The 115,343-nt window shown below is 42.0% G+C and carries 115 protein-coding genes, 1 pseudogene and 2 riboswitches (2 of these 118 only partly in view); of the genes and pseudogenes, 26 read left to right on the forward strand and 90 right to left on the reverse strand.

Annotated features, from left to right (window positions below; translation table 11 throughout):
• Positions 1–655 carry the 5' portion of a spore coat putative kinase YutH gene (gene yutH / locus NSU13_RS14930; RefSeq protein ID WP_257994908.1) on the reverse strand. It extends 368 nt beyond the left edge of the window, so only the first 655 of its 1,023 coding nucleotides appear in the window; the start codon lies at positions 653–655; the stop codon falls past the left edge of the window.
• Positions 656–786: 131 nt separating this feature from the next.
• Between yutH and NSU13_RS14935 the strand changes: the two genes are divergently transcribed.
• Positions 787–1,287 carry a phosphatidylglycerophosphatase A gene (locus NSU13_RS14935; protein ID WP_041107672.1) on the forward strand — a complete coding sequence of 167 codons (501 nt, stop codon included), beginning with the start codon at positions 787–789 and terminating at the stop codon, positions 1,285–1,287.
• Between the two features lie 39 nt (positions 1,288–1,326).
• Here the strand turns inward: NSU13_RS14935 and NSU13_RS14940 are convergent, their stop codons facing one another.
• From NSU13_RS14940 to NSU13_RS14950, 3 genes are read right to left on the reverse strand one after another with little or no spacing between them, the layout of a single operon-like run.
• The gene (locus NSU13_RS14940) at positions 1,327–2,100 is read right to left on the reverse strand and encodes a TIGR01457 family HAD-type hydrolase (RefSeq protein WP_087978090.1); all 774 of its coding nucleotides are present in this window, start codon (positions 2,098–2,100) and stop codon (positions 1,327–1,329) included.
• Between the two features lie 18 nt (positions 2,101–2,118).
• Positions 2,119–2,553 carry a DUF86 domain-containing protein gene (locus NSU13_RS14945; RefSeq protein WP_025094159.1) on the reverse strand — a complete coding sequence of 145 codons (435 nt, stop codon included), beginning with the start codon at positions 2,551–2,553 and terminating at the stop codon, positions 2,119–2,121.
• A 19-nt stretch (positions 2,554–2,572) separates the two neighbouring features.
• Positions 2,573–2,848 carry a YutD family protein gene (locus NSU13_RS14950; protein WP_024423368.1) on the reverse strand — a complete coding sequence of 92 codons (276 nt, stop codon included), beginning with the start codon at positions 2,846–2,848 and terminating at the stop codon, positions 2,573–2,575.
• A gap of 120 nt (positions 2,849–2,968) precedes the next feature.
• Here NSU13_RS14950 and NSU13_RS14955 point away from each other — a divergent pair, with 120 nt between their 5' ends.
• Positions 2,969–3,604, forward strand: a complete 636-nt coding sequence (locus tag NSU13_RS14955; RefSeq protein ID WP_024425978.1) for a YhcN/YlaJ family sporulation lipoprotein — start codon at positions 2,969–2,971, stop codon at positions 3,602–3,604.
• A 39-nt stretch (positions 3,605–3,643) separates the two neighbouring features.
• Here NSU13_RS14955 and lipA read toward each other — a convergent pair whose 3' ends face one another.
• A complete protein-coding gene (gene lipA, locus NSU13_RS14960; protein WP_008360456.1) occupies positions 3,644–4,540 on the reverse strand; it encodes a lipoyl synthase in 897 nt (298 codons plus the stop codon).
• Positions 4,541–4,866: 326 nt separating this feature from the next.
• Here lipA and NSU13_RS14965 point away from each other — a divergent pair, with 326 nt between their 5' ends.
• A complete protein-coding gene (locus tag NSU13_RS14965) occupies positions 4,867–5,811 on the forward strand; it encodes a M23 family metallopeptidase (RefSeq protein WP_227001745.1) in 945 nt (314 codons plus the stop codon).
• A gap of 26 nt (positions 5,812–5,837) precedes the next feature.
• Here the strand turns inward: NSU13_RS14965 and yunB are convergent, their stop codons facing one another.
• The 4 genes from yunB to NSU13_RS14985 all read right to left on the reverse strand — a co-directional run bounded on the left by yunB (position 5,838) and on the right by NSU13_RS14985 (position 9,342).
• Positions 5,838–6,608, reverse strand: coding sequence for a sporulation protein YunB (gene yunB / locus NSU13_RS14970; protein ID WP_080701219.1), 771 nt, complete (start codon positions 6,606–6,608; stop codon positions 5,838–5,840).
• Between the two features lie 69 nt (positions 6,609–6,677).
• The gene (locus NSU13_RS14975) at positions 6,678–6,983 is read right to left on the reverse strand and encodes a DUF1805 domain-containing protein (protein WP_034282637.1); all 306 of its coding nucleotides are present in this window, start codon (positions 6,981–6,983) and stop codon (positions 6,678–6,680) included.
• A gap of 67 nt (positions 6,984–7,050) precedes the next feature.
• Positions 7,051–8,424 (reverse strand): bifunctional UDP-sugar hydrolase/5'-nucleotidase, encoded by a 1,374-nt coding sequence (locus NSU13_RS14980; protein ID WP_034282638.1) that lies wholly within the window; start codon positions 8,422–8,424, stop codon positions 7,051–7,053.
• A gap of 66 nt (positions 8,425–8,490) precedes the next feature.
• Entirely contained in the window at positions 8,491–9,342 is an 852-nt protein-coding gene (locus NSU13_RS14985; RefSeq protein WP_034282640.1) for a DUF72 domain-containing protein, read from the reverse strand.
• Positions 9,343–9,647: 305 nt separating this feature from the next.
• Here NSU13_RS14985 and NSU13_RS14990 point away from each other — a divergent pair, with 305 nt between their 5' ends.
• Together NSU13_RS14990 and NSU13_RS14995 are read left to right on the forward strand one after the other, a co-directional pair.
• Entirely contained in the window at positions 9,648–10,817 is a 1,170-nt protein-coding gene (locus NSU13_RS14990) for a helix-turn-helix domain-containing protein (protein ID WP_342489597.1), read from the forward strand.
• 64 nt (positions 10,818–10,881) lie between these two features.
• Entirely contained in the window at positions 10,882–12,039 is a 1,158-nt protein-coding gene (locus NSU13_RS14995; protein WP_101676450.1) for an oxalate decarboxylase family bicupin, read from the forward strand.
• A gap of 64 nt (positions 12,040–12,103) precedes the next feature.
• Here NSU13_RS14995 and NSU13_RS15000 read toward each other — a convergent pair whose 3' ends face one another.
• The 3 genes from NSU13_RS15000 to NSU13_RS15010 form a co-directional block, all read right to left on the reverse strand.
• Positions 12,104–12,832 (reverse strand): NPP1 family protein, encoded by a 729-nt coding sequence (locus NSU13_RS15000; protein ID WP_041115772.1) that lies wholly within the window; start codon positions 12,830–12,832, stop codon positions 12,104–12,106.
• A 240-nt stretch (positions 12,833–13,072) separates the two neighbouring features.
• The gene (locus tag NSU13_RS15005) at positions 13,073–14,272 is read right to left on the reverse strand and encodes an MFS transporter (protein WP_056765862.1); all 1,200 of its coding nucleotides are present in this window, start codon (positions 14,270–14,272) and stop codon (positions 13,073–13,075) included.
• Between the two features lie 158 nt (positions 14,273–14,430).
• Positions 14,431–15,666, reverse strand: a complete 1,236-nt coding sequence (locus NSU13_RS15010; protein ID WP_101676451.1) for an alanine--glyoxylate aminotransferase family protein — start codon at positions 15,664–15,666, stop codon at positions 14,431–14,433.
• Positions 15,667–15,837: 171 nt separating this feature from the next.
• Here NSU13_RS15010 and NSU13_RS15015 point away from each other — a divergent pair, with 171 nt between their 5' ends.
• Positions 15,838–16,716, forward strand: coding sequence for an endonuclease (locus tag NSU13_RS15015; protein WP_268455999.1), 879 nt, complete (start codon positions 15,838–15,840; stop codon positions 16,714–16,716).
• A 13-nt stretch (positions 16,717–16,729) separates the two neighbouring features.
• On the opposite strand, the gene NSU13_RS15020 is transcribed toward NSU13_RS15015, so the two are convergent.
• The 10 genes from NSU13_RS15020 to NSU13_RS15065 all read right to left on the reverse strand — a co-directional run bounded on the left by NSU13_RS15020 (position 16,730) and on the right by NSU13_RS15065 (position 26,364).
• Positions 16,730–17,473 (reverse strand): IucA/IucC family C-terminal-domain containing protein, encoded by a 744-nt coding sequence (locus NSU13_RS15020; RefSeq protein WP_065215203.1) that lies wholly within the window; start codon positions 17,471–17,473, stop codon positions 16,730–16,732.
• Between the two features lie 21 nt (positions 17,474–17,494).
• A complete protein-coding gene (locus NSU13_RS15025) occupies positions 17,495–18,532 on the reverse strand; it encodes an iron ABC transporter permease (RefSeq protein WP_034282658.1) in 1,038 nt (345 codons plus the stop codon).
• Positions 18,525–19,541 (reverse strand): iron ABC transporter permease, encoded by a 1,017-nt coding sequence (locus NSU13_RS15030; protein ID WP_342489598.1) that lies wholly within the window; start codon positions 19,539–19,541, stop codon positions 18,525–18,527. The genes NSU13_RS15025 and NSU13_RS15030 overlap by 8 nt, the downstream gene beginning before the upstream one ends.
• A 73-nt stretch (positions 19,542–19,614) precedes the next feature.
• Positions 19,615–20,568 carry an iron-siderophore ABC transporter substrate-binding protein gene (locus tag NSU13_RS15035; protein WP_041115763.1) on the reverse strand — a complete coding sequence of 318 codons (954 nt, stop codon included), beginning with the start codon at positions 20,566–20,568 and terminating at the stop codon, positions 19,615–19,617.
• A gap of 139 nt (positions 20,569–20,707) precedes the next feature.
• Positions 20,708–21,616, reverse strand: coding sequence for an alpha/beta hydrolase (locus tag NSU13_RS15040; RefSeq protein ID WP_257994909.1), 909 nt, complete (start codon positions 21,614–21,616; stop codon positions 20,708–20,710).
• 66 nt (positions 21,617–21,682) lie between these two features.
• Positions 21,683–22,594 (reverse strand): alpha/beta hydrolase, encoded by a 912-nt coding sequence (locus NSU13_RS15045; RefSeq protein ID WP_327825497.1) that lies wholly within the window; start codon positions 22,592–22,594, stop codon positions 21,683–21,685.
• Positions 22,595–22,912: 318 nt separating this feature from the next.
• A complete protein-coding gene (locus tag NSU13_RS15050; RefSeq protein WP_342489599.1) occupies positions 22,913–23,713 on the reverse strand; it encodes an HAD family hydrolase in 801 nt (266 codons plus the stop codon).
• Between the two features lie 195 nt (positions 23,714–23,908).
• Positions 23,909–24,337, reverse strand: a complete 429-nt coding sequence (gene psiE / locus NSU13_RS15055) for a phosphate-starvation-inducible protein PsiE (RefSeq protein ID WP_342489600.1) — start codon at positions 24,335–24,337, stop codon at positions 23,909–23,911.
• A gap of 37 nt (positions 24,338–24,374) precedes the next feature.
• Positions 24,375–25,682: a HAMP domain-containing sensor histidine kinase gene (locus tag NSU13_RS15060; protein WP_342489601.1), complete on the reverse strand. Its 1,308-nt coding sequence runs from the start codon at positions 25,680–25,682 to the stop codon at positions 24,375–24,377.
• On the reverse strand, positions 25,669–26,364 hold the full coding sequence (locus NSU13_RS15065; protein ID WP_046313279.1) for a response regulator transcription factor: 696 nt from the start codon (positions 26,362–26,364) through the stop codon (positions 25,669–25,671). Before NSU13_RS15065 ends, NSU13_RS15060 begins: the two co-directional genes overlap by 14 nt.
• A 250-nt stretch (positions 26,365–26,614) precedes the next feature.
• Here NSU13_RS15065 and NSU13_RS15070 point away from each other — a divergent pair, with 250 nt between their 5' ends.
• Complete coding sequence (locus NSU13_RS15070) at positions 26,615–27,820, forward strand: DUF418 domain-containing protein (protein WP_342489602.1); 1,206 nt, start codon at positions 26,615–26,617, stop codon at positions 27,818–27,820.
• A gap of 78 nt (positions 27,821–27,898) precedes the next feature.
• Here the strand turns inward: NSU13_RS15070 and NSU13_RS15075 are convergent, their stop codons facing one another.
• Positions 27,899–28,831 (reverse strand): WYL domain-containing protein, encoded by a 933-nt coding sequence (locus tag NSU13_RS15075; protein ID WP_034280828.1) that lies wholly within the window; start codon positions 28,829–28,831, stop codon positions 27,899–27,901.
• 82 nt (positions 28,832–28,913) lie between these two features.
• Between NSU13_RS15075 and NSU13_RS15080 the strand changes: the two genes are divergently transcribed.
• Positions 28,914–29,558, forward strand: a complete 645-nt coding sequence (locus NSU13_RS15080) for an NAD(P)H-dependent oxidoreductase (RefSeq protein ID WP_342489603.1) — start codon at positions 28,914–28,916, stop codon at positions 29,556–29,558.
• Positions 29,559–30,609: 1,051 nt separating this feature from the next.
• Here the strand turns inward: NSU13_RS15080 and NSU13_RS15085 are convergent.
• The 22 genes and pseudogenes from NSU13_RS15085 to NSU13_RS15190 all read right to left on the reverse strand — a co-directional run bounded on the left by NSU13_RS15085 (position 30,610) and on the right by NSU13_RS15190 (position 51,409).
• Positions 30,610–31,133: pseudogene (locus tag NSU13_RS15085) on the reverse strand (ATP-binding protein).
• Between the two features lie 442 nt (positions 31,134–31,575).
• Positions 31,576–33,432, reverse strand: a complete 1,857-nt coding sequence (locus NSU13_RS15090) for an alpha/beta fold hydrolase (protein ID WP_176967229.1) — start codon at positions 33,430–33,432, stop codon at positions 31,576–31,578.
• A 57-nt stretch (positions 33,433–33,489) separates the two neighbouring features.
• The gene (locus NSU13_RS15095) at positions 33,490–34,056 is read right to left on the reverse strand and encodes a TetR/AcrR family transcriptional regulator (protein WP_176967228.1); all 567 of its coding nucleotides are present in this window, start codon (positions 34,054–34,056) and stop codon (positions 33,490–33,492) included.
• 418 nt (positions 34,057–34,474) lie between these two features.
• Positions 34,475–35,872, reverse strand: coding sequence for a Fe-S cluster assembly protein SufB (gene sufB / locus NSU13_RS15100; protein WP_007500362.1), 1,398 nt, complete (start codon positions 35,870–35,872; stop codon positions 34,475–34,477).
• A 17-nt stretch (positions 35,873–35,889) separates the two neighbouring features.
• A complete protein-coding gene (sufU, locus tag NSU13_RS15105; protein ID WP_041115744.1) occupies positions 35,890–36,336 on the reverse strand; it encodes a Fe-S cluster assembly sulfur transfer protein SufU in 447 nt (148 codons plus the stop codon).
• Positions 36,326–37,546: a cysteine desulfurase gene (locus NSU13_RS15110; RefSeq protein WP_046313268.1), complete on the reverse strand. Its 1,221-nt coding sequence runs from the start codon at positions 37,544–37,546 to the stop codon at positions 36,326–36,328. The genes sufU and NSU13_RS15110 overlap by 11 nt, the downstream gene beginning before the upstream one ends.
• Complete coding sequence (sufD, locus tag NSU13_RS15115) at positions 37,546–38,859, reverse strand: Fe-S cluster assembly protein SufD (protein WP_061110052.1); 1,314 nt, start codon at positions 38,857–38,859, stop codon at positions 37,546–37,548. Before sufD ends, NSU13_RS15110 begins: the two co-directional genes overlap by 1 nt.
• 18 nt (positions 38,860–38,877) lie before the next feature.
• Positions 38,878–39,663 carry a Fe-S cluster assembly ATPase SufC gene (gene sufC, locus NSU13_RS15120; RefSeq protein WP_007500355.1) on the reverse strand — a complete coding sequence of 262 codons (786 nt, stop codon included), beginning with the start codon at positions 39,661–39,663 and terminating at the stop codon, positions 38,878–38,880.
• Between the two features lie 213 nt (positions 39,664–39,876).
• Entirely contained in the window at positions 39,877–40,011 is a 135-nt protein-coding gene (locus NSU13_RS15125; protein ID WP_254965641.1) for a hypothetical protein, read from the reverse strand.
• Positions 40,012–40,226: 215 nt separating this feature from the next.
• Positions 40,227–40,595 carry a carboxymuconolactone decarboxylase family protein gene (locus NSU13_RS15130; RefSeq protein ID WP_003212803.1) on the reverse strand — a complete coding sequence of 123 codons (369 nt, stop codon included), beginning with the start codon at positions 40,593–40,595 and terminating at the stop codon, positions 40,227–40,229.
• Positions 40,596–40,698: 103 nt separating this feature from the next.
• The gene (gene metQ, locus NSU13_RS15135; RefSeq protein ID WP_024426003.1) at positions 40,699–41,520 is read right to left on the reverse strand and encodes a methionine ABC transporter substrate-binding lipoprotein MetQ; all 822 of its coding nucleotides are present in this window, start codon (positions 41,518–41,520) and stop codon (positions 40,699–40,701) included.
• A gap of 14 nt (positions 41,521–41,534) precedes the next feature.
• Positions 41,535–42,203: a methionine ABC transporter permease gene (locus NSU13_RS15140; protein WP_024423401.1), complete on the reverse strand. Its 669-nt coding sequence runs from the start codon at positions 42,201–42,203 to the stop codon at positions 41,535–41,537.
• Positions 42,196–43,221 carry a methionine ABC transporter ATP-binding protein gene (locus NSU13_RS15145; protein ID WP_061110360.1) on the reverse strand — a complete coding sequence of 342 codons (1,026 nt, stop codon included), beginning with the start codon at positions 43,219–43,221 and terminating at the stop codon, positions 42,196–42,198. Before NSU13_RS15145 ends, NSU13_RS15140 begins: the two co-directional genes overlap by 8 nt.
• A gap of 154 nt (positions 43,222–43,375) precedes the next feature.
• A riboswitch (SAM riboswitch) is annotated at positions 43,376–43,484 on the reverse strand.
• 102 nt (positions 43,485–43,586) lie between these two features.
• A complete protein-coding gene (locus NSU13_RS15150; protein ID WP_024423403.1) occupies positions 43,587–43,928 on the reverse strand; it encodes an SCP2 sterol-binding domain-containing protein in 342 nt (113 codons plus the stop codon).
• A gap of 120 nt (positions 43,929–44,048) precedes the next feature.
• Complete coding sequence (locus NSU13_RS15155; protein ID WP_142945144.1) at positions 44,049–44,351, reverse strand: thioredoxin family protein; 303 nt, start codon at positions 44,349–44,351, stop codon at positions 44,049–44,051.
• A 12-nt stretch (positions 44,352–44,363) separates the two neighbouring features.
• The gene (locus NSU13_RS15160) at positions 44,364–44,708 is read right to left on the reverse strand and encodes a toprim domain-containing protein (RefSeq protein ID WP_034281437.1); all 345 of its coding nucleotides are present in this window, start codon (positions 44,706–44,708) and stop codon (positions 44,364–44,366) included.
• A gap of 131 nt (positions 44,709–44,839) precedes the next feature.
• Entirely contained in the window at positions 44,840–45,076 is a 237-nt protein-coding gene (locus tag NSU13_RS15165; protein WP_039181284.1) for a YusG family protein, read from the reverse strand.
• 44 nt (positions 45,077–45,120) lie between these two features.
• On the reverse strand, positions 45,121–45,504 hold the full coding sequence (gene gcvH / locus NSU13_RS15170; protein WP_008347039.1) for a glycine cleavage system protein GcvH: 384 nt from the start codon (positions 45,502–45,504) through the stop codon (positions 45,121–45,123).
• A gap of 66 nt (positions 45,505–45,570) precedes the next feature.
• Positions 45,571–45,927, reverse strand: coding sequence for an arsenate reductase family protein (locus NSU13_RS15175; protein ID WP_024423406.1), 357 nt, complete (start codon positions 45,925–45,927; stop codon positions 45,571–45,573).
• Positions 45,928–46,037: 110 nt separating this feature from the next.
• Entirely contained in the window at positions 46,038–47,819 is a 1,782-nt protein-coding gene (locus tag NSU13_RS15180) for an acyl-CoA dehydrogenase family protein (RefSeq protein ID WP_176967225.1), read from the reverse strand.
• A 14-nt stretch (positions 47,820–47,833) separates the two neighbouring features.
• Positions 47,834–49,009, reverse strand: coding sequence for an acetyl-CoA C-acetyltransferase (locus NSU13_RS15185; RefSeq protein ID WP_041088345.1), 1,176 nt, complete (start codon positions 49,007–49,009; stop codon positions 47,834–47,836).
• A 12-nt stretch (positions 49,010–49,021) separates the two neighbouring features.
• Complete coding sequence (locus tag NSU13_RS15190; RefSeq protein WP_342489604.1) at positions 49,022–51,409, reverse strand: 3-hydroxyacyl-CoA dehydrogenase NAD-binding domain-containing protein; 2,388 nt, start codon at positions 51,407–51,409, stop codon at positions 49,022–49,024.
• A gap of 199 nt (positions 51,410–51,608) precedes the next feature.
• Here NSU13_RS15190 and NSU13_RS15195 point away from each other — a divergent pair, with 199 nt between their 5' ends.
• The 3 genes from NSU13_RS15195 to NSU13_RS15205 are packed head-to-tail and all read left to right on the forward strand — an operon-like array spanning position 51,609 to position 52,383.
• A complete protein-coding gene (locus NSU13_RS15195; RefSeq protein ID WP_003212904.1) occupies positions 51,609–51,746 on the forward strand; it encodes a YuzL family protein in 138 nt (45 codons plus the stop codon).
• Positions 51,747–51,772: 26 nt separating this feature from the next.
• Positions 51,773–52,024, forward strand: a complete 252-nt coding sequence (locus tag NSU13_RS15200) for a hypothetical protein (protein WP_048237393.1) — start codon at positions 51,773–51,775, stop codon at positions 52,022–52,024.
• 11 nt (positions 52,025–52,035) lie between these two features.
• Entirely contained in the window at positions 52,036–52,383 is a 348-nt protein-coding gene (locus NSU13_RS15205) for a spore coat protein (RefSeq protein WP_024423410.1), read from the forward strand.
• A gap of 33 nt (positions 52,384–52,416) precedes the next feature.
• On the opposite strand, the gene NSU13_RS15210 is transcribed toward NSU13_RS15205, so the two are convergent.
• The 3 genes from NSU13_RS15210 to NSU13_RS15220 all read right to left on the reverse strand — a co-directional run bounded on the left by NSU13_RS15210 (position 52,417) and on the right by NSU13_RS15220 (position 54,163).
• On the reverse strand, positions 52,417–52,668 hold the full coding sequence (locus tag NSU13_RS15210; RefSeq protein WP_024423411.1) for a YusU family protein: 252 nt from the start codon (positions 52,666–52,668) through the stop codon (positions 52,417–52,419).
• Between the two features lie 71 nt (positions 52,669–52,739).
• Complete coding sequence (locus NSU13_RS15215; protein ID WP_008347057.1) at positions 52,740–53,570, reverse strand: ABC transporter ATP-binding protein; 831 nt, start codon at positions 53,568–53,570, stop codon at positions 52,740–52,742.
• Positions 53,571–53,716: 146 nt separating this feature from the next.
• Positions 53,717–54,163: a YusW family protein gene (locus NSU13_RS15220; protein WP_176544474.1), complete on the reverse strand. Its 447-nt coding sequence runs from the start codon at positions 54,161–54,163 to the stop codon at positions 53,717–53,719.
• 113 nt (positions 54,164–54,276) lie between these two features.
• On the opposite strand from NSU13_RS15220, the gene NSU13_RS15225 reads away from it, so the two are divergent.
• Positions 54,277–55,119 carry an oxidoreductase gene (locus NSU13_RS15225; protein ID WP_326135766.1) on the forward strand — a complete coding sequence of 281 codons (843 nt, stop codon included), beginning with the start codon at positions 54,277–54,279 and terminating at the stop codon, positions 55,117–55,119.
• Between the two features lie 49 nt (positions 55,120–55,168).
• Here NSU13_RS15225 and NSU13_RS15230 read toward each other — a convergent pair whose 3' ends face one another.
• Positions 55,169–56,569: a trypsin-like peptidase domain-containing protein gene (locus NSU13_RS15230; protein WP_326135767.1), complete on the reverse strand. Its 1,401-nt coding sequence runs from the start codon at positions 56,567–56,569 to the stop codon at positions 55,169–55,171.
• 327 nt (positions 56,570–56,896) lie between these two features.
• Between NSU13_RS15230 and NSU13_RS15235 the strand changes: the two genes are divergently transcribed.
• Positions 56,897–57,571: a response regulator transcription factor gene (locus NSU13_RS15235; protein WP_034280861.1), complete on the forward strand. Its 675-nt coding sequence runs from the start codon at positions 56,897–56,899 to the stop codon at positions 57,569–57,571.
• The gene (locus NSU13_RS15240) at positions 57,568–58,899 is read left to right on the forward strand and encodes a HAMP domain-containing sensor histidine kinase (RefSeq protein WP_034280863.1); all 1,332 of its coding nucleotides are present in this window, start codon (positions 57,568–57,570) and stop codon (positions 58,897–58,899) included. The genes NSU13_RS15235 and NSU13_RS15240 overlap by 4 nt, the downstream gene beginning before the upstream one ends.
• A gap of 20 nt (positions 58,900–58,919) precedes the next feature.
• Here NSU13_RS15240 and spxO read toward each other — a convergent pair whose 3' ends face one another.
• Positions 58,920–59,084 carry an anti-adapter protein SpxO gene (gene spxO / locus NSU13_RS15245; protein ID WP_003212782.1) on the reverse strand — a complete coding sequence of 55 codons (165 nt, stop codon included), beginning with the start codon at positions 59,082–59,084 and terminating at the stop codon, positions 58,920–58,922.
• 192 nt (positions 59,085–59,276) lie between these two features.
• Between spxO and NSU13_RS15250 the strand changes: the two genes are divergently transcribed.
• Positions 59,277–60,155: a TetR/AcrR family transcriptional regulator gene (locus tag NSU13_RS15250; RefSeq protein WP_144496373.1), complete on the forward strand. Its 879-nt coding sequence runs from the start codon at positions 59,277–59,279 to the stop codon at positions 60,153–60,155.
• A gap of 21 nt (positions 60,156–60,176) precedes the next feature.
• Here the strand turns inward: NSU13_RS15250 and NSU13_RS15255 are convergent, their stop codons facing one another.
• From NSU13_RS15255 to NSU13_RS15265, 3 genes are all read right to left on the reverse strand, one after another.
• Positions 60,177–60,482 (reverse strand): hypothetical protein, encoded by a 306-nt coding sequence (locus tag NSU13_RS15255; RefSeq protein ID WP_342489605.1) that lies wholly within the window; start codon positions 60,480–60,482, stop codon positions 60,177–60,179.
• A gap of 154 nt (positions 60,483–60,636) precedes the next feature.
• Entirely contained in the window at positions 60,637–62,031 is a 1,395-nt protein-coding gene (gene fumC, locus NSU13_RS15260; protein ID WP_061110061.1) for a class II fumarate hydratase, read from the reverse strand.
• An 89-nt stretch (positions 62,032–62,120) separates the two neighbouring features.
• Positions 62,121–62,288 carry a YvzF family protein gene (locus NSU13_RS15265; protein WP_003213147.1) on the reverse strand — a complete coding sequence of 56 codons (168 nt, stop codon included), beginning with the start codon at positions 62,286–62,288 and terminating at the stop codon, positions 62,121–62,123.
• 112 nt (positions 62,289–62,400) lie between these two features.
• Here NSU13_RS15265 and NSU13_RS15270 point away from each other — a divergent pair, with 112 nt between their 5' ends.
• Genes NSU13_RS15270 through NSU13_RS15285 form a run of 4 tightly spaced genes read left to right on the forward strand, consistent with a single transcriptional unit; the run spans position 62,401 to position 66,430 of the window.
• Positions 62,401–63,825: a spore germination protein gene (locus tag NSU13_RS15270; protein WP_034280868.1), complete on the forward strand. Its 1,425-nt coding sequence runs from the start codon at positions 62,401–62,403 to the stop codon at positions 63,823–63,825.
• Entirely contained in the window at positions 63,812–64,906 is a 1,095-nt protein-coding gene (locus NSU13_RS15275) for an endospore germination permease (RefSeq protein ID WP_034280869.1), read from the forward strand. Before NSU13_RS15270 ends, NSU13_RS15275 begins: the two co-directional genes overlap by 14 nt.
• Entirely contained in the window at positions 64,903–66,024 is a 1,122-nt protein-coding gene (locus NSU13_RS15280; protein WP_070326007.1) for a Ger(x)C family spore germination protein, read from the forward strand. The genes NSU13_RS15275 and NSU13_RS15280 overlap by 4 nt, the downstream gene beginning before the upstream one ends.
• Positions 66,025–66,061: 37 nt before the next feature.
• Positions 66,062–66,430 carry a hypothetical protein gene (locus tag NSU13_RS15285; RefSeq protein WP_034280872.1) on the forward strand — a complete coding sequence of 123 codons (369 nt, stop codon included), beginning with the start codon at positions 66,062–66,064 and terminating at the stop codon, positions 66,428–66,430.
• Between the two features lie 42 nt (positions 66,431–66,472).
• Here the strand turns inward: NSU13_RS15285 and NSU13_RS15290 are convergent, their stop codons facing one another.
• From NSU13_RS15290 to NSU13_RS15320, 7 genes are all read right to left on the reverse strand, one after another.
• Positions 66,473–67,108 carry a response regulator transcription factor gene (locus tag NSU13_RS15290; protein ID WP_024423423.1) on the reverse strand — a complete coding sequence of 212 codons (636 nt, stop codon included), beginning with the start codon at positions 67,106–67,108 and terminating at the stop codon, positions 66,473–66,475.
• On the reverse strand, positions 67,105–68,169 hold the full coding sequence (gene liaS / locus NSU13_RS15295) for a two-component system sensor histidine kinase LiaS (protein ID WP_034280874.1): 1,065 nt from the start codon (positions 68,167–68,169) through the stop codon (positions 67,105–67,107). The genes NSU13_RS15290 and liaS overlap by 4 nt, the downstream gene beginning before the upstream one ends.
• A complete protein-coding gene (liaF, locus tag NSU13_RS15300) occupies positions 68,166–68,930 on the reverse strand; it encodes a cell wall-active antibiotics response protein LiaF (RefSeq protein WP_034281438.1) in 765 nt (254 codons plus the stop codon). Before liaF ends, liaS begins: the two co-directional genes overlap by 4 nt.
• 30 nt (positions 68,931–68,960) lie before the next feature.
• Positions 68,961–69,830 (reverse strand): DUF4097 domain-containing protein, encoded by an 870-nt coding sequence (locus tag NSU13_RS15305; protein ID WP_041115720.1) that lies wholly within the window; start codon positions 69,828–69,830, stop codon positions 68,961–68,963.
• A 104-nt stretch (positions 69,831–69,934) separates the two neighbouring features.
• On the reverse strand, positions 69,935–70,603 hold the full coding sequence (locus tag NSU13_RS15310; protein ID WP_024423427.1) for a PspA/IM30 family protein: 669 nt from the start codon (positions 70,601–70,603) through the stop codon (positions 69,935–69,937).
• Between the two features lie 15 nt (positions 70,604–70,618).
• Complete coding sequence (locus NSU13_RS15315; protein WP_327825504.1) at positions 70,619–71,011, reverse strand: hypothetical protein; 393 nt, start codon at positions 71,009–71,011, stop codon at positions 70,619–70,621.
• A 354-nt stretch (positions 71,012–71,365) separates the two neighbouring features.
• Positions 71,366–71,935 carry a cob(I)yrinic acid a,c-diamide adenosyltransferase gene (locus NSU13_RS15320; RefSeq protein WP_342489606.1) on the reverse strand — a complete coding sequence of 190 codons (570 nt, stop codon included), beginning with the start codon at positions 71,933–71,935 and terminating at the stop codon, positions 71,366–71,368.
• Positions 71,936–72,121: 186 nt separating this feature from the next.
• Here NSU13_RS15320 and NSU13_RS15325 point away from each other — a divergent pair, with 186 nt between their 5' ends.
• The gene (locus tag NSU13_RS15325; protein ID WP_065215183.1) at positions 72,122–72,868 is read left to right on the forward strand and encodes a 3-oxoacyl-ACP reductase family protein; all 747 of its coding nucleotides are present in this window, start codon (positions 72,122–72,124) and stop codon (positions 72,866–72,868) included.
• A gap of 16 nt (positions 72,869–72,884) precedes the next feature.
• Here NSU13_RS15325 and pdxA read toward each other — a convergent pair whose 3' ends face one another.
• From pdxA to NSU13_RS15425, 20 genes are all read right to left on the reverse strand, one after another.
• A complete protein-coding gene (gene pdxA / locus NSU13_RS15330) occupies positions 72,885–73,910 on the reverse strand; it encodes a 4-hydroxythreonine-4-phosphate dehydrogenase PdxA (protein ID WP_342489607.1) in 1,026 nt (341 codons plus the stop codon).
• On the reverse strand, positions 73,886–75,229 hold the full coding sequence (locus tag NSU13_RS15335) for a four-carbon acid sugar kinase family protein (protein WP_342489608.1): 1,344 nt from the start codon (positions 75,227–75,229) through the stop codon (positions 73,886–73,888). Before NSU13_RS15335 ends, pdxA begins: the two co-directional genes overlap by 25 nt.
• Positions 75,230–75,254: 25 nt before the next feature.
• Positions 75,255–77,036 carry a PrpR N-terminal domain-containing protein gene (locus NSU13_RS15340; RefSeq protein WP_342489609.1) on the reverse strand — a complete coding sequence of 594 codons (1,782 nt, stop codon included), beginning with the start codon at positions 77,034–77,036 and terminating at the stop codon, positions 75,255–75,257.
• A 147-nt stretch (positions 77,037–77,183) separates the two neighbouring features.
• A complete protein-coding gene (locus tag NSU13_RS15345) occupies positions 77,184–78,359 on the reverse strand; it encodes a sialidase family protein (protein WP_046313225.1) in 1,176 nt (391 codons plus the stop codon).
• The gene (locus tag NSU13_RS15350) at positions 78,356–79,762 is read right to left on the reverse strand and encodes a sodium:solute symporter family protein (RefSeq protein WP_034280883.1); all 1,407 of its coding nucleotides are present in this window, start codon (positions 79,760–79,762) and stop codon (positions 78,356–78,358) included. The genes NSU13_RS15345 and NSU13_RS15350 overlap by 4 nt, the downstream gene beginning before the upstream one ends.
• A 63-nt stretch (positions 79,763–79,825) precedes the next feature.
• On the reverse strand, positions 79,826–80,998 hold the full coding sequence (locus NSU13_RS15355; protein ID WP_034280884.1) for an iron-containing alcohol dehydrogenase: 1,173 nt from the start codon (positions 80,996–80,998) through the stop codon (positions 79,826–79,828).
• A gap of 7 nt (positions 80,999–81,005) precedes the next feature.
• Entirely contained in the window at positions 81,006–81,905 is a 900-nt protein-coding gene (gene dapA, locus NSU13_RS15360; RefSeq protein ID WP_342489610.1) for a 4-hydroxy-tetrahydrodipicolinate synthase, read from the reverse strand.
• A 180-nt stretch (positions 81,906–82,085) separates the two neighbouring features.
• Positions 82,086–83,372, reverse strand: coding sequence for a heme ABC transporter ATP-binding protein (locus NSU13_RS15365; RefSeq protein ID WP_254001442.1), 1,287 nt, complete (start codon positions 83,370–83,372; stop codon positions 82,086–82,088).
• Positions 83,369–84,427: an iron ABC transporter permease gene (locus tag NSU13_RS15370; protein WP_041115703.1), complete on the reverse strand. Its 1,059-nt coding sequence runs from the start codon at positions 84,425–84,427 to the stop codon at positions 83,369–83,371. The genes NSU13_RS15365 and NSU13_RS15370 overlap by 4 nt, the downstream gene beginning before the upstream one ends.
• The gene (locus NSU13_RS15375) at positions 84,393–85,343 is read right to left on the reverse strand and encodes an ABC transporter substrate-binding protein (protein ID WP_061110076.1); all 951 of its coding nucleotides are present in this window, start codon (positions 85,341–85,343) and stop codon (positions 84,393–84,395) included. The genes NSU13_RS15370 and NSU13_RS15375 overlap by 35 nt, the downstream gene beginning before the upstream one ends.
• A gap of 147 nt (positions 85,344–85,490) precedes the next feature.
• On the reverse strand, positions 85,491–86,906 hold the full coding sequence (locus NSU13_RS15380) for a glycoside hydrolase family 28 protein (protein WP_061110077.1): 1,416 nt from the start codon (positions 86,904–86,906) through the stop codon (positions 85,491–85,493).
• A gap of 20 nt (positions 86,907–86,926) precedes the next feature.
• On the reverse strand, positions 86,927–88,420 hold the full coding sequence (locus NSU13_RS15385; RefSeq protein WP_342489611.1) for an altronate dehydratase family protein: 1,494 nt from the start codon (positions 88,418–88,420) through the stop codon (positions 86,927–86,929).
• Positions 88,417–89,874, reverse strand: a complete 1,458-nt coding sequence (locus tag NSU13_RS15390; protein ID WP_342489612.1) for a tagaturonate reductase — start codon at positions 89,872–89,874, stop codon at positions 88,417–88,419. The genes NSU13_RS15385 and NSU13_RS15390 overlap by 4 nt, the downstream gene beginning before the upstream one ends.
• Before the next feature lie 58 nt (positions 89,875–89,932).
• Complete coding sequence (locus tag NSU13_RS15395) at positions 89,933–90,943, reverse strand: LacI family DNA-binding transcriptional regulator (protein WP_342474547.1); 1,011 nt, start codon at positions 90,941–90,943, stop codon at positions 89,933–89,935.
• Between the two features lie 57 nt (positions 90,944–91,000).
• A complete protein-coding gene (uxaC, locus tag NSU13_RS15400) occupies positions 91,001–92,440 on the reverse strand; it encodes a glucuronate isomerase (RefSeq protein WP_034280893.1) in 1,440 nt (479 codons plus the stop codon).
• A gap of 135 nt (positions 92,441–92,575) precedes the next feature.
• Entirely contained in the window at positions 92,576–94,330 is a 1,755-nt protein-coding gene (locus NSU13_RS15405) for a HAMP domain-containing sensor histidine kinase (protein WP_034280895.1), read from the reverse strand.
• Positions 94,331–94,333: 3 nt separating this feature from the next.
• The gene (locus NSU13_RS15410; protein ID WP_024423448.1) at positions 94,334–95,056 is read right to left on the reverse strand and encodes a response regulator transcription factor; all 723 of its coding nucleotides are present in this window, start codon (positions 95,054–95,056) and stop codon (positions 94,334–94,336) included.
• Positions 95,057–95,231: 175 nt separating this feature from the next.
• Entirely contained in the window at positions 95,232–96,047 is an 816-nt protein-coding gene (locus tag NSU13_RS15415) for an ABC transporter ATP-binding protein (RefSeq protein WP_046313207.1), read from the reverse strand.
• A 20-nt stretch (positions 96,048–96,067) separates the two neighbouring features.
• Entirely contained in the window at positions 96,068–97,090 is a 1,023-nt protein-coding gene (locus NSU13_RS15420; protein WP_034280896.1) for an iron ABC transporter permease, read from the reverse strand.
• A complete protein-coding gene (locus NSU13_RS15425; RefSeq protein ID WP_211043479.1) occupies positions 97,091–98,143 on the reverse strand; it encodes an iron ABC transporter permease in 1,053 nt (350 codons plus the stop codon). It abuts the gene before it with no gap.
• Between the two features lie 259 nt (positions 98,144–98,402).
• On the opposite strand from NSU13_RS15425, the gene NSU13_RS15430 reads away from it, so the two are divergent.
• Complete coding sequence (locus NSU13_RS15430; RefSeq protein ID WP_211043480.1) at positions 98,403–99,341, forward strand: iron-hydroxamate ABC transporter substrate-binding protein; 939 nt, start codon at positions 98,403–98,405, stop codon at positions 99,339–99,341.
• Between the two features lie 243 nt (positions 99,342–99,584).
• Here the strand turns inward: NSU13_RS15430 and NSU13_RS15435 are convergent, their stop codons facing one another.
• The 3 genes from NSU13_RS15435 to NSU13_RS15445 all read right to left on the reverse strand — a co-directional run bounded on the left by NSU13_RS15435 (position 99,585) and on the right by NSU13_RS15445 (position 102,137).
• A complete protein-coding gene (locus NSU13_RS15435; RefSeq protein WP_041107769.1) occupies positions 99,585–100,991 on the reverse strand; it encodes an amino acid permease in 1,407 nt (468 codons plus the stop codon).
• Between the two features lie 192 nt (positions 100,992–101,183).
• A riboswitch (Lysine riboswitch) is annotated at positions 101,184–101,362 on the reverse strand.
• Between the two features lie 121 nt (positions 101,363–101,483).
• The gene (gene sspJ / locus NSU13_RS15440; RefSeq protein ID WP_034280900.1) at positions 101,484–101,627 is read right to left on the reverse strand and encodes a small acid-soluble spore protein SspJ; all 144 of its coding nucleotides are present in this window, start codon (positions 101,625–101,627) and stop codon (positions 101,484–101,486) included.
• Between the two features lie 81 nt (positions 101,628–101,708).
• On the reverse strand, positions 101,709–102,137 hold the full coding sequence (locus tag NSU13_RS15445; protein WP_034280901.1) for a MarR family transcriptional regulator: 429 nt from the start codon (positions 102,135–102,137) through the stop codon (positions 101,709–101,711).
• 171 nt (positions 102,138–102,308) lie between these two features.
• On the opposite strand from NSU13_RS15445, the gene NSU13_RS15450 reads away from it, so the two are divergent.
• From NSU13_RS15450 to modB, 4 genes are all read left to right on the forward strand, one after another.
• A complete protein-coding gene (locus NSU13_RS15450) occupies positions 102,309–102,794 on the forward strand; it encodes a metal-dependent hydrolase (RefSeq protein ID WP_034280902.1) in 486 nt (161 codons plus the stop codon).
• Positions 102,795–102,917: 123 nt separating this feature from the next.
• Positions 102,918–104,768: an LTA synthase family protein gene (locus tag NSU13_RS15455; RefSeq protein WP_342489613.1), complete on the forward strand. Its 1,851-nt coding sequence runs from the start codon at positions 102,918–102,920 to the stop codon at positions 104,766–104,768.
• Positions 104,769–104,883: 115 nt separating this feature from the next.
• A complete protein-coding gene (gene modA / locus NSU13_RS15460; RefSeq protein WP_046313201.1) occupies positions 104,884–105,663 on the forward strand; it encodes a molybdate ABC transporter substrate-binding protein in 780 nt (259 codons plus the stop codon).
• Positions 105,663–106,328, forward strand: a complete 666-nt coding sequence (gene modB / locus NSU13_RS15465) for a molybdate ABC transporter permease subunit (RefSeq protein ID WP_065215167.1) — start codon at positions 105,663–105,665, stop codon at positions 106,326–106,328. Before modA ends, modB begins: the two co-directional genes overlap by 1 nt.
• Before the next feature lie 39 nt (positions 106,329–106,367).
• Here the strand turns inward: modB and NSU13_RS15470 are convergent, their stop codons facing one another.
• From NSU13_RS15470 to NSU13_RS15500, 7 genes are all read right to left on the reverse strand, one after another.
• The gene (locus NSU13_RS15470) at positions 106,368–107,213 is read right to left on the reverse strand and encodes an aldo/keto reductase (RefSeq protein ID WP_039181397.1); all 846 of its coding nucleotides are present in this window, start codon (positions 107,211–107,213) and stop codon (positions 106,368–106,370) included.
• 69 nt (positions 107,214–107,282) lie between these two features.
• Positions 107,283–108,152, reverse strand: a complete 870-nt coding sequence (locus NSU13_RS15475; protein WP_034280908.1) for an ROK family protein — start codon at positions 108,150–108,152, stop codon at positions 107,283–107,285.
• A gap of 62 nt (positions 108,153–108,214) precedes the next feature.
• Positions 108,215–110,230, reverse strand: a complete 2,016-nt coding sequence (locus NSU13_RS15480; RefSeq protein WP_041115673.1) for a Na+/H+ antiporter — start codon at positions 110,228–110,230, stop codon at positions 108,215–108,217.
• Positions 110,231–110,539: 309 nt separating this feature from the next.
• Positions 110,540–111,151: a trimeric intracellular cation channel family protein gene (locus tag NSU13_RS15485; RefSeq protein ID WP_024423463.1), complete on the reverse strand. Its 612-nt coding sequence runs from the start codon at positions 111,149–111,151 to the stop codon at positions 110,540–110,542.
• Positions 111,152–111,300: 149 nt separating this feature from the next.
• Complete coding sequence (locus NSU13_RS15490) at positions 111,301–111,714, reverse strand: disulfide oxidoreductase (RefSeq protein WP_024423464.1); 414 nt, start codon at positions 111,712–111,714, stop codon at positions 111,301–111,303.
• Complete coding sequence (locus NSU13_RS15495) at positions 111,711–112,397, reverse strand: DsbA family protein (RefSeq protein ID WP_034280910.1); 687 nt, start codon at positions 112,395–112,397, stop codon at positions 111,711–111,713. Before NSU13_RS15495 ends, NSU13_RS15490 begins: the two co-directional genes overlap by 4 nt.
• 141 nt (positions 112,398–112,538) lie before the next feature.
• Entirely contained in the window at positions 112,539–114,638 is a 2,100-nt protein-coding gene (locus NSU13_RS15500; protein WP_342489614.1) for a heavy metal translocating P-type ATPase, read from the reverse strand.
• Positions 114,639–115,050: 412 nt separating this feature from the next.
• On the opposite strand from NSU13_RS15500, the gene NSU13_RS15505 reads away from it, so the two are divergent.
• Positions 115,051–115,343 carry the 5' end (the start) of a metal ABC transporter ATP-binding protein gene (locus tag NSU13_RS15505; RefSeq protein ID WP_342489615.1) on the forward strand. It continues 451 nt past the right edge of the window, so 293 of the gene's 744 nt are visible here — the first part of the coding sequence; the start codon lies at positions 115,051–115,053; its stop codon lies beyond the right edge, outside the window.

The following is a 115,343-nucleotide window of genomic DNA, read 5'->3' on the forward strand; positions in this document are numbered from 1 at the left end:
GATGATCAAAGACCCAATCCACAGGTAAACGAAGCGGCTGCTCATGCGGCCATGTCATACGTGAAAAGCGCTGATGACAGACAGTGCCTGAGTCACCTTCTTTCGGTTCATCATCAAGCTCAGTATCGACTAAATATTGAATGGCATTCTCCGTTAATCCAAGATAATACGGAAACGATTCAATGAATTTTTGTTCAAACCGTTCCAGCGGTTTTTGATGCATTTGCTGCATCCAAAAGCCTTCGAGCTGATCTAATCGTTTTGCCCATAATTCCTTCCAGGCACCGACACGTTTTGTTTCGGATACTTCATATGGAAATCCTCTTCCCCTGACATGGAAGGCTGCCAGCTCTGACGCTTGCTGAAACGAGCGGCTTGAGAGCGGAGGCGCTGCTTTTAATAAAGCATACTGCTCCTTCCCATGAGTAAAGGTGGGTTTCTCTTCATTTGTTAATTCAAACACAGCGACGTATGGGTCTCCAGCATTCAGTAAATACTGACTGATATGATACAACTCTGAGAGTTCTTCTTCTCGCAAATGAGACACAGGAACAATGAGGAAGAAAGCCTCCGCCGTTTGAAAGCTCTGATAACTGCCATATGGCGTAAATTGACGAACATCAATACCAAATGTGTGATAGATGGTTTCTTTCATGTTTTCACCTGCGTTCCTATGATCAACTCTTATCATATCGTAGTCGCAGGTTGAGGGATTTATGAATACTATTTACTATCCGAAGCTTTTTACACGTTGTGGACAAATTACGAGGATTGGGTGAGGAATACATGCCGCATCATCATGAGATGAACGAAGTAGAAAAAACAGCAAGACGCCGTTTACAAGAACGTGGCGTAACCATTCAAGATATAGCAGACCTTGTCTACTTTTTACAGGAAAAATATCATCCTGGCTTAGACATGACAGAGTGCATCCACAATGTGGAGCGTGTCATCGCAAAACGTGAAGTTCAAAATGCGATATTAACGGGCGTCGAACTCGACGTACTCGCCGAGCAAAAAAAACTGACTGAGCCGCTTCAATCAATACTTGAAACGGACGAGAGCCTGTATGGCGTTGATGAAATTTTATCCTTTGCTATCGTCAATATTTATGGTTCAATCGGCTTTACGAATTACGGATATATCGATAAAGAAAAACCAGGAATTCTCGGGAAACTCAACGATAAATCCACAGGCGAATGCCACACCTTTTTAGATGACATTGTCGGCGCTATTGCTGCCGCCGCATCAAGCAGGCTGGCACATAGTGCAAGAAATGCGAAATAAAGAAAAAGAGGACGTGCGCGTAACGCTTGTCCTCTTTTTCTATGATAATCGCTCAATCCACTCGGATAATGAATCAATGACATAGGTTGGTTGCTTTTCATACTTCTGAAGCAGCTCTTTTGTTGTCACACCTGTATGGACGAGTAATGTGTCCATTCCTGCATTCATTCCTGCCATAATATCCGTATCATAGTTATCACCCACCATGAGCGTCTCAGACACATCTGTCCCAAGTACACGCATCGCTTGTTCCATAATAATGGATTCCGGCTTTCCGATAAATGTCGGCTGAACCGTTGTTGTCACGGTCAGTACAGATGTTAATGAGCCGTTCCCTGGCAAAAGCCCTCTTTCTGTTGGAATGGCAATATCTCCATTTGTTGAGACAAACTGTGCGCCTTGACGGATGGCAATCGCACCTACTGCTAATTTTTCATATGTAATGCCACGATCAATTCCAACAACAACGAAATCAGCGTCTTCCTGACCAAACGTCAGCCCTTTTTCTTCAATGGCCTGCTTGATTCCTTCTTCACCGATCACATAAACGGACGCATCTTTCTTTTGCTCAGCAATATAATTAGCCGTCGCCATACTTGTTGTAAAAACTTGTTCTTCTGTTGCTGGGATATCGAATGAAACGAGTTTTTCCGCTACCTGCTTTGGCGTACGTGATGAGTTATTCGTGACAAACAAGTAAGGGATGTTCAACTCATTTAACTTTTGAACAAATTGACCTGCTTCCTCGATCTTTTCTGTTCCTTTATACATGGTCCCGTCTAAATCAATTAAATAGCCTTTGTATTTCATGATACTCACAACTCCAATGGTTTATTTAAACGCTGATACTGGGCCAAGCTCCTGCTCTAAGTAGGTACGGATGCGGCTTGGAAAGACCTCTAGCGCCTGCTCTACTTCGCTGATCACCTGCAATAAATCATGATGAACCACTTCCTGATATTGCTGCACAAGTGTTTTGCGGGATGAGACAAGCTTTTTCAGCTGACTTCCTTCTCCTTCTGGTACAACCTTTTCATCAACAAGTATATCCATGATGTCATCATAGCTTCCTGGGTCACGCATAATAAAGCCATCAATCATGTCATTTCCTGTATCAAGAATACATTCGACGAGCAAATGAACAATTCGTTCCAGCGCTTTTTTCTCTAGAGGACTTGTCCATGTTTGATGACTCTGCATCAACTCATATTGCTCCTCGAAAAAACGTAAAGTCTCTTCAATCTTTTTTCTGTCTACGAAATACATTATGACGCTCCCCTTTGCGTTATTTTCTAATTCGCTTTAAGACAAAATAGGCACAGCCAAAATTACAGTATTCATAAATGTATTCATCGAGTGTGCTGATTTTAGTATCAAATGTGGCCTTTTGGTTTTGGTCATCAAAGAACCCTTTCAGCCTGAGCTGATTATAGCCCCAGTCCCCCACAATATAATCATACTTATTTAAAATATCTGAGTACCTTGCTTTAAACGCTTCTTCATTAAAGCCGTCTTTGATATCTCTTACAAGATCAAAGGTAGCATTCTGAACGACGATCATCTTCTCACCTCTTTTTAAACGATCCATCTTTAATGATAATTCATTGGAAGAACTCCATCAATTGCTAAAGCATGTTTTTTCTGATTTAGCCGAAGCTAAAAGAAAAAGGAGGTCACATTTATGAAGAAACAACTGACAGCCGCGATTCTCCTCAGTATGCTTTTAGGCGGGTGCGGCTTTCAATCAGGTATGAACCGGCAAGTGGATGAAGATTCTTCAAGTAAAACCATCCGTCTGTCGGATCGTCATGAAGGAAATAATTCCAACATGCCAGAAGCAGATACAAACAGAGCAGGATATGTTCGTTATCAGCGCCAGCAAGTAACGGATCAGAAAGAAAGAACCCCTGCTTTAAATCGTGAGCATCTTGCCCACGTGATTACAAGTCTAACGGTGCAGCTGCCAAACATCAAAGATGCAGCCACACTTGTGACAGATGAGGATGCACTCATCGTGTATCGAACAGGAAACAAAAACCGTGATGAATCTGCCGATCAAGTAAAGAAAACGGCGGTTTCTGTTCTCCCTCGTTATTATCATGTATACGTCTCTGATAATCCAGAGCACTTTCAATCCATTGCCAATTTTTCACGTCTTCAAACCAATTCACGTGATTTTGACCAAATTTTAACCAAAACGATTCAGCAAATGAAGTATTCCCCTCAAGGCGGGAACATATCGAATCAAGAAGATGCAAATGGGATGACGAATTCCGACCGTACGATGAGAAGAAACGCCCCTTACGGCCAAAATTAATACGAGAAAAAACGCCAGAGAGCTCTGGCGTTTTCTTTGTTACGCTTGCGCCTGACGCTTTTTAGACGCTTCGTTTACTTGTTCATCTGCATGGTAGGAAGAGCGCACAAGCGGCCCAGCTTCACAGTGGCTAAAGCCTTTTGACATCGCAATTTCCTTCAGCTCTGCAAACTCATCCGGATGGTAGTATTTTTGAACTTTCAAATGCTTTTTCGAAGGCTGTAAGTACTGGCCAATCGCCATAATATCCACGTTATTGGCAAGAAGATCATCCATGACTTCAATGATTTCTTCCTTCGTTTCACCAAGTCCAATCATAATGCTTGATTTTGTTGGAATATCGGGCTGCATTTCTTTTGCACGACGCAAGAATTCTAATGAACGATCATATGTAGCACGCGCACGAACTCTTGGCGTTAATCTGCGAACTGTTTCAATGTTGTGATTTAAAATGTCAGGACGAGTGTCCATTAACGTCTTCAAGTTATCATAATTACCGCCCATGTCTGAAGGGAGAACTTCAATGGTCGTGAATGGGCTTTTTCTTCTTATCGCACGAACGGTTTCAGCGAACACACCTGCTCCGCCATCCTTTTGATCATCCCTTGCAACCGCTGTTATGACAGCGTGCTTTAAATTCATTAAGGCTACTGAATCTGCCACGCGTTCTGGCTCTTGCAGGTCAAGCTCAGTCGGAAGTCCAGTTTTCACCGCACAGAAACGGCATGCGCGCGTACAAACAGATCCAAGGATCATAAATGTAGCGGTTCTTCTCACTGCCCAGCATTCATGAATATTCGGACATTTTGCTTCCTCACAAACGGTATGCAGGTTGTTTTCCCGCATCATTTTCTTTAAACCGGTATAGTTTTCATTCGTATTCAGCTTAATTTTAAGCCAGTCCGGTTTTCTTACGTGCTCTTCCTTCTTTGCCAATTCCATCATCTCCATATGAATTCGTTAAAGGTGCATCTACAAAAATCTTCCTGCTATATACGATGGATGCAGCCAAGAAGCTGCAAAAAATTGAATCTTCGGCCTAAAGCCTTTTCTTTAGACACTTTAACATAGTACAGATTGAACAACAAGGGAATGAGCTGCAAAAATACCCAAAAGCCTCCTAAAAAAACAGAAGAAAATTACTAACATTTTCTTCTTATGAAATAGAGTGATCTAACCACACTAAACGGTAGAAGACAATGCTCGATGAAAGGAGATGGACGTTTGTGAAAGTGGTTTTAGCCATCATGATTGCTCTTTCAATGCTCCCTTTACCTGTTCATGCAAAAGGGACGGGCAAGCAGCCAGATGAATTGAAGCAAAGAATGGCCCTATATGAAAAAGTCTCCATCACAACACAGGTTCCATGGTATGTACTTGCTGCAGTTGATCAGTATGAACACAATATTCGAAAAAGCAGAAGAGATTTACCGAAACAAAAAGGCGTCATTGGCATCTACATTCCCCGGGAAATGTGGATTGGACCAGAAAACCCGAATAAACAGGATACCTCTCCTTTAAGCATTAAAGTGTTTGACGGAATTGGTCTTGATGGAAATGGGGATGGCAAAGCAAGCAGCGATGACGATGAGGATGTATTGTTCACGTTTGCTCAATACTTGCTTCACTACGGCAGCAGCATTGATCAATTAAAAATTGGCTTATGGGACTATTATGGACGTGATCAAACCGTTGGAATCATTTCATCTTTTATGAAGCTATTTAAGCACTACGGCCATCTTGATCTTGGAAAGCATGCTTTTCCTCTTCCAGTTGGAGCTGACTACAGCTACCGAAGTACATGGGGAGATGCGAGAGGGTTTGGAGGCAGAAGAATTCATGAGGGAACCGATTTATTTGCCCATTATGGACTTCCCGTTCGTGCGACATCGTATGGCGTGATTGAAATGAAAGGCTGGAACCGTTTTGGCGGCTGGCGGATAGGTATTCGAGATATTCATAATCATTATCATTACTTCGCTCACTTAAATGGCTTTGCGAAAGGACTCAAGACAGGTCAAATTGTTGAACCTGGCCAGGTGATTGGGTCTGTCGGAAGCTCCGGTTACGGTCCTCCAGGCACTGCAGGAAAGTTTCCGCCGCATCTTCACTATGGCATGTACAAAGACAACGGCAGAACCGAATGGTCATTTGATCCATATCCTCATTTGAGGGCGTGGGAAAGAGCTGAACGGAAACGAAAGTAAATAACAGCCCAATCATTGTTGGGCTGTTATTCCTTTTTCTCCTTTTTCTCTGGGAGAACAATTGATGGAGCACCTGAGTTTGTTCCGCTGCCATTATAATAATCTGGTACGTCTCCTTGAACGGCTTGTATGGAGACAGGAACAGAGTTTTTAACTACAATTGTTTCAGAAGCAAATGGGATAATGACTCTTACCTTGACCTCGATCAGAACACTAATATCAATCAAGGCATTGTTGATGCCATAAGGCTTAATGTTTTTTTCAACGTCCGTATGCGGATCACCAATCACACTAAAGCGCACAGGCACTTTTGGTCCGAGGTTGGCGATGAGTGCATTTCCGGATGCTTGCCCAAGCGGAATGTTATATATAATGCCGTCATGTCCATCTGTTTGATCCTTTAATGCTTCTTTTGCCTCTTTTTGAAAGTTCCCCTTTTCAATGTCCTCTAAATTTTTTTGAAGATGACGCGAGAGGTCAGCCATTGCTTTCGATGTTGCTTGCGCATTAAAATCGATGGTCGTCACTTTTCCGTTCTCACTTGTATTCATAACCACCATATCCTTCATATTCTCCTGATCATCTGCAAAGTCTTGCACTGAATATTGTATGAGGTGATTGGCGATGCGCTCTGTTTCGAGTTCAGCAATGTGAATAAGGGTAGGTTTAATGGATCGGTTGATAAAAAATAAACTAATCACGGTTGAGAGCACAAAGAATAAGATCGCAAGCAGCATGACGTAACGAAATGGCAAAGGGCCCTTCTTGTAGGGGCGATAACGGCGGTTCATTCTCAATAAAAAATCCCCCCTTCTCCATTACATGTGTATGCAGACAGGCGGGGGGATAGGAATCATCTCTCTATTTTATTTCACCATTTTTAATAATGCATCTCTTCCAATTGTTCCAGCTGAGATGCCCAGCGCTTCTGCGGCGTATGTCACAGATTCTAAAGGAGCATCGAGCAATTGCTCAATGGTTCTTACACCAACTGCTCTTCCTGCAATAATTCCTCTATCTGCAAGCTTTTCATTCAAGAGCCCGACATCCAGTGCACCGCACATAATATACCCATGTTCATTTGATACTGCCATAAAATTTGTCTTCGGCAGCTTGACGGTGACCGCTGTAAAGGAATGGCCATCAATTGTAATAGGTGTTAAATTCACCAAATCCCTTCACTCCTCTCATCACAATCTATGTGAAAAGAGGGCGCGTGTTGTTAGGCTGAAGCGGATTTCAAGTGGCTTCCTTCAAGCGCCATGTCAGAACATCACGTAAAAATTCAGGCATGAAATATTCAATGTGTTCGTGATCACGGATATGAGGAAAAAGAGAGCCTAATGTATACATATCGACTGTGCCAACTGTATAGGAGGCGTCTTTTTTGATCAATTGACCATGTACAAAGACATCCTTCACCCGTTTAGCATCGCCTTCTTCTAACGTATAGCTGAGTCCGCTATATAGCATTTTCCCCATTAGCTCACCTCTAAATCCGAAGCCTTTGATGCGCAGCTGTTCCATTTTTTCTTCACAGCCCCGTCGAACTGTTTCGATCAGCTGTTGACCGGTAAGCGTCACCCGAATGGGATTAATGGGATGCGGACATATCCGGTGGATTTCTTCTCTTGTGACGATCCCTGCCTCTAATGAATCAAGCACCATACCTGCATTCATCATGCCAATATCTGCTCCGCACCAATCTTTAATGGCATCTGTTAAGAGCTGCGGAAGCGGAGATTCCTCGAACCACTTCGTTTCTAGCTTCGACTCAATCGTTGTCACTTTTTCCTGCATGAGTGCTTTCGCTCTTCTTTCTGCTTGCTGTAAGGTGGTGATGGCTTCATCTGATTCACTGATGAGCTGATCTACTGACTGTACTGTCGCTTTTTTCTCTATCAGCTCTTTGCGCGCTGTATCGATCGTCAGCTCAACACAGCCAATATAATGCCCATACTTTTCAGCGCATGCAAGCAGCACACCATTGTCCATTTCACCTTGTTCTAACAGATGATGCGTGTGTGAGCCTAGGATGATGTCGATGTCAGGGAAATCACGGGCGACCTCTCGATCATGGATGATACCGAGATGGGATAAAAGCACAATGACATCTGCCTGTCCCTTCACTTCCTGCAGCATGTCCCGTATGCTGTCAAACGGATCAGTAATGTTCCAGCCCAGCTTTTCATATACAGGTGTATACGCAATGGTCACGCCTAAGAGACATATCTTCAGTCCGTTTTCCATTGTGATCATATGATAGGGCTTTGCCCATGATGGCCTTTTGCCTTTCTCAAATAAATTAGACAGGACCACTGGAAATTGTGCATTCTCATACAAGTGATCCAGCTGATCATGGGGCAGCGTAATGCCTTCATTATTCCCGATCGTGACTCCATCATAGCCAAGCTGATTGAGGAGCTTGACGTTTACCTTTCCATAATCCGCTTCGGATACGAGGTTCACTCGATCCATATGGTCGCCAATATCAAACAAGAGCATCTGATCGTGAACTTGACGCTTTTCTTCAATATAAGCTGCAATTTTTGGCCAGTTCTCAAAGTGGCTGTGCAAGTCGTTTGTATGATATAACCATAGCTTCTGCAGCATGTTGATCTCTCCCTCAAGTTGTCACTGACCGTCTCATTCAGGTTGAAAGCTTCAGTCAGCTCTCGGTTAACTAAATAAATCTAACTGCTTCGGAGACAGGTTTGAATAGGTGATATCCAGCAAATCAATCATCTGCTGGCCATTCGCCGCTGCATCTCCGCCAGAGTTATTATTAAACACGACATAGACATCTTTCGATTGCTGATGCAGGATGTCGAGATTCTTTTTCCACTCTTTTAATTCAGCTTCATTATATAAATATAAGTATCTTACTTCACGCCAATTCTCATGGTCTGCCGGGTGAAGCCAGCCCTGTTTATTCCTCCCGTGAAATCGGACCAAGGTTTTATCACGGTGTGTAGCTTGTATGACTGGCGGAATGGAGCCTTCTCCGACTTGCGGTTCATCACAGACGGAATGAATCCATCCTTCCTTTTCCATAAAAGACAAAGTCTGCTCATAAAATTCCTCTGAAAACCATGTACGGTTTCGGAATTCGAGTGCACATGGAATATCGCCCATCTTCTCCTTACACCATCTTAAATAGTGAACGTGCTCTTTTTTGCAATCAAACCAAGGTGGAAATTGAAAGAGCACCATGGCCAGTTTCCCTTCACGAATGAGCGGAGTCAGCGAAAGAATAAATGCATCAAACATGTCCTCCTTCGAAGCAAACGGAATCTCGCCCCTTTGATGTCCAGTCATTCCTTGGTATGCTTTCACAACAAATTGAAAGTCATCTGGCGTATCCTTTATCCACTTTTCATGATTACGCTCAGGCTGAACCGCATAAAAGCTGGCATCCAGTTCCACAATCGGAAACGTTGATGCGTAGTGAAACAGCTTTTGCGCGCTGCCGATTCTCGGCGGATAAAGACTGTCATGATCTCCCCAGCCAGTTAATCCGATATAAATCATGTTTCTCACCTCTTGCCACTCTCATGTATAGACGACTTCCTCACATCAAAGCCTTTATTCCTTGTGATACCCATATTTCTGAAAGAAATTCTTCTGTCTACAACATATCATATTTGCTCGTAATTCTGAATGAAGATGACTGGCGGCACGTGATTTTGTCCTGACGCTCTGTTTGTTTGTTATATGAATTGACAACTTTCTATCTAAAATGATTTTAGCTGATAACATAAAATGCATATCAGAGATGTTGACAGTGATTGTCCATTTTTTTATTCATCTTCACCAATAAAGGAGACCCAGTGGATATGAACATAGACGATAATCAGTTTGAAATTTTACAAAAATTGGACAAAAAGATTCACAAGCCCATCTATTTGTTTAACCAGCATGGACGTATTCTCTATACCTCGCACCCCATGATCACGAGCCTAGAATGGATGCACATTCTCCCCTTTTTCCAAAGCAGGACAACTCATTCTTTTTCAATGATACATGCAAAACAAACCTTTTCCATCTTTCCAATTGATCTAAACGAACAAACATGTGATTATCTGGTCATCCTCGCTTTCATTCACCCGCAGAATAAAACTTTGCATGGGATCATTGCAAAAGCAGTAAACGAAATGTCAATTGCACGTATGAGACAATATGCCGCCCTGCAAACGGCCAAGCGTGCCAGAAATGAGGGCTTTCGCAAATGGATAGAGAGGGCATCGTCTTCTCAGCAAGATCCCTTACATTTCGCTCAGGCATTTGGATTAAACGCCGAATGCCGCTATCTATGTATGATCTGTCAGCTTGACGAGCGCAGTGATACCACATGTTTTATGAAGCAGCAAATGGTTTTGGATCAAGTGGTTGATCTGCTCGAAAGTGCACTTCCAAGCTGCCCATTTCCTGCTTTTCTGTTTTTAAAAGGTGATATGGGTGTTGTATTGATGGAGGAGACTGGCAGTTGGCCGGAGGTTAGCGGCAGGCTCAGCTCTTTTTTTAAACAGTTGCAGATGCTTGTTAAACTGCAAGTGAATCATACTATTTCTTTTGGGGTGAGCTTGACAGGCTGCCTCATCTCCCATCTGTCTGAAGGCTACAATGAAGCATTAGAGGCTCTTCAAACAGGACATCTCTCATCGCGGACTGAATATATTCAATTTTATCAAGCGAAGGATGTGCCAGATTTACTAAGGCTCATTCCAAGAAAAGATATGATCACGTTTCACCAGCTGCACCTTCACCCGTTATCTGAACCATCACAAGTCGATCAAGCCCTTCTTCACACCTTATCTGTCTATTTAGAAACCCATTGCCACATTTCAGAAACAGCCAAACGATTGTCCATTCATCGCAACACGGTCATTTATCGCCTCGAGAAGTGTGAAGAATTGCTTCGAATCAGCTTAAAAGATTCTGACGCAACATTGCGGCTGCGCTTAGCATTCCGTATTCAAATGTTCCTCTCATCCCATCCTGATTGAATTTTTTCTTCTGAAACTTCATATAGTTTGGAGGAGAAAAATGAGACTCAAGGAGGGATGATAAATGGATGATGAGCTCCGTCACATCCCGCAGCCCATTCGAAAGGATGGCGCGGGTGCCACCGACTTAGGCCCGCGCGATGTCCTTCGAGATATAGAGAACCCAGATATGCTCGTTCCCCCTAAAACCGATGCCGGAACAATCCCCAATTTAAAATTTTCATTTTCTGATACACACATGCATTTGAATCACGGCGGCTGGTCGAGGGAAATTACAAAGCGGGAGCTGCCAGTTTCAACAACGATTGCAGGTGTCAACATGCGGCTCACACGCGGAGGTGTTCGTGAGCTTCATTGGCATAAGCAGGCGGAATGGGCGTATATGATTTTAGGCAAAGCCCGCATCACATCTGTAGATGCAGAAGGGCGAAATATGATCGCTGATATAGAAGAAGGTGATTTGTGGTATTTTCCACCTGGTATCCCGCACTCTATTCAAGGACTTGAGGATGGTTGTGAGTTCCTTCTTGTATTTGATGATGGCGATTTTTCTGAATTTGATACATTCACGATCACAGACTGGTTTGCCCATACACCGAAAGAGATTCTCTCCGCCAATTTTGGTGTTCCTAAGAAATTGTTTGACCATATTCCGAAAAAGCAGCGCTATATGTTTCAAGGCTCGCCGCCGTCATCCTTAGAAAGCCAAATGGTATCTGACCCATACGGCAGCATTAAGCCGCCATTTACGCACCAGCTTCTTCGTCAAAAACCGATAACGACCTCTGGCGGAACCGTCCGAATTGTCGATTCACGGAATTTCCCGATTTCAAAAACGATTGCAGCTGCACTTGTTGAAGTAAAACCTGGCGGCATGAGAGAAATGCACTGGCACCCTAATAATGATGAGTGGCAATACTATTTAACAGGTACAGCTAAAATGACGGCCTTTGGAGCAGGAGGTACTGCCCGCACCTTTAATTACAGAGCCGGTGATGTTGGATATGTTCCTTTTGGCATGGGGCATTACATCCAAAATATCGGCCAAACGAGCCTTTGGTTTTTAGAGATTTTTAAAAGTGACCGGTTTGCAGATATTTCGTTGAATCAGTGGATGGCCTTAACCCCGCCTCAATTAGTGAAGGAGCATTTACACGTAGATGAAGCGATGATTCGTGCGCTTCATAAAGAAAAATCACCTGTCGTGAAATATGAGAGATGATGCGATTTTGTTTATAAAAAAACCGATCATTTTTAGATGATCGGTTTTTAATCATGGTTAACCCTTATCGATACCACGCTTTTGCTAAATTGTTTTTAAAGTTACTATCTTTGAAAGGTACGTTTGCACTACCAAAGTCTGTTGTATTCAGTGCATGTCTTGCAGCCGGCGTTAGATCATCCCAGCCAATTAAAGGCTGCATTCCTTTTCCGCTCACATTGCCGCTTACATTCAACTCATGATTTAATGGCCAGTTGCTATCATAACCTACTAAAGGATTTGTCCCTAAAATACTTGCTGCACTCGGTGCTACTTTCTTATATTGTCCATGACCTGAGTAAGCAATCGATTGAACACGCGGATTGGCTACAGCTGGATTGTCAATCCAAACGACAATGGATTCCCAATCATGACGATGACCAAAGCCTGGTGAAGGATTATCTTTTGGGAAATACCAAGCATACATAATCGCCCAGCTGCCATTGTACCAATCTGAACGTGAATATACTTGACCGATATTACTGCTGCATCCACCATTATGTGAACCGCTCGTTTTTAACCCTCTGCTTGTGTTTCCAGCAGCATCTACAGCTGGGAATGGTACACATCCATGCCATACTTTCAAATAAGGCTGAAATTTTTTCGCCGCTTTTTGTGTAACAGTTGTTGGGTTGACTTCTCTAAAACCAACTACCTTGTCATGATCAATTTCTGCCGCATGAACTGCTGAAGGCACTGCTGTACTAAACATGGTGACGATAAAAAATATAATGGCAAAAATAAACTTCTTCATTTTCTACCCCCTTTTCTCTTGATTATCTCAGTTACCTCATGCTGTCGAGATTGATGTTACCATTGCGGAAAAAACCAATCAATCACTTTTTACACAAAATGTATAATTTAGTATTTTATTAATGGATTCCCTCTTAGAAATATTGATAAACTCTACTATTCATTTAGATAAAATATATACTATTTCTAATTGAAATTTTTCTAAATACATTTCATTCAATAAAAAAAGACTGTAGATCTACTACAATCTTCCTTGCGCTGCATGAGCATGCTGCACTTTTTTCCCCCACACGATGGATGCAGCGAAGCTTACGCAAAGCACCAGTGTTCCAAACATAAAAGGAAACTCAATATTCACATCAAATAATATACCCGCAAGACTCGGTCCGACGATATTGGCAAGGCTCATAAAGGATGTATTGAGACCGCCTGCTACTCCTTGCTGATTGCCTGCCATCTTGGACAGCAATGTATTGAGGGCTGGACGGACGAATGACGTAGCCGATAAAAATAAAATCGAACCTGTAAAAATCAACCAAAAGGACGGCGCAAAACGGCAGGCGATCAGCATGAAAGCCGCACCTAACAGCGCATAACGGACGACTCTCATCTCTCCAAATCGTTTCACACAGGCATTCACTAACGCCCCTTGAACAAGCACCCCGGCAAGACCTGCAACCGTAATCACAAACGCAATATCTTTAGGTGAAAATCCGTGTTTTTGGTCTACATATAAGCCGAAAATCGATTCAAAATGAATGATTCCGAAATTGAGGACAAAGGCCAATATAAACAAAAAGCCGTACGATGTCCTTAGAGCCTCAATCATTTGTACAAAAGGATTGAAATGAATATCCTTGTTGAGCCGCGCCTCTTCCTGTTTTTCCTTTGTTAATGTTTCAGGTAAGAAGAGGATGGATAACAAAGTAGAAAGAGCAGCAAAGGAACCGGCAATCAGAAAAGGAAAAGCGATCCCGTACTCAACCAAATAGCCGCCTACGCCCGGTCCAATGACAAAACCTAGTGTCATCGCTGCACTGAATAGACCCATTCCTTTCCCTCGGTCCTTTTCACTTGTGATATCAGCGATGTATGCAAACATGGCCGGCATAAGCAAAGCCCCGGCAGCACCGCCTAAAAACCGAGACACGAACAGCATCCAAAGCTGATCAGCAAAAGCAAAAATAAACTGAGCAATCGTAAAACCCGCAATCCCGGCAATGATCAATTTTCTTCGTCCAAATCGATCGGTCAGTGCCCCGGCAACCGGCGATAACGCAAATTGTGTAAAACCTGTTGCAGCGACAAGAAAACCGAGTGTTTTCCCTGTTGCACCAAAGGCTTCGATGTAACTCGGCATAACAGGTACAATGAGGCCAAAGCCAAGCATGGCAATAAAAATATTGAGCATCAAAATGTATAATCTGCCCATCTTCTTCATATAAAAACCTCTTTCTGCAAAATAAATGAAAATGATGACAAAAATGGTGAGAACTTCTCCAGTATAGCGATAACCTCATCTATAAGTCTAGTTTTTCAAAAATTAGCGTTCTTTTCCAAAATAAAAATACCCGCCAATGGCGGGTATTTTAGATATCGTTATTCAGCTTGTTCATAGATAGAAAGAGCCGCCTGAAGCCCTGCTCCGCAATGGATAGACGCACCATGTTTGATGAGGATCGCTTCAAGCCCTGCTAACACAAACAGCACATTTTCCTTTCGGCAGCTGTAGCCCATTGTCCCAATTCTCCATATACGGCCGGCAAGTGGTCCAAAGGAGCTTGCAATCTCAACCCCAAAATGATGGAGCAGGTCGGCACGGACCGCTTCTCCGTCAATACCACTTGGAATGACAATACAAGTCACAACCGGCATTTTACAATCTGGATCACCAAACAATTCAAGCCCCATTGCTTCAAGACCTTTCATCAAGGCTTTCTCATGAAATGCGTGCCTTTGAAAACGTTCAGACAGCCCTTCTTCCAGCACAAGACGAACCCCTTCTCGCAGTGCATAGAGCATCGTTGTCGCTTCTGTATGATGATTTAATCGTCTTGGGCTCCAATAATCCTGAAGCTGGCTTAAATCAAAATAATTGCTTTTGATTGGAGAAATGTCCATTTGTTTTTGTAATTCATCCTGTGTCGCAATGCCTTTTTCTACTTTCTTTCTCGATTCAATGACAGCTGCGACCCGGTCATTATACGTAATAGGTGACATACCTGATGGAACAGATAAACATTTCTGCGTGCCGCCAATCGCCGCATCTATTTTCCATTCGTCCACTTTTACCTCGACACCGCCAATGGTTGCCACAGCGTCTACAATAAACAGCGCACCAAGAGCCCGGCATGCTTGCCCGATTTGCTTGAGCGGCTGTAATCGTCCGGTGGATGTTTCCCCATGAACCATGGCAACGATTTTAGGCTTGAGCTGCTTTATTTCTTTGATGATGTCGTCAGGATCAAAAACCGTCCCCCATGCACATTCCATTGTATGTACCTCAGCACCGTAGCGCTGTCCTATTTCAATGAGCAGGTGACCGAAACGGCCAAAGACAGGCACAAGCATTGAATCTCCCGGCTCAATCACACTGGCGAGCACAGCTTCAAGCCCTGAACGTGACGTACCGTCGATTGGATAAGCCCATTTGTTTTCTGTTTGAAAAAGTGACCGCAATAAGGTCATTGTTTCATTCATAATGTGTGTAAATGCTGGATCAAATTGACCGAGAATAGGCGTGCTCATTACACGGAGTACTCTCGGGTCTACTTCTACGGGTCCCGGTGTCATAATCGTTCTTGAAGGTGTTTGCAGTTCTTTCACGTGATCCATCCTCTCCCTTGCTGTCCATCCTTATAAGCCCACTTATACAGGAATGCGCTTAAAATAGCAATCTCTTTTCCTACGAACTTATTACATAAAATTTACGAGTAATCCATTTATTTCTTCATGGCAATATGATAGAAATAAAGAGAATACATTCCCTATCAAGGAGGAAATCGAATGAAAAGAACTTTATTTGGAACTGTGGCCGCCGGAATCATGATATTCGGCACATTCGCCGCCCCGCTGCCTCCAGCTGCAAATGCTCAAGGTTTCAATCTGAGTGAACCTAGTCAAACGATCACCTTTTCCCCGTTACAGCTTCAAAACGAAACATCTGCACAACAAACGCAAACTGCCGCCACAAGTCAAATCGATTCCTATTACCAATCTGCTGCTGGCAAGTCAGGACCCGCTCTTAAGAAAGCCTTACACGATATCATTGATGATCATACGCAGCTCTCCTACAGCCAGGTTTGGAATGCATTAAAGGAAACAGATGAAGACCCCAATAACCCAAACAATGTGCTGCTGCTTTATAGTGGTGCCTCCCGCTCAAAGCAGTCGAATGGCGGAAATGTGGGCCAGTGGAACCGGGAGCATGTCTGGGCAAAGTCTCACGGCAATTTCGGGACAAGCCAAGGGCCTGGGACAGATCTCCATCACCTTCGTGCGACAGATGTGCAAACGAACAGCACACGCGGAAATTTAGATTTTGACACGGGTGGTAATGAATACAAAGGAGCGCCGGGCAACTTCTACGACAGCGACTCATTCGAACCTCACAACCGGGTCAAAGGAGATGTCGCGAGAATGCTCTTTTATATGGCGGTTCGCTACGAAGGCGATGACCGCTTTCCAGATTTAGAATTGAACGACAAAGTGAATAATGGAAGCTCTCCCCTTCACGGCAAAATGTCTGTACTTCTCAAATGGCACAAGCAGGACCCAGTCGATCAAATCGAACGGAACCGCAATGAGATCATCTATCAAACGTATCAGCACAACCGCAATCCTTTTATTGATCATCCTGAATGGGCAAGCGAGATTTGGGAATAAAAAAAGGGCACTGCTACGAGCAAGCAGTGCCTTTCTTTTGTTCAAGCGGACAAACAAGACAATAATCGAGACTCTCCGATTTTTTCTCAAGCTTATAATACATACAGCAGGTTTTCCGGTTGGATGTTTCTAGTAAACTGTCGTCTAGGTTTAGGCTGTGCTGAAATGGATTTTGCTGAGCTCCGAATACATCACCAGCCGTTTGCTTCAGATACAGATAATCCTCCCGCACACGCTGCTTCACCGCAGGTTCTTCCGCTTCCCGCATCATGCTTCGATAAAGAGAGTTGATTCGAACCGCTACATTTTCCCATAAAATACGATAAGAGAGTTTTGATGTGCGGTTCAGCACGTCTAAAAGAGGCGTGACACACTCCGTAAACAGTGCACGCACGACCTTCTCTCTCCACTCATGCCGGTCTCCTTCTAGTGGAACAAACGAAGACGCCGTCTCATCCAATTCAATTTTCCGATCCTCTCTAAATGCACATGCTGCTGGTGGAAACTGATAGACACCGTCATACATCGTCATCAAGTATAAAGAGGAACTGACGGCTAAGTAGGCGTACCGCTTTGAAAACATAGAAGCTGCTACCGCCAGATTCGGTGCATGCATCGCTTCCTTTTCAGCTTCTAATAAACGCATGACGGCTGATTCTGAAAAAAGCGCAGCAAGTGTGCGATCAGATGTCATTGGTCCATTTGTGATGTGTACCCCAAAATCAAGTAATTCTCTCTCAACCCACTCTGGCCTCATATCAAAACCCCCCTCTTCTGTTTATCGATTTCGCTGTTGATATAACAAATAAATAAAGAATGGTGCACCAATGGCCGCCGTAAATACACCTGCTGGGACGTCTAACGGTAGAAATGCGGTTCTAGCCACTAGATCAGCCAGCATCACGAGAATACTTCCAACAAGCGCAGATGCTGGGACAAGTGCTATGAAAGAACGGCCAATGATCATCCGTGCAACGTGCGGCGCCATGAGTCCAACAAATTCAATGCCGCCTGCAAATGCGACTGCAACACCAGCCAATGTCACACTCATCAGGAGAAAGAATAATCGTTTCGCCTGCACTTTTACCCCGAGACCTGTTGCAAGATCATCGCCAAGTTCTTTTACATTCATCGTTCTTGCTAACACCATGACAATCGGTAAAATGATCATCACCCAAGGAAGCATCGCAGTGACGTCTTTCATCGTAGAACCATATAAGCTGCCCGTCAGCCAGATGTATGACTTTGTCGTTGTCATCGTATCACTAAGTACAAGCGTAAACGTCACACAAGCCTTCATAATGGCAGAAATCCCAATTCCCATTAGGACAAGTGTGATCGGCTTGACCCCTTTTTTCCATGAAAGCAAATAGATCAGACACGATACCGCAAAAGCACCCGCAATCGCCCATAAGGATTGATAAGCAATAGGCACAGTGCCCATCCAAAAGACGATGAACATAATCGCACCAAACGAAGCACCACTTGTAATTCCAATGATATCAGGTGATGCCAGCGGGTTGCGGATCAATCCTTGCAAAATAAGCCCTGATACCGCAAGCGCGGCTCCGACTAAGACAGCCAGTAGCGTTCGTGGAATCCTCAGCGTATTTAACACAAAGGAGTTTCCCTCTCCCTGACCGATTAAATGAAGCAGCACATCGACCGGCTGAATGAACCGGCTTCCCATACTGAGACTGAGAATAAATAAACAAAAGGCAATGGCCGTCAATAAAAGTAAAATCAAAAATGTCCGCTTTGAAAATTGAAATGAAATGCGCCCGCCTTTAGAACGCACTGTATATGTTTTAGCCACCTGTCTTCAACCCCTTGCGCACGAGATAAACAAATAGAGGCGCTCCTGCTACCGCCGTCATGACACCAATCGGCACTTCCTGCGGCATGATCAGAAAACGAGCCGCCAGATCCGCGGCAAGTAAAAGCGACGCCCCCACTACGGCACAATACGGCAGTACCCAGCGGTGGTCAGGCCCGACAAGCTTTTTCACAATATGCGGCACAAGAAAACCAACAAAACCAATTGAACCAGCAACAGCGACGGAACCACCTGCTAAAAAGACAACGAGTACACCCATCGTTATTTTCAGCAGCAGTGTACGCTGGCCAAGTCCTTTGGCAATATCGTCTCCCGACAAAAGAACATTAATAGAACGTCCCAGAAGCAGCGCCACAATAGTCGCACCTAAAATATAAGGCAAAACAGGGATTAACATATCAATGCTTCTTCCAGACACTGAACCAGCCATCCAGAACAGAATACTTTGAATCGACTGTTCATTCACGATTAAAAGACCTTGTGTAAAAGACGCAAACAGTGCAGATATCGCCGCACCTGCAAGGACAATTTTGACCGGCGTCAATCCATCTCTTCCAATGGAGCCCAATAGAAAAACGAGCATCCCAGCAATCGCTGCGCCTAGAAAGGCTGTCCACATATAGCCTGTTAACGACTCTGTTGAAAAGAAAACAATCGAAATCACGATAAAAAATAGCCCGCCTGCATTAATTCCTAATAAATCAGGCGCCGCAAGCGGATTTCTTGTCAATGCCTGCATGAGTGCACCTGAAATCGCCAGGCTAGATCCAACGACCGTTGCGATTAAAGCTCTTGATAATCTGGATGTCATGACAATGACACTGTTTGGATCCGATTCATCAAATTGAAGAAAAGCATTGATGGTGGCTTTGAGGGAAATAGAGGTTTGCCCAAGGGAAATACTGAGCATAAAAAAGACCAACATCAACACAATGAATCCAGCAAAAAGCAGTGCCTTGCTTGAATCCTTTTTTAATAAACTTCTCATCTGATTCCCGCTTTCAATCTGTTATGGAAAAAAGGAGAAAATGGTATGTTCACATTTTCTCCTCTGTTATGTCTTATTTATCAATTCCTAGACGATCGTAAATATCATCAAGCATCATGTTTGCTGCGATAATACCGCCGCCCATGTTCCAAGTGATTTCATCTACTTTATGCACTTGTTTCGCTTTCACTGCGTCAAGCTGCTTCCATAAAGGATGACTCGTCCACTCTTTATATGCTTTTTCAACTGCTTTATCCTGATCATCCATAAAGTAATAGATCACATCTGCATCCATTTGTGGAATGCTCTCTTTGTCTGTAAGTGTAATGATGTCTTGCTTTTTATCTTTGACATTCTTAGGTCCTTCAAAGCCTAGCTCTGTTAAAATGGACCCTGCGAAACCAGTTTGATAGATTCTAGCATGATCTGCACGGAAGTTCACCACAGATACACTCATCGGCCAGTTTTTGATGTCTTTTTTCGCTTTTTCTTTGAAATCAGCGACGCGGTCATCCCACTTCGTCAGCAATTCTTTTGATTTGTCTTGCTTGTTTAATGCTTCACCCATTAATTTCACTGTGTCTTTAAAGGTGAACACTGTTTCTGTTGCAACAGTTGGAGCGATTTCTTTCAGCTGATCAAAAATTTGCTCGTGGCGGATTTTCGATGCAATGATCAAATCAGGCTTGAGCTTTTCAATTTCCTCTAAGTTTGGCTGTGTTTCCTGCCCAACAATTTTAACATCCTTTAAGTCATCTCTTAAATATTTATACGTAGGTGCTTCAAGCCATGATTCAACAACACCTACTGGTTTAATGCCCATAGCGACTGCTGCATCCGTTGCTCCTTGGTACAGTGTCACCACACGTTTAGGCGATCCTTTAATTTCAGTTGAACCGATAGCGCTTTCAACGGTTCTTGTTTTCTCTTTACTATCTGACTTGCCGTTACTGCTATTGCTGCCGCAAGCTGCAAGTAAAACGATGGAGAGCACAACTAAAAGCGACCAAAAAGATTTCTTGAACATGTACCTCACCTATCCATTCTATATGTAGTCATATCGTTTGATAACGATTCTCATTATCACACTATGATTTTATCATAGAAAAGGATGGTGTCAATGTAAATTTTTAAGAAAACGGGAGAGTGTTGACTAGTTGTTCATGCTAAATAGAACGATTCCACACTTGGATAGTTCCTCCAATCTGTTTTCCCACTTCTAGTAGAATCGACAAATGAGTGTGTCCATCCAGCACTTGATAGACTGATTGTTGTTGGATCGATTCATTTGGCAGCTCATGATAGGCAGGAAATTTTTCTATATCAAACAGTTCATCCTCGCTGCCTACTAACATCGCATATGGCCGATCCATTCTCGCAAATTGTTTTTTAGGTGCTGATGGGGTTAAGGCAAGTGATAGTTTGACGGTGATGGCTGTCAATAAAAGCGGATCCTGCTCGACTGCCCATTTTGGATAATGAAAACGTACGGCTTCAGAATGACTCATCAACATTCCTTTTGTCATGGCAGACAGAACGAATTTCCATACTTGAACGGCCGCAAAAGGAATTTGATCTGGCCTCGCAGTATCTGATTGATAGCCAAATTCAGGTGCAATAAAAAAGTAGCCATCAACCTCTCTTTTTTCTTGCCAAGATAGATAGTTTAACAGCAATCCCGCTCCAGATGAATGACCGCAAAGATAAACGGCTCCTTTATGCTTCTGTTTAACCGCATCCACGATCTGCGAAATATCCTGCCACACATCCGTGATATTAGGTGTATCACCCTTTTTTCCATCCGAATGGCCGTGACCTCTTAGATCGAGCAAAAACGTATTCACATGAAATTCATGCTGCAGCGTATGGGCGATATGCTCATAACCAGCCAAACTATGAGCACCACCGCCATGAATTAAGATCACATTGGCCTGCGTCTTCTTTTCTGATAAAAATGGATAATACGCAAGGCTTGTACCATCATGTGATGAAATGTATTGTCTTTCTGGAATATGTACAGGGACTGCCTGCTGCATACTTGCAAACGAGAATGGTTCGGTCTTGATGTCTGTCAATTTTTTCGCTCCTTCAAACAGAAACAAGAATGGGCCAGCCGCGCTAGTCATCCTCATTTCTATTTCTTATTCATTGCACTCTTTCAAAGGAAAGGTATTACTTTCAATAATCGCGACAATTTGGTTTAACGCTTTTTTTGCTTCTGGTATAGGGAAGACAGGAAACACGTGATTCATTTTAGGATATTCTATATAGTTTATTGGAACCCCCTGCTTATCTGCCATCTCTTTGAATTTACGGGCATCTGGGAGGAAGAATTCGTGAGTGCCTATAAAAACAGAAATTCGTCCCAGTGACTTGATCTCTCCATAGATTGGACTGACTAAGTAGTGTGTTTCATCCATGTCACCCGCATATCTTTTTCCTGCTTCAATTAATAATGCTAGATTGAGCATTGGTTCTTTTGGAACCATAGCAGCGATATCAGGGTTGCTTAATGTAACATCTAGCCATGGTGATAAAAGAATGATATTCCCTGGCTGCGGCAATCCCTTTTTTGCCAAGTATTGAGCAAAGGCTAACGATAAACCTCCGCCAGCAGAATCACCCATGATGACGATATTTTCAGGCGTTCCTTTCTCTAAAAGAGCTTGGTACACAGGAAGGACACTTTCGATCGCATCCATATACTGATGGTTTGGTGCTTTTGGATAAACCGGCACATACACCGTACTATTTAATTGCTTCGTCAATCGGTCTAAAAAACGCCAATGCCAAGTCAAAGGCTGTTCAATATAGCCGCCACCGTGTATAAACAACACTTGATGGTCATCCGGCTGGACATTTGATTTCAGCATATACGTATCGACTGGAAACGAGTGATTTTGAGTGATATTGTACTTATTCTTAAGTTTTTCAGGCAATTCATAAGGTAATTGATTTGCCCTTCTTCGTTCTTCTAGATAATCATTTACGTTGAGTTTCTTTTTCGTCAAAATAAGCAGCTGTTCTACTAAAAAACTTTGAATACTTCGCATATGATCGACCCCTGTTCATAGAATCATGATGATCGATGCCGATGGAAAGATAAGGCTTCTAAAGCATACCGTATGAAGACGTACATCAGGAAAAACCTTTTATCCAGCTGATCACTCACCACAACAAACACTTATTCATTAATGAACAACTGTTATTTATTGTTACTCATATTCTACTTTTTAGACGCATGACAATCAATTGTCAATCTGACCCTAACCGTTCATTAATAGACAGATAACGACTGAGTGTTCATCTCGTCAATGTCCAGACATGAAAAAAGACGAACTGGACAAGTTCGTCTTCTTAATTGAGTACGATTAAGGCTGCAAGCTTAGGATTTTTTGAATCGTATGCATGACCCCGCTCTCTTCATTTGAAAGCGTAATAAAATGAGCAGCATCTTTTACCTCTTGGATGGCATTTCTTACAGCAAAACTGTATTGAGCGGATTCCATCAGTTCTAGATCATTACGACCATCACCGAATGCCATCGTTTCCTCTTCTGTCACACCCAATATGTGCTGAAGCTGTTTCACGGTGGTTCCTTTGTGAACGCCAATATTGGCAATGTCGATCCACGTATCCTCTGAAGCAACAACATATACTTGTTCAAAGAATTCACTTATTCTCTCCCTTGTCTGTACGCATTTTGCCTCAGGATCATGAACGGTAATTTTCACAAAGTCATCTTGTATGTCTGCAAAGTTTGATACCTTGAGTACATTTGTATAAGAGCCCGTCACAAATCTCATTTCACTCTCAGATAAATGCTCATTGACCACTGCACCATCTTTCGTACATGCAATGATCGTCTGCTCTTTGCTTATCTCCTCCAGCTTATGGATGATTGATAAACCTAGATCATTTTTTATTAATGATTCATAAACAAATTGCCCATCCTTTTTAATTCGCGTTGCACTATCCCCTAAAATCCAAAAATCCTTTGCATCATCACCAAACAATGCCTCTACACGTTCACACTGCTTACCCGTACAAGGAGCGAACGCCACATTTTTCTCTTCCATTAATGCTTTTATTTTCTGAAATAAAGCTTGATCAAATAATCCTTGGCGGTTTAAAAAGGTGCCGTCTAAATCCGTAATAATTAATTTAATCATGTTCTTCCTCCAATTCCTTAGCTGAACAAACACTATACGATGAAAATTGTATATGTGTACGTGTCAGTAAGTAAATAAGCCAGGAACATGTTGTTTGTCATCACACATAAAGGCACTTGTTACATGTACGTCACACGGTGTTTCATGAATCATTCTATACAAAAAAGACGAACGGTCATCGTTCGTCTTCTTTCCTTAATTCACTTCCTCATGCTCTTGAGCAGCATTTCTTTTGCTCGCGATAAAGAGTGCACAGGTCATGGCAAGAATGGCCAGCGCCCACCAGAACGTCGATACTGCCTCTTCATGATCAATGATAATCAAACGGATGACAGCTGTAATCCCTATATAAATAAAATAACGAAGCGGAAAATGAAAGTTAGATTTAAAGTATTTAATAATTAAGGCAATAAACTCAAAGTACATAAAGAAGATCAGCAGTTCCCCAAGCATTCCATAATAGCTTTCTCCTTTGTTGAACAGTGTCTTATAAACAAATTGGACAATGTACCATGTTTCACTGATTAAGAGAACGCTTAAGGCGATGGCCAAAAAGAACAAACAGATATTGAGAAGGCCTTGCAAGAGATCAGGTATCTTTTGGAAATTGTTGAATCGTTTCATTGGGCTGTCTCTCCATTCCAGTATATTCATTTGTTTTCTACATTTTGATGTTCCAAAATCGCAGCACGATGTAGTAAACATCGTTCCTTTCTATACTTTCAAACTGCCCGTGCATGCGGGTCATCATTCGTCTGATACTTCGTTCACCAAGTCCATTGCTTTCCGGCGTAACCTTTGTCTCTTTTATCGCATTGCTGACATGGATCTCAAAGATTTCTTGATCGGATAAAAACGTGAGATTGATATCCTTTTTAGGATCTGCGTATTTCCGTAAATTGGACATCACATTATCAAATACTCGGCCAAGCAGTTCGACATTCACATTGATATAGCTGTCAGGCAGCTCTCCTAAAAGATGAACCTTAAAGTTCTCTTGATGCAGGATGGCCACCTGATCTGACAGAAGATCGTAAATCACCTCTTTGACTGCAACGGTCTCAAGCTCAGATTCATGTTCTTTATCCAGCAGAAAATAGGCAAACAGATTGTCAGACAGATTTTTTAATTGCAGTGCTTTCCCGTAGGCACTCGCTATATATTGATCTTTATGGGTATCCGCTCCAGTCTCCTCTTTTTTCGCAAACTCCAGATTCATCATCAGCGACGTCAGCGGTGTCCTCATATCATGGGACATTTCGGTGACCAAGCTGCGGCTCTCTTCTTGCAGCTCATCAATGGCTTGAAGCTTGTCCAAAAAGGCTTTACGCAGATCCTCAATACTTTTGGCAATCATCGCTAATTCATCATGCCCTTTTACCGTCATTTCATAGTCCAGCTCTCCGCCTTCAAGAATATGAATCTCTTGATGAATCGTTTGCAGATAGCGCAGACTTTTGCGAATACCGAGAAGAACAATGAGTAGAAAAATAAGCGTCGCCCCGAGCAGCTCGAGTGTAAAGGCAAGATCGTGGTAGCGAGATGAAAAGAAACCGTCCACCATGACGCAGCCTTTACCGTCGCTAAACTGAACCGGATATGAATGATGCTCAGCGTACTGGGTCATCCTTTCTTTTCCGTACGCCGATTCATCGTCAGCGGAATAAATAGAGTCATATTGTAGCACCTCATCCTTGAAGATAGTCAAATTAATGTAATTCTCTTTTTTCACCCACTCGCCAAACGCTTTTCGATCCGTTGAGGACAGCTCATTCTCAGACACGTAGCGGCTGAATTTTTGAATGTACTTGGCTGACTCCTGCTCGTAATACTCGTCTGAACTCAAATATCCATCGATCAAATCATTGGTGATCTTTTGCAGCGTCAAAAAGACAATACCACTCACGATTGTAGCCATCAAAATCAGCAGTGACAGCTTTTTGGCCAGTGTATATTTACGATGTGCCAAATCGGTATCCTCTTCCCCATTCAGTTTTGATATATACAGGACGCGCAGGATCATCTTCAATTTTGGCACGAAGCTTTCGAATATGCACCATCACCGTATTGTTGGAACAATAGAAATAGGGCTGTCCCCACACGCTTTCATAAATATTTTGAGCAGAAAATATTTTGTTTCGCCTGCTCATGAGCAGCTTTAACATCCGATATTCTAGATCAGAAAGCTTAATTTGCTGGCTTTCTTTCCATACTTCATTAAATTCTTCACTTACCCTCAGCTTGCCCCCGACAAGAAACGTATCTTCCTGCTCCTTTTTTTCCTGATAAATGGTATATCTGCGTAATTGTGCAATGACTCTAGCATGAAGCTCATCTTCTGAGAAGGGCTTTGTCATATAATCATCCCCGCCGGCAAGTAATCCTTCAGTTTTATCGAAAGTGCTCGACTTGGCTGTCAGAAATAGAATCGGAACGTTAGATGAGGCTCTTATGTGTTGGCATGTTTCGATGCCTGAGAGCCCCGGCATCATCACATCTAAAATCACCAAATCGAGCGAATCCTCCACAAGCTTCAATGCTTGCTCGCCATTCATCGCTCTTAGCACCTCATATCCTGCACGTGTAAGGGATTCCTGCAGAAGGTCACCAATATCCTGATCATCTTCTACGACTAATATTCGATGGGTCATGTCTCTCACCTCATGTAATGTGATGCTCTTTCTTTTATGTCTTTACTATATATCATCTAGCTATATGAAAAGATACAGCATAAACCTTAACAGTTTATGAATTTGATCATCTGCCATCAATTCGTCACATTCATTTTCAAAAAATTGGATCTTCATAAATTGTTAAGAATTGGGCCGTATATTGATTCATTGTAAGGATCGATGAATTGATCCGCATTACATTTATCATAACAAGAAAAGGAGCATGGATATGAATGCAAACAAAGTAGCACACGGACAACCGATGAGTCTGCGCGAACGGGTTCATTTCTTGGACATCGTACGAGGATTCGCCTTAATGGGGATTATTCTAGTCAATTACTTTTTGATCGTGGATTCAGCCAAGGGATTTGACATGCTGTCAAATGATGTTTTTCACAATGTGGTGAATTGGTTTGCCTCGGGGAAATTCATTACACTGTTTTCCTTTCTATTCGGGGTTGGTTTTATGATTTTTATGGACCGAGCTGCTCAGAAGGTGGACAGCCCGAACAAGCTGTTTGCCCGCAGATTAACCATTCTCTTAGGATTTGGCCTTCTGCATTTGACCTTTGTTTGGATTGGTGACATTTTGGCCTATTATGCAGTCTCTGGCTTTTTATTGCTTTTCTTTTACAAACGCACAGCTAAAACCATCCTATACTGGCTGATTACACTATTTGTGATTCAATTGCTTACACCTTTTTTCACGATGCTGTTCAATACCATGAACACAGCATCATCAGCCAAGCCGGATTTTGCTGATTTCGAGCTGACCAGCCACAACAGTCTGACTTATTTAGCATCAATTAGTGATCGGTGGACAGATATGGTCACAATGGCTTCCAGTTCTTTTTCCACCGTCTATTCTATGTTTTTCATGTTTTTACTTGGTGTGTATTTTGTGAAAATGAAGTTTTTCAAAAACATGGAGGCGAAAAAAGCGATTTGGAATCGCATTTGGATCATTTTTGCTATTGCTTTTCTCATCACCCAAGGCAGTACGATCATAACAGCGGTCAATCCTTTTGAAAATACACTCTGGATGAACATAGCCTCTGCCCTTGAACAAAACGGCGGATTAACAGGCAGTATGTTCTATATGAGTACACTTGCGATGCTGTTTCTTCACGTCCCTCAGCTGCGTGGTGCTTTGATGGTCTTTACCAAAGTTGGACGGATGTCATTGACCTGCTATTTGCTTCACTCCATCATTGGCACAATGCTATTTCTGAAATATGGAGCCGGACTTGCCGATCATCTTCAGCCGGCTGGCACGTTCATGATTGGACTCGGGGTTTATGTCTTCCTCTTGCTCTTTAGTACATTATGGTTAAAGCGGTTTAAATACGGTCCGATGGAGTTTATCTGGCGTCAGCTGACGTATGGGAAGGTTGATGATCAACCGAAAACAAATACCTTTCATGCGGCGAAGTAAAAAAAAGAGGCGAATTGCTATAATTCGCCTCTTTTAATATGTGGAGTTTTTTGTGATTCAGAGACAATTCGTTTACTTTCAATACTGATCAATCACTTCTCGCAATTGATTCAAATAACTTTCTTTCAATTCATCTGGGTATTCAATTTTCACATGTTTCCCAAAAGACATCAAATAGTGTGTCATATACGATAATTCTTCTTGGTTGTACCCACCCACAATATAAGGAATCTGATCAATGATCTCCAATCTCATATTTGGGTAATGATGCTTCAAAAACTTTTCTTTTCCTTGTTCCGTTAATCGACATTTAAATGAGATATCATGATAAGTTTTTTCGTACTCGAGCTGCAGTTCTTTTAATTCATCCTTCGTAAATGTGTCTCTCATTTCTTCTTCAATCATCATGTCCTTCATAAAGTCACATCTATAGATGCCCCACTTTTTATTTTGAACATCATATGCTTGAGAAAACCAAATGCCATTTCGATAAAACAACTCAAGAAATTGCAGCCTGATCCATTTATTTTCATATTGAGTGTACGTCATCTTCACGATTTGATCTTTCATCATTGCCTGTAAAATCAATTCCAAATGATTTTGTTCACTAACTGGTGCGACATTATAGTAATGAATCACATCCAAAGTCTCTGTAATCATTTGCTTTCTCTCATCAGACATTGTGGCAAACAACTTTTGCCGAATTTGTGAGTAGGATTTTTTAAATGGTGTTGCTGACACCAGGTCTAGCGCTTTAAGAGCGAAAAAAATAGCTTGGACTTCTTCAATATTGAAATAAATAGGAACCAATGGAGATTGATTCACCAGTCGATATCCTCCGTGTCTGCCAGGTTCAACGTAAAAAGCTAAACCCATTGACTCCAGCTCTTCTATATCTCTTAAAGCCGTCCTTTTAGAAATGCCGAATTCGGACTGTAAGTCCTTTAACTGAAAAGAGTGTTTATCGCTTAAAAAAATAAGTTCTTGGTTTAATCGTTCTGATTTTTTCATTTGTTTTCCCTCTTAAAAAGGTGCCTTCTTTTGTCACCTTTATCATTTATACTCAGCTTATCAAAAGAAAAGGAGCATGTACATGCAAACATTAATCATTAACGCGCACCCAGATTTCACTCATCGAGAAAGTTATTCAAACAAACTGCAAACACTATTTTTAAAACAATTTAAAGAAAGGTTTCCTCATGAGGAACCAACCATTTTACATTTATATGGAACTGAAATTCCTCGTATCGAAAAAGAACAGCTGCTAGGAATTTGGGATAAGCAAGCATCCAAACAAGCATTAACGGCTGCCGAGGAAAAAATCGCCGCTGCTTCATCTGCTTTATTGGCTCAATTCAAAGCACATCATCGAATTGTGATCGTGTCACCTGTTCATAATTTCAATGTGACTTCACGAATGAAAGATTATATAGATAATATCTTTATTGCGAGAGAAACGTTCAAATATACAGAAAATGGTTCTGTTGGTCTGATGACTGACGATTATCGTGTACTTTTACTTCAAGCAAGCGGCTCAATTTTCACAAATCACGATCGATATACACCTCTGGAATTTTCACATTATTACCTAAAAGAAATATTTCAAAACTTGATGGGGTTTCATCAATTTCATATTGTCCGAGCACAAGGAACAGCGATTTTAGAACAAGATGCGATCTTACAATCTGCATCTGATGATATGACGAAAACCTTAGAGAAGTTTTATGCACCTAATTAATTTCTATTTTTCAAAAACAAAAAGACCTAAAACGTATGTTGTCAACGTTTTGGGTCTTTTTTACAATTTTCCATTTCGACAATATTGTTTGTTATTCACGTTCATACTTTGATTCTGATTCACACAGTGATAACATTGTCCTTCCCACAATGCCATATTCACAACACCCTAAGCTATTGCCTTGCCAACCAGTCATTTGAACATTCTATCAAAAATATTTGTTTTCTATCATATCAAGAGCCAATGTTCTAAACTGACGATCATCAATTCCTTGTCGTGCCTAATACCACAGGTGCTTTTAGCAATATTACATAAAACACACCAATTGATGGATGTTTTAAGGTATAATCAAAAAAGAGCCTAGGCTATTGCACTAGCCCAAGCTCGTTCCACCTCAAAGGAGGTGAAAAATATGAAGCTATCCACTATTATCCTCATCGTGATAGCTTTGGCTCACTTGATTGTGAGTTTAATCACTCTAATCAAGTAAGCTACACTTCATAAAATGGTCCTTAATTGGGCCATTTTTTGTTTGTCCTCCGCCTTCTCTAATTAGAAGACATCATCGGATAAGACTCACTAGTCTCAATATATGTTATTTGTTATTTATTAAAGCAATACTTACGCTTTATTTCACCTCCAGCTTCAAAAAACAAACTGTAAAGGCATCATTTTGTAATTATTTGTTGCGCCTCGAGTATAATCTTTCGTTTAATACCGCCATGCTCCCGCCTTCTCTCCGCCCTTTATCGATGGAAAATGAACAGAAATACAAGAGAAGATGTGTTTTAATTGCAATACTTTTGTTTAATCTATTATGCTGTGTTTTATGGATAATTTTTATTTTAATGCTCTAATTCATTGCAATGGTTTTATTTTAAAAAAGTGTAGTAAGATTCATTTAACATAATTGCAGATTAACGAGTATTATGTTAAATGACGTATATCTGGATTATAACACAAAAACACAAATAACATATATCTATATACATGTAGATGGGTATGTGTAATTTTTTAATTAGTGACAAGTTTAAGGTCGTTAACTCAAGAATTACAAATACATTTCTTCAGCATACGCAACATCACTTTTATTAATGGTCTCGAAAGCACCCTTCCACTCATCAAACAAGCATTCAATGGATATTTTAGCTGTACGCCCATAAATGTCCTTAAATAAGCGTTGACCTTGAAACATGGATTCAAGCATATTTTGTTTTCCTCGCTTGGTTCAAGGTTCATCCATTTCAAGTTCTTCACGTTCGTTTGGTTCGTCAAAGGCGAATGCTACACCAAAGTTCCCAGTGTCATCTTCATGAAGTGCGTCCTTAGTGGATTGAGAGACAAAGAACACAGCATTGTTGTAAGAACACCCAATACGTCTCATTTGAAGCTCTACTTTTTACCCTGTGGTGAAGCTGTAAATATCCATGCTTCATCAATAAATTCCGCTGTTTTTTCTTCTACATTCATTCCAAAAAGCTCGCAAAACTTACCAAGCGCAAACATGACCGCACTTGATTTTAATTGTGACTTCGCGAAATTTTCTATACGTTCCCCAAAGTCTAGTAAATCCATATTTTCAACTACCAAGATAGTAATTCATTCACTAAGAGATAGTGAATGATTAGAACCATCATGAACAAGCAATTTCATGATACTTCCTGTACAATCTTAAATAAATAATCTCCAGCTTTTATGAAATGCAATGCTGCTTCTTCATGCCGCTACAATTTAAAAATGCCATGCAGCCATCCTACTTGATTCCCACGTTTTATATTTATTATGCGTCTTATAACATTTTGAACCGTCAGAAGCTTGTTAGTGTTCTGTAGGTGAGCCCACATCATCATCAATCTAAGAACAACTCCCCAAAAAGAAAAATTGTGCTAACTTGTCATATAAATCTCATTTTTCGTTTTGGGGTGTTTTATAAAATCTTTCAGTTGGTGTGCAACGGCGGGATCACAAGCACTGCGATTTCATTTCAATTACGACATTCTTTATTTATCCCACATTCTCAACTGCTAGTAAAACTATTTTTTATAACCAATGCTGCCGTTTCACTCGGATGGCTAAGAGGAAAATGATGGCCGTATGGAACAATATCAACTTTTCCAAGATGCGATGGAAGATAATAGCCTTTGTCATACTCCCCCCAAATCATATGAAGATTATCCTTTGTTACTTCATTGATTGCCCCTTGATCGTTTTTCAATAGTAAATGATTAAGCTGAACCGTCGTATTTAAAATTCTAGGAGACGTAAAACTGTTTCTGATTTTTTCAATATAATGTTCAGGGATGCTTTCCGTCCTTTCAAACAAACCATTACTTAATAAATAACGCTCTATCATTTTAGGAGTTGCTAATTTTAAAGACCATTTGTTCATCCATTGAGGAACATTTAGCGATTTAGCATTTTTTTTGGAAAGTGGCGGCTGAAGTAAAGTGATTGAATACTTCTTATCTATGTACCCTTTCCCCAGTGCTTCCAGTAGAATAAATGCACCGAATGAATGGCCGATTAGATGTGCACCATGAGCCGCTTTCTCCAATACCTTTTTCACTACATTCAAATAGATATCTAGAAGATGTTTCTCTCGTTTAAATGGGGAACGCCCCAAACCTGGAAGATCCAAGATCCATACAGGTTGACCCGTTTTTTCATGAAGCTCTTGTGCTAAAGGGAATAAATCCTCTCCATCACTCAATAAACCATGTAATAAAATAAACGGTTTCCCTTCTCCTTGTAATTGGTAAAGGGTGTTGTTATCGCATAATGTTCGCTCAAATGTATGATGACGCTCACCATGTTGATCCATCATGCGATAATCCAGATCAGCTACTACGGCAGGTAAAAAGTTCATGACGCTCGTCTTCTTAAACCAATCTCCTCCCATCATTTTTTTCGTTGAAGCATTTGGAAATGTTCGTTTAGTCATAAAATTGAGTCCATCAGAAGGAATGTTTGTTATTTTACTGACTCCACTTTTCATCATTGTTTTCATAAGCGGCATTGGGACAGAGATTTTTGGTGCCCTCATATTCATACTTTCCGACATCACACTTAATAATTCAGCAATGTTCTGATCATGCTCTTTGTCTTCAACAAGTGTAAATGTTTGAATAGCCGGCTGCTCCATCCTGAAAACCTGCACAATAAACTTCGCAAACATATCGTTTGAAATCAGTGGCAGCCTATATCCTTTACCTCCAGGAATCACTGGCATGAGCCCTCTTCGCATACTCTTTACAAGCAAACCTAATCCTGCTATCTGCTCTGTACTCCCTGTTTTACTACTACCGACCACAGTTGGCGGATTAATGACAGACAGCGGATAACCTATTGCTGATGCCTGTTGACGGATATAAAGATCTGCTAAAAATTTTGTTCTCTCATATGGATTTTTTATTTTCAAATAGTTGTTTCCTTCTTTAAACACATCAATTGTAACCTTGCTATTTTGATCATCAAAGGGACTCATATAACCGACAACATGAATAAATTGATGCAAGCCCTTCGATTGATGAATACTTTTAGCTAATTCACTCATATGTTTGGCGCCATTTAAAAAGACGGAAGCTGCCTCATTACTTGTCGCTTGAATATCCATGGGGCCTCCTGCGTGAATGATCACATCCGTTTTCAATACCCTTTCCTTATCTTCAGCACTTAGACCTAAATCTATTTTCGTCAAATCACCTTCAACAAAGTGCATCACTGACTCTTTTAAAATGCCTCTTTCTTGAAAAATGCGTGTCGCTTTACTTTTCGACCTCACTAAAAGAAGAATGTTCACATCCTCTTTGGCTAATTCTTCGACTAATTGCTTTCCGATAAAGCCTGTTCCACCAATTAAAAATACTGTTTTCATATGAAGGCTCCTTTTTAGTACTACATAGTACTAATTTGATGTAAAAAAAATGCTTCTTTATCGAAGCAAGTTAAATAAATGATCTGCTGTTTTTGTGATGACAGTGGCATCCTTCAATGTTTCTGAAATAAATAACGCTCCTTCAAGATTTGTAATAAAAAGTGATGCCACCTCATCAATCTGAATCGTATCTCTGAATTCCCCGTTCTCTACACCTTGTTTCAGTAATAGAGAAACTTTCTTTTGTAATCCTGTAAAAAATAAACCTATTTTTTCTTTTATTTGCGTGGCCTGTACAGGACTTTGAATATAAAGAGTAATAAATGGACAGCCTCCCTGATACTCTCTCGACTGGACGCCTTGTGATAATTGCTTTAAAAACATTTGGATACGATCTTCAACTGAAAATTGGGTCTGAGACATTACGTCATCAATTGCAGATTGATACATGTCAATCCAATAATCAACGACCCCTTCTAATAATTCTTCCTTATTAGAAAAGTGATAATACACATTCGACTTTGACACTTTGCTTACACGTACCAATTCATCCATACTTGTATAAGCAAACCCTTTTTCCAAAAATAATGTTGCAGCTACTTCAAGTACACGCTTTTGATTCATTAATTTTGCCTTTGTCATAATTAGAACTATACAGTACTAATTTAAATGTTGCAAGTATTTATTTTGAATAAAGTTGATCTGAACCTCGAAGTTGTTGCGGCCTTAAAGGTAAAATCATTTCTCCTTTAAAAGGTTCATAACAAATGTTGTGAGAGAGTATTTCAAAGAAGTTTGTAAAAGACATGCATTGAGACATAGCCATGCTGTAAACATTTTGAATAAGAACTATGTATGGGGAAAGGTTAAGACATTCTAGTATAAAAAACAACCGCAGACACGTATCTCCATGTCACCCAAAAATTGAGGACCAAAGGAAATGTATCTGCGGTATGTTCAATAATTAAATTTTGTGGGCGCTTTGTGGGTGCTTAATATAAATATAACATCTAAACAACTTTAATCCCCGCTATATCAACGGTTAACCGATTGAACCTTCCATTTCAAACTTAATCAAACGGTTCATTTCAACGGCGTATTCCATTGGCAGTTCTTTTGTGAATGGCTCGATGAAGCCCATGACGATCATTTCTGTTGCTTCTTCTTCAGAAATTCCGCGGCTCATCAAGTAGAATAGCTGTTCTTCTGATACTTTTGATACTTTTGCTTCGTGCTCTAATGAAATGTTGTCGTTTAAGATTTCATTGTAAGGGATCGTATCAGACGTTGATTTGTTATCCATGATGAGTGTATCACACTCGATGTTTGAGCGTGCACCTTCTGCTTTGCGTCCGAAGTGAACGATTCCTCGGTATGTGACTTTACCGCCTTGTTTGGAAATCGATTTCGATACGATCGTTGAAGATGTGTTTGGTGCAAGGTGAATCATCTTCGCACCTGCATCTTGGTGCTGACCTTTACCTGCTAGAGCAATACTTAATGTCATACCACGAGCGCCTTCACCTTTTAGGATGACTGCTGGGTATTTCATTGTCAGCTTAGAACCGATGTTTCCATCAATCCATTCCATTGTTGCATTCTCTTCACATACTGTACGTTTTGTCACAAGGTTGAAGACGTTGTTTGCCCAGTTTTGAATCGTTGTATAACGGCAGTAGCCGCCTTTTTTGACGATGATTTCAACAACCGCACTGTGAAGTGAGTTTGTTGTGTAAACTGGAGCTGTACAGCCTTCTACGTAATGCACATGTGCGCCTTCATCAACGATGATCAGTGTACGCTCGAACTGACCCATGTTTTCAGAGTTGATACGGAAGTATGCTTGAAGTGGAGTATCTACTTTTACGCCTTTTGGTACGTAGATAAATGAACCACCAGACCATACAGCCGAGTTAAGCGCAGCAAATTTGTTGTCAGTCGGAGGAATGACTTTTGCCCAGTGCTCACGGAAGATGTCTTCGTTCTCTTTTAATGCGCTGTCTGTATCTTTAAACACAATTCCTAGATCTTCAAGATCCTGCTTCATGTTGTGATACACAACTTCAGATTCATACTGAGCAGATACACCAGCTAAATATTTTTGCTCTGCTTCTGGGATACCAAGCTTATCAAAGGTTTGTTTGATTTCTTCTGGTACTTCATCCCAAGAACGCTCAGAGCGCTCTGATGGCTTTACGTAGTACGTAATTTCATCAAAGTTTAATGCATTTAAATCTCCGCCCCATTGTGGCATCGGCATGTTGTAAAAGTGCTCAAGAGATTTCAAACGGAAGTCGAGCATCCACTGAGGCTCTTCTTTCATACGAGAAATTTCTTCAACGATCTCTTTTGTCAGTCCGCGCTCTGAACGGAAAATGGAAACGTCTTTATCAGAAAAGCCGTATTTATATTCACCAACATCTGGCATTTTTTTAGCCATCCATTTTCACTCCAATCTTATGATTTGCCGTTATCTTCGGCAGATGCGCCTTTTTCAAGCGCCTTCCATGATAATGTTGCACATTTGATGCGGGCAGGGAATTTTGCCACTCCCTGTAGCGCCTCAATGTCACCAAGATCAATGGAATCGTCGTATTCTTTTCCTAGCATCATATCGGAGAAAATCTGAGACATTTTCAAAGCTGTTTCAATATCTTTCCCTTTAATCGCCTGCGTCATCATCGAGGCAGATGCCATCGAAATCGAGCATCCTTCTCCTTCAAATTTCGCATCCGTGACTTTATCGTCTTCGATTTTCATCGTAAGACGAATGCGGTCACCACACGTTGGGTTGTTCATATCGACGACAATGCTGTCGTTTAGCACACCTTTGTTTCTCGGATTTTTATAATGATCCATAATCACTTGTCTGTACAGTGTGTCTAAGTTTACATTAAAAGACATTCGTAAAATACTCCTTTGTCTTACGGAGCGCTGCAATGAGCCTGTCAATCTCTTCTTCTGTATTATACAGATAGAAGCTTGCTCTTGCAGTCGCTGATACACCAAGCCATTTCATAAGCGGCTGTGCACAGTGGTGTCCAGCACGAATGGCGACACCTTCCGTATCCAGAACAGTTGATGCATCATGCGGATGGACATCGTCTAAGTTAAACGTCACAAGCCCAGCTCGGTGCTGCGGTCCATAAACAGTCGCACCGTCAAGTTCCTTAAAGCGCTCAAGCGCGTAAGTCGCAAGCTGATGCTCGTAACGGCTGACTTCCTCCATACCAATGTCATTTAAGAAGTCAATTGCTTTTCCTAGTCCAACTGCTCCAGCAATAATCGGTGTTCCCGCTTCAAATTTCCACGGCAGCTCTTTCCATGTGGAATCATATAGATCCACAAAGTCGATCATTTCACCGCCAAACTCAGCAGGCTCCATATTATTCAAAAGGTCCTTCTTCCCGTAAAGCACACCGATGCCAGTCGGTCCACACATTTTATGCCCAGAGAATGCGAAAAAGTCACAATCTAGATCCTGAACATCAATTTGCATGTGCGGAGTGCTTTGCGCACCGTCGACGACAATGATTGCCCCATGATCGTGGGCAATTTTGGCGATTTCTTTAATCGGGTTGATGGTTCCTAATACGTTTGAGACATGTGTGACAGCGACGATTTTCGTTTGATGTGTGATCGTTTGCTTCACATCTTCAAGCGATAGCGTGCCGTCTTCCTGTAACGGAATGTATTTCAATGTGGCGCCAGTTGCTTTTGCTGCTTGCTGCCAAGGGATGATATTCGCATGATGCTCCATATGCGTAATGACAATCTCATCGCCTTCTTTGAGGTTGGCTCTAGCATAGCTGATCGCCACTGTGTTTAGCGCAGTTGTTGTACCTCTAGTAAAAATAATCTCCTGAACAGATGAAGCACGGATGAATGCACGAACTTTCTCTCTCGCACCCTCGTATGCGTCCGTTGCTCTTGTGCCAAGGGTATGAACACCCCTGTGGACGTTCGAGTTGTAAGACCGGTAATACTCATTCATTGCATCAATGACCACTCTTGGTTTTTGAGAAGTCGCTGCACTGTCCAAATACACCAAATCATGTCCGTTCACTTGCTGATGAAGGATTGGAAATTGCTCACGAACGTCTTTGATATTCATTATTTTACTTTCCTTTCAATCACAGAAACAAGCTGCTTTTTAACTCCTTCAATCGGCAGTTCTTTTACAACTGGATTTAAGAAGCCGTAAATCACAAGTCTTTCTGCATCTTCTTTGGAAATCCCGCGGCTCATGAGGTAGTACAATTGAATTGGATCGACACGTCCAACAGAAGCGGCGTGCCCTGCTGTCACATCATCTTCATCAATTAAAAGAATTGGGTTTGCGTCACCGCGTGCTTTCTCACTCAGCATGAGGACACGTGATTCCTGCTCTGCATTTGACTTCGTTGCGCCATGCTCGATTTTACCAATTCCGTTAAAGATAGAGGATGCTTGATCCTTCATCACACCATGCTTCAAGATATATCCTTCAGAGTTTTTACCGAAGTGGATGATGCTTGTTGTGAAGTTTTCCGTTTGGTTTCCTCGGCCGACAACAACTGATTTCGTATCACCGAATGTACCGTCGCCCATCAGTTTTGTGATGTTTTCAGATACGACGTCTCCATCATTCATCAGGCCAAGCGCCCATTCGATTTTACTGTCACGGCCATTTGCCATACCGCGTCTGTTTACATATACTGTGACTCCTTCTGCAAGGTTATCTACAGCACCGTATGTGACGCGGGCGTTAGCGCCTGTGAACACTTCAGAAACGATATTGAAGATCGCTTCTTCCGGTTTTGCTGTACTGATGTAGTTTTCTACATATGTCACAGCACTATGATCGTCTGCTACAACGATGACATGGTTGAACAAAGTCGTTTCGTTATTTTCATGAAGATAAACAGCTTGAATTGGTGCTTCAAGCTCTACGTTTTTCGGTACATAGAGGAAAGCCCCGCCATTCACTAAAGCAGCATGTAAAGCTGTTAGTTTATGCTCATCCACTTTCACTGCATCTGTCATGAAGTATTGTTTCACTAATTCTCCATGCTCGCGGATCGCTGTATGAAGATCAGTGAAGATCACACCTTTGTCTTTCGCTTCAGCTGAAAGAGACAAATAGGCCGGCGTTTGATCACGCTGAATGTAAACTGTCTTATCTGTGTCCTCTAAATCAATAAGAGATTTCACTTCTTCAGGAAGCTCTTCTAATGATCCAAATGGCGCACTTTCGACTGTATGCTGTTTGAAATTCGTTAAATTCCATTTTGAAATATTCGTTTTATCAGGCTTTGGCATTGGGAGGTCTTCTGCTTTTTCAAGAGCCTGTAAGCGAAGGGAGCTCATCCATGCCGGTTCCTGATGCTTCTCGGAGAAGCTTTTGACATAATCTTGATCTACTGATAATTTCGTTTCTAATGTCATCAATAATCCTCCTAACGCTTACGCTTCTTGACCAACAGTTTCGTCTTCAATTCCTAACTCTTTTTTAATCCAATCATAGCCTTCTGCTTCTAGACGCTGCGCAAGTTCTGGTCCGCCAGATTTCACAATACGGCCTTGCATCATGACATGAACGTGATCTGGTGTGATGTAGTTCAGCAGGCGCTGATAGTGAGTGATCATTAAGCAGCCGAAGCTTTCGCCGCGCATTTTGTTAATTCCTTTAGAAACAACTTTCAAGGCATCGATATCAAGACCAGAATCGATTTCGTCAAGGATGGCGATCTTTGGTTCAATCATCATTAATTGAAGAATTTCGTTGCGTTTTTTCTCCCCGCCTGAGAAACCTTCGTTTAGGTAGCGCTGTGCCATATCTGGATCCATTTCAAGGAACTCCATGTTTTCGTCCATTTTGCGGATGAATTTCATAAGAGAGATTTCATCGCCTTCTTCTCTGCGTGCGTTAATTGCAGAACGAAGGAAGTCAGCATTTGTAACACCGCTGATTTCAGATGGGTATTGCATCGCAAGGAAAAGACCAGCTTGAGCGCGCTCATCTACTTCCATTTCAAGGACATCTTCGCCATCAAGCAAGATGCTGCCTTTTGTTACTTCATATTTAGGGTGACCCATAATGGCAGCAGATAAAGTAGATTTACCTGTTCCGTTAGGTCCCATTACTGCGTGGAATTCTCCACCTTTTATCTCGAGGTTTACACCCTTTAAGATTTCTTTCCCTTCAATCTCAACGTGCAAGTCCTTAATTGTTAATGTCGAAGCAGTCATATATCGATACCTCCAAAATAATCATTATTCTCAATTTATTCTCATTCTAATTTTATAACAAATTAAAACTGAATACAACACATTCACGATAAGCGTGAGAGGATGCTCTCAAAATTCTAACAAAAAAAGCAGGTAGATAAAAGGATTTATGTCGAAAAGACTGTTTTCATAAAGAAAGGGCGGGAAACTGTTCTCCCCGCCCCTCAGCTATTATTAGCCTCGTATATTCATTTTTGCGAGCTGTCTTTTCTCATCTCGATAGGACTGCTCTCGTTTATATTCCACTTTCATCCGTAAGTCATGGTCTCTTTCGTACTCTGCATAGCTCATGCCATGAGCTTGATGCATGGCCTTTTCCATCTCGGCGGTATAATCCAATCCTAGTGTACTATGGTCCGAACAAATAATAAACCATTCCCTTCCTTGAGTGTAGCTTTATTGTAGCAAACGTATGCGGCTTCACTCAAAAGGGATATGACACCCTATGCTGGCATATTTTCTCACACAAACGGATGAGAAGCGCTCAACTCCCTGATATGGAAAAATACCGTGTTATGCTTCCCTTAATGCGTCTGTCCTCCAAATTCATCAATACATTGCTGAACGACAGTGATTCCTTGGCTTAGTGCTGCCCCGCCGCCAAAAGCTGCTGCTACGCTGACAACCTCCAGCAAATTCTCTTCTGTCGCCCCTTGATCGAGCGCTCCCTTTGTATGATAAATCATGCAGTATTCGTCCTGTGCATGAATACTGATGCCAAGGGCAATCATTTGTTTTTCTTTTTGCGTTAATGAATCGCTTTGGAAGCACTGCTCCGTAAATTCATTGAATTTCTTTCCAAACACCGGCATTTTCTTCTGGAATTCACCCATTGCGGTTTTATAATCAGTCAGTGATTGCTGCATGGATCCGCTCATATGCTGTTCATTCATCTTGATTCCATCCCTTCAGGTCATTTGTACGTTTTTATTATGAGCGAGATTTGAAAAAATACACAAAAAACCTCGCTTTGGTAGAAGCGAGGTTGAAATGTTGTTATTCAGATACAGGCAATACTGCACCATCATATTTTTTGTCGATGAATTCTTTGATTTTATCAGAGTGAAGAACTTCCATTAATGTCTTGATCTTATCTGATTTTTCGTCACCTTTGCGAACCGCAACGATGTTTGCATATGGGTTGTTCTTTGTTTGCTCAAGTTCGATTGAATCTTTTTTCGGATTCAATTTATTTTGGATCGCATAGTTGACGTTGATGAATACAGCATCGCCTTCACTGTTTTCATAAGCTTTCGCAGTTAATTCAGGCGCGATTTTTTTGAATTTTAGGTTCTTTGGGTTTTCTTTAATGTTCTTTACTGTTGCGTTGATTGTATCAACCTTTGGATCAAGCTTGATGACACCAGCATTTTGCAGCAGGGCAAGCATACGGCCTTGTTCAGCTACGTTGTTTGTCATGATGATTGTGCCGCCGTTTGGAATATCTTTTACAGATTTGTATTTCTTAGAGTAGATACCGAAAGGCTCAAGGTGAACCGCACCAGCACTCACTAGGTTATAATCTTTGTTTGATTTATTTTCTTCGTTTAAGTAAGGGATATGTTGGAAAAAGTTCGCATCCACTTCTTTTTCAGCTAACGCTTTGTTGTACATTTTATAATCGCTAAGCACTTTCACTTTTAAATCGTAGCCTTTTTCTTTTAGAAGTGGTTTTGCTTCTTCAAGAATTTCGGCATGAGGCGTTTTTGAAGCGGCAACCGTAATGGTTTTGCTTTCACTTGCGTTATTAGATGAACCGCACGCAGCTAAAATACCTGCAAATGCTAGAAATAGTGCACTTAAAATCAATTTCTTCATGAATAAATCCTCCCTTAACGTTTATCAATTTTATTTGTAATCAAATCACCGATTATTTGAATAATAAAGACGATGATGAGAATAAACACAGTAGCTACAAGTGTGACATCTGTATTACCAGATTGGTACCCTTCCACATAGGCGAGGTCTCCAAGTCCGCCTGCTCCAATTGCACCTGCAATCGCAGTAGAGCCAATCAGAGCAATTGCTGTTACGGTAATACCTGAAATAAGGGCTGGCAATGATTCTGGCAGCAATACTTTGAAAATGATTGTCGACGTTTTTGCTCCCATTGATCGTGCTGCTTCAATGACTCCTTTGTCTACCTCACGCAGTGCAATTTCGACAAGACGTGCATAGAATGGAGCTGACCCTATGACAAGGGCAGGGAGTGCTGCATTTGGGCCTAAAATCGTATGCATTAAGAATTTCGTAAACCCTAGTAATAAAATAATTAAAATGATAAAAGGAATCGATCTGAAAATATTGACGACAGCGCCGATGACAGCATTTATCGGTTTATTTTCCCAAAGACCGCCTTTTCCTGTAAGGAAGAGCAGGAGCCCTAAGATAATCCCGATTGCAAAGGCAAATGCCAATGAAATCAGTGTCATATACACCGTTTCACCTGTTGCACTCCAGATGACGTCTAAATCAACGTTCGGAAACCATTTCTCAAACATGTGTCATCACCTCGATTTCAACCTGTTTGCTTTGGATATAGGCGATGGCTTTTTCTACCTCAGTCACTTCTCCATTAATGTGGATAAAGAGTGTTCCAAACGCGCCTTCCTGCGTTTGAGAAATCTTCCCTTGAAGGATGTTCACATCGACCTTGAAGGATCGAATGATTTCAGTGATCAGCGGCTGCTCGGCAGAATCTCCGATAAAGGACAACCGTACGACCTGACCTTCTTTTACTCGTTCTAAGACGTGCTCAATTGTTTCTTTCGCTTCCTCTGGTTCTGCAAGCTGTTGCACAAATCGTTTCGTCATTTCTTCCTTCGGTTGTCTGAAGACGCGTAATACTTCGCCTTCTTCGACAATGCGTCCATTTTCCATGACCGCAACGCGATGACAAATTTTGCGAATGACGTGCATTTCGTGTGTTATCAGCACAATCGTGAGCCCTAGTCGTTTATTGATATCCGCCAAAAGTTCAAGGATCGAATCGGTCGTTTGCGGATCTAGCGCAGATGTCGCTTCGTCACATAGAAGAACCTTTGGATCATTCGCTAATGCTCTCGCAATGCCGACACGCTGTTTTTGCCCGCCGCTCAGCTGAGACGGATATGCATTTTCTTTTCCTTCTAAACCGACCAATTTAATCAGTTCATTCGCACGTTCTCTCCGTTTTGATGTCGGTACACCTGCGATCTCAAGCGGGAACATAATATTTTGTCTCACTGTTCTTGACCAAAGCAAATTAAAGTGCTGGAAGATCATGCTGATTTCTTGTCTTGCTTTCCGAAGTTTCGCATTCGATACTTCATTGATCCGGTTGCCTGCCACTTCAACAATTCCTTCTGTTGGCAGCTCCAGACCGTTTAATAGGCGAATAAGCGAGCTTTTTCCTGCACCGCTATACCCGATAATTCCGAATATTTCACCTTTATCAATATCCAGGTTGACGTCTTTCACGGCATCAACATTTCCGCTTTTTGAATGGTACGTTTTTGATACATTCTGTAAATGAATCACAGTCTGATCACCTGCTTTCTTGCTGAATCTATAGGTTTCCATCACATACGTTATTTATTCTTCTTTCTGTCATGACTCTAGCCTGACGCCAGGTCAGTAAAAAAGACCTAACTGCAACGCAAGCAGAAAGGCCTTTTATGTCAATTACGCCTTTCTCTCATCTTTCAAAGCGCTGCGGCTTTGAGTGAATTGGCACCAATTTCAGCTATGCTGACGGTTGCCGGGTTTCATAGGGCACGTCCCTCCACCTCTCTTAATAAGAGAAAATATGTTGTTTTATGTGATGTTCATGTTTTTACTAACGTAGAATATCATGCTACCCGAGATATGTCAACGCTGTAAATCGCTAATTTCCAAGTAAACAACTACGTTATCATTTTTCGAAAAAAACCGTTCGTCAGCCAAAGCACTGCCTCTAATCTAAGGAGCGCACGGAATGACCCTTTGACTTTGACTTGTCCCCTGCTGATTAACTGCTGTAAGGACATATCTCCGTCTAATAATTGAAGAATTTCTTTCCTCTCACCATAAAAGATGAGATCCGATAACTCAATTGCAGGTAGTTTCTTCACTTCACCACGTTCATCCACAATCAATGTACAAGAGTCAGTTTCCGCCTCAAATGTAATCTTCAAGGATGATGATGAGAGCAGCGGTTTTAATAATAAACGCTGCCCTGTGTTTCCATGGGCTTTCACATTTTCCACATGTATAACCTCCCTGTCATTTGGTTATACATAACATTTCTCTACAAACATCTTCTTGTCCTTTATAAATAACTCGACAAATTTTCAAATGAATTTCTTGAAATATGACAAAAAACCGCTTTATTTAGCGGTTTCAATCATTTCATGAAGATATGGAACTGAGTGAAAGGCATAGCCTTTTTGCACCAATTTACCTTTTTTAAACAGTAGAAAGCAAGGAACACTCTCGATCTCAAATGCTTTCGCAAAGCCTGGAGAGTAGTTTAAATTGTTTTCGTAAAAAGGTACATCCGGCTGCATGGCGTCTACGACTGCCAGCATTTTCTTTGCCAGCTGGCATGTTCCGCAAAACGGTGTATATAAGTATAAAAGAAATAAATCGTCCTCTATCTCCTTGAATTCGTGTTCTTCAATCTCTTTCATATACGTCCACCCTCATAAATATTTCGAATGAACATCAATGTTTGCAGCTAATAGGATAGATGCAATGTGGGCTGAGGGTGAAGCGGCCACTTCGCGGTACGTTCTGTCGACAAAAAGATGAAGTGCTTCAGGGAATTCTTTTCGAAATTGCTTCCGCAGTTTGTCGCCTGCATCGTCACTGTCAGCTAATATGTAAACGTCTTTCCCCAATAAATCGTCCACAAGCTGATCCAGCTTCGATGTACTGATCGTGCCATTGGTGCAAATGATGGTAACAGGTTCACTTATGACTTCTTTTAGCTTTTGTTTGTCTGTTTTACCTTCTACAATGATGACCTTTTCTATCTCGACATTCATCACGATCACCCGGCCCTTTTGACGTTGATTCACTTCTTCCTTAGATTACAATCTTTCATTCAGGTTGTAAAGATTGAGCGCCTCGTCATCAAAAAGACTGCAGCTTCTGTTCACTGCAGTCTCATCTGTGATTAGCACCAGCCATTTTCATCGTCACAGTCAACATATTTTTCTGTCCCGTCGGTCAATGTATCCGTTAGACGATAAAAACGATTTTGATCATAGGAATATCCCGATTTCAGCTCATATTGGTTTTCACTAATCATCGTGCCAATCTCTTCATTTTGATGATAAAGCACCATGCCGCTTTCTTTGAATCGTCCAGTGACATGCTCTGTTATATCCACCTGTTCTTTTTGAAAAGACAAATTGGACACCCCCCATAAAGGTAGAGTGTCCAATTTCACATGAATTAGTCTTCTTTTGTCATTTCTTCATATTGCTCAGCCGTCATTAAGTTCTCAATTTCAGATGCATCAGCTGGTTCTACAACGATCATCCATGCCTTTTCGTATGGAGAGTCGTTGACGAATTCTGGGCTGTCATCCAGCTCATCGTTCACTTCAACAATTGTGCCATTGATCGGTGCATAAAGTTCAGAAACTGTTTTCACTGATTCTACACTTCCGAAAGGCTCGTCCGCTGTGATTTTGTCTCCTACTTCAGGAAGCTCAACGAACACGATATCGCCCAGCTCGGATTGAGCAAAATGCGTAATACCGATACGCACCTTATCTCCTTCTACTTTGACCCATTCATGTTCTTCTGAATAACGTAAATCTTTTGGTGTGCTCATTCAATACCCCTCCAGTCTTTTCTTACAATCTATATTGAAGATACCACAATCTGAATGAAAGTTACATCATTTCCAGACGCTTTTAAATGTATCTTCATTAAATCCTACCGTGACTCGTTTTCCGTCTGTTGTAATCGGGCGCTTAATCAGCATTCCGTTAGACGCGAGTAATTCTAGCTGCTCGTCCTCTGACATTGCAGGAAGTTGATCTTTCAGCTGCAGCTCCCGGTATTTTTGCCCGCTTGTATTAAAGAATTTCTTCAGCTCTAAACCGCTTTTTTCGTAAAGGGCTTTTAATGTTTCTTTATCAGGCGTCTCTTCAACGATATGTATGCTGTTGATGTCTTTATTGTGTGCTTCCAGCCACTTTTTTGCTTTTCGGCATGTACCGCAAGATGGGTATTCGTAAAAATCTAAAGCCACCATTTTCACCTCCTGCAAATTGTGACAACATTTTATCACAAAATATTTTAAAAACCTAAATGTATGCTTACAAAAAGGTGCGGAGTGATATCCGCACCTTTAACCCGCCCTTATACGATATATTTCTCTGCTTCAAAGATTCGTTTTGCCACTTCGCGCTTTTTGGCGATGACATTGATCGGCGTAAATCTTGTCAGCTTGCGAAGGGCTGACAGGCTCATGCGGAGTGAATCTCCTTCCTCCATCGCAATCAAGGATTCTTTTGCATGGGCTTCAATCTTTAAGAAAGCTTCCTGCGTGAAAATTTGAGTGTAAACAAGCTTTTGAGCATTCTTTTCTGCCCCTGTTGCAGCGATTGCCTTTTCTGTACGCAGAACCGCTGATTCAGCAGCAAAAATTTCATTGACGATATCGGCTATGTTCACAAGAATTTCTTGCTCTTTGTCTAAGGCTTTCCCGTATTTCATTGCTGCCATACCAGCCACCATTAAGGCGATCTTTTTTGCATGGGCGAGCAAATATTTTTCTTGATCGAGCGGCTGATTGCCTGGCTCTTCCGGCATCATCATCATCAGCTCTTCCTGTAAGGTTTGCGCTTTTTGAAGCAGCGGAAGCTCTCCTTTCATCGCTTTCTTCAAGAATGTACCTGGTACAAGTAAACGATTGATTTCGTTTGTCCCTTCAAAAATACGGTTAATTCGTGAGTCGCGATAGGCTCTTTCGACCTCGTATTCTTGCATGAATCCATATCCGCCGTGAATCTGCACGCCTTCATCCACAACATAATCTAACGTTTCAGAGCCAAGCACTTTACAGAGAGAACATTCAATCGCATATTCCGCAATGGATTGAGCAATTTGTTTGCCGTCTTTTTGCTCTTCATCACTTAATAGCCCCATCCGCTGTTCAAATAATCCAACCGTGCGGTAAACTGCACTTTCCATCGCATAGAGCTTTGCTGACATATTGGCTGCTTTTTCACCAATTAAGCTGAATTGAGAAATTGGTGTTTTGAACTGCTTACGCTGGTTCGCATATTCTGCCGACAATTGAATGACGCGCTTTGATGCACCGATTGTGCCGACTGCCAGCTTATAGCGCCCAATATTCAAAATGTTAAAGGCAATCACATGACCTCTGCCGGCTTCACCGAGCAAATTCTCCTTCGGTACTTGGGCATCTTCAAGAATTAATGTTCTTGTCGATGATCCTTTAATGCCCATCTTTTTCTCCTCAGGTCCCGTTTTGACACCTGGAAAATCCTTTTCGACGATAAAAGCAGAGAAGTGTTCACCATCAATCTTCGCATACACAACAAAGACATCGGCAAATGCGGAGTTTGTGATCCACTGCTTTTCTCCATTCAGGACATAATGAGTACCTGCTTCATTCAGAACTGCGGTTGTTTTTGCTCCAAGAGCGTCAGAGCCTGATCCTGGCTCAGTGAGTGCGTACGCCGCAATGGTTTCACCAGAGGCGAGTCCAGGCAGGTACGTTTCCTTTTGCGCTTGATTTCCGAAGAGCACGATCGGCAGAGAACCAATACCGACATGAGCACCATAGGAAAGTGAGAAGCTTCCTGCTCTAGCGAATTTTTCAGTAATGATCGCTGAACTGATTTTATCTAATCCAAGCCCGCCGAATTCTTCAGGCACATCGGCTCCTAAAAGTCCAAGCTCACCAGCCTTTTTGAGAAGCCTGACCGAATGCTCGAACTCATGGTTTTCAATTTGATCAATATGCGGAACAACATCTTGTAAAATATAATCCTCTGTTGTTTTTCCAATCATTTGATGTTCATCAGAGAAATCCTCCGGTGTAAAAATATGCTCATAATTCGTCTCATCAATTAAAAAGCTTCCACCCTTTTTTACATCTTCCAATGCTTTCATCCTGATTTCCCCCTTTAGATCAATTCAAAAATGCCTGCTGCTCCCATGCCCCCGCCGATACACATTGTGACAATGCCAAATTGCTCGTTTCGCCGTTTCATTTCATGAATCAGTGACAGCGTTAGTTTCGTTCCTGTACAGCCGAGCGGATGTCCGAGCGCAATGGCCCCGCCATTGACATTCACCTTTTCCTCATCAATTCCTAAATGGCGAATGACTTGAATTGCCTGAGAAGCAAACGCTTCGTTTAATTCAAACAGACCAATATCCTTCAGCTCAAGTCCAGCGATTTTCAGCGCACGCGGAATGGCTTCAACCGGACCGATTCCCATCACTTCAGGCGGTACACCGCCAACAGCAAATGCTCTGAATTTAGCGAGCGGCTGAAGAGAAAGTGAGGAGGCTTTCTCGCGGTCCATCATCATCACACACGCAGCCCCGTCACTTGTCTGCGAAGAGTTCCCTGCGGTCACTGTGCCTTTTGTCGAAAAGGCTGGACGCAATGTGGAAAGAATCTCCTCCGTTGTGCCTGCTCTCACACCTTCATCCTGTGAGAACGTGAATTGATGCTCTTCTAATTGATATTGCTCTCCTACCCGTCGCTCTGTTACATCAACCGGTACAATTTCATCTGAAAATTTCCCTTCTTGAAGTGCCTTTGCTGCCTTTTGATGACTTCTCACCGCAAAGGCGTCCTGATCTTGACGTGTGACCTGATACTTTTGCGCCACTTGCTCTGCCGTGTGACCCATGCTCATGTAGTATTCAGGCGCTTGCTCTGCCAAGAGAGCATTCGGACGAATGGAATGACCCATCATCGGCACCTGCGACATCGATTCGACTCCTCCGGCTAAAATCGTTTCTGCCTGCCCAAGCATAATTCGTTCACCCGCATAAGCGATAGATTGAAGTCCGGACGAGCAGTAGCGGTTTATGGTGATGGCAGGTACTGTATAAGGAAGTCCCGCTAATGCTCCAATATTTCGGGCCACATTTAACCCCTGCTCTGCTTCTGGCGTTGCACAACCAATGATCAAATCATCTATCTGTCCGTCGTATTCACCCGCACGCTTTAACGTTTCTTTTACACATAATGCGCCCATATCATCAGGACGGACATGTTTTAACGATCCTTTTTTCGCCTTCCCTACTGGTGTTCTTGCGCCAGCGACAATGACTGCTTCTCTCATTTTGACTCCCCCTTAGTTACGTAAAGGTTTTCCTTTGACGAGCATGTGCTGCATACGTGCCTGTGATTTCACTTCCCCTACAAGACTTAAAAAGGCTTCTCTTTCAAGCTCTAATAAGTATTGCTCCTCTACCTCTGTTCCAAATGGCAGTTTCCCGCCGGAAATGACATGAGCTAATTTTTTTACAATGGTCATGTCATGCTCTGAAATGTATCCTGACAGTCTCATATTTTCAGCAGCCAAAATCATCGCTGCATATCCTGTTTCTCCCATGACCGGCACCTTTTGCTTGAGCGGCGCACGATAACCGGCTTCATCAAGAGAGAGCACCAGTTGTTTTGCATCATAGATCAGGTGATCCTCGTTCATACTGATCCGGTCGTTCACGCGGAGCATGTTCATATCCCGCGCATCCTCAGCTGAAGTCGATACTTTTGCCATTGCAATTGTTTCAAATGTTTTCAGCGTGGCATCCTGTATAGCCGTCTGCGACGGCTTCGCTGATCCTTGCAGGTGACGAAGATATAACTCTTTGTTTCCTCCGCCTCCTGGAATCAGTCCAACTCCCGCTTCCACAAGTCCCATGTAAGTTTCGCTGGACGCCTGAATAGCTGCTGCCGGCAGACAAACTTCTGTTCCGCCTCCTAATGTCATCCCAAACGGTGCGGCTACGACTGGGCGATTGCTATATTTCACCTTCATCATTGCCTGCTGGAAGCGTCTGATCACAAAGTCAATTTCAAAGAAATTGTCGTCCTGTGCTTCCATTAAAATCAGGGCAAGGTTTGCGCCAACACAGAAGTTCTTCCCTTGGTTTCCGATGACAAGCCCTTTATAATTCTTTTCCGTCTCATCAACAGCGCGATTGATCATATCAATGACATCTAGTCCAATGGCATTGCTTTTAGAGTGAAATTCGAGCAAGGCGACATCATCACCAATATCGATCAGGCTCGCACCAGAATTTTTGAAGATGACGTCATGTTTCTTTTTCAATCTAGCTAAAGAAATATGTTTGTCGTTTCCTTTTTCCTGTTCATAAGCCCCGTTATGATAAAACGCTCGCACTCCATCAGCATTCTCTTGATAGAATGTCTCGTGTCCTTTTGACAGCATGTCTTGCACCCATGCTGGAATAATGCGGCCTTCTGCTTCCATGCGTTCGGCGGCTTTTTTGACACCTATTGCATCCCACAGCTCAAATGGGCCGTGCTGCCAGCCGAATCCCCATTTCATGGCGTTATCGATAGACTGAATATCATCCGCAATTTCACCTTTTAGATGAGCTGAATAAAGAAGTACGGGCGCTGTCATATTCCAAAGTAGTTGCCCTGCACGACCATCCTGATAAATAAGCGCTTTCAACTTTGCTTTTGCACCCTTTTGCTGTTTCGCCATTTCAATGCCTGGATCTTTTAGCTTTGTGCGTTCACCATATGTGAGCGTCACTGGGTCAAGCTCTAAAATGACCTCCCCATTTTTTTTATAAAAACCTTGGCCTGCCTTGCTGCCAATCCATCCTTTTTCGAGCATTCTTTCAATAAACTCAGGCAGCTGAAAAATCTCTTTTTCCTTTCCTTCTACCTGTTCATATACGTTTCGTGCCACATGAGAGAACGTGTCGAGCCCCACGACATCAAGTGTACGGAAGGTCGCACTTTTCGGTCTTCCGATGAGAGGTCCTGTGACAGAATCCACTTCTCCGATGGTGTATTTGTTCTCAAGCATTTCACGCACTGTGACAAGAAGTCCATAAGTGCCAATGCGGTTTGCAATAAAGTTCGGTGTGTCCTTTGCTTCAACCACACCTTTGCCGAGTACATCCTCGCCAAATGTTTTCATAAATGACAGTACTTCTGGATCTGTTTCTTGAATAGGAATGATTTCTAAGAGCTTTAAATAACGAGCTGGGTTAAAAAAATGTGTGCCTAAAAAGTGGCGTTTAAAATCATCTGATCGGCCTTCTGCCATTTTTTCAACTGAAATACCGGATGTATTGCTTGATACGATGCTTCCTTCTTTGCGGTGTTCGTCGATGAGAGAGAATACGTGTTGTTTGATGCTGAGCTTTTCAGTGACGACTTCAATGATCCAGTCAGCATCGTGTAATAAGGAAAGGTGGTCTGTGAGATTTCCCGGTGTGATGTATGATAGGTTTTTTGCTGAAGTAAGAGGTGCTGGCTTTTGCTTTAATAATTTTTTCATCGCTTCTTGACTTAATCGATTCCGAACACTAGGGTGATCAAGCGTCCGCTTTTTCGCCGTTTCTTCCTTTGTCAGTTCATTTGGCACAATATCTAGCAGTGTAACTGGTATCCCAATATTGGCTAAATGTGCAGCAATGCCTGAGCCCATGACACCTGAACCAATGACAGCCGCCTTGCGAATATGTTTGCCCATAAATATCCCCCTAAACATTTTGAATGAACAGTCATTCATTTTTTGTCCAAAAAAAAGCAATGCCTCTTTCTTTATCTTAAAAGATTTTCCGAAACAGTTCAATAGCAGATTTCAAAAATTTACACATTCTCGTGTGCCTCCGTTTGCGGCGTATGAATTACAGATGAGAGGGAATTGTAAGAATGGAGGTGATGTCCACATGTCTCGTTTGAAGAAAAACCCATCGAAAGCAGGCGTAAGTGCTGCAAGTGTAAAAGGAAACGCAGGTCCATCACAGGAAGCAGACCTTGGCGGGAAAAAAACCAGTCAAAATCAGCAATATAAAAAGAATCAGTAAGGAAACAAATTCGTAAGGAGGAACACATGTTGAATAATCAGCAAATGAATATGCCCCCAGAAGTCATTTCAGTGAAGGATTCCTTGTACTTAGAGGATATGCTCAACTGGAACTTGATCGCCATGAAAAAGGCTCATTTTATGGCCGAGCATTGCCAGGACCAAACATTGAAACAAGAATTAAATCAAGTTGGCCAAATGCATCATCAGCATTACACACAAATTCTTCAGCATTTAGGCAGCTCAGGGCAAGGCCAGTCTACTGGCTTTATGCAATAGGAGGAAAAAACATGGAACAGCAAAACCAACAAAAAATCGGGAATCCACAAACTCCGGTTCCCACAACAACAAATATGAACGATCGTGATTTCGTCACAGATCTCTTGTCGACTGAAAAATATATGACAAGTGGATACAACACAGCGCTCAATGAATTCAGTCATGAATCTCTTTATCAGGATATTCAGCGAATTGCACTGGAAACACAGAAAACACAAAGACATTTATATGATGTCATGTTCCGATATGGCTGGTATTCTGTTGAAGCCGCTGATCAGCAAAAGCTCCAGCAGGCACACCAGAAATTCCAGCAAACACTGACAGATCAATCGCCGTACGGTTCATCACAAATGTCATAAGAAAAAAACTGCCAGTCTAGTGCTGGCAGTTTTTTAACGGTCTTTATTGGCGCGATGAGCTTCGTTCAACTGTTTGATCCGTTGAATCGTGTGTTTGATTTCTTCTTTTGCTTCTGGATACGTTTCATTGAAATGCTTTGCTAGCGGCGGCATGCTTTTTGCAATATGAGAGTAGATCACCCACTGTTTCACATCTTGTTTCAGCTCGTCTGTTGATTCACCGAGCAGCAGCTCTGTATATTTATCAAGCAAGCCTTCCAGCTTTTCATCTAATTCATTTCCCATTGATATTCCGCTCCTTTTTCAGAAAAAAGCCTGACTCTGTGAGATACAGATGTCAGGCTTTTGACATACGATTATCTTGCAGCAAGAAATGTTTCAGCTTGCGCTTGCTGCACAATACAGCGTCCTCTACCGTGCGGAATACATAATGGTGTTCCAAATAAAGGATCTGTTGTCACTTGGCAATTCATATCAAAGACATTTTTCACGAGATCACAATTAATCACTGTTTCTGGTCTGCCTTCTGCATAGATTGACTTGTCTTTAATCGCCACAAGATGATGAGCATATCTGCATGCAAGATTGAGGTCATGAAGAACCATCACAATCGTGCGCTGCTCTTTCTCATTTAAATCAAACAGAAGGTCCAAAATTTCGATTTGATGTGTCATGTCTAAATATGTCGTCGGCTCATCTAACAAAATAATATCGGTCTCTTGGGCCAGCGTCATCGCAATCCATGCACGCTGCCTTTGTCCACCTGATAATGAATCAACGGTCCGATCAGCAAGGTCTTCCATCTTTGTTGACTTTAATGCGCGGTTCACTGCTTCTTCATCTTGCTTCGACCACTGCTTCAGCCAATTTTGATAAGGATATCTGCCTTGCTTCACTAACTGATGCACGGTTAATCCTTCTGGCGCTTCTGGTCCTTGTGGAAGAATGGCGAGTTGTTTTGCTACTTCTTTTGTAGGTAATTTTGCAATGGAATGACCTTCAAGCAGGACAGAACCACCCATTGGCTTCATGAGACGGGCCAAAGAGCGAAGTAGCGTGGATTTACCGCATCCATTACTGCCAATAAATACTGTGATTTCACCCTTAGGGATTGATACATTTAGTTCATCGATGATCATTGTTTCTCCGTAGCCTAAGCTTAAACCTTCAGTAGAAATGGCACTCATTCCGCTCAAACGCTCCTTTTCTCATCCAAATTTTTATATGAAATATCGTCTATGTACAGACGTAAAAGATCACTTATCTCAATTTAGTGTATCAGATTTAAGTGATCTTGAAAATCATTTTCATTTAAAAAATGAGAAAGTCTCGTTTATTTCTTCCTTTGGAATGTACGTTTGGTCCCATCTTCTAGCTTCAGATCGATCTGTATCCGCTGATAATCATCATCTAAATTAAAAGCAGCTAATAGTTCCTTTACATACACTTCATTGATCTTTTCACTAGGAATCGACATATCATTCAGCTTCATCTTCATTTCGCGCAAGGCTTCTTCTCCTTCATAGCGGACCCCATTCATATGATCACGAATGATCGCCTCCTCTTTGCCTCTTGCCTGACGATAAGTCGCTTCGTATAATTCGTTTTTCTGTCCATATTGTACATGCAGATGCACATGCTGAAATGGCAGTTCCTTCATTTGAACAGCTGACAGACTTTCTGCTTCTGCTTCATGTGTTTGTTGTAACGGTTCAACTGATTGACAGCCGGACAGCATAAAGAGCAGCACTCCTATTCGTCCCGCCTTCTTCCAACACATCATGTGTTTCCTCCTATTTCACAGCATCGCTTTTTATTCTTCTCCAGGCTCCTTTTTGTTATTCAATAAAACATCGCACTATGATAAATTGAAACAAAAAGGAGAATGGGATGATGAAAAGAACAGCCATTGTAACTGGTGCCAATAGCGGCTTTGGCAAGCTCATCACGATGCGTCTCGCCAAGCGGGGCTATACAGTGATTGCCGGCGTCAGACAGGAAACCAATGCCAAAAAGCTCGCTGAAGAAATTGATCAAGCCTCTTTATCTGGCATGATACATATTGAAGCGTTAGATGTGACCGATACGCAGTCGATTCAAGCATTTCAGAAGAAGCTTCATGCCTATGCACCCATTACCCTGCTTGTGAACAATGCGGGAACAGCCTTTGCTGGTTTTGCGGAGGAGGTTCCTGTCGACACGTACCGCCAGCAATTTGAAGTGAATGTCTTCGGTGTGATGGAAATGACCCAAGCAGTGCTGCCGTTTATGACGAGTGGTGCAAAGATTTTCAATATGAGCAGCATCAGCGGATTAATGGGGATGCCTGCACTTTCTCCATATGTATCGTCTAAGTTTGCGTTGGAAGGCTATACAGAAAGCTTGCGGATTGAACTGGCTTCGTTCGGTATACAGGCGGCCTTGATCGAGCCAGGCTCTTTCCAGACGAATATTTGGAACACCTCCATGAACGAGCAAATGATTCAGCCAGCAGAAGGATCGAAATACACAAAACTCTATCAAAAGATGATGGCCCATATTGATGCCCAGAAATCCAACTATGGAGATCCTCGTGAAGTGGCAGAGCTTGTTGTACGATTAGCAGAAAAGAAGCGGCTGAAACGGCTGAGATATCTTGTTGGAAAAGGCGTACGGCTTTCATTCACAGCAAAGCAGCTTCTGCCTTGGAACATGTGGGAACACATCATTCTACGGACACTCTCTTCAAAAAAATAAGCACAAAAAAACAGGTGGATATGTCAACATGTCCACCTGTTTTTTTCATTTATTCGCTATCTGACTGTCCAAGGGTAATATCTAGATTTTTGTTCTTTCCTTCACGGATGACAGTCATTGTGGTTTTATCGCCGACTTTTGTTTCTTTGTAAAGAATTTCTTTCAGCTGAGAGCTGTTCACTACGTCTTTCCCTTTGAACTTGATGATGACATCTCCAGATTTCAAGCCTGCTTTTTGTGCAGGTGAACCTTTTGAAACATCCTTTACGTAAATGCCTTTGCCGATTTGTTTATCAAATAAGCCGAGCGTATTTTCCTGATATGTCTCAGGCACTTGCTCAAGGTCAATCATTTGTACGCCAAGGTATGGACGTTCAACTTTTCCATTTTTTAACAGCTCATCTACAATCGGTTTGACATCGTTACTTGGGATCGCAAATCCGAGTGATTCCACACCGCTTTCGCTGATTTTCAAACTGTTGATGCCAATGACTTGACCGTCAGTATTGATCAGTGGCCCCCCGCTGTTTCCTGGGTTAATCGCTGCATCTGTTTGCAGCACATTCATCTCCACCGTACCAGATGACGTATTTGCTTCTACAGTACGATCAAGACCACTAATAATTCCTTCTGTCACAGTACCTGAGAACTGTGCACCGAGCGGATTCCCAATGGCAATGACTTTATCTCCAGCACGAAGCTTAGAAGAATCACCAAAGCTCGCCACTTTATCAATACCGTCTGCGTTCATTTCAACAACGGCTAAATCTGTCATGACATCACTGCCGACAAGCTTTGCGTCTTTCGTTTTTCCATCATAAAGGGTGACCTTGATTTTATTGGCACCTTCGACAACATGGTTATTTGTAATAATGTACGCTTTTTTGCCATCTTTTTTGAAGATGACACCAGAGCCTGTTCCAGCTTCAGCTTCTGTTTGATCACCGCTCAGGCCAAACGAATTTTGTGTAGATTGATAGTTTGAGACCCCAACAATGGTTGGCTCTAAATCTTCTACCATATCAGCCACATTTGTGGCATTGGTGATTTGTTTTGTCGAGAAATTATCTGAGGCTGCCGGCTCGCTTGATGCTGTCTGCGTTTGCGTGTTGGCAGCTGTATCCTGTGACTGCGGCAAAAGCGGTGTAATGCCAAGTACAAGACCCCCGCCAATAATTCCTCCAAGAATCGGGCTCAGCCATGCCGCCTTCCGCTTTTTCTCTTTTTTCGACGCACGGTCATCCACCATTTGAGGAGAATGATTTGTCACACTCTCCTCTGTAGCAGATGCTTCGTTTTCATGCTGGTGAAAAACAAGTTCCTTCTCTTTTTCTGGTGCGTCTATTTGTTTCTCATTCTCTTGATGGGTATCTTTTTGATGATTCATTTCATTGTCTTGATTTTCTGGATGATTCATCTTATTCTCTTCATCTTCTCTTCGGAAATCCATCGCTTGCACTCCTTTACATCATGTTTCATTCATATGTCTAGATAGGACTTCAGGTCCTCTTATTGGAAAGATCATTGAAAAATACTTTATGGCAATATGTCAAATTATATAATACTTATTCATAGAAAAAAAGCAAGGTGCGCACATTGATGAAAAGCACCTATTCATCCGCCTTTTGTCTATGCCCTTTTTTCCCTTGACCTTATCATAATCAAACATTATGGGATAATGATGAGAAGAATATGTGAAATTGTGAAAAAAGCGTGTGATTGTTGACATGCCGCCTTCGTATCCCGTTATAATGACGTTGAGAGGATGTGGAAGACTTTGTCGTACACCATTTATTTAGTTGAAGATGAACAAAATTTAAATGAACTGTTAACCAAATATTTAGAGAGTGAAGGTTGGAATGTCTCCTCTTTTTTAACCGGAGAAGCGGCACGCGAGGCAATGAACAAGCCGCCGCATCTATGGATTTTAGATATCATGCTGCCTGATACAGACGGCTATACCCTCATAAAAGAAATTAAAGCCGCATCACCTGACGTACCGGTCATTTTCATTTCAGCCCGGGATGCAGATATCGACCGTGTCCTCGGTTTAGAGCTGGGAAGCAGTGATTATATTGCGAAGCCGTTTCTTCCGCGTGAGCTGATCATTCGGGTTCAAAAGCTGCTGGAGCTTGTGTATAAAAACAGCGATACACCGCAGCAAAGCGTCACTTCAGTTTCTTCTTATGTCATTCATGAGGATGTAAGAGAGGTCTATGAAGAGGGACAGCTCATTAACTTAACTTCTAAGGAATTTGACTTGCTGCTTTTATTTACACATCACCAGGGACATGCTTTTTCTCGTGAAGATATCCTCGTCAAGATTTGGGGACACGATTACTTCGGGACAGATCGTGTGGTGGATGACCTTGTCAGACGGCTGCGCAAAAAAATGCCCGACTTAAAGGTCGAGACCATCTATGGATTTGGCTATAGGATGCTTAAAGGATGAAGAACAAACCGCTCGCTTTTCAAATTTGGGTCGTGATCTCTGGCATTTTGCTCACCATTTCCATTGTCCTGATTATTCTATTTTCCAATACATTACGTGACTTCTTCACAAATGAAATTTATAAAAATATCGAAAATGAACAGCAAGTGCTGACAGAATATCCATTGAACCGAGACGGCTCGCCAAAATCGACACCGGAAAACCGCTCCGTGCAGCACATTTTGATCCCATCAGATGAATTAGATCAAATGGCGCAGTTTTTTCCGCATGCTTTTATTGAGAAAATCCAATCGTTTGTGAAAAAACAAAAAAGCGCAACGAAACGGTATTCTGAAGAGGTGAACGGCCAGCATATCTTTTTTGTCATCAAAAAGGTATCATCAGGCAATACACAATATATTCTTCTGTCCTATGCACCAGATTCTTATCGAGATGACCTGTCCTTTACCCTGTTTAAACAGCTGATCTTTATCTTAGGCACCGTTATTTTACTAAGCTGGATTCCATCGATTTGGCTTGCCCGCTATTTATCCCGACCAATCGTTGCGTTTGAAAAGCACGTCAAACGGATTGCCCAAGAGGACTGGGACGATCCTGTCATCGTTGACCGGCAAGATGAAATTGGCAAACTTGGTCATACCATTGAAGAAATGAGACAAAAACTCATTCAAAAAGATGAAACAGAACGGACACTTTTGCAGAATATTTCACATGACTTAAAGACACCTGTCATGGTCATCCGCGGCTACACTCAGTCCATTAAAGATGGTATTTTTCCTAAGGGAGATCTTGAACAAACGGTGGAAGTCATTGAAGGTGAAGCGGAAAAGCTTGAGAAGAAAATCAAGGATCTGCTGTACTTAACAAAGCTTGATTATTTATCAAAACAACATCCCGCACATTCTTCCTTCCTACTCAGTAATACGATGCTGGAAGTGGTCGACCGAATACGCTGGTCGAAAAATGAATTGCAGTGGAACGTGGACTTAGATGATGAGGCTGCTCTTGAAGGCGATCCAGAACAATGGAGCAAATTATTTGAGAATGTACTAGAAAATCAACTTCGGTACGCAAAAAGTAAGATTGATATTCAGATGAAACAGGAAGAGGATCAAATCCGCATTGTCATTCGTAATGACGGTCCTCCAATTGAAGAACATATGCTGTCCAACCTATACGAGCCTTTTAGTAAGGGAAAAAAGGGCGAATTCGGTATTGGATTAAGCATTGTCAAAAGAATTCTTTCAATGCATCAAGCGTCCATATCTATTGAAAATGATGATCTAGGTGTACGTTATACAATTATGGTTCCAAAGAAGAGACTGTAGGTTTTTGACCGCAGTCTTTTTTAGATGAATGAATACCCATTGAAATCACGGTATGTGGCTTTGATCTTTTTGCCAGCTTGATACATCCATTTCTTTTCAATGGTTGTCTCTTTCGGCATTTTGACTTTTTCTACTTGAATCCCTTTTGTTCGCAGGCGTCTAATCATATCATCGATTTCTCTCATGGAACATCATCCTTTCACATATTTTGACCAGTTGGTCACCTTACTTTATAATATAAAGAATTACACTGTAAAAAACAAGTTACAATCTGATTAATTTTTGAAAACTTTCGTCGTTTATGACCGATAAGTCACATCTCTTTGCGCACGTTTCCTAAGACATTTGTCTCTCGGTAAGAAAGGATGACATTCATTTTGAAAAAGAAAGAAAAAATGATCATTGAGGCTGGCATGAAATTATTTGCCAGCAAAGGCTATAACACAACGTCTGTTCAGGAAATTGCAGATGAATGCCACATGTCAAAGGGTGCTTTTTATCTTTATTTTAAATCAAAGGAAGCACTGCTCATTTCGATCCTTCATTACTATTACGATAAGGTATTTACCCGGATTCATGAGGTTCAAACAGAGGGCGGCACACCAAAAGAAGCCTACCGCAAACAGCTCACTGTCTATTACGATAATATTTTGCAGCAAAAGGATTTTATTAAAATGCAGCTGAGCGACAGGGCGCTTCCATTGAATGAAGAAACGCAGCAGCTCGCAAAACAAATTAGGCTTGCAACCATCCAGCTTCACATCGATAACATTAAACAAGTGTATGGAGACGCTGCTATTCCTTATATGGCTGATTTATGTTTGACGATTGAGGGCATGAGCCACGTTTATTTCGAGCTTGCCATTTTATATGATTTTCAGCTGGAAGCAGAAGAGCTTGCCAAAACCATGATTCATCGTATCGATGATTTGATGGGCGGTATGATGAAGCGAAATGATCTTCCTCTCATTTCTGTAGATCAAGCGAGCGATTGGTTTGGTCCAATTTATGAACGGTCATTCGATCCGCTCACAGAATCTCTTTTAAAGGAATTAAGAGAGATTGCTGAAGCACACTATGAAGTGAAAAACGAGCCTGAGTTATTTGAAGCGCTTGGCATCCTGGAAAATGAATTAAACAAACAAAAACCAAGACAAGTCATCGTGAAAGGCATGCTGTACCAATTGAAATTATATGCACCGCTTCAAACCAATTCTGATTCACTTTTGCGTATTTTGAAAGAGGATCATTTGTAAAACCCAGGGGATGCCCTGGGTTTATTGTTGTGATAAAAAATCAAAATCCTTATGTGTCAGTTCAGGAAGTTTGCTGGCTTGAACTCTATTTAGTAAGTCATCTACATATTTTTGAACAGCAAGCATGTCACAAGGAAAATCAAATTCAAATTCTTCCTCTATCGACAGTGTGTCCATACAAAACGAACAGGTTGGTTTAAAGCCTAGCATATCGTTATTGAAACTTAGAACATCTTCATACGACTCTTCTGACAGCTCAAAATGAGAGATCAAAAATATATCAATATGATTCCCACCCTCGGGCCGTCTTTGATCAATATATAACAAAAAAGCTGACTCCTCCGTATCTAGGGACATTACTTGAAAGAATTCAACATCACGTGTCCGCAGCCATCTAATAAATCTTGTCTTTATTGTTCTCACAACTATTTACCTCAAATATCTTCCCACATAAAAACCAGGGGCAGCTGCCCCTGGTTTCTTATTTTGCTTTCGGTGTCACCATTTCCTCTGGTTTCACAAATTGCTCGAACTGCTCTTCAGTTAACAGCTCTAATTGAAGTGCTGCTTCTTTTAGTGTTAATCCTTCTTTATGCGCAAGCTTCGCAATTTTAGCTGCATTTTCATATCCGATGTGCGGGTTTAATGCCGTCACAAGCATCAATGAATTGTTCAAGTTTTTCTCAATCGTTTCAAGGTTTGGTTCGATTCCAACTGCACACTTGTCATGGAATGAGTTCATGCCGTCAGCAAGTAGTTCAACTGATTGCAGGAAGTTATAAATGATGACTGGCTTAAATACGTTCAGCTCAAAGTTTCCTTGGCTTGCCGCAAAACCGATTGTGGCATCATTCCCCATGATTTGCGCTGCAATCATAGTTAATGCTTCACTTTGGGTTGGGTTAACTTTTCCTGGCATAATGGAGCTTCCCGGCTCATTTTCAGGAATGATCAATTCGCCAATTCCGCAGCGAGGACCACTTGCAAGCCATCTTACATCATTGGCAATTTTCATTAAATCAGCTGCAAGTGCTTTTAAGGCACCGTGTGCATACGTAATTTCATCATGGCTTGTCAGCGCATGGAATTTGTTTGGTGAAGAATTGAAAGTTTGACCTGTCAGCTGGCTGATTTCCTCAGCAACAAATTGACCGAACTCAGGATGTGCGTTAATTCCTGTACCAACAGCAGTTCCGCCAATGGCTAATTCTCTCATTTTTTCAGTTGATTCTAGAATCATTTCTTTTGAACGATCCAGCATGTATACCCAGCCGCTAATCTCTTGACCAACTGTCAGCGGTGTTGCATCCTGCAAGTGCGTACGGCCGATTTTCACAATCTCTTGATACGCTTTTGCTTTCTCATCAAGAGTTGTTCTTAACTGGTCAATTGCAGGCAGCAATTTTTTGTACACAGCTAAAACAGCTGCCACGTGCATAGCCGTTGGGAATGTATCATTTGAGCTTTGGCTGCGGTTAACGTCATCATTCGGGTGAATGCTGAACTCGCTATTTTTATCTTTCAAGTAAGCAGTTGCTCTGTTTGCAACGACTTCGTTCATGTTCATGTTACTTTGTGTTCCACTGCCTGTCTGCCAAACAACAAGCGGGAAATGCTCGTCATACTTTCCGCTGATGATATCATCACATACAGCAGCAATTGCTTCTGCTTTTTCGCTTTCAAGGTTGCCAAGTCGTTCGTTCGCAATCGCTGTGCTACGTTTCAAAATTGCAAACGCATTCACAACTTCCTTTGGCATTTTCTCAGAACCGATTTTGAAATTTTCTTTGCTTCGTTGTGTTTGTGCACCCCAGAACTTGTCCTTCGGCACTTTGATTTCGCCCATTGTATCTTTTTCGATTCTAAATTCTGTCATTATGTATCCCTCCATAGCTTCTCATCACTCAACTCTATTCTATACAAAAAACGAAAATCCTTTAAGCGTTTTCAATTAAAATTTTATCTTTATTTTAATTTTAGTTCAATATAAACGCGAACATCCTTCGAATATTTGTATTTTGGGTTCGTTTTTCCGTAATCCTTTGATGTATAGGTCACCTCATAATGCTTGTCAAACGACTGTAGAATACGGTCGATCTCCTCTTTTGTTCCTGCTAAACGAATCTGTGCCATCTTGTTTCCTCCAAAACCCTCATTCTTTCTTTTACCACAAAATAATGTAACACAGAATATTGTTTTTTCAAGCAGGTAATGCTAAGAAAAAGATTTGAGGCGGGTGATCCAAATGAATCAGACTCCATTAAAAGAGCACTTATACGATAATCTCTCCGTCATCCTTCCGCAATTAAAAGAAATGGACGATTTGGTCCATGAGAAAAAAACACTGCCTCACGGACAGGTGGTTTACTATTTATACATAAAAGAAATGAACGAAACGATGGAGATTCAAACCTTTTTAAAGCTGCTTCTCCAAGATCATACGTCTCTCACAAAAGAGAAGCTGGAATCCAATTTATCGATGATGACCACCCGTTCTGTGAAGACCACCGAGGAATTGGTCGATGCGATTTTTGAAGGGCATTGTGTGGTACTGATTAACGGATTTCAGCATGCGTATATTTTAGAAACGCATGGAACGAAGAAACGCAGTATAGGTGATGCTACCTCTGAAACAATTGTGAGAGGCCCGAAAATTGGCTTTATTGAAGATTTAGATACGAACTTAGCTCTTGTGAGGCAGCGCTTGAAAAACCCCAATCTTAAAACCGTCGACATGAAAATTGGTCAAAAAAAGTACACCCAAGTGACCATCATGTACATTGACGGTATGGCTCAATCGTCTGTTTTAAAAGAAGTGAAAAAAAGGCTCAAGCAAGTCACCATTGATGATATACAAGACTCCGGTGTTCTTGAGGAACTGATTGAGGACAATGTGTACTCGCCTTTCCCGCAAATCCAAAACACAGAACGGCCGGATAAAGTGGCATCTGCTTTAAATAATGGACGTGTCGCCATTTTTGTTGATCATTCACCTTTTGTGTTAATTGTACCTGCTTCTCTCGCGACGATTATGCAATCACCTGATGATTATTATGAAAGGTGGATCGCCGCCTCTCTCATTCGTATGCTGCGGTTTACCTCTATCTTTCTGACATTATTTTTATCAGCCATTTATATTGCGCTTGTGTCCTTCCATCAAGGACTTTTACCAACAACACTGGCTATTTCGATCTCAAGTACAAGAGAAAATGTCCCCTTTCCGCCTATTGTGGAGGCACTCATCATGGAGATAACGATTGAGCTGCTGCGGGAAGCTGGTTTAAGGCTGCCAAATCCGCTCGGTCAAACGATTGGACTTGTAGGCGGAGTCGTCATTGGGCAGGCGGCCGTTCAGGCTCATATTGTGAGCTCGATTATGGTGATTATCGTCAGTGTGATTGCCCTTGCTTCCTTTACTGTGCCTCAATACGGGATGGGCATGTCGTTCCGCGTGCTCCGCTTTGTGTCCATGTTTACGGCAGCTACTTTGGGTTTATATGGGATTGTGCTGTTCATGCTCGTTCTCCTTACCCATTTAACACGGCAAAAAAGTTTTGGTACGCCTTATTTTTCGCCAGACTTTGTGTTCAGCTATAAAAATGAAGACAATTCCATCATTCGATTGCCTTTGAAAAATCAAAAGAAAGGAGAACGATATGGTCAATCATAAAGAGTCGATCACCAGCTATCAGGCAAGTGCCATTATTGCCAATACAACATTAGGTGCAAGTATGATGATTCTGCCCAGAGCAATGGCACAGGCTGCAACTACACCTGATGGCTGGATTGCACTCTTACTCATGAGCGTCATTTACATTGTATTTATTTTTGTGAATGTCCTTATGATGAAAAAAGTCCCCTTCTCCTCTTACTATGATTATACAAATGAGGGGCTTGGAAAGTGGATTGGTGCTCTTGCTAACCTGCTCATTATTGTTTATTTTCTTGGCGTTGCCAGCTATGAAGTACGGGCTATGTCAGAAATGGTGAAGTTCTTTCTGCTTCAAAACACACCTGTAGCGGTGACAATGATCAGCTTTATTTTGGTTGGTCTTTATCTCGTAGTCGGCGGGATTGGTGATTTTGCCAGACTGTGCCCTTTTTTCCTCATTGTGACCTTGATTATCTTATTTGTTGCATATGGACTCAGTGTTCAAGAATTTAAGTTAGATAACCTCCGGCCTGTTTTAGGAGAGGGATTCTCCCCTGTCTTCAAATCCCTTAACGCATCAGCCATTTCGTTTGTCGGCATTGAAATGATGCTGTTTATGCCTGTCTATATGAACACGCAAAAACACACCTTTGCTTATGGCGCAATCGGCTTTTTAATTCCTGCGATCATTTATATATTCACCTATATTCTTGTCGTTGGTGCGTTCACTGTGAAAGAAACTGCGACGTTGACTTGGCCGACGATTGCTTTATTTCAATCGTTCGATATACAGGGGATTTTTATTGAGCGAATTGAATCTTTTTTGCTTATCGTTTGGCTTGTTCAGCTTTATACGAGCTTTGTAGGATATACGTTTTTTGCTGCAATGGGGGTATCCAAACTAACAAAATTACCCAAAAAAGTCGTACTCACGTTGATGGGAATTGTCATCTACTTTGCCGCCGTTTTCCCAAAAGATGTTGATACAGTGCGTGATTATCTAACCTATGTGAACCATTTATTTTTCCTTTTATTCGGCATCCTCCCGTTTCTCTTATTTATCATCGTGTTTTTTAAAAGGAGGCGGAAAGCAGCATGAAAAAAAAGGCGGCCTTTGCATACCTGGCCCTTGTTCTATTAAGTGGATGCTGGGATAGTACCAATATTGAGGAGCTCAACATGGCGATTGGTTTTGGCTTAGATAAAGGAGATGACGGTCATAAGCTTAAAATATCTATGCAAGTCCTTGTTCCTCAAAAAATTGAGCAAGAATCCAGCGTAAAAGACCCAACAAAGATTATTGAAACGAGTGGTGATTCCGTACATCAAATATTCCGAACAACAACGCTCAAGAGTCACCGGATTTTCGCCCAGCAGCTGAGGGTGTATTTATTTTCTGAGGAGCTCATCAATGAGAATAATTTCGACCTCGTCATTAATCAATTTATTCGCGACAATGAAACACGGAGAGGAAGCCTTGTCTTTATGACTTCTGAGAAGCCTGGGGACTTGCTGAAAATCAATGACGATGGACAGCCAGCTTCTTCTACATTATATGATATTTCTAGGAATACTAAATCGACTATACGTATGCTCAAGCCCGCTTCATTAGGAGATATTTCTTCTGCTATGCAAAACAACGTATCTTTTGCTGTTCCGAAAGTCGGTGTGGATCAAGGGAAATTAATGCTGGACGGAGCCTCTATTATAAAGAACAGACGATTTCTCACCAACATCTCTCCGTTAGCCGTGCAGTCGTATAACCTGTTGACCGGAGACGGAGAAGGCGGAGTCATTGAATTTGAATATGATCACAGCATCTATTCTTTTGAGATTTTTAAACTGAAACACAACATTGAAACGAATAAAACAGCCAGCGGAAAATATCAATTTAATGTGTCAGTGGCGCTTGAAGGAAGATTATCTGAGGATTGGAATGAGCGGGAAAATGCATTTAATGAAAAGTATCTCCAAGAGATTGAAGGTGTTGTGGAGCGTCGATTAGAGAAAAACGTAAAAGATTTCATTGAGGAATTACAGCATGAGATCAAAGCAGATATTTGCGGGTTTTATCAAAAAGCGAGTATTGCGTATCCAAAGGACTTTCGAAAAGAAGCGAAGCATTGGGATGAAATATTTAGTGAATCGGACATTCGTTACAAAGCAAATGTGAAAATCCGTGACTTCGGGACTAAGGGCGCAACACAATCTTTATAGAGTATGTTAAAATGGTAAGAAAAAAAGGGTGTCAATCATGAAACGAGCTTTACTTTCGGCCGGCATTCTATTTTTGATTCTAGGGATACTTCTGTTAATCGTTGTATTCACGCAATCAAAAGAAGATTTCTTCATTGAAGCCGACAGCTTTTCAAGCACATTTTTGATCGTGGTTTATTATGGACAAACCCCTGCGCTCCTTCTGTTGGGAGGCGGATTATTCGTCGGACTTTCACAGATCATTGATTTGCAGGAAAAAAAAGCGGCAGCAGCAAAGGAGAGCGTAAAGCTTTTATCCGAAATGAAGAAAACCCTGGAAGAAAAACCGGCCAAGGAGCAGGAGGCTTTTCCAGTTCCTGAGCTCCATCAACTATCCGAACGTCCGATCACAGGACAGAAGGACTAATTTTACGCATGTTCTAGCAGCTTTCACTTGAAAGCTGTTTTTTTATTGAATCAGCTTATGGCGGTGCGCATACACAGCCGCCTGCGTTCGATCTTCCACATCAAGTTTGGAAAGAATGTTGGTAATATGGGTCTTCACCGTTTTAATTGTAATAAATAATTCCTCGGCAATGACCTTATTCGATTTCCCATCCGCAATCAGCTTCAAGATCTCCATTTCTCTTGCCGTTAATGAATCGTGAAGGATGGACCCATTTGATGAATGACGGAGTTTATTCATGACCTTTCCAGCCACTTTTGATTCAAGTCTTGGTTCGCCGATACTTGCAGATCTGATGGCATCAGCAATTTCTCCTGCCTTGGATGTTTTTAATAAATAGCTTAAAGCACCCGCCTCAATCACTGGATAGACTTTATCATCGTCAATAAAGCTCGTCAGAACGATAATCTTGGCATCTTCAATTTCCTGACAAATTCTTTTCGTTGCTTCGATGCCATCCATCCCCTCCATGACAAGATCCATTAAAATCACATCTGGCTTTAATTCAACGGCTAGCTCTACACCTTTTTGTCCATCTGACGCTTCACCAATGACTTCAATATCAGCCTGCGCCTCTAAAAAGGCCGCAAGACCCATTCTCACCATTTCGTGATCGTCGATTAAAAGCACTCGAATCATCGAACGTTCTCTCCTTTTCCTTCATCAAAAATGGGAACCTTCACATCAATTTGTGTGCCTTTTCCCTCAAATGACATAATCTCTGCGACACCGCCTACTTCACTTGTTCTCTCTCGAATCGATTCAAGTCCGTAGGAGGCTGTCTTCACATGGTCTGTTTGAAAGCCGATACCATTATCAATAATCTTTAGCTGCACTTGCCGGTTTCTTATGAGCAGGCGCACAGTTACCTTTGTCGCCTTTGCATGCCTAAATACATTAGACAGGGCTTCTTGCACAATTCGGAAGAGGTGGTCCTCTACTCCTTTAGATAACGGAACATCATCTTCGATTTCCCAATCAATATCAATCGGCTGCTTTGCTTGAAATTCATTTAGCAGCTCAATTAAGCCTTTTTTCAGGTCTTTTCCTTCTAGCGTGATCGGTCTTAGATGAAGCAGAAGAGCACGCATCTCATTTTGTGCATCGCCAGCCATTCGTTCGACAAGCTGCATTTGCTTTAATATCTTTTCATCCTTTTCCTTCATGCCTTCAAGAATAGCTGAAGTCATCATCGAAATCGCAAATAACTGCTGGCTGACCGCATCATGGAGCTCTCGTGCAAGCCGTTGCCGCTCTTCTGAGACGACCGATTTCTTCATTTGAACCTGCCATTCAGCCCGTTCATTTGAAAGCTTTTGCAAAGAGGCTACTTGCCCTTCCACTCGCTTCGCCATTTCATTTAATTGATCGGCGGCTAAGCCAATTTCATCGTCGCCAAGAGACGGCAGTCTGTATGCAAAGTTTCCATTTTCAAATTTCAAAATCGACTCTACAAGCTGATCGAGGCGCTTCTTATGCTGATAGCCAAATACACTCCCGGCAGAAATCCCAATCGCAAGACTAACGATGAGTAAAATACAAAAAAACGGTATGCCAAACCAGCGGGTAGAAAGCAGAATCATCGGATCAAGCTGATAATAAAAAAACATCGGCAGTGTCGTCATCGTCACAACACCGAGCGAGATACCGACGCCAAGACGAACAGATTGCCACTGGAGGCCTAAATGGAATTTCCTCATAAGTATCTCACATCCACATCTCCGATCAATAGAGAGATGGAGATTTTCACTTTTCGTTTGCTCTCATCGTAATCGTTGGTCATCACGTACACTTTACTGCCGAACCCGCTTCTTTTTTCATCTATGATTTTCATATCACCAATCGCGGCGGAAGCACTCACACATACTTCAATATCCTGCGGTACGTAAATATCCACATCTCCGATCAGCCCGCTAATCACGATCGTACTCTCTTCTTCTGCGATGATCGCCTTTGATAAATCGATTTTAACATCACCAATAAAACCTGAAATCGTCAAATCACTTAATTGAAACGGCTTTTTCATCAGCCTGACTTCACCGATAAAAAAGTCATGCTCTTTGCGCGGCTTTGTCTGGCTTTTTGTTTTCTTCTGATCGTCCTTTTTTTCAAGATTGACTTTCAGTGAAGGCTTCCCGTCGTCTGATGTTTCTTTTTTATCGACATCAAAAACAGGTTTATTTTTCAATAAGCGATAGCCGGCATAAATCAAAAAGGCCGCAAATAAGTAACCTGTTAAACTAAATGTAATATTGAGCAGAAATTTTAAGAAGAGAAAGCCGGCAAAAATATAGGAAACTGAACCGAGCCAACGTTTGGATCGTGAGTGCAGCCAATAACCTGCCAGCGCAAAAAACACAGGCCAAAACAAATCTGCTCCGATCCCAATAATTTTGAGAAATAAATTAATACCAAATATCACGACAATGATGCCTAAAATTTGATTCCTTGTAAAACGCAGTTGACTCGCCTCCTTCCTTTCTTTCAATCATTACCGCAGCTTGAGGTTACCACTTGTCATTTCAATATCGACTAAATGTGTCCCTTTCCCCCGCGTACCTGTAAAGCCTCGACCTTCACTATCCACTTGATCAAAGTCATACGAGTGATCGACGCTTCCACTTGTTTTTTTCACCTGAACGTTGAAATCTCCGTCATCTGGCAAATTAAATTTCGCGCTCCCTGATGTCATATGAAAGGAGACAGGTGACTCAATTGTATCAAAACTTGCTGTCAATCGGCCGCTTGTCATGCCCAATTGTAGCTCGCCTTTGACATCATTAATATCGGCACGCCCTGAAGTTGCCCCAATATCACTATCCTTCGCATCGATGTGCGACACTGCCAGCCTGCCAGAGGTTGCTTTGATTTCCACATTTTTGGCTGAGAAATTCTCAGCTGTGAGGTTTCCGCTCGTTGATTTGAGTATCACATCTTGAAGGGACAGCTTTCCTTCTCCGTTCATCTCGCTGACTCCGCTTCCACCCGTAATCTTCACATTTTTATGATAATCTGTTGGAATTTTAACTAAAAGCTCTCCTTTTTCAAATTGAGTGAAAAACAAGAAGCTTTTATTTTCAGCGCGAATTTTAAAGGTACCGCCTGTTTGCTCCGCATACATTTTCCCTTTTCCATTGACAGCAGTCACGGAAATATCGGAACGATTTTCAGGTTTTACCTTCACGCGAAACCCAGAAAGAGAAATATCTAATTGATCAATCTCCTCTTTTTTCGCTGAAGCTTTTGTCACTGGTTTTTCACGGGAAAAACTTAAATGAAAGAGATCTTCATTTTTGAAAAGCATGCCAATCATTAAAAAGATACCTACAAGTATACAAATTAGACCGATTAATCGCTTCATTCATACCATCCCTTTATCTTCTGACCTTTTCATTATAAGGAAAAGCGAAACAGAAAGAAATCAAATATCGGAAGAAAAAGCCTGCTTTTCTTCCGATGTGATCTCTATACGTTTGCTTGCTGTTGTTCAGGCTTTTTCTCGAGCTTCAGCTTCTGCCATTCTTTTTCAACCTCGTCGGCATAATCTAAATGAGCATATGCACCTTGATCCGCAAATTGTGCATAGCTGCCTGCTTTTGTTTCCATTTCTTCAATACGGTTCTCCATTCGGAGAAACTCTTTATATGCACTTTCACTGTCTACTTTATTGATGGAATCATTCATATGCTGCTTTGCCTGTGCGGCATTGGCTCTTGCAATCAGTGCCTGCTTCTTGTCTTTTATATCACGCAGCTTCGTTTCTAAGTGCTGCAATTGCTCTTTCAGCTCTTTCAATTGTTTCACAGATTGCTGGTAGGCTTCCTGATATTCGTTGTGCTTTTCTTCAAAATACTTCATTTCTGTGAGCGCTTTTCGTGCAAGCTCCTCTTCTCCCGCATGATATGCCAGCTCGGCCTGCTTCTTTCGCTTTTCAGCAAATGCTTCCGTCTCTTCTGCTTTGCGCAGGAAGCCTTGCTGAATCGTTTGCTGTTTGATGATGGCATGTTTCGCTTTCGCAACATCATCCTCCATATCACGAACGTATTGATTCAGCATGACACGCGGATTCTCCAATTTATCTAAGCCTTCATTGACAGTTGCAACAAACATATCTCTTACTCTTCTTAATACCATTTGATGTTCCTCCTTTTATTTTTTCTTTAAAAAGTCTTCCCATTCTTGATCAAAAGACGTGTGAAGCGGTTCTTCCGTATTAGGTGCCGTGTTTGGCTCCATATATGCTCTGCTTGATGATTTTTTGGTAGATTCACCATTGATCATCGACCAGCCAAAATAAAGAAGTACCCCTGCAAATGCGATGCCAAGTATAAACGGCAAAAATTGCACGACGATCAATACACCAATGACTGCTAGAATGACACCTAAGGTTTTACTGCCTTTTTCGTATTGTTTAACACCTACATAGATGAGGCCTGCCCCAATCAAAACCGGGATCAGTCCACCAAATGAACCACCAAAGAAGATGGATAAACCGACAAACAATAAAATTGAACCGATAATGGTTTTACTTGTTATTTTCATCTTCATGCCTCCTTTCTTGCTCCTTGCTTTAACTATAGTCAAAAAAGAAAGCCGGCAAAACGTGTCACAGATTGATCTTTGATTGCGACTAGAGTCGTAACAATGCTCAGACTGAGCGGCAGAACCTAATAAAAAAGCACTCTTCTATTTGAAGAGTGCTCAGATTGTTGACCAAGGGCAATTTTAGCCCTTGGTCTTCTTTTTTCAGCGTGATAGAAAACCTTTGCAGTCTAGGAAGGACGAGTACCGGAGCGGAGCGAATTGAACATTCGTGAGCACCGAAGCGCAGACCTGACAAAGAATGCGAGGGTTTGTCTACACGCTGGGCACTCTTCTATTTGAAGAGTGCTTTCCTTATTTAGAACGAAACACGTCGGCACTTCGTTCATATTCAACATCAGCTTCACCAAGCCGATGATTCACGATTCGAGCGGCTGCAAATAAATAATCGGATAGACGGTTTACGTATGAGAGCGCAGCGGCTGGAATCTCCTCCTGTTTTGCAAGCGTCACAATATGCCTCTCGGCTCTTCTGACGACTGTCCGCGCCACATGTAAGAGAGCAGCGCCTTCCTGACCACCCGGTAAAATAAACTTGGTGAGCGGCGCGGCCTCTTCTACATAGACATCCATCCTTTTCTCAAGGGCTGTCACAGAGGCTTCTGTTAATTTGCCTTCTTTACGTGGTTTGACTGCTGCCAAATCACCGCCGCAGTCAAACAGCTCATGCTGAATAACAATCAGCTCTGACAAAAGATCCTGAAACAATTCGCCATGCTGCCGTAATTTTGCATGCGCGAGTCCAATAAAGCTATTCGCCTCATCTAGCGTTCCATACGCCTCTACTCTCACATCATCTTTATCAGCTCTTCCGCCGATCAAGCCTGTTTGACCCTGATCCCCGGTTTTCGTATAAAGTTTCAACGGTTTGCCCCCTTTTCTACTGCTTTGTCCTTTTAGTATAACCTGAAGTTGAAAGGAAGTATTTGTTTAATTATGAAACACCTTAACTGAAAATCCCCTAATCCCCTTATATATGTTGAATGATGAAACATACCGTTTTATAATGAATGAAAGCGCTTTTTAAAATGAGAGATGGGTGGGATGTACGTGAGTTTACAAAATAAAGTAGCGATCATTACAGGTGCAAGCAGAGGGATTGGCCGCGCCATTGCGGAGGCACTTGCCTGCGAAGGAGCGCACGTCGTTCTCAATGGAACAAACGACATGCTGCTTCAAGAGGTTTGCTCCTTACTGAATAAAAAAGAGAAACGAGCCGTTTATGTTGCAGGTGATGCTAGTTTACCAGAGACAGCATTTTCACTCGTGGAGCAAGCAAAAACACATTTTGGACAGATTGATTTGCTCGTCAACAATGCTGGTATCAATTTACGAAAATCAACAGTCGAGACATCCCTTGATGAGTGGAAACGATTAATTGATATTAATTTGACCGGCACGTTCCTCATGTGCCAAGCGGTCATTCCTGACATGATCAAACAACAAAGCGGAAAGATTATCAATATGAGTTCTACAACTGGCAAAACCCCTCATCACAATGCATCACCTGCATACGGTGCATCAAAGGCAGGAATCAATTATTTAACCATGCATCTTGCCAAAGAATTAGCAGAGCACCACATTCATGTGAATGCTGTCTGCCCTGGTCCAATTGAAACAGACATGAGCAAACAGTGGAGCGATGAATACCGGCGATCGGTTTTAGATAGAATTCCTTTGAAAACGATTGGAACACCAGAACAAGTCGCAAATGTTGTGACATTTTTAGCTTCTGACCAGTCGGATTTTATCACAGGAGAAACCATCAATATGAATGGCGGAACGTATATGAACTAGAAAAAAAGAGCCTCTCTTAAAGGCTCTTTTTCTTTTCATATTGATTTTCTCTCGTACCAGAAAGCATGATGGCCTGTCTAATAGCTTCTTCCATGCTCGCAGAATCGGCTTTTCCTGTTCCTGCGATATCAAATGCTGTCCCATGATCGACACTTGTACGGATAATCGGCAGCCCAACTGTAATGTTTACACCCGACTCTAAGCCAAGCACCTTAATCGGTCCGTGCCCTTGATCATGATACATCGCCACAACGATATCAAAGTCACCTCTTACTGCCCTAAAGAACAAGGTATCAGCAGGCAGCGGCCCAAATACTTGAATCCCTTCTTCCTGCGCTAGTTCAACCGCTGGGATGATCTTCTCCTCTTCTTCTCCGTTCCCAAACAACCCATTCTCCCCAGCGTGCGGGTTAATCCCGCATACAGCAATTTTAGGGGCAGAGATTCCAGAACGGACGAGTGTATCATGTGCCAGCTTAATCGTCGTGTATACACGCTCAGGATTAATTTTTAAAATGGCATCCATTAATCCAATATGTGTGGTGACATGAACTACCTTTAAGTTAGGGGCCGCCAGCATCATCGCATAATCTTCTGTACCCGTCAGGTCAGCTAAAATTTCTGTATGTCCTGGATACATATGACCTGCCTTATGAAGTGCCTCTTTGTTTAGCGGCGCTGTGCAAATGCCGTCAATTCTACGGTCATTTGCAAGACTAATGGCTTTTTCAAGATATCGGAAAGCAGCATTTCCTGCTTCTTTTGATATGTCCCCAATCGGCATCTCGTTCGTTAAGAGCTTAAGGTCTAAGCAGGGAACAGCTCCGGCTTTCACCTGCTCCGCTTCCTCAGGTTCTATGATACTTACAATCTCCACATCTGTATTCACAAAGTCTTTCGCCCTATTTAATATACTGGTGTCTCCGATCACAAATAGAACGGCTTCTTCATGTAAACGCGTTTGCTGAAAAGCTTTTAAAATAATTTCAGGACCAACACCAGCCGCATCTCCCATCGTTACAGCAATGATTGGTTTTGACATTCGACTTCCCCCTCTATCTTTTTCAGCACTTCTACCGCGTGGAGTACTGAATTTTTTTGACCGTAAGCTCCTGCTTTCGTAACCGCATATAAATTCGTATCAACGAGCTGGCCGAGCGGGATGCCAGGTTCAATTTCTTTCAGCAGCCGAATACCTCCTGCTCCAAGCTCCTGGCAAATCGCCCGCGCTGTATCTCCGCCAGTTAGGAAAAGTCGTCTCATTCCTGATAATGTGACAATGTCTTTTGTGATCATTCCAAGAAAGACGGACAAAGCACTTCCAACCTCTTGTCTTGACAGCCCTTTCTTTTCTCCGTAAATCAGCATCTTTTCAACCATCTCTGGCCGTGCATCTGTGTAAAGGAGAATATCTTCGTTCTGACGCTTACGCAATTGATCGAGAACTGATTTTCGTTCCCATGCTTCACGGCCGTTTAATACATTCAGCGGGTTCACTTTTATCTCAAAACAATCGTGAGTTTCTCTTAAATAAGCAAACTGCTCATTTGTTTTTTGAGAGGCACTTCCAGATACGATGAGGACAGGTCTCTGTTTTTTAAGGCGAGAAGTATTTCTATGTTTAGCGACATATGCCGATAATGCACCAGCTAGTCCCGCTGAACCGACCCATAGTATTCTTTTATCCATCTTCATAAACACTTCCACAATCCGCCCTAAATCATCACTTGTTTCTGCATCACACACAAACCATTGATGACCATGCTTCAATAAGGATGATACCTCATCACTCGTTACTTTTAGCTCTTCGCCGATTGTCTGTTGAGAAAGGTTTTTTGGTCTGACGTTCGTCTGCTCCTCAATTAAATCTGATATGCTGGATGTCAAAACTGGAGTTTTCGGATCCTTTGCTGCCTCTGACAGATGAACAGGCACTCCTTCCACATAATGTATGCCATTATTGGTTGCTCTTTGTGCATCTGGGTAGGCAGGAGCGATAACCGCCGCATCAAATGGGCCAATATCCATTAGTGCTTGCAGTTCATTTCCTATATTGCCTCTTAACGTTGAATCTATTTTTTTAAAGAAAAGGTGCGATTCATCTTGGAGAAATGGCTGCACCATTTGGCTGACCTCATGGTAGGCGTTCTCTGAAGACATACTTCGTGAATCGGTATCCACAATCAGCACATCCTCTTTATACCTGTCAATGCCTTCAAATGACGGCTGAAACAGGACAGAGGCTGTTAAGCCAGCTTTGACAAATTGAACACCTGTATCGTTGGCACCTGTCAAATCATCCGCCACAATGATTACCTTTTGCTCTAATTTCGCTCCTTTTTTTAATAGATCGTTTGTCATTTAGACACCTCGGCCTCATTACATATTATTCCTTTAGCTTTCTCCATAGCGTCGTACGGTTGATATTCAACCGCTTTGCCGCCTTTGATTGATTCATATTTTCTTCTTCCAGCACCGTTTTGATAATCCGTCTTTCAATCTCATCAAGCGTTCCATTCAAATAGCTGGACAGCTGTTTTTCTTCATTTTCAAAGGCAAGCTGATCAATTGCTGCCTTTGCCCTATTCAACGTGATATATCCACTTTTTGTTGTCAGTACCAGTTCCTCAATGATCCGCTTGAACTGCCTGACATTTTCTCTGAATTTCTGGTGTTGAAAGGCTTCAATCACATCTGCTGACAGCCCAACCACCTGCGTCCCGTAAAGAGAATTCAGTTCCGCAATAAATAACCTGCTCATGTCCTCAATATCTTCCGGCCGTTCAGACAACGGAGGGACATGAATTGTGAGCTCCTGTAAGCCTGTATATAATTCCTCACTAAACGCTCCAGATTGCATCAATTTGAACAAATCCACTTGAGACGCAGCCATCCAGCGAATATTCTGATGATAATGCAGCTGCTCGGCAATGAGCTGCTGTATATCCATTGGAACGCTCTCAATATCCTTTAGAAACATCGTCCCTTTTTGATGCAGAGGGATTGATTTTATGTCTTCCGGTTCTGTCAAACGTCTGCAATGTACTGTCGTAAAGCTCTCATTTTTCCTCTCGCTCATTTGATGGATAGCAAATGCAAGGCATGATTTACCCGTTCCTTGTTCACCATAAAGGCAAATCGAGCGCTCCGTTTGACTAAACGCTTTTGCCCTATTGATCACATCTTTCATTTTTGGGCTTTGTTCTGTAAAAAGAGCAAATGGATGTTCTGAATGAATAGGCGACGCAAGCGTCCAAATACGATGACCTTCTTGATTCATCACAGCCGAAGGCTTTTCAATCGTGACAAGCAACTCGCCTTTCGATAGCATGCTTCCTTTGACATGCCACACTTGCTGCTGATGGGATATTTGAGAATAGCCATTTTGTTTCCCTTCTCGAATCGCCTTTAGTGCCGGTTCAAGTGCTGGACACCACGCAATCACATCAGCATGAGAAGTAGACGGTGCAAATAATCCTTTTTCTGTCCATTGTTTCATTTGTTGATTCATAAAATGTAGCTGGTTGTGCGGATCAATGATGAGCATCCCTTTCGGCTCTTGATCAATCATTTCACGAAAGAGACGCTGTTCAACTGTCGCTTCTTTATATAAACGATACATTTGTTTTGCTTGATGAAATGCTTCTTTGACCGATTCACGACCTGATGTAATGAGCATACTCTGCATTCCCAGCTCTTTAGCCGCTTTATCAGTAATGACATCTCCAAGCACGACCTGAGTCCCTTGTTCTTGTAATTGTTTTAAGAGATCCCATACCTCTTCCTCTTGCTGCACTGTGTAAATATCAATTTTAATCCCGTATAATTCCCCAATGGTGCGTACACCTTGTGTAATATTTTCAAAACCCACGACCGCTTTTTTACCTTGATAATCTTTTATCAGTGTTAAGGCACGAAGCAAGTCATACCCTGACACAGGGATATCAACTACTGGGATGTTCACATGTTTTTGAATGAGCGCAGCTGTTCCGCCCCGGCTCATAATGATATCCATTCCTTGAGCTTCTGCTTGTTCTGCAAGAGCAACACCAGACCGGAGATCTCCGACTACAAGCTGGAATGTCATATTTTCTTCTTCTTTGGCAAGGTCGATTAACACATCGCCCAACCCTTTATACGGCGCAACACCTAACACTTTGATATTCATGAAAAGGACCCCCATTTTTTATCTCTTCATCACGAGACATAGCTTGAGGGAGTCCAGCCGATAGAAAATGGGGACAACCCTCCAAACATCAATTATAAATGAAGCAAATGAGGGTTACAATTCACCAGAAGCAGGGCCCTCTTGCAGTTAAGAAGTGCGATTGACCCATTCTTCTGTCACACACACATATTTGATCGCCTGCCGATAATACGTAAACGCAATATGCAGCTTCCCGTCTTTTCCTTCCGTGATGGATGGATAAGAATACTCTCGATTTAGTTTATCCTTTGAATTGTTTGTCATCGCATATCCATCACCCACTTCAAGGTTACGTCTGATAGGCCATGTATCACCATTATCCTCAGAGAGCGCCAAAGTCATCGGTGCACGCGGTGTTCCCCAAAAGGCTGGACGTGCTTCTGTATCAACCGCTGTGCGCGTATCGCCTTCATCCTCAATTTCATCATATAAAGAAGCTCTTCGTTCTGTTTGCTCATCCGCATTGATATGATTATAGACGAGGGCAAGATGCCCATTTTGGAGCACGGTAAATTGAATGGATGAATTATTATTGGGCAGCTCCGTCGCCTTTGGCTCAGACCATGTCCGCCCATGATCGACGGAACGGCTGATATAAATCGAATCAGCAAACCGGCTTCTAAAGAGGGCTATGAGGGAGCCGTCTGCACACTTTCCAATATTCATATGAACACAGCCCGTGCTGTTTGGTACAATGACCTCATCCCATGTCTTTCCTTGGTCGGATGAAATCTTCACAGCACTGACATCCCGGTTCCCCGTCCATTTGACGCCTGGAATGGTCTTACAATAGAAGACCGGCAGCAGCCAATCTTGATTATCCAGTACAACAATCGGCTGACGTATAAACGTACCCGGCTGTTCAAACAAAGTATCAATCTCACCCCATGTCTCACCTCTATCCTCTGATAGCCGGTATCTCACGATGGCCGTATCTTGATTCCCAGATAGCTGTGCGGTATACAGCAGCCATAGCCTGCCATTTTCCTCTTGAAACAGAACTGGATTTTGTTCAGAGCGTGCAGGATCGTTAGATAACTTCACTGCCTCTGTCCACTGGTTACTTCCCCGTTTGAGTCTCGACATATAGATTGAGATATCAGGTATTCCCTCCTGCGTTCCGCCAAACCAAACACATAATACATCTCCATTATCCAGCTCAAGTAGATTGGCCGCATGATTCTGCACGCAGTCTGTTGGCAGAAAGGCTTCTTTTCTCTCTGTATCTTGTTCATTTTGTCGCAAAATTCCATCTATTTTTATCACAGTCTCTTCATTTTTCATGACAATTCTCCTTTCAATGGTTGATCCTTTTTAGCAGGCGGACTGAAAAGTCGGTCGATTACCAGCACAAGGAAAGGAATGATAATGGCAATATACATATTATCGATTCCGAATGGATTATCGAGTAAATACCAAACCGTCGTGGTAACACCTGAAGCAGCAAGGCCAATGGTCGCCCCTCTATTTGAATTAAAGTACGGCAAGTAAAAGCCCATTGCTGCTACAACAGCGATCGATGTTCGAAGCGCCCTTGTAAAAAAGGAAAGGGACAGCAGCTCCGGCGCAAGTGCTACTCCTACAAGAGGCACAATTCCAACGAGTACAGCCACATACCTCGTGACTTTCATTCTCTGCTCCGGTGTTGGTTTCATTTTCGGTACATAAAAATCATCCATAATTAAGGTTGTTGTCGCAAGCGCAACCGTCGACACACCGACAAAGATGGATGCCACAAGCGATGTTGCCACAATGGCACTCAAAATTGGATTCATATGCTGTAAAAAGACAGGGAAGGCATAAATAGGATCAATGTCTGGATACAAATAATGTGCAGCTACGCCGATCACACCGATTGCAATGGCGAGCGGCAAACAAAGCAGAGCCGCATAAAGTGTTGATTTCTTTGCCTCACGCTCACTTTTCGACGAAGTGATTGCTTGAATGATAAACTGCGTAGCAAAGATGGCACCCATGTTTCCTATAAACCAAGCTCCTATCGTCCCCCATCCAATTGTCCCGTCCCATGTAAAGAAATGATCAGGCATCGTTTGTTTCATTGGTTCAAAGCCTTTTGTTAAGTAAAGAGCTACCCCTAGTGTAATTAAAATCCCCGCATACTTCACGATCGAATGAAGGATCGTGACCCATGCAACCCCTTTCATTCCTCCAAATGTAAAATAAAATGTACTCACAACGGCCGTAATGATCGCACAGGTCATTAAAGGAAGCCCCAAAATGGATGCAATAGCAGCTGACCCACTTAAATAGTTTCCTAGATTCACAAGCAGTAATGCAGCAATCATAATAACAGAAACAACTAGCTTCGTTGATTTTCCAAACTTCTGATCGATAATACCTGAAATGGTGTACTGTCCTGTTCGATAAAACTTGCCTACTAAAAAAAAGGAAAAGATAAAAAAGGCGATAGCGACAGTCACAATAGACCATGAAGCAGAAAGCCCATGCGTAAAGGCAGATTCTGCAGTTCCAACAGTGGATTTCGTTCCAATGAATTCACTCATGAGCAAAATACCGACTACAATGGCTGGAAGTGACTTAGCAGCATTGTTAAATTCTGAATTGGATTTACTGCGGAAACGCATCGTCAGCCAAGTCGTAAATAGTATATAGAGAATAATGACGATCAAAATAAATGTGATGACAGAACTGCTTAAGACATTCATTTAAAATCCCCCTTTGTGTGCAAGCCGTGTGAAGCAACTTCTCATTCCCATCCCAATGAAGCGTTAAGCGTCGAGCAGTTTCATGTATACCTGTTCAATATCAGAAACAGACATTGGCTTTGGATTGTTGTCCATTAATCTCTTCACCTCTGAAGCTGCTTGAGCAAGTGCCGGTACATCCTCCTTGGACACGCCAAAAGCTTTGAGCTGCTGTGGAATGTGTAAATCCGCTGTCCAATCTTCAATTTGATGAATCACACGCTCTGCAAGCTCCTGCTTTGTGTGAGCTCCCGCTAGTCCTATTGCTCTTGCCACATGTTCAAGCCGATCAATGATATGATCTGCATTAAAAGCAGTGACATGCGGAAGCAGCATCGAATTAGCAACACCATGAGAAATCTTGTATTTCCCCCCTAATGGATAAGCCATAGCGTGAACAGCAGCAGTTCCGGCACTTGTAAGCGCCATTCCTCCATACATTGCACCAACAAGCATATTTTCTCTTGCCTTCATGTTCTCCCCGTGATGATATGCCTCCTGAATACTTCCTGAAATCAGCCGCATCGATTCCAGTGCAAACATATCACTGAATGGATTGGCTTTATTTGAAATATAAGATTCAAGCGCATGCGTAAAAGCATCCATACCTGTAGCTGCGGTAATAGATTTCGGCAAGTTGAGAGTAAGTGCTGGATCTAAGATGACAAGGTCTGGCAAAAGATGCGGACTAACCATTCCAATTTTCAATTCCTTTTCTGGAAAAGTCACAATTGCATTTGGTGTCACCTCAGATCCCGTACCAGAGGTTGTCGGAATGAGAATCGTTGGCACTCCCCTTTTTTCCACAAGATTTGTGCCAACGAGAGCAGAAATCGGCTGATCGTTTGTCTTAAGAACAGCTAAAATTTTTGCAGCATCAAGGACACTCCCGCCACCAATTCCAATAATGGCGTCATGCGCTCCTCTTAAAAAGGTGTGGAATACGTCCTCGATATTTTCTTCTGTTGGTTCAGGTTTGATTTCTGTACTTATCTCACTTGCTATCCCCTTTTTCGCAAGTTCTCTTTTGATGTGATCTGCATAACCAAGTGATACGATAGATGGCTGCGTTAATATAAAAATGGATGTGAGTCTGCTAAGCCCTAAACTATCTAATTTCTCCCCAAGAAGGTCTAAAGAACCTGCGCCAGATACAATGTGTGATGCCGTCTGAAAGTGATAATGCGTGATCGTCATCTCTTCACTACTCCTTTGCCGCTTTTCCTTGTTTGCGATAGTCTTCAACCATTTTTGCCACAGCTTCCAATGCCTCACCTGACAGCTCTTTTACAGGGCTTTTGGGCGGGCCAACCGGAATTCCATAAAGCTCTGCTGCCTTTTTCAAAGGCGCTGGTAATGTCCCTAAACCGAATGTTGCTCTTAATGGCTGCAGCTGCTTCTGGAAGTGCTCACTTTCGTCAAGCTTCCCTTTTCGAAAAGATTCATAGAGTCCAACGACAGTTTCAGGAAGTACATTTGCAGTTGCTGCGACCGCCCCTGCTCCGCCGAGTTTCAAGGTATCCAAAATGAGTGAGTCCGTACCTGCAAGGACAACAAAATCTTCATCTTTTGTGACATCCAGATATGCCTTGATATTTTCAATGTTTCCACTGCTATCTTTAATGCCTAGCACATTCGGCAGTGCACTGAGCCGAGCAACCGTCTCTGGTGCTAGAGATACTCCTGTTCTAGATGGAATGTTATAAAGCAGAATCGGAATATTCACATTCTCAGATATGTGACGAAAGTGCTCATACAGCTCTTCTTGGGTTGGTGCAACAAAGTAAGGTGTAATGATAGACAGAACATCTACCCCTCGATCTGCCAGTTTGTTTGACAGCCTGATGGTTGCCTCCGTACTATTTTCACCTGCTCCAATGAATACCGGCACTCGTCTGCCAACAGCCTTCACGACAGTTTCAGCAATTTGAAGCTTTTCTTCCTCTGAAAACAAATGAAACTCTCCATTTGTGCCTAAAGCAAAGATGCCGTGTACACCTGACTCGATCAAACGATTCACTAATTGCGTTGCCACTTCGGGATGAAAATGTTCTTCCTCAGTAAGCGGTGTCAAAATAGCTGGTATAATCCCTTGAATGTCCAAATAATCCTCCCTTTCTTATGTGTTGCATTTTTAAACATGTCATATTTTAAGCGCTTTCATATTTTTTATTATAAAAGGATTTTGATTTAATTAGCAACACTTTTTTGATTTTTCGCTATATTAAGTTCATTTTTTATGCAGCTGTTGATGTTTTCAACAAAAAAAGCGAACCATTTTGGTTCACTTTTGAATGGCATTCAACGTTTGAAGAAGCCCATGCACCTTTTGTCCTAATCTTTCGTGTAAAAGGTCAGCATCTTCCGTTTCATGCGTATTGGGTGTAGCAATACAAAGATGATGGATTGGAATGCTTGTTTCTTGCTTCATGATGTGCATAAGCTGCCCCATGAGCTGAATAGCTGCTCCGTCTGATAAAGATCGTTTCAGGATAAGCCAAATGGCCAACTCTTCTTGCTGAAGCATGCCGTAAAGGATCATATCGTCTTCGGCGTCTTCTGCGGCAAATTGTGCTAATCCGTTAGCTTGCTCGAAAAACAGCAAATCTTCAGCTGACTCTAGCTGCTCATGAAGCGTCTTCGTTCCCGTTCCAATAGACCTTTTCCAAAAGAACCCGCCGTTTTTCTTATGTGAGGAAAGGATGCGAAGAGGCTGATTAATGGAAAACGTCATTCCTTCTGAGCTATAAGTCCTCCAGCCATCGGCTATGTTTACAATTGATGCTTTTGAAGGGGCTGCAGGCTCAACCATCAGCTGGGGGTTAGCCCTAAATGGATGCTGGAGCGGTGTCACATTTGTTTCATACACACGGTTGATTCGTTCAGTGGTCAAGACGTGATGCGGCAGTCCTAACATGTCTGTCTTTCCTTCATGAAGCAGAAGCAGCCGATCACAATATAAACTAGCGATGTTCACATCATGGAATACACCAATGACCGTTAACCTAGAGGAATCAGTTTCTTCTTTAATTAAATCAAGCAAATCTTTTTGATAGGCTAAATCAAGGAAACTCGTTGGTTCATCCAGCAATAAATATTCAGGCTGCTGCGCCAATGCCTGTGCTAAATATACACGCTGCTGTTCTCCTCCGCTTAACTCATGGATGGATTGATTCTTAAACTGTGCAACACCCGTTTGTTCCATTACTTTGCTGACGACCTGCACATCTTCTCGCGTGACAGATTGCAGCCACCCTTTTTGATATGGATAACGACCGAATTGGACGGTTTCTTCCACCGTAAATGAAAAAGCTTGGTCCGTTTTCTGCGGCAGAACGGCCATCTTTTGCGCAAGCGCCTTTGGCTGATAGGATTGAATAAGGTGACCGCCGAGACGCACCTCTCCGCTCTTAGGTGCTAAAATCCCTGCCATCATTTTAAGAAGGGTCGTCTTACCGCTCCCGTTTGGACCGAGTATACCGAGAAATTCTCCTTGCTTTACTTCAAGATTAATGCCTCGAATGACCTCTTTCTCTCCATATCCACCTCTGATTTCCTTCACTTGAATCATACGTGCGTCCCCCCTCTATATTTACGAATGAGGATGATGCCAAATACAGGTGCACCAATTAACGCAGTAATGATGCCAATCGGTAATTCAGTCGGCTCAATGATGGTACGGGATAACACATCTGCTAATACAAGAAAGGAAGCACCGTTCAGCATAGATAAAGGCAGCAGATGCCGATGATCTGTGATAGTTAAGAGGCGGATAAAATGCGGAATCACAAGTCCTACAAAACCGATCGTCCCTGATACCGCTACTGCACTTCCGGTCAGGATCGAGCCCGCCAGCAGCACAATATATTTGCTCCTTTTCACATGAACACCTAATAGCTTTGCCTTCTCCTCGCCATACGTCATCACATTCAAATCCCGCCCCATCAACATTAACGCAAAGGTCCCAATAAGAAAGAAAGGAAGAAAAAGCACAATATAACGCCAGCCCCTCATGGACACACTGCCAAGCAGCCAATGAATGATCTCTTTTAGATCATCACCTGTTAAAGCAATCATCAATGAAATGAGCGCACCCAAAAAAGAGCTGAAAATCACTCCTGTCAAAATCAAAGAAGAGATGCTCATCCCCCGATGAACAAGACGCGCAAAAAAGAGAACGAGACAGAGGGTCACAAGCGCTGTTGTCATACTGAATAATGGCAGTGTGAAGCTGCCAAAAAGCGGGAGCTGCAAGCTGAAAAACAGGGTCGCTACGGCTCCAACTGATGCCCCTTGAGATACCCCCAGCGTATAAGGGTCAGCGAGAGGATTTTTTAATAAACCTTGAAAAGCTGCACCAGATAACGCAAGTGCTGCTCCGACTAATGCCGCTAATATGACTCTTGGCAGCCGAATGTTCATCATAATATTGCGATCGATGGAATCAATGGTTCCAAACTGCACTCCGAATAGTTCATGAACAAATATACGAAGAATAGAAGGAATGGGAATCCCTAAGCTTCCAAAGGAGATTCCCATTCCAATGCTCATCACAAGAAGTAAAACACTTAGTGTATATGCGATGATCAATTTATTTGAACGTGTCAGGATAGACGTTTTTCGCAAGAGCCTCGACTCCTTCAACCAATCGCGGTCCCGGTCTTGATGCGAGATCCGTATTCAATTGAAAGACTTGTTTTTCTTTCACTGCTTTCATTGCATTCCAGCCGTCTCTTTTTTTCAAATCAGCTAAGCCTGATCCATCAATTGTAACGATGACATCAGGATTTCGCTTGATGATCGATTCTTCCGTCATTTGCACCCAGCCAGTTTGATCACCTGCAGCATTTTTGGCATGGATAACAGAAAGCATTTCATCCATAAATGTATTTTTACCAGTTGTATAGATTTCAGGTGCACCTGATACTTCGACAAAGACTGTTTTTTGCTTGTCTTTCGAAATCCCCTCTGCTTGTTTCTTGATGTCATTCAGCTTTGTTTTCATTTCGTCTACAAGCTTTGTTGATGCTTCTTTCACGCCGGCTGCTTCACCGATCATATTGATTGATTTGTACACATCCTTAAAGGATGTTGCATCATTTACAGTCAGCACTTGGATCCCTGCATTTTCAAGCTGTTTAAATCCATTTTTTGATCCCATCTGAGATGCATGTGCTAAGACAAGATCTGGCTTTAAGGAAATGACCTTCTCGACATTGAATTCAAGTCCGCCAATCTTCTCTACCTTTTCGACTTCCTTTGGATAATTGTCAAAGTCTGATCGTCCAACCATTTTATCTCCAAGACCGAGTGCATAAGCAATCTCCGTATTACTTGGAATTAACGAAACAATTCGTTTAGGCTGTTCTTTGATTTCGACTGTTTTGCCAGCTGCATCTTTTATCAATACGGGAAATGCCGCAGTGGCCGTTTCTTTATTTTGTGACCCTTTTGCTTTGTGATCTGTCTCAGCGCCTGCACATCCTGCTAAAACACCCATCACAAGCAATAACGATAGCCAAATAGCTGTTAACTTTTTCATGAGTAACCCCCTGGTTTATGTACTGCTTAACGAAATCTCTTTCGTCAATTCTTTTCTAATTTCGGGAATATTATACTACAGTGCAGATAGGTTGTATATGTGATTTCTAAAAGCGTCTTTTCTGTTCATAAAACAAAAAAACAGCCTCTAAAAAGACTGTTTTTCACTCTTCAATGAATTGATTTGTTCTCCATTGATGGCGACTTTCTCAAAAGCAGGAGAAACGGCATGCTCTAAAGATAATGGATACGCCACATCATCTATGACACAATCTTTCATTTTAAAGTGAGTCACAGGAGAATGTGCATATGCGGCTATTTTCACACCATATCGTCCGCCGCTGCTTTTGAGTCCTTCCACTTCAATATGACGTACAACAGGACGATGCGGACCAGCATCTCCTTCCTCATACATCATGTCGATACAGACCACTTCATGCTTTAGACTTTTGACTGTATTGTTTTTAAAATAAATATGTTCAATGGTGCCGCCTCTGACAGAGTTGGTTTTAATACGCAGTGCCCGGTCAAGGTTCGGACTGTCCATGACATTATTTTCTGCATAAACATACTTTACCCCGCCAGAGATCTCGCTCCCGATCGTCACACCGCCGTGTCCATCCCGCATCTCATTTCTACGAATGACAATGTTTTCAGATGGAATCCCTATTCTCCGTCCATCCTCGTTTCTGCCCGATTTGATGGCAATACAATCATCTCCGTTATCAAAATAACAATCTTCAATGAGCACATTCCGGCAAGATTCCGGATTGACACCATCTGTGTTTGGTCCATGCCCAATGATTTTAACGCCGCGGACGATGACGTTATCACTTAACACAGGATGAATTTGCCACATCGGTGAATCCTTCACTGTCACTCCTTCGATTAGCACATGCTGACATTGGTATGGCTGAATAAAGCTCGACCTTAAATAATGACCTTCTCCAAATACCCTTTCTTCTACCGGTATTCTCTTTTCCGCCATTTCAAACAAAAGCTGGCGATCCCGATCCTGAGAGGGCTGGCCATTTGTCCCATACTTCCAAGGCCACCAATGATGCTCATCCCCTCTGCCATCAAGGGTTCCGGCTCCAGTTATAGCGATGTTTTCTGCATGGTGTGCATAAATGAGAGGTGAATAATTATAAAGTTCAACCCCTTCATATCTTGTCAGTACAAGAGGCAAGTAATCCTTTGGGTCTTGGCTGAATGTCACATAGGCTTTCTCATGCAGATGAAGTTCTACATTGCTTTTCAATTCTAAAGCACCTGTCATAAATGTCCCTGCTGGGATCAGCACCCGTCCCCCTTTCAACCGGTGGGCATCATCAATGGCAGACTGAATAGCATTTGTAGAAAGCTCTTGCCCTTCCGCATCTGCTCCATAATGCACCACATTCAATTCACGATCTGGGAACTGCGGTGCTTTTATCTGCTTTAGCACTTGATCAATTCCGTTTACTTTTTTATCTTTCTTCCCTTGCTTTGCTAAACGAGCAATTCCAACTCCAGTTAGTACCGTTCCTGCTGCGATATACATCAAATCCCGTTTTTTAGACACGTACTCATCCCCCAGTCGCCTTAAAGTGTGACACCTGTTTTGAAAATAGCCAGCTCTCTAAAATTGTTTTTTTCATGATTTAACAGCTTCCCGCTCGCCACATCAATGACAGTTGAAATGAATTTTTCTAATACAACATCTTCCGGTACATCTTCAAGCAGTTCTCCGGCATTAAAGTCAATCCAGTGCTTTTTTGTTTCATATAAGGCTGTGTTGGTCGAGATTTTCATTGTTGGCACAAACGTACCAAAGGGTGTCCCCCTGCCTGTTGTAAAAAGCACCATTTGACAGCCAGAAGCAGCAAGTGCAGATGAAGCAACCAAATCATTACCAGGTGCACTTAATAGGTTCAATCCCTTTTGTTTCAGCAGCTCTCCATATTTCAATACATCTTTAATATCAGAAGTACCTGCTTTTTGTGTACAGCCAAGAGATTTATCCTCTAATGTCGAAATTCCACCTGCTTTATTTCCCGGGGAAGGATTTTCATATACCGGCTGTCGATGATCCATGAAGTATTGTTTAAAGTCATTGATCATTTGCACAATATTGTCGAAAGTCGCTTCTGATGCTGCTCTCTCCATTAAAATCGTTTCAGCACCAAACATTTCGGGCACTTCTGTCAGCACAGTTGTTCCGCCTTGCGCGACAAGAAAATCGGACAGTCTGCCTAAAAGCGGATTTGCGGTAATACCAGAGAATCCATCTGATCCTCCGCACTTCAAGCCAATTTTCAGCTCAGATAACGGAATGTCTTCACGATGATCTTCTTTCGCCGCATCATAAATTTCCTTGAGTAAAGCGACTCCCGTCTCAATCTCATCTCCTACTTCTTGGCTTCTTAAAAATTTCACTCTCGTACGGTCATATTCACCTAATGTGGACTGAAAATCCTCAATGTCATTGTTTTCACAGCCAAGTCCAAGAACGAGTACTCCTCCAGCGTTAGGGTGCTTCACCGCATTTTGTAAAATGGTTTTGGTATTTTCATGATCGTCCCCAAGCTGTGAGCAGCCATAATTGTGCTTTAATACAAGGGCTGTTTCAAAAGGATGGATGTTTCCACCCATTTCAGCGGTGAATATTTGGATCATTTGATCGGCGATGCCATTCACGCATCCAACGGTAGGAACAACCCAAAGCTCATTGCGGATTCCGCTTCCGCCATTTTTTCGTTTATACCCTTTAAATGTAAGATTCGTTTTTTCATAGGGGTTTTCTGATAATGAAGGCTGGTATTCGTATTCCAGCTTGCCAGATAGATTGGTTTTGATATTATGCGTATGCACCCATTCTCCAGCAGAAATGGCAGTCACTGCATGACCAATAGGATAGCCATATTTGATAATATTCTCTCTTTGCTTGATTTCAGCCAATGCAAACTTATGACCTTTGGCGACGGTCTCTTTTAAGATAATCGTATGTCCTTGATGCTGCAGCTCCTCCCCTTGCTCAAGTCCTTTTAAAGCAATACCGACATTATCTGAAGGGTGAATGACAATAAAGTCTTTCATGCTTTCTCCCCCTTACTTTCATATTGATGAAGCATCATTCGATGAACAGCTGCTCTCATCCCATGCGTCTGTATGAGGGTAAGCTGATCAGCTACAGCTTGACTCAATCCATTTATATCTGTTAAATCTCTGCCCCATAATGACTCGCATGAAAGAATTTTCGCTGCAACTCCTTCATTAGAATGGTTTTCCTCGTCCCATGCTTCCTTCATGAGCGTTAGCACAGTTTCATCATCCTTTACCCTTCCTGCATGTGCTCTGTAGAAATAAATGAGACTGCTAAGTGAAAACACAAGTTTCATTGGCAGCTGTTTCTTTCGCTCGACATAATCAAGCAATGACGGAAGATTACGGGTTCGGAATTTGGATACCCCATTCAGCGCAATATCCAGCAATTGATGCTTTACAAATGGATTGCAAAAACGATCCCAAACGGATTGTGTATAAAGAAGAAGCTCATCTTCAGGGAGTTCAAGCCCGGGCAATACTTCCTCCTTCAGCATACGCCGGATGAACGGACCAACATGCTCATCATCCACAGCTTCCTTTACAGTTTCTAAACCGCATGAATAGGCAATCGGCACCATCGCCGTATGTGCACCATTTAAAATTCGTACCTTGCTCATACGATAAGGCGCAATATCCTCTACAAAAAGTACATTTAATCCTGCTTCTTGAAAGGGGAGCTCCTTTTTCACAAAAGCGGGCGCTTCAATGACAAAAAGATGATAATATTCTGCCGTGACAAGCAATTCGTCGATATACCCTTCTTCCTTTTGTACGATGTCAGCCGCTTTCTTAGAGAATCCAGGGACAATCCGGTCCACAAGCGTATTACAAAACGTGTTGGCTTCCTTAATCCATGTAAAAAACGCAGGCGGCAGTTCCCACTCAGCTGCCATACTGATCACATATTCCTTCAATCGATCACCATTTTGTTCAACCAATTCACAAGGCAGAATGATCAGTCCTTTCTGCTCATCTCCAGCAAATGCTTTAAACCGGTGATACAAGAACGCTGTCAGCTTTCCTGGAAAACTGGCTTGCGGCCGATCCTCCAAACGATCCTCCTTTCTGAGCACAAGTCCTGCCTCTGTCGTGTTTGAGAAAACAAAGCGGAGATCCGGGTTTTCCGCTACGTGTAAAAATTCCTCGTAATCCGTATACGTACTAATTCCTCTGCTAATCGATTGAATGATCATACGTTCATTCATTTCTTGCTGGTCATGATATCCCTGAATACATAATGTATACAGGCCATCTTGTTCATTTAAGGCTGCTACCGATCCTTTTCGAGGAGGAACAACAACCGCTCTTCCTTTAAAATCTGTGCAGTCGTTCAGCTTCTGGATGTGCCAATTGATAAATCCTCGCATAAAATTTCCTTCACCAATCTGCAAAATCGTTTCCGGATACTCAGGTGCTGGGTATATGGCTTTTGATAATCGTTTCAAATGGATTCCCCTCTCCAAGTATTATGCACACGTGAACATTTATCTAAGAAGGTGCAGATTACTGCACCTTTTTGACTGAATCTCTGATCATCAGCTCTGTGTGGACATACACTTTTTCCATATGATCTTCTTCTTGCTCTTCACCGTTTATCACTGAAAGGATAGCTTCTGCTCCAAGTGCACACATTTTTTCAATCGGTTTTTTCACCGTTGTCAATGCAGGTATGGTATAGGATGAAAAGGCAATATCATCAAAACCAATAATAGAAATATCACCTGGACACGTTTTGCCTTTTGCAAATAATGCATTCATTGCACCAATCGCCATGTCATCGTTTGAGCAAAAGAGCGCTGTTGGCGGATCATCAAGGGCCAGCAGCGATTCCATTGATTCATAGCCGCTTTTCATGTGATAGTCGCCTTTCATCATATATTCTTTCTTCATAGGTATTTGGTGATCAATTAATGCTTGCAGGAAACCAGCTTTTCTTTCTTGAGTTGATTTAAAGCCTTCTTTCCCTTCAATGATGGCGATTTGTTCATGACCTTGCTGAATGAAATGGTGTGCAGCCTGGTAAGCTCCTTGACTATCATCTGCTAATATATTCATGACCTCATGACTTTCTACACGGCGATTCAGCACAATGATGGGAATGCCCTGTTTCTTCACATGATGGATAAATGCTTCATCGTGTTCGCTTTGACTCATGAGCAAAATGCCATCGTAGCGTTGTTTATGAATGGTTGTGTAATCGTGAAAGTCGTCAATTCCTCTTACAAAGAGATTATAATACTCTGTCATGACGCTGTTGACACCTTTTAACGCATCCACAAAGAAGCTTGAAGATGTGCCTTCTGTTAAACTCGTAAAAAACAGACCAATTGTAAATGATTTTTGTGATACTAGGCCTCTCGCATGGACATTCGGTGAATAATTCAGCTGTTTTGCAATCGACAAAATCTTTTGTTTTGTCTTCTCTTTAATAAAAGGACTGTTATTCAAAGCCCTTGATACCGTGGTATGAGAGACGTTTGCCAATTTTGCTATGTCTTTAATTGTGACTGTCATGCTATTCCGCCTTTTATGATTTTTTACCATCTTATCATAAAACCGCTTTCATTTTCTTCATGTCATTTTGTTTGGGTGGTGCTTGAGCTGATTTGCCCGGTCAAATTGGAAATACTGTCTGGCATTTTCATAGCTGATTCCTTTCACGATTCCCCCTAACAGCTCAAGATCATAAGGGGCTTCTCCTTTTTCTACCCAATCTCCAATGATATCGCAAAGCAGTCTTCGAAAATATTCATGCCTTGTATACGACAAAAAGCTTCGTGAATCTGTCAGCATCCCAATGAAACGGCTGATCAGCCCAATACTGGATAGAGCCATCATCTGTTCTGTCATCCCTTGTTTCGTATCATTAAACCACCAAGCTGTGCCGTGCTGGATCTTCCCAGGTGTCGTCCCGTCTTGAAAGCTTCCAGCCAATGTGGAAATCACAACATGATCCCTAGGATTCAAGGAATAAAGAATGGTTTTTGGCAGTGCCTGTTCTTGTTCTAAACGGTCCAATATTCTGCAAAGCGGCTTGGCAATGTCTTCATCATTCATCGCATCATACCCTGTATCTGGCCCAAGCCGCTCAAACATTTTCGTATTGTTGTTCCTAAGCGCATTGATATGAAGCTGCATCGCCCAGCCCCGCTCATAGTAAGCCTGACCTAGCTTTATGAATGTTTGTGTTTTAAATTTGATCTTCTCTTTTTCCGTCAATGAATGCCCAGACATTCTTTTATGAAAGATGGCTTCCACTTCTTCTTCCGTCGTTTCTTCAAACGTCATTTCGTTAATGGCATGATCTGAGATCAGGCAGCCCTGTTCATGGAAAAAATCAATTCTTGTACGGAGTGCTTTCAAAAAGTCTTGGTAGGATTGGATTGGAGTAGATGAAGCCTCTGCCAGTTCGTGAACATACGCTGTAAATAGGTGATTCGTTATATCAAGTGCCTTATCAGGCCGAAATCCGGGCAGTACTTGCACAGTGAATCCTTCTTCCCGCAGTTTTTGATGATAGCAAAGCGAGTCGACTGGATCATCTGTTGTCACGACTGTTTCAACGTTCGATTTCACAATGAAGTCTCTTGCACCAAAACCCTCTCCTTGCAGCTTTTCATTTACTTTTTGCCAGATGATGTGTGCGGTTTTTTCGTTTAAAAGTTCTTCAACTCCAAAATATCGTCTCAGCTCTAAATGAGTCCAGTGATAGAGCGGGTTTCCAATGGTCATGGGAACGGTCTTCGCCCACGCCAGAAATTTCTCATAGTCTGAGGCATCCCCTGTGACGTGCGATTCGGGTATGCCATTTGCTCTCATGGCACGCCATTTGTAATGATCTCCGTAAAGCCATGCTTCGGTGATATTATGGAAGGTTTTATTTTCATAGATTTCTTTGGGGCTTAAATGACAATGGTAATCTATAATTGGAAGGTCCTTAGCAAACTCATGGTATAGCTTTTCCGCCGTCTGACTGTTGAGTAAAAACTGTTCATCTAAAAAGGCTTTCATCAAACTCCCCCATTTCTCTTATAGATAAAAATAATTTGTTCACGTTAACAATTTTATTGTAATCGTTTACAAAATTGATTTCAATCCTAAAACAGGAAAAAACGATCTCCTTTAGAAAAGAAAATCGTTTTTTGGCTATTTTACAGGTGATGATTTTTTTAGGATAATCGCAATAGTTGTTCCAGTGCCTAGTTCACTTTCAACTTGAATATCACCGTCATGCAGCAAGACGAGCTCTTTTGCTATCGCAAGCCCGAGACCTGTTCCGTTCGTTGGATCATTTGTATTTGTCCCTCTGTAATAGCGGTTAAATAGGTGATCCACCGTTTCCTGTGCCATTCCGCGGCCATTGTCTTTCATTTCGATCCGAACTTCTTCCTCTGTTTCAGATAAAACAGCTGTAATATGGGTGCCTTTTTCGTTATGCTTCACTGCATTCGCCAGCAGGTTCTCAATCACTCGTCTGAACCATGCTTTATCGATCTCAAATATGACACCATCTGTTTGATCTTCAAAGGAGCATGGATAATCCTCAGATGAAGAGCTTCTTGAAAACTCGTCCATAATGGAAGTTAAAAATTCACTGAGTTCAACCGGTTTCCGATTAATAGGCAGGGCACCATTCTTCAATCGGTACGTGAGGTTTAAATCCTCAATCAGTGTCGACATGTATTCTGATTTCTCACGAATCACCTGTCCCATTTCCATGACTTCTTCTTTGGACCATTGATATTGATCGGATTCAAGCATGAGTCCATAGCCGTAAATCGTACTTAGAGGCGTTTTCAAATCATGAGACAATCCTGCAATCCATTCTTCCCTTGTGGTTTGAATTTTTCTTCGGTTTGCTTCATTCTCTTTTAATGTAAGCGTGAGCTGATCCATTGTTTTTAGGATATCCTCAAATAATCGGTATTCCCGCTTAATACGGCCTTTTTTATTTTTACTGACTGGAATTCCCTTTCTATTTGTTGGTTCCTGCAATTTATTTTTTGATAAGAAAATCAGCCAGCGAATAATGTGATAAATTGGCAGCCCATAACGATACGAATACCACAATGTCATGACAATAATAATAGTGAGTGCAAGACCTGCAATTAAGATGGTTGTATATTGATTTAAAGCGTCTCTCTCTTTATCGTAAAGCTCGTCTGGGCTGTATACTTTATTTGGTACCGAGACGATGATATACAGGTTTTTATTCACCTTCATATAAGTGAGGTCACTTCTAAACTCCCAAGGCTTCGATTGATACTTGAGCAATTCAACATCTGTTACGTTATGTTTCAAACTAGTGTTGGCCCGAATGCCTTTTAAATATTTTCCTTCTTCATTGAACAAATGAACCGATCCATTCATTCTCTTCAAGAATTCTTTCGTTTCAACCGAATATTGAGATAATGCAGCCAAATTTTTCTCGTGCTGTTTCAGATAATTGGCTACCTTTGTGCTGTTCGTTTTGAACCCATATAACACAGTAAAACTTTCTTGATCAATCTCAATTGGCCAGAAGTACATCTTGTAATCTTTAAATTCTCTTTTTTCAAAGATCTTGATCATTTCATCCTTTTGATAAGACGTTGGAATTGATTTAGGGCGGTGATAGCTATAAACGGTATTCTTCTTTGAATCAATCACTTGCAGCCAGCCGTCTCTTTTTTCCACTGCTTGCTTGAGCTGATCGTCGGCTTCCATTTTTCCATCCTCGTTAAAATACAGCCAGCTCATGAGTGTATCTCCATCAGCTTTTGTTAAACCAGTTTCGGTCATATTCTCATAGTATTTATTTAAATATAAGTTCTCAGAGAACGTATTGCCGATCGTCAGAATGGCAATCACAATAAACATTTGTCCGACAAAGTGAAAGAAAAGTTTTGCTCGTAAATTCATAAATTATTGAAGGACCTTTGCAGGGTGCGGTATAAATTTATATCCCATACCACGGATCGTCACAATATATTCTGGCTGACTCGGATCTAATTCAATCTTTTCCCTCAGCTTTCGAATATGAACCATGACAGTGTTGTTATCACCATATGATGGGACGCCCCATACTTTCTCATAGATTTGATCTTTTGAGAGAACCACATTCGGATGGTCACAAAAGTACTTCAGCAAAGAAAGAAGCTGAGCAGAACATGCCGTCACCTCTCCTCTTACTTTCAATTCGGCTGCATGAGGATGATAGGAGAAATGGGCATAATGATATTGGCTTTGAGTGTCTTCTTGCTCCTCCTGTAAGGAGATATATGTTCGGTTTAGGTGAGCCTTAATTCTAGCCACTAGCTCAAGCGGGTTAAATGGCTTTGTGATGTAATCATCTGCCCCCTGTGCAAAGCCCGTCAGTTTATCGACATCAGACGTTCTTGCAGTTAAATAGAAAATAGGCACTTTCGTTAACTTTCTGATTTCAGGCAGAACGTCAAAACCAGACTTACCGGGCATCATTACATCTAGAAGTAAGAGGTGGATGTCCTCGTTTTTGACAATATCTAATGCTTCATCTGCATGGTAGGCTTTATAAATATGCTTGAATCCTTCTTTTTTTAATACGCGTTCAACCATTTTCACAATTGCTTCTTCGTCATCTGCAATCAATATTTTTGCTGTTTCCACGCATCTCTTTCCTTTCTAGCTATGATCTCTAACCGTATATTACCATTGTCTAAAGTAAAAAAGTACCTCTTTTCCGCATAAAAGCGAAAAAATATCAACTGGAGAAAATGGCAGCACGAGGAAGTTTCAAACATGCAAAAAAACCCGGCAGCTGCACCGGGTTCCTTTACATCTATTATCCATTCACAGCTTCTAGCTTTCGTTCATGATTCATTAAGTCATAGGTTAAACAGATCGGCTTATTCGTTCTAGGATCAAGCACAATTTCTGCATCAATATGGAATACCCGACTGAGTACCTCTTTGGTCATGACCTCATGAGGCGTACCATCTTTTATGACTTTCCCTTGATTGAGGGCAATCATGTAATGTGAAAAACGAGCCGCATGATTCAAATCATGGATGACCATCAACACAGTTCGGCCCTGCTCTCTATTTAAGCGTTCTAACAGCTGAAGAATCTCGAGCTGATGTGCAAGGTCTAAATACGTCGTAGGTTCATCTAATAGGAGCAGCTCTGTTTCCTGGGCAAGTGCCATCGCAATCCATACACGCTGACGCTGTCCGCCGGAAAGTGCTTCAATTGGCCGATCATGAAAAGCAATCATTCCCGTTTCCTCAAGTGCCCACCTAATGATTCGTTTATCTTCATTTGATAAACGGCCAAACCCATTTTGATGCGGGAAACGTCCATATGACACGAGCTCATACACTGTCAATCCACTTGGTGCTTCGGGCGTTTGCGGTAAGATCGCCATTTGTTTTGAAATTTCTTTTGTCGGCGTCTCATGGATAGCCTTGCCATTTAAGTAAACAGCTCCTTGATTGGACTTCATAATACGAGACATCGTTTTTAAAATGGTTGATTTCCCGCAGCCATTCGGTCCAATCAGTGTTGTCACCTTGCCTTTTGGGATGCTGACATTCAAATCTTCTACAATCAAACGGTCTTGATAACCGATACAAAGCTTTTCTGTTTCGAGCGATTTCATATGTTGTCTCTCCTTCCTCATTAGTTCGATTTCATCAATAAGTAAATGAAGTAAGGTGCGCCTAAAGCAGAAACGACAAGGCCAACTGGCACTTCTGATGGTGCAAGGATGACGCGGCCAATTGTATCTGCCAGTAATAATAACAGCGCGCCAATCAGCGCGGAGGCCGGTATCATTCCTTGATGCTTTGGCCCAACAAGCTTTCTAGCCAAGTGCGGTGCGGCTAATCCTAGGAAAGAGATACTTCCTGCAACAGCAACACTCGCACCTGCTAATGCAACGGCAATCAGCATGAGAAGACTTCTTTCTTTATGAACAGAAATGCCCAATCCATAGGACAGCTGATCACCTAAATTCATAATGTTTAAGTAGCGTGATCTGACAAGCGCTAATATAAGGAAAATCAGCATCCATGGCAGAACAGATAGGACATACGTCCAGCTCGAGCCATAAATGCTTCCAGATAACCACACGATAGCTTGGTTAAAATCATTTGGACTCATTTTCAACTGGATGACCACAATTGCTGCTGAAAACGCAGCATTCACACCAATACCAGTTAAAATCAATCGAACAGGTGTGATGCCTTTTTTCCACGCTAACACATAGATGAGAAATGCAGCAAAGCCTGCACCTACGAACGCGAAAAGCGGCAGTATAAAAATCGTAAGATCACCTAAATTTGTCATCGTGCCTTGAAATGCAAAGATAAATAGCACAACGGCAAAGCCTGCACCGGCATTGACACCAAGAATACCTGGGTCAGCTAAACCATTTTGAGAAACACCTTGCCAAATCGCTCCTGATACAGCGATAGAAGCGCCGACAAGTAAAGCGATGACCATTCTTGGAAGCCTGAACTCGAATAATACGAGTTCATCCATTTCACTTCCGAATCCAAAAAGTGTTTTCAATGTATCCATCGGAGAGATCCGAATTTCTCCGGTATTTAAACTAATGAGAAACACAGCTACGATCGCGAAAAAAATCATGAGCATCGTTCGTTGATATTTCTTTTTCTTTGCTTGCTGCACCATTTCCATTTAAATCCCGCTCCTTTCACGTCTAGCTAAGTATAAGAAGAAAGGAACGCCTATAATCGCTGTAATGGCACCGACTGGCGTTTCAAACGGAGCGTTGACCAGTCTTGCAGCAATGTCTGCATAAATTAACAAAGTGGCCCCTAAGATAGCGGAGCATGGGATAATCCAGCGGTAGTCCACTCCAACCAAGAACCGAGTGACATGAGGGATCACAAGCCCAATAAAACCAATAGAGCCTGCTACCGACACGGCAGCACCCGTTAAAAGAATAACAACCAATATACCAAGCACCTTGACCGTTTTTGTATACTGTCCAAGTCCTTTCGCCAGTTCTTCACCTAAGCTTAAAACCGTGATCGAACGAGCAAGGATCATTGCAATGATTAGTCCTGCAATGGCAACTGGAATGATGATATGAATGTTACTCCAATTCACACCTGCCACTCCGCCAGCATACCAAAAGCTCATATCTTGAGCGACGTCAAAACGGATGGCAATGGCTGAGGAGATGGAGCTCAAAAGTGCTCCAACCGCTGTACCAGCTAGTGCAAGCTTTACAGGAGTCAGCCCCCCCTTTGACATAGTACCAACACCAAATACAATAGAGGCACCGAGTGCGGCTCCAACAAATGACCAAAGAATTAATGTAAAAGAAGATTGGCCAGGGAAAAATGCTAGTGCAATGGCAATCGCAAATGCGGAACCATTTGTCACACCCATAATCTCAGGTGACGCAAGCGCATTTCTCGTCATTCCTTGCATAATGGCACCTGATACGGCTAAAAAGGCACCGACGAGAGCAGCTCCAACTGTACGCGGCAGCCTCAATTCCCGAATGATTTGATGTGAAGTTTGATGTGGATCAAAATGAAAAACGGCTTCCCATACAGTCTGTAGATGAATGTTTGCCGCTCCTAATGATACTGATAAAAAAAGACCAAATGCTAAAGCGATCATTCCTATGATGATAACAGCTGCTGTTCCAAAAGGCTTCGTGACAATATCGATCGTATCATCTCTGGCTGGCAGCTGTTTATTCGATTGTGAGCCCAAAACCAGTCTCTTCCTTTCCGTTCATGTCTATTCTCTATTAGTGATAATGATTATCAATCTCGAAGTCTAGTATATCACTTTCTTTTCTTTTTGAAATCACTGTTCTGATAAATTTCTTTATTTTCCGCAAAAAACTGTGAGAATTTCATCATTTTTCTTTTGGTTCTAAATTAGCCGATGCATTTTTATTCCTATCATGGTACGATAAAATTGAAAATGATAATCATTATCAAGTGAAAGTGAATAGGAGAGAATTTTTGTGAAAAAACGAACTGGATTTCTTTTGATTTCTTTATCCATCCTTATGATCTTTACAGCCGCTTGCGGCAGCACTTCAAATAAACAATCTGCAGCGAAAAAGAATGACATGATCACGTATCAGGATGCCAAAGGAGAAGTGAAGCTTCCGAAAAATCCGAAACGAATAGTGCTTCTTGCAGAAAGCTATTACGGGGACCTCGTCACACTCGGCAAGACGCCGGTTGCTACGACATCACCCATCTTTAAAAACCCTTTTTATAAAGGGAAAACAGATGGAGTGAAGAATCTCGGAAGGACCCCATCAGTCGAAAAGGTAGCCGCTTTGAAGCCAGATATGATTATTGCATGGGGAGAAGACGAGAAGTTTGATCAATACAAAAAAATCGCCCCAACTGTAGCGGTTAAATACAACCAATATTCCTTCAAAGACCAGCTAAAAGAATTCGGTAAAATGACAGGTACACCAAAAAAAGCAACAGAATGGATCACGAAATGGGATACTAAAATTGCTGAGGTGAAACCAAAGGTAACAAAAGCTGTCGGCAGCAAAACGGTTTCGATCGTATCGCCATTTGATAAAGGTATTTATATCTTTGGAAACACCTTTGGCCGCGGGGGAGAAATCATTTATGACGAGCTGAAATTAAAAGCACCGAAAGCCGTCAAAAAAGAAGCGATCGACAGCGGTGTCGGCTATGCAAACATTTCTCTTGAGAAGCTGCCAGAATTCGCAGGCGACTATATTTTCACAGGTCCATGGAGCGGCTCAAAAAGTAATGGTGACCAAGTCTATCAAAGCAGCATTTGGTCATCACTTCCTGCCGTCAAAAATAAACGTGTATTTGAAATAGATCCAGTCGGTTACTTCTTTAATGACCCAGTGTCACTAGAAGGTCAGCTAGAGTTCATTGTGGACCGATTGACATCTGCATCATAAAAAAACGTTTCTCCAGAGATGGAGAAACGTCCAAATTATTGACAAAGGGATAAAATGATCTTGATTTTAGCCCTTTGTCTTCTTTTCAGCGTGATAGAAAACCTTTGCAGTCTAGGAAGGACGAGTACCGGAGCGGAGCGAATTGAACATTCGTGAGCACCGGAGCGCAGACCTGACAACGAATGCGAGGGTTTGTCTACACGCTGAACGTTTCTCCAGAGATGGAGAAACGTCTTCCTTATCTTATACCGTTTCTTTGGCAAATCCTTTTGACATAAGTGGATAAAGCAAAATACCCACTAAGAATAGACCGATTCCAAGACCAAAAGTTTTCAAGTCGGCTGTTCCTGAAATAATGACCCAAGCCGAATACCCCATCGCAACAAGTGCAATGATGCCGTCTCTTGTTCGATTTCCTTTTTGAAGCTCATATGTGTCACCTTGCATGATGACCTTAAAGCTGTAGATGGAAGACACAATATACGGAATAAGATACGCAAGTGTCGCTGATGTGGTTAAAAAGGTAAAAGCTTCATTAATCGTACGTGACATCACAGAGAAGATAAACAGCTGTGACATAATATTTGTAACAGTCAAAGCGAAAGCAGGGCTTCCTTTTTTGTTTGTTTTTGCAAATACTGCTGGAAAATCACCAGCCTTTGCTGCTTGATACGGTACTTCTGAACCAAGTAAAATCCAGCCAAGCATCGAACCAAACAAACAAATAATCGCCAGCAGTGCCATGACAATTCCGCCAGCCGGTCCAATAATAAGCTGAAGCACATCCACGAATGGTTTGTCAGAGCCTTGCAATTGATCATGCGGCAGAACGCCCATTGTAATCAATGTGATAATCATGTAGATCGAAAGTGCGATTAAAAGACCTGTAATCGTCGCACGTTTCACATCACGCTGTGAGGATGCTCTTCCTGATAAAATGACAGCTGATTCAATCCCAATAAATGCCCATAGTGTGGAAATAGCCGCATGATGAATTTGGCCTCCAAGTCCGAGCACTCCTTCCCCGCCTGTTTCAACCGGGAAGTAATAATGTTCAAATAATGCCGTTTGAAAAGCAAATAATCCCGCAACAATAAAAAGGACAAATCCAAGCACCTTCGAAAAGGTCGTAATAAAATTCAATTTACTCGCAGCACTTAAGCTTGTGATTAAAATGGTATGTGTTCCCCATAGAAGAAGAGTACATACGATAAACGTCATGAGCTGGCCAAGTGTGACCGCTTCTTTTCCAAAGGTAAAAACCTCAGTCTTCACGGTGAGAATAGGGAAAAAAGTCGTTAAATAACCAGCAAGGCTTGTAATAATCGCGACATTACTAATCCAGCTTGCCACCCAATATCCCCAAACCATTGTAAAACCGGCCGCTTTCCCTTTTTTCGGATCTTTAAAAAGCGCCCTTGCATAACTTTGTGGTCCAGCCGTCAGCTGCGGCTTATGAATGGACAAATGCCCAAATACAAGCGCAATCATCAGCACACCGCCGCCTGTGACAAGCCATGCCATCGTCACACCTAAAGGACTGGCGTGCTGGGCAAGCGTACTTGGCAGCATAAAGATGCCTGAACCTACCATATTTCCGACGACAAAGGCCGTCAATAACCAAAAACCCCATTTTTTTGTCTGTTCCATTTCCGTACCTCCGTTTTATTCACTTTGGACCAGACCCGGCAGTATCTTCATTGATATATTTGTGAAGCAATGACTTGCATTCTTTATGTTCATCATGGATTACTTTTTTAACAGCATACCCTTATTTTTGTTACTCAGAACATAAAAAAAAGCCTGAACAAAAGTCCATGCTTTTCAAAACATACACCTTGATCTCCGGATAGCCCTCCACGCTTTAAAGACGTGGCAGTCCTGCATTTATTCAATGCAGACCCAGCATAAAGAAAGTTGGAGCTCTCTTTACACTTCGGCGCTGATGCCTTTTTTCTCATGATCTACGATTCCATCTCTCCTATGAGTGACTCATCATCCGCGCAACCTCTACCTCACTGAGACATAGCGTGAGGATTTCTATTCATTTTTACTACACGAAGGTTATCAAACATTCTTACATCTGTCAAAGGGAAAAACATAGAAAAAAGGCAGAGAAGTGTTTCTCTGCCCTTTACCTGCTTATTGTTGGTTGTTTTTCTTCTTTTGTACAGCTTCCTGAAGCGGGTCGCCTGCTAGCTCTTTACTTGCTTCCTCTAACAGCTGATCTACCTGCTGATGGTCTTTCTCACTTTTCGCCTTTTTATCCTTTTGGAAAAATGACATCGCTGTTTCCTCCCTTTTCATAAAATGCGATTGCCTGTTTAATTTGTGCTACAGCGCTCAGACTTATTCAAGGGAAGAGGCTCAATCATCATGAAAGGTCTGTCTCATTTTTTGCAAGTACGACAGAAAGGTTTTTAAATCTTCCTTTGTGAAGTCTGACATCATATGCTGAATCACTTTTCCGAAAAGACGTGTATGCTTTTCATAAATCGCCATCCCTTTTTCCGTGACTTCTAAACGAACAAGTGATGAATCGTCCTTGTCCCGTTCTCTCTGAATATAACCCTGCTCACATAATTTATTGAGCGCAATAGAGGCTGCACCTGGGTTTAATGAGAGTCTTTGCTTCAGCTCTTCGGCATGTGATACTTTGCCTTGTATCAAAATAGAAAGAGCATATATCTGCGGCGGCGTGATGTCTTTCTCTAACTCAAGTAACTTGCGGTTTAATTTACGGCTGACTTCATAATGTACAAGAACAATTTCTTTTAAAATGTCTGCATTACCCATCCGAATCGCATCCTTATCGTTAGTATCAACATGACTTCCCCCTTATTATAGAATGTTTTTCCATTCAGCCAACCCTTTTGGCCTCTTTTTCTTTAGAAATAAGCCTTGCTGAATGAATCCACCCTTGATATAGTGAGTACTTGAACTAAAGATAGAACAGGAGTACGCATCATGACAGGAAAAACACACATCATGGGCGGAATTGCCGCCTCCACAGCCGTTGCCTACTATTATGGATTCGACCCAGTGATAATGGCTGCCGCTGGATCAGCAGGTGCCCTGATCCCTGACCTTTGCCATACAAAAAGTAAAATCGGCAGAAAATTCCCGCTGCTCTCGGCACTGATCAGCAGTGTGTTCGGTCATCGCACGTTTACACACAGTTTATTATTTTTGCTGATCATTTATTTTCTAGCGACCACATACATTCCAAATGACAGCCTAAGTATCGGTTTACTAGTCGGGATGGCAAGCCATCTCATCCTGGATGCAGGAACAGTGAACGGGATTAAATTTTTATTTCCAGCTTCCATTAAAGTGCGTCTTCCCTTCTATGTCAAAACAGGCAGCGCAGGAGAACAAGTCGTACTGGCTGCTCTTACCGTCGTTACCTGCTATTACATCGCTGTTATCTGCGGCATATCCATCCCATTCTAATGAATCAAAAAGAGATTTCCGAAAAACACAGGATATGAATTGATCATTCCTCATTTTTTTAGTAGGTTTAAGATAAGTGTTTTTGCCTTGCAGCTGAATACAGAATGGTGAGGAGCTACATAAATGAAAGCGTTTTTCAAAGATCACTGGTTTTTAGTGTACTCCATCCTCTTCATGTGGATGAAAACATACATCATTTATCAATTCGGATTTCACATACGAACAGCCAATCTGTTTCATGAATGGCTGCTTTTGATCAATCCACTTAGCTTTTTGCTCCCCTTGTTTGGGATTGCTCTTTTTTTAAATGAAACGAAGCAAAAGGTTTTTTTATTGACCGCAAATTTGATTTTGACGGCGATTCTCATATCGAATACGATTTTTTATGGATTTTATATTGATTTCATTACGATCCCTGTATTATTCCAAGCGAAAAACATGGGAGATATGGGCAGCAGTATGACGGAATTATTCCACCCGCTGTTCTTGCTGATGCTCATTGATTTCGTGGTGCTGGCTTGGCTGTTAAAGCGCAAACCTTTAGCGCCAAAAGCCTCCTTCAAGACGATCAAAACATATTATGCCGTGTGCTGCAGCTTTCTATTGTTTCATGTCAGTTCAGCCATGCTGGATCACCCTCGCTTTCTGACAAGCTCTTATGATCGAGAAGTGATTGTTCGAAACCTTGGGCTGTTCCAGTTCCACCTGTATGACGGCGCTGCCCAAACAGCGCGTATTGGACAAAAAGCCTTTGCAGATGAAGATACACTTTCAACCGTAGCAAACTACACAAAAGCTGATTACAGTGCACCAAACGAAGAGTATTTTGGACTTGCTAAAGGCAAGAACGTTGTGTTCATTTCACTCGAATCAACCCAGCAATTTGTCGTTGATCAAAAGGTGAATGGACAATACATCACCCCCTTTTTAAATCAACTCGCTAAAAAGAGTTTTTATTTTGATGAATTTTATCAGCAGACTGAGCAAGGAAAGACGTCGGATTCAGAGTTTATTGTCGCAAATTCCCTCTATCCATCTAGCAGCGGCGCTGTCTTTTTCACAGCTAGTGACAACGAATACGACACGTTATACAAGCAGTTGAAAAATGAGAACTATCAATCCGTCCAATTTCATGCGAATAATAAAACGTTTTGGAATCGTGATGTGATGTATGAATCGTTTGGGATTGACCGCTTTTATGATGTCGATTCTTATCAAGTCAATGAACAGAATTCAACTGGCTGGGGCTTAAAGGATATCGACTTCTTTGACCAATCCATTGATTATTTAAAAAAGTTGAAGGCGCCTTATTACAGCACGTTCATTACCTTGACCAATCACTTTCCATTTGAAATTGATCCAAAGGATCAATTGATTGATGAATATGATTCGTCCAGCGCCATTTTAAACCGCTATGTGACGACCGTCCGCTATCAGGATGAAGCCATTAAGAACTTTTTTGACCGTATGAAAGAAGAAGGACTGTATGACAATACAATGTTTGTTCTCATGGGAGATCACTATGGCATCTCCGAGGCACATCATCAGGCAATGGCAGAGCTGCTCAAAAAAGATGAGATTACACCGTATGATGCTGTGAAATTGCAGCGTGTTCCCTTTTTGATTTACATTCCGGGAGTCACAGATCAAGCACCGCAGACAATCTCTGAAACAGCTGGGCAAATCGACGTGAAGCCGACACTCCTGCACTTACTCGGTATTGAAACGAAGGATGCCATTCAATTTGGCAATGATTTATTTTCAAACGAACGGACGCCTTTTGCTGTTTTGAGAAACGGGAACTTTATTACAGATGATTATCTCTATACAAAGAACACCTGCTATGATCAAAAAACAAAAGAACCTGTTGAACAGGATGAGGTGTGTCAGCCTTATATCGAAAAAGCCAATAAAGAGCTTTCCTTATCAGACAAAGTGATCAATGGGAATTTGCTCCGTTTTTATCAGCAATAAAAGCCGCCTTCTGGCGGCTTTTTCTTTTCTCTTTTTACTGAAAGCCTATGAATGGTCAAATAAGTTTGCTTATAATAAAGGATACAGATGATATTGAATAATAAGAGGTGTGAACATGAAGTATACGTTCTTCGCCTTCATCGCCATCTGTTTGCTCCTGAGCGGGTGTCAAACAGAGATGAAGTCATCGGATACAACAACCAAAAAAACAGAGCTTGTCATTTCAGCTGCGGCAAGTCTTCAGGATGCACTTAAAGAAATTGAATCTGCCTTTAACGATGAGCATCCGAATGTGACATTAACAAATAATTTCGGGTCATCCGGCGCATTGAAGCAGCAAATTGCACAAGGGGCAAAGGCGGATCTCTTTTTCTCAGCAGCTGAAGCGCCCTTTGATGAGCTTGTGAAATCTGGAGACATCGATCAACATTTTATCAAGGATGCCATCCAAAATGAGCTTGTACTCATTGTGCCAAAAGATCACTCTTCCTCTATTAAAAGCTTTCAAGATGTCGAGCACATAAAAGGAAAGGTTGCTCTTGGCACCCCTGAATCCGTTCCTGCTGGTACATACGGCAAAGAGATTTTTACAAAACTGAACATCTGGGATCAAGTGAAAAAGAATACTGTGTACGGCAAGGATGTACGGCAGGTTTTAAGCTACGTAGAAACAGGAAATGTGGAAGCAGGTGTTGTGTATAAGACAGATGCCCTCGTTTCCAAAAAAGTAAAGATTGCCGCTGAAGCCAATCAGGACATGCATTCCCCGATCATTTACCCAGTAGGGATCGTAAAAGGGACAGAACATTTAGAGGAAGCCAAGTCCTTTTTTCAATTTCTACAATCAAAAGCAGCCAAATCCATTTTTAAAAAGTACGGCTTTCAAGTGACATAATGCCCATGCTGACTGAAGAATTTCTATCTCCCATCTGGCTGTCCGTGCAAGTTGCCGTTGTGAGCGGGCTGCTGGCAACTGTTTTTGGTACAATGATTGGCTATTGGATGGCGCGAACATCATTTAAGGGGAAAATGATCGTAGAAACACTCTTGATGATGCCGCTTGTCCTCCCGCCAACGGTTGTAGGGTTCTTATTGCTCGTCATATTCGGAAGGCATAGCATGATCGGAGGCGTGATTGAATGGATCTTCCACCAGCCGGTCATTTTCACATGGTGGGCGGCGGTAATTGCATCAACGGTTGTGGCATTCCCGCTTATGTATCAATCAGCAAAAGCTGGATTTTCTACGATTGAGTCAGATATTGAAGGGGCTGCAAAAGTAGATGGTGCTCATTCATTCCAAGTCTTTGCCTATATTACAGTACCACTTGCCCTGCCTTCCCTCTTGTCAGGCAGCGTCCTCAGCTTTGCCAGAGCCCTTGGGGAATTCGGGGCGACCTTAATGTTTGCCGGCAACATCCCAGGAAAAACGCAAACTCTCCCAACTGCTATCTATGTGGCGATTGATTCTGGACGAATGGAGCTCGCTTGGGCCTGGACGATTTGTATTGTGATCTTATCTTTTATCATGCTCTTGGCTGTGCGCCGAAGCAGTACGTAAAAAATCCTCTTTCTCATATAAGAAAGAGGATTTTATTATTTATTCAAACCCAACCGTCATTGTCTCTGGATTTGAGCCGACGCGTTCGTTATTGTTTAATGCATCGATTTTTTCCATGTCTTCTTTGGAAAGCTCGAAGTCAAAGATGTCTGCATTTTGTTTAATGCGTTCTTCATTGATTGATTTAGGAATTGTCACAACACCGCTTTGCAGATCCCAGCGCAAGATGACTTGAGCAACAGATTTGTTGTAGCGTGCAGCAATGTCTTTCAATACGTCATGATCTAATAGCTTCCCTTGCATCAGCGGAGACCATGCCTCAATTTGAATGCCTTTTTCCTTTGCATATTGACGCAGTTCAACAAGTGTCAGTTTCGGATGAAATTCAACTTGGTTCACAGCTGGCACAACCTCAGCATCTTTTAACAGCTCTTCTAAATGCTGAATGTAGAAATTGCTGACTCCAATGGCTCTGACTTTCCCGTCTTTATAAAGCTTCTCAAGTGCGCGCCATGTGTCTTTAAATGTATCTGCATTTGGTCCAGGCCAATGAATCAAATAGAGGTCTAAGTAATCAAGACCTAATCGGTTTAAGCTTGCGTCAAACGCTTCAAGCGCTTTGTCATAGCCTTGATCTGTGTTCCATACTTTAGATGTGATAAATAAGTCTTCTCGTTTCACGCCAGATTCTTTAATCGCTTTTCCTACGCCTGTCTCATTTTTATAAACAGCTGCCGTATCAATGCTGCGATATCCGTTTCGTATGGCTGCTTTTACGGCATCTACCACTTGATTGCCGTCCTCCACTTTGAATACACCTAAACCAAACCAAGGCATTTCAACTCCGTTATTCAATGTTACGGTATCATTCAAGCTTTTGACCATTTTAACAACCACCTTTTTTATAGATTCCATCTCTTTCATTATCTCATGTTGTACTTCAAAACTCTATTATCAGGCGTTTCTCTTCGCTTCGATGGCTAAGAGCAGCGCACCTGTCATGCCAGCCTTGTCCTCAAGTCCTGGGGAGACAATGTATGTATCAAGCGGCGGCAGGTCCACATAATCATTGACATAAGCAGCCAGCTTCTCACGAATTAGTGGGAATAACTGCTTTTGCTTCATGACGCCTCCGCCCATGATGATGCGCTCTGGGCTTAAAATGAGCGAGTACTGCATAAGCGCCTGCGCTAAATAATCCGCCTCAAGTGACCAAACCGCTTCTTCCTTCGTAAGCTCTTTGGCAGGTTTCCCCCACCTTTTCTCAATCGCTGGTCCAGCTGCCAGTCCTTCTAAACAATTTCCATGTGCCGGACAGATACCTGCAAACGAATCCGATTCATCCTGTCTGATAAGGATATGTCCCATCTCAGGATGTGAATGGCCGTGTAGAAGCTCATTTTTCACAACAGCTCCCGCACCAATGCCTGTACCGACCGTGATATACAAACAGCTGCTTAGCCCTTTGGCTGCCCCCTTTGTTAATTCACCTAGTGCTGCGGCATTGACATCGGTTGTAAAAGATACTGGGACACCTAATTGCTTCTCAAGCTCAGGAATGAACGGATAATGCTTCCACTCCACTTTTGGCGTGTTCATGATATAACCGTATGAAGGATCATCCTTTTGAACACAAATGGGTCCAAAGGAGCCAACCCCTAATGCTGCAATGTCATGCTGCTCAAAAAATGGAATGAGCTTTTGTATTGTTTTCTCCGGGTGCTCTGTCGGAATCGTCATTTCCTCTAAGATGTCTCCATGCTCATTGCCGATTGCACAACAAAATTTTGTACCCCCAGCTTCAATTGCTCCATAATACGCCATCATTGATCCCCCCTGCTTGTTCTCTTTCTTCATCATAAAACATGGGGGAGAAGATGACAACATCACGTATTGGTGAGCAGAACAGCTTCCATGTCATTGATATACTCCCTTAAATGATGGGCAATATCACGATTGATCTCACCGTCTTCATATAAGGTTTGAATTTCATTTCGAATCGTCTGTACAGCTTGGAAGTTCAGCTCTTTTTTCTTCCGGTCAAATGAACGGTCTTTTTGCTGGAAGAAGCTTGGACCGTGTTCACAGCGGAAAATCACTTGATTATAAAAACCAATGACTTGGTGGCACGTTTGTTGGTTTTCATCTGTCATATGATGTTTGATCGAATCTACTGCAGCTTCAGCGGTTTTCTTACGGATTTGTTTGTACGATTCCTCGTTTTCTAAAATGCCGCTTGAAATGTGCTGATTCGGCCGCCATAATTGCAGCCATTGAAGCAAGCGCAGAAACTTCACCTTTGAAAAGCGAATTTTGAAGGAGTTTGAATACAGCATTTCCAGCTCATGAAATCTTTCTTGCAGCTCATAGGCTTCTTCCTTGTCAATTTTCTCTTCCTCAATTAATTGTTGAAGTTTCATCTGTTCTGCTTTGATACCGTGCAGTCTGATTTTTCGCTCTTGTCTTCTCATCCCAAATTGGTATGGTTCACGCTGGATATTTCTCAGCTTCATTCGGTAATCATTGATGAGTGCAAGGGATACTTCCCTGTTGTCCTCATTCATTCCTTCTTTTAAGGTTTTAATGGCACTTCTCAGCAGCTTTCGTTTTGCATGCTGAATCTTTGTATCCAAGTCCACGTCGACTTGCTTGTCTTTTTTCTCTGATAAAAGAGGCAGTAACACACTGGCTAAAATGAGCGTACATAAAATCACACCAGCTGCGAGGAAAATAATCAAGTGCCGCTCTGGAAATGGTGATCCGTCCGCAAGCGTAAATGGAATAGAGAAGGCACCGGCCAATGTCACAGCCCCGCGGACACCAGAGAATGTCATAAGCATCGAGGCGCGAAGCTTCGGCTTTTTCACATTTTGCTTTTTCGTTGCACTCCATTTTCCTGCCCAGAACAGCCATACCCATAAGAACCGCAGCACCATGAGACATAGTGTAATAATTAAGATGTAGCCAATCACCTGCATGTTGTTAAAGGCTTCATCCTGGAAAATAACTGTGGAAACATCCGGAATCTGCAGTCCAAGTATGACGAAAACAAGGCCGTTTAAAATAAATAAAATAATATTCCAGGTGTTTGATGAAGCAATTTGCAGCTTGGCTAAATTCGCTTCCATTCGGTCTTGCTCAATGGCATGTGTCACACCGCCAGCCACAACAGCTAAAATGCCGGATACACCGATTTCTTCCGCTGCTAAATAAATCACAAATGGTGTAAGGATTTGCAGGATGATATGCATTGTGACATCGTCCATTCCTAAACGGCGGAGGAAATAGCGAAAACGAATGATAAAAAAGGATAGAATAAATCCAGTCAATAACCCGCCTGCTGCAATCAGTACAAAACTAAAGGATGCCTGAGCAATTGAAAAAGCTCCCGTCACCGTTGCAGCAATGGCAAATTTAAAGGCGACAAGTCCTGATGCATCGTTCATCAGCCCTTCGCCTTCCAGCAGTCTCATGATGCCCTTTGGCATATTCACACGGCTGGATAAAGCACTTACTGCCACCACATCTGTCGGTGATAAAATTGCTGCAAGCGCAAATGCGGCTGGAAGCGGTATGCTTGGAATCATCCAATGAATGGTATATCCCGCTACAATGACGGTCGCAAACACTAAACCAAGCGCTAAAAGAAGAATCGGTGCTCTTAATTTCCATAGCTCGTCCCTTGGGGTACGCTTCCCGTCATTAAATAACAGCGGCGCAATAAATAGAACGAAGAAGAGTTCAGGATTTAAAGAAATATGTAAACCTGAAGGAAAAGCTGCCACCAATATTCCTAAGCCCACTTGAATTAACGGAACGGGAATAAAGGGGACAAAACGATTGATAATATTAGATGCTGCAATGAGTGCCAGTAGTACGAGCACTGCCAAAAAAATCTCCACTAGTACATGTCCCTCCTATGTATATTTTTCGTCAAGTTTTGCTTACATGCAAAGATGTGTTCATTACATCCGTCCGCTCAGAAGTGCTTCTTTAGTATTCCGCAAAAAGTGAAACCAACACATAACAATCCATCTAGGCAAAAAAAGGCTGAATCCAGATATTCAGCCTGCTGACAAAATTTTCATCATATGTATTGTTCAAATGATGAACAAAAGACCCTGCTTTTATTTTACACGAAAACTCCATCATCTGCTGATATTCAGCTCTTATTAAACACAAAAAAAAGAGCGGAATCGCCCTTTTTCGTTTTACCCTTTATTTAAAAAATAAGACCTGGCGGGAAGGCGCCATTTGAATAAGTAGGAACAAACCCTGCATACGACGAGGATGACAAACAGCAAATATAAAGCAAGCTCTCCTTGCGCTAAGCCGAGTCCAACGAATAAGCCGCCAAGGGCTGCCCATACGGCGTAAATCTCTGCTTTTAGCACAAGCGGCTTTCGCCCTGCTAATAAATCACGCACAATTCCGCCGCCGCTTCCAGTCAATATGGCTGCCACAATGACTGCACTGAGCGGGAGTTCTCTTTGCACAGCAAATAATGCGCCTTGAATCGCAAACGCTGCTAAACCGATCGCATCCGAGAAATTTCCCCATGTGCTCCAGTGCTTGAGCAAAAGCTTTGGAAAAAGAAACACAATCGTAATGGATACAAGGGCAATCGTAAACATTTTGCCCTGTGACCATAAAGCAGACACCGGAAGACCAATTAATAGATTCCGAATCGCTCCACCGCCAAATGCTGTCACAATCCCTAAAATGTACACACCAAGAATATCGTACTCTTCCTCCATTGCCACAATCGCACCACTAATAGCGAATGCGACAATGCCAATGATACTTAAGACTTCCCATGCCATTTTCCGCTTATCTCCTTACCTTTATCTGATCATCTAACACTACTCCCTTAATGTATATCTGACACAGGTGAAAAGCAATACAAATTTTCTTTAAATTTTATCTTTTTGCAAAAATAAAAAATAGCCCGCTTATAAGCAGGCTATCTCTTTCAATCTTCTTTTGCATTTAACAGCAGCATACTAATGATGATGAGAATAAATGCAATAAGGGCTAGCAGTGGAATGGTGATAAAACCAAACCAGTTCAAATAATCAACAGAACAAGGAATACCGCTCAGGCAAGGGCGGATCGATGCAAAGCCAGGTATCTTTTGTTCCATATAATGATAGATAGAAAAACAAGCGCCAATCACAGCCAGAGGCAGAACGTAATATTTCACTTTCACATCGCCTCTGAATGTCGCAATTCCAAGTAAAAGCACGAGCGGGTACATGAAAATGCGCTGAAACCAGCACATATCACATGGGATAAACTTCTTTACTTCACTTAAATACAGGCTGCTCATCGTCGCAACGATAGAAACGATCCAAGCACTGTATAAGTAAACAAGTTTATTCTTCATGATTTTTTCCCTTTGAGCTCTTGATCAATTAATTCTTTGATTTCATCATAGTCATAAAAGTTTTCGACTTGTTTATTGTTAATGAAAAGAGTTGGTGTTGCATTCACTTTATATTGGTTCACAAGCTGATCGTCTGTGTTCAGCTGCGGCTGATATGTTTTCTTTGATAGATGATCTTTAAGCTTGTCCGTGTCTATTTTTGTTGTCTTTTTCGCTAGCTCTGTCAGCTTAGCAGGCGTGACCCATTCTGCTTCACTATCTGGCTGTGCTTGATAGACAGCTTCATGAAATGCCCAAAAGTTTTTCGGATCTTCTTTCCACACTTCTTCAGAAGCTAGTGCTGCCAGCACTGCGCCATCTCCATGAACAGGAAGTGGCAAGTTAATAAACGAAAATGATACATCGCCTTTATCTATGTAGTCCGCTTTCAGCTTTGGGAAAATGTCTGTTTCAAATGATTTACATGATGGACATTTATAATCCCCAAACTCGACAATTTGTACGGCTGCGTTTTTATCTCCCATGACAGGCTGTCCTTTAATAGAAGGCTTACTGTCAACCGTTTGTGCTTCTTTGCTGTTGTTGTTTCCAATGACGACGAATAATCCGATGAGAAGAGCTGCGATAATGGTTAAAATGACAGCAAATTTAATGGATGATGATTGATTATTTTTTTTACTCACATAAGCACCTACCTTATCTTTTTCATTCCTTCAAAAGAAAAAGGATAATAGCTTAGAATAATGCCATTATCCAACTTCTTCTATTTTAACAAGAGGGGATTCATTATGAAAGATGGTATTCATGAATTTTTCCTAACAATTTTATTTCATTACCCTCATGGCATTTAAAACAGCGAGTACAGTCACACCGACATCCGAGAAGACGGCTTCCCACATGGTCGCAATACCAAATGCTCCGAGTAATAGGAAAACCCCTTTAACTCCAAGAGCAAATGCAATGTTCTGCCATACAATTCTTCTTGTTCGTTTAGCGACAGCGATGGCTTCTGCTACTTTTGACGGCTGGTCTGTCATAATGACGATATCAGCCGCTTCTACCGCTGCATCTGAACCAAGTCCGCCCATCGCAATTCCTATGTCTGCTCTTGCTAATACCGGTGTATCATTAATGCCGTCCCCAACAAATAATAATTTTTCTTGAGGCGCTTTTTTCTGATCAATTTCTTCTAATTTCGTTACTTTATCCTGCGGTAATAATTCGGCATGTACTTCATCAATGCCAATTTGCTGGGCGACCGCTGTTCCAACTTGCTTGGCATCACCAGTCAGCATGACTGTTTGAATGCCAGATGCTTTTAGAGATGAGACCGCTTCAATTGCATCATCCTTTAATTCATCTGCAATCAAGATCGATCCGGCAAACTCACCGTTAATGGCCATGTACACAACTGTTCCGCTTCGTTTTTCTTTTTCATACGAAATGCCTTCTCGTTCCATCAAGCGATGATTACCCGCTAACACTTGTGAACCACTGATGGTCGCTTTAATTCCATGTCCCGCAATATCCTCATAGGCTTCGATCTGGTTTTCATCAAGCGGCGAACCATATGCCGCTTTAATCGATTCAGCAATCGGATGTGAGGAGTGAGCTTCTGCTAAAGCTGCAAAAGAAAGCAGCTCCTCTTCTGACCACTTGTCGCTCGTTGTCACGATATTGGTCACCGTAAAGTTCCCTTTTGTGAGTGTGCCCGTCTTATCAAATACAGCATAACTCACAGAGTTCAATGCTTCTAAATAGTTACTGCCCTTTACTAAGATGCCTCGTTTAGAAGCTGCCCCAATTCCCCCGAAGAACCCTAATGGGATGGACACGACAAGCGCACAAGGACAAGAAATCACTAGGAAAACGAGTGCCCGGTAAACCCAGTCAGACAATTGTGCTGATGGAATGAGAAGCGGCGGCACAAAGGCAAGCAGCAATGCTAATACAACGACAGCCGGTGTATAGTATTTTGCAAACTTTGTGATAAAGTTTTCTGTCTGTGCTTTTCGGCTGCTCGCATTTTCAACCAAATCTAAAATTTTCGTCACGGCCGATTCACTTAGCCCTTTTTGCACTTCAATTTCAAGAATACCGTTTTGATTCACAAATCCTGCAAGAACTTCTTTCCCTGCTTCTACATCCCGCGGCACAGACTCACCTGTTAATGCAGAGGTATCCACAAGTGAAAATCCTTCAATGACAAGACCATCAAGTGGAATTTTTTCGCCCGGTTTTACGACGATACGGTCACCGACTTTTACTTCTTCCGGCTTCACTTTTTTTGTTTCATTTCCTACTTTGAGATTTGCATATTCAGGGCGAATATTCATTAATTCACTAATGGATCGTCTTGAACGATTCACTGCTGCCCCTTGGAACAGCTCTCCAATTTGGTAAAACAGCATCACTGCCAGTGCCTCTGGATATTGCTGAATCACAAAAGCGCCAGCAGTTGCAATGGTCATTAAGAAGTTCTCATCAAATACTTGGCCGCGCACGATATTTTTCAGCGCTTTAAAAACCACATCACCGCCGACTAGTAAATACGCTGCGAAAAACATGATAAATTTCAGTAAGCCATCTTCTGGTATAAAATAAGCTGCTGTTCCTATAACAGCACCGCCAATTAATTTCAGCACAATCGCTTTTAAATTCTTTGTCCCATGATCATGATCGTGGTGATGTCCCTCTTCTTTTGGTGATACACTCACATGAGGTTCGATGGACTGAACTGTTTTTTCAATACGCTTTGACATCGTTTCTTGCTTATCTGCATGTGTGACAGTCAATGTCCCTGTCGCAAAATTAACGGAACAAGCTTCAACGCCATCCATTTTGCTGACACCTGTTTCAATTTTACGTGCACAGTTTCCACAATCAAGACCGCTTAATACGTATTCATCCTTCATTTTTTTCATGTTCTCACCTTTTTTCTATATGATAAGTAACGTTCCCTGGATCGATGAAACCTATTAAAAATCAAAAACTTTATATATGAGCATATATTCATATATTAGATTACCTTTATTATATGAGGAGTTCTTGTCTTCTGTCAATCATTTCTGAAGAAATCATTGGTTTTTTGTGTCCAATTCTGTCACACGGATTTTCAATAAACCAAGCTCATGTCCCCCGCTCCCCGCATAACATAAAAACGATCATTTGCAGTTTTTCTCTTTACAAAAGAAGGACATAAGCTTAGAATAAAATAAAAGTTTCCCTAAGGAAACAAATTAGCGTTAGTGAATCATTTCATCCTTTAGTCAAAATTATTTAATGTATGCATATATCTTTAGGAAGTTCAATGATGATTGAAAGGGGCCGCAAGAGATGTCAAATGCTTTAACAATCGACCGTCTTCATGTCTCATATCACGGACAGGATGCATTAGAGAATGTCTCTCTTTCCATACAGGAAGGGACAATGACAGGAATCATCGGTCCAAATGGTGCTGGTAAATCGACGTTACTCAAGGCATGTTTGGATCTCATTGAAAAAGACCAAGGGGATATTCGTTTTTTTGAGCAGCCCTTTAAACAAGTCAGAAAACAAATCGCCTATGTACCGCAGAGAAATGATTTAGATTGGACGTTTCCGATTCATGTACTGGATACCGTACTACT

This window comes from Bacillus sp. FSL M8-0049, assembly GCF_038593355.1.
Taxonomy (GTDB): domain Bacteria; phylum Bacillota; class Bacilli; order Bacillales; family Bacillaceae; genus Bacillus; species Bacillus safensis.

Excerpts from the sequence above, each read along its gene's own strand:
- NSU13_RS15375 (WP_061110076.1), bottom strand. The coding sequence starts at position 85,343 with ATGAAAAAGTTAACAGCTATTTGGCTATCGTTATTGCTTGTGATGGGT.
- NSU13_RS15275 (WP_034280869.1), top strand. The coding sequence starts at position 63,812 with ATGGTCAATCATAAAGAGTCGATCACCAGCTATCAGGCAAGTGCCATT.
- NSU13_RS15205 (WP_024423410.1), top strand. The coding sequence starts at position 52,036 with ATGGAACAGCAAAACCAACAAAAAATCGGGAATCCACAAACTCCGGTT.
- modA (WP_046313201.1), top strand. The coding sequence starts at position 104,884 with ATGAAGTATACGTTCTTCGCCTTCATCGCCATCTGTTTGCTCCTGAGC.
- NSU13_RS15490 (WP_024423464.1), bottom strand. The coding sequence starts at position 111,714 with ATGAAGAATAAACTTGTTTACTTATACAGTGCTTGGATCGTTTCTATC.
- NSU13_RS15340 (WP_342489609.1), bottom strand. The coding sequence starts at position 77,036 with ATGAATATCAAAGTGTTAGGTGTTGCGCCGTATAAAGGGTTGGGCGAT.
- NSU13_RS15215 (WP_008347057.1), bottom strand. The coding sequence starts at position 53,570 with ATGAGTGCCATTTCTACTGAAGGTTTAAGCTTAGGCTACGGAGAAACA.
- sspJ (WP_034280900.1), bottom strand. The coding sequence starts at position 101,627 with ATGTCATTTTTCCAAAAGGATAAAAAGGCGAAAAGTGAGAAAGACCAT.
- NSU13_RS15365 (WP_254001442.1), bottom strand. The coding sequence starts at position 83,372 with ATGATTCAAGTGAAGGAAATCAGAGGTGGATATGGAGAGAAAGAGGTC.
- NSU13_RS15110 (WP_046313268.1), bottom strand. The coding sequence starts at position 37,546 with ATGAATATCAAAGACGTTCGTGAGCAATTTCCAATCCTTCATCAGCAA.
- NSU13_RS15355 (WP_034280884.1), bottom strand. The coding sequence starts at position 80,998 with ATGACGATCACGCATTATCACTTTCAGACGGCATCACACATTGTATCT.
- NSU13_RS15420 (WP_034280896.1), bottom strand. The coding sequence starts at position 97,090 with ATGGAAATGGTGCAGCAAGCAAAGAAAAAGAAATATCAACGAACGATG.
- NSU13_RS15225 (WP_326135766.1), top strand. The coding sequence starts at position 54,277 with ATGAAAAGAACAGCCATTGTAACTGGTGCCAATAGCGGCTTTGGCAAG.
- NSU13_RS14945 (WP_025094159.1), bottom strand. The coding sequence starts at position 2,553 with ATGTATTTCGTAGACAGAAAAAAGATTGAAGAGACTTTACGTTTTTTC.
- NSU13_RS15030 (WP_342489598.1), bottom strand. The coding sequence starts at position 19,541 with ATGAGAAGTTTATTAAAAAAGGATTCAAGCAAGGCACTGCTTTTTGCT.
- liaS (WP_034280874.1), bottom strand. The coding sequence starts at position 68,169 with ATGAGGAAATTCCATTTAGGCCTCCAGTGGCAATCTGTTCGTCTTGGC.
- NSU13_RS15345 (WP_046313225.1), bottom strand. The coding sequence starts at position 78,359 with ATGAAAAATGAAGAGACTGTGATAAAAATAGATGGAATTTTGCGACAA.
- NSU13_RS15240 (WP_034280863.1), top strand. The coding sequence starts at position 57,568 with ATGAAGAACAAACCGCTCGCTTTTCAAATTTGGGTCGTGATCTCTGGC.
- NSU13_RS15280 (WP_070326007.1), top strand. The coding sequence starts at position 64,903 with ATGAAAAAAAAGGCGGCCTTTGCATACCTGGCCCTTGTTCTATTAAGT.
- modB (WP_065215167.1), top strand. The coding sequence starts at position 105,663 with ATGCCCATGCTGACTGAAGAATTTCTATCTCCCATCTGGCTGTCCGTG.
- NSU13_RS15475 (WP_034280908.1), bottom strand. The coding sequence starts at position 108,152 with ATGGCGTATTATGGAGCAATTGAAGCTGGGGGTACAAAATTTTGTTGT.
- NSU13_RS15160 (WP_034281437.1), bottom strand. The coding sequence starts at position 44,708 with ATGAATGTCGAGATAGAAAAGGTCATCATTGTAGAAGGTAAAACAGAC.
- sufB (WP_007500362.1), bottom strand. The coding sequence starts at position 35,872 with ATGGCTAAAAAAATGCCAGATGTTGGTGAATATAAATACGGCTTTTCT.
- NSU13_RS15095 (WP_176967228.1), bottom strand. The coding sequence starts at position 34,056 with ATGAATCAAAAGCGTGTACTTGAAGTAGCTGCAACATTATTTTTGGAA.
- NSU13_RS15035 (WP_041115763.1), bottom strand. The coding sequence starts at position 20,568 with ATGTTCAAGAAATCTTTTTGGTCGCTTTTAGTTGTGCTCTCCATCGTT.
- NSU13_RS15305 (WP_041115720.1), bottom strand. The coding sequence starts at position 69,830 with ATGAAGCGATTAATCGGTCTAATTTGTATACTTGTAGGTATCTTTTTA.
- NSU13_RS15000 (WP_041115772.1), bottom strand. The coding sequence starts at position 12,832 with ATGAAGAAGTTTATTTTTGCCATTATATTTTTTATCGTCACCATGTTT.
- NSU13_RS15470 (WP_039181397.1), bottom strand. The coding sequence starts at position 107,213 with ATGGTCAAAAGCTTGAATGATACCGTAACATTGAATAACGGAGTTGAA.
- NSU13_RS15385 (WP_342489611.1), bottom strand. The coding sequence starts at position 88,420 with ATGAAAGACTTTATTGTCATTCACCCTTCAGATAATGTCGGTATTGCT.
- sufC (WP_007500355.1), bottom strand. The coding sequence starts at position 39,663 with ATGACTGCTTCGACATTAACAATTAAGGACTTGCACGTTGAGATTGAA.
- NSU13_RS15350 (WP_034280883.1), bottom strand. The coding sequence starts at position 79,762 with ATGAATGTCTTAAGCAGTTCTGTCATCACATTTATTTTGATCGTCATT.
- NSU13_RS14965 (WP_227001745.1), top strand. The coding sequence starts at position 4,867 with ATGCTCCCTTTACCTGTTCATGCAAAAGGGACGGGCAAGCAGCCAGAT.
- NSU13_RS15220 (WP_176544474.1), bottom strand. The coding sequence starts at position 54,163 with ATGTGTTGGAAGAAGGCGGGACGAATAGGAGTGCTGCTCTTTATGCTG.
- NSU13_RS15190 (WP_342489604.1), bottom strand. The coding sequence starts at position 51,409 with ATGGGCAAACATATTCGCAAGGCGGCTGTCATTGGTTCAGGTGTCATG.
- NSU13_RS15195 (WP_003212904.1), top strand. The coding sequence starts at position 51,609 with ATGTCTCGTTTGAAGAAAAACCCATCGAAAGCAGGCGTAAGTGCTGCA.
- sufD (WP_061110052.1), bottom strand. The coding sequence starts at position 38,859 with ATGACATTAGAAACGAAATTATCAGTAGATCAAGATTATGTCAAAAGC.
- pdxA (WP_342489607.1), bottom strand. The coding sequence starts at position 73,910 with ATGTCAAAACCAATCATTGCTGTAACGATGGGAGATGCGGCTGGTGTT.
- NSU13_RS15080 (WP_342489603.1), top strand. The coding sequence starts at position 28,914 with ATGCAAACATTAATCATTAACGCGCACCCAGATTTCACTCATCGAGAA.
- metQ (WP_024426003.1), bottom strand. The coding sequence starts at position 41,520 with ATGAAGAAATTGATTTTAAGTGCACTATTTCTAGCATTTGCAGGTATT.
- NSU13_RS15010 (WP_101676451.1), bottom strand. The coding sequence starts at position 15,666 with ATGGATCACGTGAAAGAACTGCAAACACCTTCAAGAACGATTATGACA.
- NSU13_RS15290 (WP_024423423.1), bottom strand. The coding sequence starts at position 67,108 with ATGATTCGAGTGCTTTTAATCGACGATCACGAAATGGTGAGAATGGGT.
- NSU13_RS15285 (WP_034280872.1), top strand. The coding sequence starts at position 66,062 with ATGAAACGAGCTTTACTTTCGGCCGGCATTCTATTTTTGATTCTAGGG.
- NSU13_RS15005 (WP_056765862.1), bottom strand. The coding sequence starts at position 14,272 with ATGAAGAAGATGGGCAGATTATACATTTTGATGCTCAATATTTTTATT.
- NSU13_RS14935 (WP_041107672.1), top strand. The coding sequence starts at position 787 with ATGCCGCATCATCATGAGATGAACGAAGTAGAAAAAACAGCAAGACGC.
- NSU13_RS15090 (WP_176967229.1), bottom strand. The coding sequence starts at position 33,432 with ATGAAAACAGTATTTTTAATTGGTGGAACAGGCTTTATCGGAAAGCAA.
- NSU13_RS15485 (WP_024423463.1), bottom strand. The coding sequence starts at position 111,151 with ATGGCATGGGAAGTCTTAAGTATCATTGGCATTGTCGCATTCGCTATT.
- NSU13_RS15065 (WP_046313279.1), bottom strand. The coding sequence starts at position 26,364 with ATGACCCATCGAATATTAGTCGTAGAAGATGATCAGGATATTGGTGAC.
- NSU13_RS15155 (WP_142945144.1), bottom strand. The coding sequence starts at position 44,351 with ATGAAAGAGATTGAAGAACACGAATTCAAGGAGATAGAGGACGATTTA.
- NSU13_RS15070 (WP_342489602.1), top strand. The coding sequence starts at position 26,615 with ATGAATGCAAACAAAGTAGCACACGGACAACCGATGAGTCTGCGCGAA.
- NSU13_RS15435 (WP_041107769.1), bottom strand. The coding sequence starts at position 100,991 with ATGGAACAGACAAAAAAATGGGGTTTTTGGTTATTGACGGCCTTTGTC.
- NSU13_RS15045 (WP_327825497.1), bottom strand. The coding sequence starts at position 22,594 with ATGCGAAGTATTCAAAGTTTTTTAGTAGAACAGCTGCTTATTTTGACG.
- NSU13_RS15405 (WP_034280895.1), bottom strand. The coding sequence starts at position 94,330 with ATGAATTTACGAGCAAAACTTTTCTTTCACTTTGTCGGACAAATGTTT.
- NSU13_RS14990 (WP_342489597.1), top strand. The coding sequence starts at position 9,648 with ATGAACATAGACGATAATCAGTTTGAAATTTTACAAAAATTGGACAAA.
- NSU13_RS15075 (WP_034280828.1), bottom strand. The coding sequence starts at position 28,831 with ATGAAAAAATCAGAACGATTAAACCAAGAACTTATTTTTTTAAGCGAT.
- psiE (WP_342489600.1), bottom strand. The coding sequence starts at position 24,337 with ATGAAACGATTCAACAATTTCCAAAAGATACCTGATCTCTTGCAAGGC.
- NSU13_RS15050 (WP_342489599.1), bottom strand. The coding sequence starts at position 23,713 with ATGATTAAATTAATTATTACGGATTTAGACGGCACCTTTTTAAACCGC.
- spxO (WP_003212782.1), bottom strand. The coding sequence starts at position 59,084 with ATGAGAGAAATCGATGATATGATTAGACGCCTGCGAACAAAAGGGATT.
- NSU13_RS15200 (WP_048237393.1), top strand. The coding sequence starts at position 51,773 with ATGTTGAATAATCAGCAAATGAATATGCCCCCAGAAGTCATTTCAGTG.
- sufU (WP_041115744.1), bottom strand. The coding sequence starts at position 36,336 with ATGTCTTTTAATGTAAACTTAGACACACTGTACAGACAAGTGATTATG.
- NSU13_RS15125 (WP_254965641.1), bottom strand. The coding sequence starts at position 40,011 with ATGCATCAAGCTCATGGCATGAGCTATGCAGAGTACGAAAGAGACCAT.
- NSU13_RS15185 (WP_041088345.1), bottom strand. The coding sequence starts at position 49,009 with ATGAGAGAAGCAGTCATTGTCGCTGGCGCAAGAACACCAGTAGGGAAG.
- NSU13_RS15445 (WP_034280901.1), bottom strand. The coding sequence starts at position 102,137 with ATGGGTAATGCAGACATTTTAAAAGAAATTGTTCTTGTACATTATGAA.
- NSU13_RS15015 (WP_268455999.1), top strand. The coding sequence starts at position 15,838 with ATGAAAAGAACTTTATTTGGAACTGTGGCCGCCGGAATCATGATATTC.
- NSU13_RS14950 (WP_024423368.1), bottom strand. The coding sequence starts at position 2,848 with ATGATCGTCGTTCAGAATGCTACCTTTGATCTTGTAAGAGATATCAAA.
- NSU13_RS15140 (WP_024423401.1), bottom strand. The coding sequence starts at position 42,203 with ATGTTTGAGAAATGGTTTCCGAACGTTGATTTAGACGTCATCTGGAGT.
- NSU13_RS15450 (WP_034280902.1), top strand. The coding sequence starts at position 102,309 with ATGACAGGAAAAACACACATCATGGGCGGAATTGCCGCCTCCACAGCC.
- NSU13_RS15500 (WP_342489614.1), bottom strand. The coding sequence starts at position 114,638 with ATGAAAAAAATGAAGGATGAATACGTATTAAGCGGTCTTGATTGTGGA.
- NSU13_RS14995 (WP_101676450.1), top strand. The coding sequence starts at position 10,882 with ATGGATGATGAGCTCCGTCACATCCCGCAGCCCATTCGAAAGGATGGC.
- NSU13_RS15265 (WP_003213147.1), bottom strand. The coding sequence starts at position 62,288 with ATGGCACAGATTCGTTTAGCAGGAACAAAAGAGGAGATCGACCGTATT.
- gcvH (WP_008347039.1), bottom strand. The coding sequence starts at position 45,504 with ATGAGCACACCAAAAGATTTACGTTATTCAGAAGAACATGAATGGGTC.
- NSU13_RS15270 (WP_034280868.1), top strand. The coding sequence starts at position 62,401 with ATGAATCAGACTCCATTAAAAGAGCACTTATACGATAATCTCTCCGTC.
- NSU13_RS15020 (WP_065215203.1), bottom strand. The coding sequence starts at position 17,473 with ATGAGGCCAGAGTGGGTTGAGAGAGAATTACTTGATTTTGGGGTACAC.
- NSU13_RS14955 (WP_024425978.1), top strand. The coding sequence starts at position 2,969 with ATGAAGAAACAACTGACAGCCGCGATTCTCCTCAGTATGCTTTTAGGC.
- fumC (WP_061110061.1), bottom strand. The coding sequence starts at position 62,031 with ATGACAGAATTTAGAATCGAAAAAGATACAATGGGCGAAATCAAAGTG.
- NSU13_RS15395 (WP_342474547.1), bottom strand. The coding sequence starts at position 90,943 with ATGACAGTCACAATTAAAGACATAGCAAAATTGGCAAACGTCTCTCAT.
- NSU13_RS15130 (WP_003212803.1), bottom strand. The coding sequence starts at position 40,595 with ATGAATGAACAGCATATGAGCGGATCCATGCAGCAATCACTGACTGAT.
- NSU13_RS15210 (WP_024423411.1), bottom strand. The coding sequence starts at position 52,668 with ATGGGAAATGAATTAGATGAAAAGCTGGAAGGCTTGCTTGATAAATAT.
- NSU13_RS15415 (WP_046313207.1), bottom strand. The coding sequence starts at position 96,047 with ATGAAATCGCTCGAAACAGAAAAGCTTTGTATCGGTTATCAAGACCGT.
- NSU13_RS14980 (WP_034282638.1), bottom strand. The coding sequence starts at position 8,424 with ATGCTGCAGAAGCTATGGTTATATCATACAAACGACTTGCACAGCCAC.
- NSU13_RS15180 (WP_176967225.1), bottom strand. The coding sequence starts at position 47,819 with ATGAAAGCATTGGAAGATGTAAAAAAGGGTGGAAGCTTTTTAATTGAT.
- NSU13_RS15315 (WP_327825504.1), bottom strand. The coding sequence starts at position 71,011 with ATGAAAATAACAAGTAAAACCATTATCGGTTCAATTTTATTGTTTGTC.
- NSU13_RS15310 (WP_024423427.1), bottom strand. The coding sequence starts at position 70,603 with ATGGTATTAAGAAGAGTAAGAGATATGTTTGTTGCAACTGTCAATGAA.
- NSU13_RS15455 (WP_342489613.1), top strand. The coding sequence starts at position 102,918 with ATGAAAGCGTTTTTCAAAGATCACTGGTTTTTAGTGTACTCCATCCTC.
- NSU13_RS14985 (WP_034282640.1), bottom strand. The coding sequence starts at position 9,342 with ATGATTTATATCGGATTAACTGGCTGGGGAGATCATGACAGTCTTTAT.
- NSU13_RS15230 (WP_326135767.1), bottom strand. The coding sequence starts at position 56,569 with ATGGATTTCCGAAGAGAAGATGAAGAGAATAAGATGAATCATCCAGAA.
- uxaC (WP_034280893.1), bottom strand. The coding sequence starts at position 92,440 with ATGAAAGCCTTTTTAGATGAACAGTTTTTACTCAACAGTCAGACGGCG.
- NSU13_RS15335 (WP_342489608.1), bottom strand. The coding sequence starts at position 75,229 with ATGACAAACGATCTATTAAAAAAAGGAGCGAAATTAGAGCAAAAGGTA.